At 57.5% G+C, this 113,361-nt stretch carries 114 protein-coding genes, 1 tRNA gene and 1 pseudogene; 56 read left to right on the top strand and 60 right to left on the bottom strand.

Going from position 1 to position 113,361, the window contains the following annotated elements; genetic code table 11:
* Positions 1-82 precede the first annotated feature (82 nt).
* The gene (locus AC6EI9_RS12995; RefSeq protein WP_498468129.1) at positions 83-316 is read right to left on the bottom strand and encodes a hypothetical protein; all 234 of its coding nucleotides are present in this window, start codon (positions 314-316) and stop codon (positions 83-85) included.
* Complete coding sequence (locus AC6EI9_RS12990) at positions 317-820, bottom strand: 30S ribosomal protein PSRP-3 (protein WP_498468128.1); 504 nt, start codon at positions 818-820, stop codon at positions 317-319.
* 112 nt (positions 821-932) lie between these two features.
* Between AC6EI9_RS12990 and AC6EI9_RS12985 the strand changes: the two genes are divergently transcribed.
* Complete coding sequence (locus AC6EI9_RS12985) at positions 933-1,685, top strand: HAD family hydrolase (protein ID WP_498470080.1); 753 nt, start codon at positions 933-935, stop codon at positions 1,683-1,685.
* Positions 1,686-1,697: 12 nt separating this feature from the next.
* On the opposite strand, the gene AC6EI9_RS12980 is transcribed toward AC6EI9_RS12985, so the two are convergent.
* Positions 1,698-2,990 (bottom strand): aminopeptidase P N-terminal domain-containing protein, encoded by a 1,293-nt coding sequence (locus AC6EI9_RS12980; protein WP_498470079.1) that lies wholly within the window; start codon positions 2,988-2,990, stop codon positions 1,698-1,700.
* 113 nt (positions 2,991-3,103) lie between these two features.
* Here AC6EI9_RS12980 and AC6EI9_RS12975 point away from each other — a divergent pair, with 113 nt between their 5' ends.
* From AC6EI9_RS12975 to ald, 5 genes are read left to right on the top strand one after another with little or no spacing between them, the layout of a single operon-like run.
* Positions 3,104-4,117, top strand: a complete 1,014-nt coding sequence (locus AC6EI9_RS12975; RefSeq protein ID WP_498468127.1) for a CNNM domain-containing protein — start codon at positions 3,104-3,106, stop codon at positions 4,115-4,117.
* Entirely contained in the window at positions 4,114-5,424 is a 1,311-nt protein-coding gene (locus AC6EI9_RS12970; protein WP_498470078.1) for a GTP-binding protein, read from the top strand. The genes AC6EI9_RS12975 and AC6EI9_RS12970 overlap by 4 nt, the downstream gene beginning before the upstream one ends.
* Positions 5,425-5,426: 2 nt before the next feature.
* Positions 5,427-6,017 carry a nicotinate-nucleotide adenylyltransferase gene (locus AC6EI9_RS12965; protein WP_498470077.1) on the top strand — a complete coding sequence of 197 codons (591 nt, stop codon included), beginning with the start codon at positions 5,427-5,429 and terminating at the stop codon, positions 6,015-6,017.
* Positions 6,018-6,023: 6 nt separating this feature from the next.
* Positions 6,024-7,757 (top strand): NAD+ synthase, encoded by a 1,734-nt coding sequence (locus AC6EI9_RS12960; RefSeq protein ID WP_498468125.1) that lies wholly within the window; start codon positions 6,024-6,026, stop codon positions 7,755-7,757.
* Between the two features lie 29 nt (positions 7,758-7,786).
* Entirely contained in the window at positions 7,787-8,926 is a 1,140-nt protein-coding gene (gene ald, locus AC6EI9_RS12955; RefSeq protein WP_498468123.1) for an alanine dehydrogenase, read from the top strand.
* A 3-nt stretch (positions 8,927-8,929) separates the two neighbouring features.
* Here ald and AC6EI9_RS12950 read toward each other — a convergent pair whose 3' ends face one another.
* The 3 genes from AC6EI9_RS12950 to AC6EI9_RS12940 are packed head-to-tail and all read right to left on the bottom strand — an operon-like array spanning position 8,930 to position 10,550.
* Entirely contained in the window at positions 8,930-9,361 is a 432-nt protein-coding gene (locus AC6EI9_RS12950; RefSeq protein WP_498468122.1) for a YchJ family protein, read from the bottom strand.
* Entirely contained in the window at positions 9,361-10,431 is a 1,071-nt protein-coding gene (locus tag AC6EI9_RS12945) for a DUF3326 domain-containing protein (RefSeq protein WP_498468121.1), read from the bottom strand. The genes AC6EI9_RS12950 and AC6EI9_RS12945 overlap by 1 nt, the downstream gene beginning before the upstream one ends.
* Entirely contained in the window at positions 10,428-10,550 is a 123-nt protein-coding gene (locus tag AC6EI9_RS12940) for a DUF8621 family protein (protein WP_498468120.1), read from the bottom strand. Before AC6EI9_RS12940 ends, AC6EI9_RS12945 begins: the two co-directional genes overlap by 4 nt.
* 220 nt (positions 10,551-10,770) lie before the next feature.
* Here AC6EI9_RS12940 and AC6EI9_RS12935 point away from each other — a divergent pair, with 220 nt between their 5' ends.
* A complete protein-coding gene (locus AC6EI9_RS12935; protein ID WP_498468119.1) occupies positions 10,771-13,278 on the top strand; it encodes a DUF1254 domain-containing protein in 2,508 nt (835 codons plus the stop codon).
* 40 nt (positions 13,279-13,318) lie between these two features.
* On the opposite strand, the gene AC6EI9_RS12930 is transcribed toward AC6EI9_RS12935, so the two are convergent.
* The 10 genes from AC6EI9_RS12930 to AC6EI9_RS12885 form a co-directional block, all read right to left on the bottom strand.
* The gene (locus AC6EI9_RS12930) at positions 13,319-13,654 is read right to left on the bottom strand and encodes a 2Fe-2S iron-sulfur cluster-binding protein (protein ID WP_498468118.1); all 336 of its coding nucleotides are present in this window, start codon (positions 13,652-13,654) and stop codon (positions 13,319-13,321) included.
* Positions 13,655-13,802: 148 nt separating this feature from the next.
* Positions 13,803-14,753 carry a F0F1 ATP synthase subunit gamma gene (locus AC6EI9_RS12925; RefSeq protein ID WP_498468117.1) on the bottom strand — a complete coding sequence of 317 codons (951 nt, stop codon included), beginning with the start codon at positions 14,751-14,753 and terminating at the stop codon, positions 13,803-13,805.
* A gap of 11 nt (positions 14,754-14,764) precedes the next feature.
* On the bottom strand, positions 14,765-16,285 hold the full coding sequence (atpA, locus tag AC6EI9_RS12920) for a F0F1 ATP synthase subunit alpha (protein ID WP_067095805.1): 1,521 nt from the start codon (positions 16,283-16,285) through the stop codon (positions 14,765-14,767).
* Between the two features lie 60 nt (positions 16,286-16,345).
* Entirely contained in the window at positions 16,346-16,894 is a 549-nt protein-coding gene (gene atpH / locus AC6EI9_RS12915) for an ATP synthase F1 subunit delta (protein WP_498468116.1), read from the bottom strand.
* The gene (locus AC6EI9_RS12910) at positions 16,894-17,415 is read right to left on the bottom strand and encodes a F0F1 ATP synthase subunit B (RefSeq protein ID WP_498468115.1); all 522 of its coding nucleotides are present in this window, start codon (positions 17,413-17,415) and stop codon (positions 16,894-16,896) included. Before AC6EI9_RS12910 ends, atpH begins: the two co-directional genes overlap by 1 nt.
* Positions 17,412-17,879 (bottom strand): F0F1 ATP synthase subunit B', encoded by a 468-nt coding sequence (locus tag AC6EI9_RS12905; RefSeq protein WP_498468114.1) that lies wholly within the window; start codon positions 17,877-17,879, stop codon positions 17,412-17,414. Before AC6EI9_RS12905 ends, AC6EI9_RS12910 begins: the two co-directional genes overlap by 4 nt.
* Before the next feature lie 89 nt (positions 17,880-17,968).
* Positions 17,969-18,217 (bottom strand): ATP synthase F0 subunit C, encoded by a 249-nt coding sequence (gene atpE / locus AC6EI9_RS12900; protein WP_007098848.1) that lies wholly within the window; start codon positions 18,215-18,217, stop codon positions 17,969-17,971.
* Positions 18,218-18,386: 169 nt separating this feature from the next.
* On the bottom strand, positions 18,387-19,112 hold the full coding sequence (gene atpB, locus AC6EI9_RS12895) for a F0F1 ATP synthase subunit A (RefSeq protein WP_498468113.1): 726 nt from the start codon (positions 19,110-19,112) through the stop codon (positions 18,387-18,389).
* Between the two features lie 25 nt (positions 19,113-19,137).
* Positions 19,138-19,473, bottom strand: a complete 336-nt coding sequence (locus AC6EI9_RS12890; protein ID WP_498470076.1) for a hypothetical protein — start codon at positions 19,471-19,473, stop codon at positions 19,138-19,140.
* A gap of 104 nt (positions 19,474-19,577) precedes the next feature.
* The gene (locus AC6EI9_RS12885) at positions 19,578-20,780 is read right to left on the bottom strand and encodes a class I SAM-dependent methyltransferase (RefSeq protein ID WP_498468112.1); all 1,203 of its coding nucleotides are present in this window, start codon (positions 20,778-20,780) and stop codon (positions 19,578-19,580) included.
* A gap of 159 nt (positions 20,781-20,939) precedes the next feature.
* On the opposite strand from AC6EI9_RS12885, the gene AC6EI9_RS12880 reads away from it, so the two are divergent.
* The 7 genes from AC6EI9_RS12880 (at position 20,940) to AC6EI9_RS12850 (ending at position 28,921) form a co-directional block, all read left to right on the top strand.
* Positions 20,940-23,861 carry a phycobilisome rod-core linker polypeptide gene (locus AC6EI9_RS12880; protein WP_498468111.1) on the top strand — a complete coding sequence of 974 codons (2,922 nt, stop codon included), beginning with the start codon at positions 20,940-20,942 and terminating at the stop codon, positions 23,859-23,861.
* Between the two features lie 412 nt (positions 23,862-24,273).
* Positions 24,274-24,759: an allophycocyanin subunit alpha gene (gene apcA, locus AC6EI9_RS12875; RefSeq protein WP_067095786.1), complete on the top strand. Its 486-nt coding sequence runs from the start codon at positions 24,274-24,276 to the stop codon at positions 24,757-24,759.
* A 39-nt stretch (positions 24,760-24,798) separates the two neighbouring features.
* Entirely contained in the window at positions 24,799-25,287 is a 489-nt protein-coding gene (gene apcB / locus AC6EI9_RS12870) for an allophycocyanin subunit beta (protein WP_066910982.1), read from the top strand.
* Between the two features lie 5 nt (positions 25,288-25,292).
* Entirely contained in the window at positions 25,293-25,493 is a 201-nt protein-coding gene (locus tag AC6EI9_RS12865; protein ID WP_006851140.1) for a phycobilisome linker polypeptide, read from the top strand.
* Positions 25,494-25,603: 110 nt separating this feature from the next.
* Positions 25,604-26,872 carry an FtsW/RodA/SpoVE family cell cycle protein gene (locus AC6EI9_RS12860; protein ID WP_498468110.1) on the top strand — a complete coding sequence of 423 codons (1,269 nt, stop codon included), beginning with the start codon at positions 25,604-25,606 and terminating at the stop codon, positions 26,870-26,872.
* Positions 26,873-26,957: 85 nt separating this feature from the next.
* Complete coding sequence (locus AC6EI9_RS12855) at positions 26,958-27,626, top strand: cytochrome c biogenesis CcdA family protein (protein WP_498470075.1); 669 nt, start codon at positions 26,958-26,960, stop codon at positions 27,624-27,626.
* 2 nt (positions 27,627-27,628) lie between these two features.
* A complete protein-coding gene (locus AC6EI9_RS12850; protein WP_498468109.1) occupies positions 27,629-28,921 on the top strand; it encodes a cytochrome c biogenesis ResB family protein in 1,293 nt (430 codons plus the stop codon).
* On the opposite strand, the gene queF is transcribed toward AC6EI9_RS12850, so the two are convergent.
* Complete coding sequence (gene queF / locus AC6EI9_RS12845) at positions 28,893-29,303, bottom strand: preQ(1) synthase (RefSeq protein ID WP_498468108.1); 411 nt, start codon at positions 29,301-29,303, stop codon at positions 28,893-28,895. The two genes, AC6EI9_RS12850 and queF, sit on opposite strands and share 29 nt — an antisense overlap.
* Before the next feature lie 163 nt (positions 29,304-29,466).
* On the opposite strand from queF, the gene AC6EI9_RS12840 reads away from it, so the two are divergent.
* The 3 genes from AC6EI9_RS12840 (at position 29,467) to AC6EI9_RS12830 (ending at position 30,483) form a co-directional block, all read left to right on the top strand.
* Entirely contained in the window at positions 29,467-29,814 is a 348-nt protein-coding gene (locus AC6EI9_RS12840) for a DUF4278 domain-containing protein (protein WP_498468107.1), read from the top strand.
* Between the two features lie 70 nt (positions 29,815-29,884).
* A complete protein-coding gene (locus AC6EI9_RS12835) occupies positions 29,885-30,112 on the top strand; it encodes a hypothetical protein (RefSeq protein WP_498468106.1) in 228 nt (75 codons plus the stop codon).
* Between the two features lie 32 nt (positions 30,113-30,144).
* Positions 30,145-30,483, top strand: coding sequence for a P-II family nitrogen regulator (locus tag AC6EI9_RS12830; RefSeq protein ID WP_498468105.1), 339 nt, complete (start codon positions 30,145-30,147; stop codon positions 30,481-30,483).
* A gap of 17 nt (positions 30,484-30,500) precedes the next feature.
* Here AC6EI9_RS12830 and AC6EI9_RS12825 read toward each other — a convergent pair whose 3' ends face one another.
* Positions 30,501-31,328, bottom strand: coding sequence for a TlyA family RNA methyltransferase (locus AC6EI9_RS12825; protein ID WP_498468104.1), 828 nt, complete (start codon positions 31,326-31,328; stop codon positions 30,501-30,503).
* A gap of 98 nt (positions 31,329-31,426) precedes the next feature.
* Between AC6EI9_RS12825 and AC6EI9_RS12820 the strand changes: the two genes are divergently transcribed.
* From AC6EI9_RS12820 to fumC, 4 genes are all read left to right on the top strand, one after another.
* A complete protein-coding gene (locus AC6EI9_RS12820) occupies positions 31,427-31,642 on the top strand; it encodes a hypothetical protein (RefSeq protein WP_498468103.1) in 216 nt (71 codons plus the stop codon).
* Positions 31,643-31,703: 61 nt separating this feature from the next.
* A complete protein-coding gene (gene purB / locus AC6EI9_RS12815) occupies positions 31,704-32,999 on the top strand; it encodes an adenylosuccinate lyase (protein WP_498468102.1) in 1,296 nt (431 codons plus the stop codon).
* 15 nt (positions 33,000-33,014) lie between these two features.
* Positions 33,015-33,122 (top strand): adenylosuccinate lyase, encoded by a 108-nt coding sequence (locus AC6EI9_RS12810; protein WP_115125595.1) that lies wholly within the window; start codon positions 33,015-33,017, stop codon positions 33,120-33,122.
* Between the two features lie 19 nt (positions 33,123-33,141).
* Positions 33,142-34,539 (top strand): class II fumarate hydratase, encoded by a 1,398-nt coding sequence (gene fumC, locus AC6EI9_RS12805; RefSeq protein ID WP_498468100.1) that lies wholly within the window; start codon positions 33,142-33,144, stop codon positions 34,537-34,539.
* A gap of 11 nt (positions 34,540-34,550) precedes the next feature.
* Here the strand turns inward: fumC and AC6EI9_RS12800 are convergent, their stop codons facing one another.
* Positions 34,551-37,325, bottom strand: coding sequence for a DEAD/DEAH box helicase (locus tag AC6EI9_RS12800; protein WP_498468099.1), 2,775 nt, complete (start codon positions 37,323-37,325; stop codon positions 34,551-34,553).
* 73 nt (positions 37,326-37,398) lie between these two features.
* Between AC6EI9_RS12800 and AC6EI9_RS12795 the strand changes: the two genes are divergently transcribed.
* The 5 genes from AC6EI9_RS12795 to AC6EI9_RS12775 are packed head-to-tail and all read left to right on the top strand — an operon-like array spanning position 37,399 to position 40,868.
* The gene (locus AC6EI9_RS12795) at positions 37,399-38,547 is read left to right on the top strand and encodes an aminotransferase class I/II-fold pyridoxal phosphate-dependent enzyme (RefSeq protein WP_498468098.1); all 1,149 of its coding nucleotides are present in this window, start codon (positions 37,399-37,401) and stop codon (positions 38,545-38,547) included.
* Positions 38,547-39,287: an alpha/beta hydrolase gene (locus tag AC6EI9_RS12790; RefSeq protein WP_498468097.1), complete on the top strand. Its 741-nt coding sequence runs from the start codon at positions 38,547-38,549 to the stop codon at positions 39,285-39,287. Before AC6EI9_RS12795 ends, AC6EI9_RS12790 begins: the two co-directional genes overlap by 1 nt.
* On the top strand, positions 39,257-40,048 hold the full coding sequence (locus AC6EI9_RS12785) for a methyltransferase (RefSeq protein WP_498468096.1): 792 nt from the start codon (positions 39,257-39,259) through the stop codon (positions 40,046-40,048). Before AC6EI9_RS12790 ends, AC6EI9_RS12785 begins: the two co-directional genes overlap by 31 nt.
* Positions 40,045-40,716, top strand: a complete 672-nt coding sequence (bioD, locus tag AC6EI9_RS12780; protein ID WP_498468095.1) for a dethiobiotin synthase — start codon at positions 40,045-40,047, stop codon at positions 40,714-40,716. Before AC6EI9_RS12785 ends, bioD begins: the two co-directional genes overlap by 4 nt.
* On the top strand, positions 40,713-40,868 hold the full coding sequence (locus tag AC6EI9_RS12775; protein ID WP_498468094.1) for a hypothetical protein: 156 nt from the start codon (positions 40,713-40,715) through the stop codon (positions 40,866-40,868). Before bioD ends, AC6EI9_RS12775 begins: the two co-directional genes overlap by 4 nt.
* Positions 40,869-40,886: 18 nt before the next feature.
* On the opposite strand, the gene AC6EI9_RS12770 is transcribed toward AC6EI9_RS12775, so the two are convergent.
* A complete protein-coding gene (locus AC6EI9_RS12770) occupies positions 40,887-41,177 on the bottom strand; it encodes a hypothetical protein (RefSeq protein ID WP_498468093.1) in 291 nt (96 codons plus the stop codon).
* Between the two features lie 54 nt (positions 41,178-41,231).
* On the opposite strand from AC6EI9_RS12770, the gene bioA reads away from it, so the two are divergent.
* Entirely contained in the window at positions 41,232-42,515 is a 1,284-nt protein-coding gene (bioA, locus tag AC6EI9_RS12765; protein ID WP_498468092.1) for an adenosylmethionine--8-amino-7-oxononanoate transaminase, read from the top strand.
* A gap of 22 nt (positions 42,516-42,537) precedes the next feature.
* Here bioA and AC6EI9_RS12760 read toward each other — a convergent pair whose 3' ends face one another.
* Positions 42,538-42,804: a DUF3143 domain-containing protein gene (locus AC6EI9_RS12760; RefSeq protein WP_498468091.1), complete on the bottom strand. Its 267-nt coding sequence runs from the start codon at positions 42,802-42,804 to the stop codon at positions 42,538-42,540.
* Positions 42,746-43,273, bottom strand: coding sequence for a J domain-containing protein (locus AC6EI9_RS12755; RefSeq protein WP_498468089.1), 528 nt, complete (start codon positions 43,271-43,273; stop codon positions 42,746-42,748). The genes AC6EI9_RS12760 and AC6EI9_RS12755 overlap by 59 nt, the downstream gene beginning before the upstream one ends.
* Positions 43,274-43,333: 60 nt before the next feature.
* On the opposite strand from AC6EI9_RS12755, the gene rsmG reads away from it, so the two are divergent.
* Entirely contained in the window at positions 43,334-44,098 is a 765-nt protein-coding gene (gene rsmG / locus AC6EI9_RS12750) for a 16S rRNA (guanine(527)-N(7))-methyltransferase RsmG (protein ID WP_498468087.1), read from the top strand.
* Here rsmG and AC6EI9_RS12745 read toward each other — a convergent pair.
* From AC6EI9_RS12745 to rpsT, 14 genes are all read right to left on the bottom strand, one after another.
* A complete protein-coding gene (locus tag AC6EI9_RS12745; protein ID WP_498468086.1) occupies positions 44,074-45,282 on the bottom strand; it encodes an aldo/keto reductase in 1,209 nt (402 codons plus the stop codon). The genes rsmG and AC6EI9_RS12745 overlap by 25 nt on opposite strands.
* Complete coding sequence (locus AC6EI9_RS12740) at positions 45,282-45,701, bottom strand: ferredoxin (RefSeq protein ID WP_498468084.1); 420 nt, start codon at positions 45,699-45,701, stop codon at positions 45,282-45,284. The genes AC6EI9_RS12745 and AC6EI9_RS12740 overlap by 1 nt, the downstream gene beginning before the upstream one ends.
* 9 nt (positions 45,702-45,710) lie before the next feature.
* On the bottom strand, positions 45,711-46,103 hold the full coding sequence (locus AC6EI9_RS12735) for a DUF1257 domain-containing protein (RefSeq protein WP_498468083.1): 393 nt from the start codon (positions 46,101-46,103) through the stop codon (positions 45,711-45,713).
* Entirely contained in the window at positions 46,103-46,306 is a 204-nt protein-coding gene (locus tag AC6EI9_RS12730) for a DUF2997 domain-containing protein (protein WP_498468082.1), read from the bottom strand. Before AC6EI9_RS12730 ends, AC6EI9_RS12735 begins: the two co-directional genes overlap by 1 nt.
* A gap of 71 nt (positions 46,307-46,377) precedes the next feature.
* Positions 46,378-47,187: a HEAT repeat domain-containing protein gene (locus AC6EI9_RS12725; RefSeq protein WP_498468081.1), complete on the bottom strand. Its 810-nt coding sequence runs from the start codon at positions 47,185-47,187 to the stop codon at positions 46,378-46,380.
* A gap of 15 nt (positions 47,188-47,202) precedes the next feature.
* Entirely contained in the window at positions 47,203-47,328 is a 126-nt protein-coding gene (locus AC6EI9_RS12720; RefSeq protein ID WP_498468080.1) for a DUF8624 family small hydrophobic protein, read from the bottom strand.
* Between the two features lie 39 nt (positions 47,329-47,367).
* Positions 47,368-49,131 carry a sodium:solute symporter family protein gene (locus AC6EI9_RS12715; RefSeq protein ID WP_498468079.1) on the bottom strand — a complete coding sequence of 588 codons (1,764 nt, stop codon included), beginning with the start codon at positions 49,129-49,131 and terminating at the stop codon, positions 47,368-47,370.
* Between the two features lie 28 nt (positions 49,132-49,159).
* Positions 49,160-50,200 carry a dual-specificity RNA methyltransferase RlmN gene (rlmN, locus tag AC6EI9_RS12710; protein WP_498468078.1) on the bottom strand — a complete coding sequence of 347 codons (1,041 nt, stop codon included), beginning with the start codon at positions 50,198-50,200 and terminating at the stop codon, positions 49,160-49,162.
* Positions 50,197-50,349, bottom strand: coding sequence for a CAB/ELIP/HLIP family chlorophyll-binding protein (locus AC6EI9_RS12705; protein WP_498468077.1), 153 nt, complete (start codon positions 50,347-50,349; stop codon positions 50,197-50,199). Before AC6EI9_RS12705 ends, rlmN begins: the two co-directional genes overlap by 4 nt.
* A 68-nt stretch (positions 50,350-50,417) precedes the next feature.
* Positions 50,418-54,521, bottom strand: coding sequence for a DNA-directed RNA polymerase subunit beta' (locus AC6EI9_RS12700; RefSeq protein ID WP_498468076.1), 4,104 nt, complete (start codon positions 54,519-54,521; stop codon positions 50,418-50,420).
* 47 nt (positions 54,522-54,568) lie between these two features.
* Entirely contained in the window at positions 54,569-56,473 is a 1,905-nt protein-coding gene (locus tag AC6EI9_RS12695; RefSeq protein WP_115125612.1) for a DNA-directed RNA polymerase subunit gamma, read from the bottom strand.
* Positions 56,474-56,521: 48 nt separating this feature from the next.
* Positions 56,522-59,815, bottom strand: a complete 3,294-nt coding sequence (gene rpoB, locus AC6EI9_RS12690; RefSeq protein WP_498468075.1) for a DNA-directed RNA polymerase subunit beta — start codon at positions 59,813-59,815, stop codon at positions 56,522-56,524.
* 271 nt (positions 59,816-60,086) lie between these two features.
* Complete coding sequence (locus tag AC6EI9_RS12685) at positions 60,087-60,872, bottom strand: TatD family hydrolase (RefSeq protein ID WP_498468074.1); 786 nt, start codon at positions 60,870-60,872, stop codon at positions 60,087-60,089.
* A gap of 73 nt (positions 60,873-60,945) precedes the next feature.
* A complete protein-coding gene (gene rpsT / locus AC6EI9_RS12680) occupies positions 60,946-61,251 on the bottom strand; it encodes a 30S ribosomal protein S20 (RefSeq protein WP_498468073.1) in 306 nt (101 codons plus the stop codon).
* 109 nt (positions 61,252-61,360) lie between these two features.
* On the opposite strand from rpsT, the gene hisD reads away from it, so the two are divergent.
* Positions 61,361-62,683 (top strand): histidinol dehydrogenase, encoded by a 1,323-nt coding sequence (gene hisD, locus AC6EI9_RS12675; protein WP_498468072.1) that lies wholly within the window; start codon positions 61,361-61,363, stop codon positions 62,681-62,683.
* A gap of 3 nt (positions 62,684-62,686) precedes the next feature.
* Here hisD and rpiA read toward each other — a convergent pair whose 3' ends face one another.
* From rpiA to AC6EI9_RS12655, 4 genes are all read right to left on the bottom strand, one after another.
* Positions 62,687-63,403 carry a ribose-5-phosphate isomerase RpiA gene (gene rpiA, locus AC6EI9_RS12670; protein WP_498468071.1) on the bottom strand — a complete coding sequence of 239 codons (717 nt, stop codon included), beginning with the start codon at positions 63,401-63,403 and terminating at the stop codon, positions 62,687-62,689.
* Between the two features lie 37 nt (positions 63,404-63,440).
* Complete coding sequence (locus AC6EI9_RS12665; protein ID WP_498470074.1) at positions 63,441-64,511, bottom strand: trypsin-like peptidase domain-containing protein; 1,071 nt, start codon at positions 64,509-64,511, stop codon at positions 63,441-63,443.
* Between the two features lie 104 nt (positions 64,512-64,615).
* Entirely contained in the window at positions 64,616-68,155 is a 3,540-nt protein-coding gene (locus AC6EI9_RS12660; protein WP_498468070.1) for a glycosyl hydrolase family 18 protein, read from the bottom strand.
* A gap of 179 nt (positions 68,156-68,334) precedes the next feature.
* On the bottom strand, positions 68,335-69,039 hold the full coding sequence (locus AC6EI9_RS12655) for a LuxR C-terminal-related transcriptional regulator (RefSeq protein WP_498468069.1): 705 nt from the start codon (positions 69,037-69,039) through the stop codon (positions 68,335-68,337).
* Positions 69,040-69,196: 157 nt separating this feature from the next.
* Between AC6EI9_RS12655 and grrP the strand changes: the two genes are divergently transcribed.
* From grrP to AC6EI9_RS12615, 8 genes and pseudogenes are all read left to right on the top strand, one after another.
* The gene (gene grrP / locus AC6EI9_RS12650) at positions 69,197-70,117 is read left to right on the top strand and encodes an extracellular substrate binding-like orphan protein GrrP (protein WP_498468068.1); all 921 of its coding nucleotides are present in this window, start codon (positions 69,197-69,199) and stop codon (positions 70,115-70,117) included.
* 36 nt (positions 70,118-70,153) lie between these two features.
* Complete coding sequence (gene grrA / locus AC6EI9_RS12645) at positions 70,154-70,468, top strand: GrrA/OscA1 family cyclophane-containing rSAM-modified RiPP (protein WP_186989244.1); 315 nt, start codon at positions 70,154-70,156, stop codon at positions 70,466-70,468.
* The gene (gene grrM, locus AC6EI9_RS12640) at positions 70,465-71,610 is read left to right on the top strand and encodes a cyclophane-forming radical SAM/SPASM peptide maturase GrrM/OscB (RefSeq protein ID WP_498468067.1); all 1,146 of its coding nucleotides are present in this window, start codon (positions 70,465-70,467) and stop codon (positions 71,608-71,610) included. Before grrA ends, grrM begins: the two co-directional genes overlap by 4 nt.
* Positions 71,611-71,768: 158 nt before the next feature.
* Positions 71,769-72,236: a ribosome maturation factor RimP gene (rimP, locus tag AC6EI9_RS12635; RefSeq protein ID WP_498470073.1), complete on the top strand. Its 468-nt coding sequence runs from the start codon at positions 71,769-71,771 to the stop codon at positions 72,234-72,236.
* 54 nt (positions 72,237-72,290) lie between these two features.
* Entirely contained in the window at positions 72,291-73,754 is a 1,464-nt protein-coding gene (nusA, locus tag AC6EI9_RS12630; RefSeq protein ID WP_498468066.1) for a transcription termination factor NusA, read from the top strand.
* Positions 73,751-74,032: a YlxR family protein gene (locus AC6EI9_RS12625; RefSeq protein WP_498468065.1), complete on the top strand. Its 282-nt coding sequence runs from the start codon at positions 73,751-73,753 to the stop codon at positions 74,030-74,032. Before nusA ends, AC6EI9_RS12625 begins: the two co-directional genes overlap by 4 nt.
* Positions 74,033-74,094: 62 nt before the next feature.
* On the top strand, positions 74,095-77,481 hold the full coding sequence (gene infB, locus AC6EI9_RS12620; protein ID WP_498468064.1) for a translation initiation factor IF-2: 3,387 nt from the start codon (positions 74,095-74,097) through the stop codon (positions 77,479-77,481).
* A pseudogene (locus AC6EI9_RS12615) lies at positions 77,481-77,996 on the top strand (low-complexity tail membrane protein); the annotation flags it as partial. The gene infB and the pseudogene AC6EI9_RS12615, both read left to right, overlap by 1 nt.
* 552 nt (positions 77,997-78,548) lie before the next feature.
* On the opposite strand, the gene AC6EI9_RS12610 reads toward AC6EI9_RS12615, so the two are convergent.
* A complete protein-coding gene (locus AC6EI9_RS12610) occupies positions 78,549-78,770 on the bottom strand; it encodes a DUF3493 domain-containing protein (protein ID WP_498470072.1) in 222 nt (73 codons plus the stop codon).
* 82 nt (positions 78,771-78,852) lie between these two features.
* On the opposite strand from AC6EI9_RS12610, the gene AC6EI9_RS12605 reads away from it, so the two are divergent.
* Positions 78,853-78,925 (top strand) — tRNA-Thr (locus AC6EI9_RS12605).
* A 644-nt stretch (positions 78,926-79,569) separates the two neighbouring features.
* Here AC6EI9_RS12605 and AC6EI9_RS12600 read toward each other — a convergent pair.
* Complete coding sequence (locus tag AC6EI9_RS12600; protein WP_498468063.1) at positions 79,570-79,716, bottom strand: hypothetical protein; 147 nt, start codon at positions 79,714-79,716, stop codon at positions 79,570-79,572.
* Between the two features lie 412 nt (positions 79,717-80,128).
* Between AC6EI9_RS12600 and AC6EI9_RS12595 the strand changes: the two genes are divergently transcribed.
* Entirely contained in the window at positions 80,129-80,257 is a 129-nt protein-coding gene (locus tag AC6EI9_RS12595) for a hypothetical protein (RefSeq protein WP_498468062.1), read from the top strand.
* A gap of 350 nt (positions 80,258-80,607) precedes the next feature.
* Here AC6EI9_RS12595 and AC6EI9_RS12590 read toward each other — a convergent pair whose 3' ends face one another.
* Positions 80,608-80,790, bottom strand: coding sequence for a DUF8633 family putative protein (locus tag AC6EI9_RS12590; protein WP_498468061.1), 183 nt, complete (start codon positions 80,788-80,790; stop codon positions 80,608-80,610).
* Between the two features lie 392 nt (positions 80,791-81,182).
* Between AC6EI9_RS12590 and AC6EI9_RS12585 the strand changes: the two genes are divergently transcribed.
* Positions 81,183-82,334, top strand: a complete 1,152-nt coding sequence (locus tag AC6EI9_RS12585) for a DUF389 domain-containing protein (RefSeq protein WP_498470071.1) — start codon at positions 81,183-81,185, stop codon at positions 82,332-82,334.
* Between the two features lie 123 nt (positions 82,335-82,457).
* Complete coding sequence (locus AC6EI9_RS12580) at positions 82,458-83,531, top strand: metallophosphoesterase family protein (protein WP_498468060.1); 1,074 nt, start codon at positions 82,458-82,460, stop codon at positions 83,529-83,531.
* 130 nt (positions 83,532-83,661) lie between these two features.
* Here AC6EI9_RS12580 and psbA read toward each other — a convergent pair whose 3' ends face one another.
* Positions 83,662-84,741, bottom strand: coding sequence for a photosystem II q(b) protein (psbA, locus tag AC6EI9_RS12575; protein ID WP_186490358.1), 1,080 nt, complete (start codon positions 84,739-84,741; stop codon positions 83,662-83,664).
* A gap of 211 nt (positions 84,742-84,952) precedes the next feature.
* Between psbA and AC6EI9_RS12570 the strand changes: the two genes are divergently transcribed.
* The 4 genes from AC6EI9_RS12570 to AC6EI9_RS12555 all read left to right on the top strand — a co-directional run bounded on the left by AC6EI9_RS12570 (position 84,953) and on the right by AC6EI9_RS12555 (position 86,405).
* On the top strand, positions 84,953-85,093 hold the full coding sequence (locus AC6EI9_RS12570) for a YWSERL motif small protein (RefSeq protein WP_197459903.1): 141 nt from the start codon (positions 84,953-84,955) through the stop codon (positions 85,091-85,093).
* Between the two features lie 75 nt (positions 85,094-85,168).
* Entirely contained in the window at positions 85,169-85,483 is a 315-nt protein-coding gene (locus AC6EI9_RS12565) for a hypothetical protein (protein ID WP_498468059.1), read from the top strand.
* A 113-nt stretch (positions 85,484-85,596) separates the two neighbouring features.
* Positions 85,597-85,956, top strand: a complete 360-nt coding sequence (locus AC6EI9_RS12560; protein ID WP_498468058.1) for a hypothetical protein — start codon at positions 85,597-85,599, stop codon at positions 85,954-85,956.
* Between the two features lie 80 nt (positions 85,957-86,036).
* Positions 86,037-86,405, top strand: a complete 369-nt coding sequence (locus tag AC6EI9_RS12555) for a hypothetical protein (RefSeq protein WP_498468057.1) — start codon at positions 86,037-86,039, stop codon at positions 86,403-86,405.
* Here AC6EI9_RS12555 and AC6EI9_RS12550 read toward each other — a convergent pair.
* Positions 86,384-87,331: an aspartoacylase gene (locus AC6EI9_RS12550; protein WP_498468056.1), complete on the bottom strand. Its 948-nt coding sequence runs from the start codon at positions 87,329-87,331 to the stop codon at positions 86,384-86,386. The genes AC6EI9_RS12555 and AC6EI9_RS12550 overlap by 22 nt on opposite strands.
* 55 nt (positions 87,332-87,386) lie before the next feature.
* Between AC6EI9_RS12550 and AC6EI9_RS12545 the strand changes: the two genes are divergently transcribed.
* Genes AC6EI9_RS12545 through AC6EI9_RS12535 form a run of 3 tightly spaced genes read left to right on the top strand, consistent with a single transcriptional unit; the run spans position 87,387 to position 90,918 of the window.
* On the top strand, positions 87,387-88,376 hold the full coding sequence (locus tag AC6EI9_RS12545; protein WP_498468055.1) for a glutathione S-transferase C-terminal domain-containing protein: 990 nt from the start codon (positions 87,387-87,389) through the stop codon (positions 88,374-88,376).
* Positions 88,373-89,011, top strand: coding sequence for a DUF2301 domain-containing membrane protein (locus AC6EI9_RS12540; RefSeq protein ID WP_498468054.1), 639 nt, complete (start codon positions 88,373-88,375; stop codon positions 89,009-89,011). Before AC6EI9_RS12545 ends, AC6EI9_RS12540 begins: the two co-directional genes overlap by 4 nt.
* Positions 89,008-90,918 carry an ABC-F family ATP-binding cassette domain-containing protein gene (locus AC6EI9_RS12535; protein ID WP_498468053.1) on the top strand — a complete coding sequence of 637 codons (1,911 nt, stop codon included), beginning with the start codon at positions 89,008-89,010 and terminating at the stop codon, positions 90,916-90,918. The genes AC6EI9_RS12540 and AC6EI9_RS12535 overlap by 4 nt, the downstream gene beginning before the upstream one ends.
* Here the strand turns inward: AC6EI9_RS12535 and AC6EI9_RS12530 are convergent.
* Entirely contained in the window at positions 90,899-91,396 is a 498-nt protein-coding gene (locus AC6EI9_RS12530; RefSeq protein ID WP_498468052.1) for a hypothetical protein, read from the bottom strand. The genes AC6EI9_RS12535 and AC6EI9_RS12530 overlap by 20 nt on opposite strands.
* A 157-nt stretch (positions 91,397-91,553) precedes the next feature.
* On the opposite strand from AC6EI9_RS12530, the gene AC6EI9_RS12525 reads away from it, so the two are divergent.
* Positions 91,554-91,772 (top strand): CP12 domain-containing protein, encoded by a 219-nt coding sequence (locus AC6EI9_RS12525; protein WP_067096415.1) that lies wholly within the window; start codon positions 91,554-91,556, stop codon positions 91,770-91,772.
* A gap of 110 nt (positions 91,773-91,882) precedes the next feature.
* Here the strand turns inward: AC6EI9_RS12525 and AC6EI9_RS12520 are convergent, their stop codons facing one another.
* Together AC6EI9_RS12520 and obgE are read right to left on the bottom strand one after the other, a co-directional pair.
* Positions 91,883-92,065, bottom strand: a complete 183-nt coding sequence (locus AC6EI9_RS12520; protein ID WP_498468051.1) for a hypothetical protein — start codon at positions 92,063-92,065, stop codon at positions 91,883-91,885.
* A gap of 103 nt (positions 92,066-92,168) precedes the next feature.
* A complete protein-coding gene (gene obgE / locus AC6EI9_RS12515) occupies positions 92,169-93,158 on the bottom strand; it encodes a GTPase ObgE (RefSeq protein ID WP_498470070.1) in 990 nt (329 codons plus the stop codon).
* Positions 93,159-93,218: 60 nt separating this feature from the next.
* Here obgE and AC6EI9_RS12510 point away from each other — a divergent pair, with 60 nt between their 5' ends.
* Positions 93,219-94,451 carry an ABC transporter ATP-binding protein gene (locus tag AC6EI9_RS12510; protein ID WP_498468050.1) on the top strand — a complete coding sequence of 411 codons (1,233 nt, stop codon included), beginning with the start codon at positions 93,219-93,221 and terminating at the stop codon, positions 94,449-94,451.
* 13 nt (positions 94,452-94,464) lie between these two features.
* On the opposite strand, the gene AC6EI9_RS12505 is transcribed toward AC6EI9_RS12510, so the two are convergent.
* From AC6EI9_RS12505 to AC6EI9_RS12490, 4 genes are all read right to left on the bottom strand, one after another.
* Positions 94,465-96,840 carry an endonuclease MutS2 gene (locus AC6EI9_RS12505; protein ID WP_498468049.1) on the bottom strand — a complete coding sequence of 792 codons (2,376 nt, stop codon included), beginning with the start codon at positions 96,838-96,840 and terminating at the stop codon, positions 94,465-94,467.
* Positions 96,840-97,238 (bottom strand): VOC family protein, encoded by a 399-nt coding sequence (locus tag AC6EI9_RS12500; protein ID WP_067096422.1) that lies wholly within the window; start codon positions 97,236-97,238, stop codon positions 96,840-96,842. Before AC6EI9_RS12500 ends, AC6EI9_RS12505 begins: the two co-directional genes overlap by 1 nt.
* Before the next feature lie 160 nt (positions 97,239-97,398).
* On the bottom strand, positions 97,399-98,400 hold the full coding sequence (gene hemB, locus AC6EI9_RS12495; protein ID WP_498468048.1) for a porphobilinogen synthase: 1,002 nt from the start codon (positions 98,398-98,400) through the stop codon (positions 97,399-97,401).
* A gap of 52 nt (positions 98,401-98,452) precedes the next feature.
* On the bottom strand, positions 98,453-99,457 hold the full coding sequence (locus AC6EI9_RS12490; protein ID WP_498470069.1) for a DnaJ C-terminal domain-containing protein: 1,005 nt from the start codon (positions 99,455-99,457) through the stop codon (positions 98,453-98,455).
* 117 nt (positions 99,458-99,574) lie between these two features.
* Here AC6EI9_RS12490 and AC6EI9_RS12485 point away from each other — a divergent pair, with 117 nt between their 5' ends.
* From AC6EI9_RS12485 to fldA, 4 genes are all read left to right on the top strand, one after another.
* Positions 99,575-99,943: a thioredoxin domain-containing protein gene (locus AC6EI9_RS12485; protein WP_498468047.1), complete on the top strand. Its 369-nt coding sequence runs from the start codon at positions 99,575-99,577 to the stop codon at positions 99,941-99,943.
* Positions 99,944-99,947: 4 nt separating this feature from the next.
* Positions 99,948-101,597 carry a SulP family inorganic anion transporter gene (locus AC6EI9_RS12480; protein ID WP_498468046.1) on the top strand — a complete coding sequence of 550 codons (1,650 nt, stop codon included), beginning with the start codon at positions 99,948-99,950 and terminating at the stop codon, positions 101,595-101,597.
* A 119-nt stretch (positions 101,598-101,716) separates the two neighbouring features.
* The gene (locus AC6EI9_RS12475; protein ID WP_498468045.1) at positions 101,717-102,043 is read left to right on the top strand and encodes a hypothetical protein; all 327 of its coding nucleotides are present in this window, start codon (positions 101,717-101,719) and stop codon (positions 102,041-102,043) included.
* 154 nt (positions 102,044-102,197) lie between these two features.
* On the top strand, positions 102,198-102,704 hold the full coding sequence (fldA, locus tag AC6EI9_RS12470; protein WP_498468044.1) for a flavodoxin FldA: 507 nt from the start codon (positions 102,198-102,200) through the stop codon (positions 102,702-102,704).
* 57 nt (positions 102,705-102,761) lie between these two features.
* Here fldA and AC6EI9_RS12465 read toward each other — a convergent pair whose 3' ends face one another.
* The 6 genes from AC6EI9_RS12465 to AC6EI9_RS12440 all read right to left on the bottom strand — a co-directional run bounded on the left by AC6EI9_RS12465 (position 102,762) and on the right by AC6EI9_RS12440 (position 109,597).
* Positions 102,762-103,721, bottom strand: a complete 960-nt coding sequence (locus tag AC6EI9_RS12465) for an NAD(P)/FAD-dependent oxidoreductase (protein ID WP_498468043.1) — start codon at positions 103,719-103,721, stop codon at positions 102,762-102,764.
* A gap of 2 nt (positions 103,722-103,723) precedes the next feature.
* Positions 103,724-104,485 carry an alpha/beta fold hydrolase gene (locus tag AC6EI9_RS12460; protein ID WP_498468041.1) on the bottom strand — a complete coding sequence of 254 codons (762 nt, stop codon included), beginning with the start codon at positions 104,483-104,485 and terminating at the stop codon, positions 103,724-103,726.
* A gap of 692 nt (positions 104,486-105,177) precedes the next feature.
* Entirely contained in the window at positions 105,178-106,212 is a 1,035-nt protein-coding gene (locus AC6EI9_RS12455) for a chlorophyll a/b binding light-harvesting protein (RefSeq protein WP_498468040.1), read from the bottom strand.
* A gap of 1,633 nt (positions 106,213-107,845) precedes the next feature.
* Positions 107,846-108,118 (bottom strand): DUF3303 domain-containing protein, encoded by a 273-nt coding sequence (locus AC6EI9_RS12450; RefSeq protein ID WP_498470068.1) that lies wholly within the window; start codon positions 108,116-108,118, stop codon positions 107,846-107,848.
* Positions 108,119-108,637: 519 nt separating this feature from the next.
* Positions 108,638-109,114: a hypothetical protein gene (locus tag AC6EI9_RS12445; RefSeq protein ID WP_498468039.1), complete on the bottom strand. Its 477-nt coding sequence runs from the start codon at positions 109,112-109,114 to the stop codon at positions 108,638-108,640.
* 219 nt (positions 109,115-109,333) lie between these two features.
* Complete coding sequence (locus AC6EI9_RS12440) at positions 109,334-109,597, bottom strand: Nif11-like leader peptide family RiPP precursor (protein ID WP_498468038.1); 264 nt, start codon at positions 109,595-109,597, stop codon at positions 109,334-109,336.
* 827 nt (positions 109,598-110,424) lie between these two features.
* Here AC6EI9_RS12440 and AC6EI9_RS12435 point away from each other — a divergent pair.
* Complete coding sequence (locus AC6EI9_RS12435) at positions 110,425-110,679, top strand: hypothetical protein (RefSeq protein WP_498468037.1); 255 nt, start codon at positions 110,425-110,427, stop codon at positions 110,677-110,679.
* Here AC6EI9_RS12435 and AC6EI9_RS12430 read toward each other — a convergent pair whose 3' ends face one another.
* Both AC6EI9_RS12430 and AC6EI9_RS12425 read right to left on the bottom strand, forming a co-directional pair.
* Positions 110,680-110,982 (bottom strand): hypothetical protein, encoded by a 303-nt coding sequence (locus AC6EI9_RS12430; protein WP_498468036.1) that lies wholly within the window; start codon positions 110,980-110,982, stop codon positions 110,680-110,682.
* 668 nt (positions 110,983-111,650) lie between these two features.
* Complete coding sequence (locus tag AC6EI9_RS12425; RefSeq protein WP_498468035.1) at positions 111,651-112,178, bottom strand: MAPEG family protein; 528 nt, start codon at positions 112,176-112,178, stop codon at positions 111,651-111,653.
* A gap of 223 nt (positions 112,179-112,401) precedes the next feature.
* On the opposite strand from AC6EI9_RS12425, the gene AC6EI9_RS12420 reads away from it, so the two are divergent.
* Positions 112,402-113,106 carry a LuxR C-terminal-related transcriptional regulator gene (locus AC6EI9_RS12420; RefSeq protein ID WP_498468034.1) on the top strand — a complete coding sequence of 235 codons (705 nt, stop codon included), beginning with the start codon at positions 112,402-112,404 and terminating at the stop codon, positions 113,104-113,106.
* Positions 113,107-113,361: the final 255 nt, after the last annotated feature.

The following is a 113,361-nucleotide window of genomic DNA, read 5'->3' as shown; positions in this document are numbered from 1 at the left end:
AGGCCTGACGGTCAAGTGAGCCGGGATTGGTGATCAATATCACCATCAAAAAATCAAGCAATCATTCTGATGAATGGCAGCGTCAAAACCCATTCATCGAAGACCCACCTCGAAGCAGAACACTATTGCAAGCTGCAGATAAAAGCAGCAGAGCATCGCTGCAAGCAGTCAGTTCCAGTCCACGCAGAGAAGACTTTTTCAACGATTCAGTCATTGAGGCAAAGACTGTATAAAGCTGTCCAAAATAGATTTCTTGACATAAAAAAGCAGGCAATTGATTGCCTGCAGAAATCAACAAAATACTGATTGAATCCAATCAAGCGGTGCCGCAGAAAGTCACATCGGGGAACTTGAGCTTGGCATCATCCAAACTCTTGCCCTTGCCCTCTTCCTGCCAGTAATTGATCACTTCAGTGGCTTTGTTCAACACCTCAACACGTTCGTTATCGGTGATCCAAGACTTGCCTTCAAGCTCACTTTTGAGAGTTTCCCAGGCGTCTTCCCGAGGCCAGAAGAAATAGGCCGTCAAAGGACTGGGCCCGCCACCAACAATTTGATCAACGGCAAGCGCCACGTTGTCGGGCAACCAGAGAATCTTCAGAAGGAAGCGTCCCTCATCGGCCTTCGGTGTGTATCCGGATGGCACACCATCAGCATCGATCGTGGCTGATGCCAGTGCGGCGCTGCCGCCACGCATCACGGGACGACCTTCCTTCGGCTCCTGCTGCTGATCGGCTTCTGTGCTCTGAGGAGCCTGATCAGCTGCTGCTGCCTCGGTGGCGACCTCTTGGTCGACGGCAGCGCCTTCGGAAACCGTCATGGTGTCAGCGCTCAAGAATCAAGGACAAAGAACTAACCTACCAGCCGCCAAAGCCCATCCCCTGGACCGGCACGCATCCACCAGCCAGCTTCTGCTGTTCGATATCGACGGAGTGATCCGTGACGTGTCTGGCAGTTATCGCAGAGCCCTCCAGGCGACCGTTGAGCATTACAGCGGCTGGCTGCCCGCTCCGGCCTGCATCGATGCTCTCAAGGGCGAAGGACGCTGGAACAACGACTGGGATGCAAGCCTTGAGCTGCTGCGCCGGCACGGCACATCCCCGCCGGCGAGGCAAGACCTGATCGAGGTTTTCAGCAATTTCTATTTTGGCGGCGATCCCGATGGCGACCCAGGCGCCTGGACCGGATACATCAGCGATGAACCCTTACGGGTGCAACCCGACTTCTTCACCGCGCTGGATCGGAACAGTTGGCGTTGGGGATTCGTGAGTGGCGCGGAACCTCCTTCAGCGCGCTTCGTGCTGCAGCAGCGTCTGGGGCTGGTCAATCCCCCCCTGATCGCCATGGGCGATGCCCCTGACAAACCTGACCCAACAGGTCTTGTACAACTCAGTGACAGCCTTTTGCCCCAGCGCAGCGGGGGCGTTGTCGCCTACCTGGGTGACACGGTCGCCGATGTTCAGACTGTTCTCAACGCCAGGGCCCAACGACCTGACCGGCAGTGGATCAGTCTCGCAGTGTCACCACCGCATCTTCTGCCCGGAACCCAGGAACGAAGCGCCTATGAGCAGCAGCTGATGTCCGCCGGTGCAGATCTGATCCTGCCCAGCACTGAAGCGGCGATCCCATGGTCGAAGGGCCGCGAAGGATCTGACAGCCAGGGGCACTCAGCGCCCATTCGCTGACGCAGTAAGCCATTAGCGTTCCATGTCTGCCACCGCCTTGAGAGCTCCGGCAGTGAGAACTTCATGACCGCTGGAGACTTCCTCAAGGTCCCTGACCGCGACATCGTCCTCGATGCGGATACCGATCCCCTTCCAGCGCTCGTCAATCGCAGGCTGACCTTCGGGAACCGCAAGACGGTCACTGATGTAGAGACCAGGCTCCACCGTGAGGACGATGCCTGGCTCCAGCTGCACATGATGCTCGCCGAGCCGATAGGCACCGACATCGTGAACATCCAGCCCAAGCCAGTGGCCGGTTCGATGCATATACAGATGCCGGTAGCTTCCCTGCTCGATCAGGCCGTCGACCTCTCCCACCAGAAGTCCCAGATCCACAAGACCTTCCACCAGAACATGCACAGCCGCGTCATGCACGTCCTCGGCGGTGTGTCCGGGTTTGACCCTCTCAATCGCTGCTTCCTGAGCCGCCAGCACCAGGGAGTAGAGCTCCCGCTGCTCTCCACTGAAACGGCCGCTCACCGGAAATGTCCGTGTGATGTCGCCGTTGTAGTAATCGCGGAGGGAGCAACCGGCGTCAATCAGCAGGAGATCACCGTCCTGCAGCACTGCACTGTTGTCGATGTAGTGCAGCACGCAGGCATTGTCGCCGCCGGCAACGATCGAGCCATAGGCGGCTCCACGGGCTCCCAGCTCGAGAAAATGCTGTTCGATCAGAGCCTGAATCTTCCGCTCGGTGATTCCGGGTCGCACGGCAGCCCTGGCGAGCTCATGGGCGGAGGCTGAGATCCTGCACGCCTCACGGAGCCGTTCCAGTTCAGCGGGTTGCTTTCGCAAGCGCATCCGGTGCAGCAGCGGGCAGGGAGCCAGCAGAGCCTGCGCGGCACTGCCGGTGCGTGAGACCCGATCAAGCTGAGCACCCCATGAACGCAACACCAGAGGTTCGATCGAGGGGTGGCTGCCAACACGAAAGGCGATCCCCTCTGCACCGTCGAGGTACTGAGGCAGCAGGGCATCGAGCTCCACGCGCGGATGGGAGAGATCAGCTCCGAAGCGCTCCACCGCGCCCTCACAACCCCAGCGCCGACCGGTCCAGACCTCAGCAGCAGGCTCGCGGGGATTCACGAAGAGCACAAACCTCTCACCCTCAGGGCGATGAGGCAGGAACAAGGCCACGGCATCGGGCTCATCAAACCCTGTCAGGTACCAGAAATCGCTGTTCTGGCGGAACGGCCACTCGGTATCCGCATGGTGTGTGACCAGCGTCGCTGCAGGGATCACCGCGGCGACCCCGCCCAGTTCAGCCATGAAACGCTCGCGCCGATCCGCGAACAGCTGAGCATCAAAAACAGGGGCGAGATCAGCCACGAGAGAGACAGGGCACCGGAGAAACGCCAGGATGGCAGTCAAAGCGCCCGCGCATGACCTCCGACCTGCTGATCCTTCTCTTGCTGGTGGTGGTGGTGCTGACCGGATCCGCCCTCTGCTCCGGAGTGGAAGCAGCGCTGCTCACCGTGAATCCGGTGCGCGTGCATGAACTTGCAGCCCGGCCGAAACCGGTGGCCGGAGCCCGCAGGCTGGCCCAGCTGAGGCTGCGTCTGGGTCGGACCCTGTCGGTGCTGGCGATCACCAACAACGGCTTCAACATCTTTGGAAGCCTGATGCTCGGTGGCTACGCCTCCTGGGTGTTCACGGAACAGATGGACGCAGGGAATGGAGCTCTGGCCCTGTTTTCGGTCAGCCTCACGGTTCTGGTGATCCTGCTCGGGGAGATCCTGCCCAAAGCGATCGGAAGCCGCCTGGCATTGCCGGTCTCCCTGGCAAGCGCTCCGGTTCTGCATTGGCTGGGCGTGATCATGCGACCACTGGTGCTGCTGCTGGAGCGACTGCTTCCCGCAATTACCGAGGAGAGTGAAATCAGCACGGATGAAGAAGAGATCCGGCTGCTGGCAAAACTCGGATCTCAGAAAGGGCAGATCGAGGCCGATGAAGCCGCCATGATCTCCAAGGTTTTCCTGCTCAATGACCTCACTGCGCGTGATCTGATGACACCGCGAGTGGCAGCTCCAACCCTTGATGGCGCCTGCAACATCGAGAAGTTGCGTGTTGAACTGCTCGAGAATGAAGCGCAGTGGTGGGTGGTCCTGGGCGACGCGGTGGACAAGGTGCTCGGCGTCGCCAACCGTGACCGTTTGCTGAGCGCCCTGGTGCGCAACAAGGGACATCTGACGCCAGCCGATCTCAGTGAGCCGGCTGAGTTCGTTCCCGAAATGATCCGAGCCGACCGCCTGCTGACCGGCTTCCATCGTGACAACAGCGGTGTGCGGGTCGTTGTGGATGAATTCGGTGGCTTCGTTGGCGTGATTGGCCCGGAGGCCGTGCTGGCCGTTCTGGCCGGCTGGTGGAGAAAGACCTCAGGCGAGGCAGCGCCATGAGAGCCATGGAGGATCGCTGCCGAGTTCTGCTGCAGGGTTGGCGAGAGAAGCTTGAACTGAATCGTCGGGAACAGAGTCTTCTGGCCGGCGCGCTGCAGGTTCTGGATCGCCAGCTTGAACGTCTGGATCAGAGCAGGCTTCGAATCTCGGTCTTCGGCCGTGTGGGCGTCGGCAAGTCCAGCTTGGTGAATGCCCTGATCGGTCAACAGCTGATGGCCACGGATGTGGCCCACGGCTGCACGCGTCAGCAGCAGGCGGTGGCCTGGCCAAGATTCGTTCCAGGCCTGCACAACGTCGAACTGGTCGACACCCCTGGCATCGACGAGGTGGATGGTCCGGCTCGGGCGCGACTGGCGGCCAGGGTGGCTCTGCATGCGGATCTGGTGCTTTTCGTACTGGACGGCGACATCACACGTGTGGAACTGGAGGCCCTGGATACGCTCCAGACCATGGGCAAGCCGGTGTTGACGGTGCTGAACCGCAGCGACTGCTGGCCAGAGGATCAACTGCCGGATCTGCTGCGCAGCATCCACAGCCGACTTCCAGCAGGACTGCCGGCTCCGCTGGCGGTGTCCGCCGCACCGCGCAGGGCTGTTCAACTGAGCGATGGCCGCATCCGCAGCCGTGAGCAACCGGCCGACGTGGAGGCACTGGCGAGCGGTCTCAGCCGTCTGCTGGAACAACACGGCCAGAGCCTGCTGTTGCTCAACAGCCTGAGGCAGGCCACGCGAATTCAGCAACAGTTGGAGACAGGGAGAGTGCAGCGACGCCGAAGGGAAGCACAGGGACTGATCGGGCGCTACGCCGCGCTCAAGGCCACCGGCGTCGCCGCCAACCCGCTGCTGCTTTTGGATCTGGCTGGGGGATTCGCCTGCGATGCGGCCCTTGTCCGCCAGCTTTGCTCTCTTTATGGCCTTCCTCTTGGGGGACCAGCGGCCCGCAAATTGATCCGCCAGCTGAGCGGGCAGAACGCTCTGCTGGGGGGAGCACAGCTGGGGCTCCAGGTCGCCTTGGGCTCATTGCGCCAGCTGTTGCTGCTGGCCGCACCCTTCAGCGCTGGCCTGACACTGGCCCCCGCCGCACCAGTGGCCCTGGCCCAGGCGGCACTGGCCGTGCACACGACACGACGCACCGGTCGGATGACGGCACGCTGGCTACTGGAGGAACGGGGCCGGGGGCGTCGACTTCAGCCAGGGCCAGCCACTCTGATGCGGCGGCTGGCACAGTCGGATCACGGCATCGTCGAGCTGATGCAGGAGTGGCCCCAGCAGCAGAACCGTCCACCGCTGCCCTCGCTGTTGCCCTGACCATGGCGACACCGGCCAGAGCTGAGATTGCACTGCTCGGGACCAGTGCCGACCCTCCGACCGTGGGCCATCAGGCGTTGCTGATAGGACTGTTGACCCAGTTTGACCGAGTCGCCACATGGGCCAGTGACAACCCGATGAAATGCCATGACGCTGATCTTGAGCAGCGTTGTGACCTGCTGAAAACTCTGGTTGAATCGATCGCCAGTCCCCGGCTGCAACTGGCGCAGGAGCTGAGCAGCCCCTTTGCCGTCACCACACTGGAACGGGCCAGCGAACGTTGGCCTGACCACCGCCTCTGTTTTGTGGTGGGAAGCGATCTCGCTCAGCAGATCCCAGCATGGAAAGAGTCACAGCGCTTGTTGCAGCAATGCAATCTTGGCGTCGTGCCCCGTGAGGGATGGCCCCTGGAGCCGTGCACTCTGGAGACCCTTCGCCAGATGGGAGCCTCTGCGCGGGTGCTGCCTCTGGGCATTCCCGCTGCTGCCAGTTCAGAGGTGAAGCAACAGCAGAAACGACAGCAGGTGCCGAAATGCCTCTGGCCTCTGCTGCTGAAGCACAATCTTTACGGATTCAATGCCGCCAACCCCTGAGTGCCGATGCGCGTTGCCCTGGCCCAGATCAATCCTGTTGTGGGCGACCTGCTGGGCAATGCCACCCGCATTCTGCAAGGCCTCGACAGCCTGATCGAGACCACGGGCAGCCAACCGGACCTGCTGGTCACCCCCGAGCTATCGCTCTGGGGTTATCCACCAAGGGATCTTCTGTTCAGCCCCACGCACCTGCAACGGCAAGGGGAAGCCCTCGCTGCTCTCCGCAGTGGTCTGGCTACCCGTCAGTCGGACATCGCACTGCTGGTGGGAGTCGCTGATCCAGCAGACGATGCCTTGCATCCTGCTTTGTTCAACGCCATCGCCCTCGTGCAAGTCGACGGCGATCACGTGGTGGCCCGTAAGCAACTGTTACCCAGTTACGACGTCTTTGACGAAACGCGATACTTCAGACCCAGTCATGGATCTGGGCAGATCACACTCCGCAGCGGAGACCGCAACTGGCGACTGGGGATCACCATCTGCGAAGACCTGTGGGTCGACCAAGAACTGCATGGACGTCGCCTGGTGGGACCAGACCCTGTGGGCGATCTGATCCCCGCGCGGATCGATGCACTGATCAACTGCTCAGCCTCACCGTTTGGCCGCCGAAAGGCTGCAATGCGGCGCCAGTTGGCCGCACGTGCGGCACAGCGCCTTGGCTGCCCGGTGGTTTACGTCAATCAGGTGGGAGGGAATGACGAACTGGTGTTCGACGGCGCCAGCTTCGTGATGGGCAGCAACGGCGAGACGCCGCTTTTGCAGCTTCCGGACTGCCGTGAAGCGATACAGATCTGGCATGCCGCAGACAGGGCCCCCTCGGCAGGCATTGAATCAGCCACGACACAGCCAACCCAGACTGAACAGCAGGAGATGGAAGCCCTGTTCCGCACTCTGGTGACCGGAGTGAAGGACTATGCCGGCAAATGTGGCTTCCAGAAAGTCCTGCTCGGCCTCAGTGGAGGCATCGACTCGGCGCTGGTGGCGGTGATCGCTGCCGCGGCCCTCGGATCCGATCAGGTGCAAACTCTGCTGATGCCATCTCCGTGGAGTTCGGAAGCATCACTCGCAGATGCCCTCAAGCTTGCGGATCGACTGGGAATCGCCCACGCCATCGTTCCGATCGAAACCCTGATGGACGGTTTCCAGGCGACATTGACCCCAGCCCTGGGAAACGTTCCCTCAGGGGTGACAGCCGAAAATCTGCAGTCGCGCATCCGTGGCACTCTGCTGATGGCCATGGCCAATCAGCAGGGACAGCTGCTGCTCACCACAGGGAACAAATCGGAGCTCGCTGTGGGCTACTGCACCCTCTACGGCGATATGAACGGGGGCCTGGCCGTGATCGGTGATCTGTACAAATCCACCGTGTTCGCGTTGTGCCGATGGATCGACAGCAGCGAGGCAAGCCCGTGCCGCCAGCAACTGGAACTCCCTGACGAGGGGGCGCTGATCGGCAGTGCCATTCTCGAGAAACCTCCCAGTGCCGAACTGCGACCTGATCAGAAGGACAGCGACTCACTTCCCGACTACAACCGGCTTGACCCCCTGCTGATCGACATGATCGAACGCCGTCTCAGCGGCCAGCAGCTGATAGCAGCTGGCCACGATCCTGAGGAGGTGCAACGGATCGAGAGCCTGTTCAGGCGAGCTGAGTTCAAGCGCAGACAGGCAGCGCCATTGCTGAAGGTGAGTGCCCAGGCCTTCGGCAGCGGCTGGCGGCTGCCGATCGCCGCCGTCTGAGCCACATTGAGGACACGACTCAGTCCTCCATGGCCCATTCCGTTCTGACGGCCCCGATGGCCAGTATCGGGGTTCCCACTGAGATCAAGGCCGATGAGCAGCGTGTGGCGCTCACCCCGGATGCAGTCCGCGAACTGGTGACCCAGGGCCTTGAGGTGCGGATTCAGAACGGAGCCGGAGCAGGGGCAGGTATTAGTGACGACGCTTTTGCAGCGGCAGGAGCCAGGCTTGTGGACCGCGAGGAAGCCTGGGCTGCTCATCTGGTGGTGAAAGTGAAGGAGCCGCAGCCGGAGGAGTTCAGTCTTCTGCGGGACGACATGGTGCTGTTCACCTACCTGCATCTTGCGGCTTACAGCCAGGTGGGCGAGGCCCTTCTGGATGCAGGCACCACAGGGGTGGCCTACGAAACGGTGCAGTTGGAGAACGGAAGCCTGCCGCTGCTGGCCCCCATGAGCGAAATCGCAGGACGACTCGCTGCGCAGGTGGGAGCAAGGCTTCTGGAACGCCCCAACGGCGGCCGCGGCGTTTTGATTGGTGGTTGCACCGGCGTGCGTCCGGCCCGCGTCGTCGTGCTGGGAGCCGGCACGGTGGGCTGGAATGCGGCACGGCTCGCTGCCGCGATGGATGCCGAGGTGCTGCTTCTGGATCGCTCCCCCGAGCGGTTACGCAGCCTTGAGGCCGACCGCCGTGGGCGGCTGATCAGCATGGTCAGCAGCCGTGGACTGCTGGAGCGTTTGGTGCCTACCGCGGATCTGCTGATCGGTGCGGTGCTGACCCCTGGCGGCCGGGCACCAACTCTGGTGGATGAGGAGATGGTCAAGCAGATGACGCCGGGATCAGCGATCGTCGACGTCGCTGTTGATCAGGGAGGCTGTGTGGCCACGAGCCGTGAAACCACGCACACGGATCCAACGGTGTTCATCCATGGCGTGCAGCACTATGCCGTTGGCAACATGCCCGGAGCCGTGCCCTTCACCTCCACCGAAGCTCTGGTGAGCGTGACCCTGCCCTACATCCTCGGCATCGCAGGCCGAGGGCTCGAGGAAGCCGTCACTGAGCGTCCGGAGCTGCTCTCGGGTCTGAACACCGTCAAGGGAGCGGTCTGCCATCCAGGAGTCGCCAAAGCTCTGGGGGTTCCACCGCGCCACCCGATGGCCTGCCTGCGCTGATCGTCAGTCCAGTGAGCGGATGTAGAGCCACTCGCCTGTCGCTGCACCATCACGCCTGCGGAACAGCGAGTGTTCCTTCAGAACATGGCGTTGCCCACCGGCACTGAACACGGCCTCGAAACGCACGGTGCCCTCAAGATCATCCGGGCGACCGGCCTCTGTGGCCAGCACCCTGAGGCCATGCCAACGGGTCTGGCGACAACTCGCCCGCAGCTCTCGCCGTCGCTCAGCAGCTGCACAGGCGGCATCAGGGTGGGTGGCGATCAGATAATCCACCTCCGAGAGGGCGTAAGCGGAATAGCGGGATCGCATCAATTGCTCCGCGGTCTCCGCCTTCAGCCTGCCTCGGTGAAGCGGGCCGCAGCAGTGAATCAGTGAATCTCCGCTTCCACATGGACAGGGACGCTCTCCGGAATTTGCAAAGCCCAGTGCCATCAATTCAGCTCCTGCAGGGCAGGCAGAGGTCGCACCAGAGAAGCGGTGGCGATCCCCTCGCGCAGGGCGGTCACCAGGCCCGCGGCTTCGGCGTAGGAGCCGGCTTTCAGGATCTGGTTCCCACAACCCAGAGCCTCTGCACTGACCGACAGCACGCCTGGATTGTTGACCGCGATCACAGGAATGCCACGTTCCAGGCTGGCCAGCACAGCCTCTCCTCCAAGCGCGCCGTCCGGCACCACAACGGCACCCAGCTGGTCGGCGACGAGGTCATCTGCAGCAATCGAACAGCCGGAGGACAGATCCAGCAGATCAGGCGCCCTGCTCAGACCCACCAACACACAGGCAAGAAAGGTGTAGCCGAGCTCCTCCCCTGCAGCTCTGGGATCAAGGTCAGCGTCGAGGGGCAGAGACTCCAGTGCTGGCGCGTGAGCACAGGGAATCCGCAGATGCCGAACCAGCAGATGACTGATCACCGCTTCAGCGCCGGCAAGAGCATCGACACCCGTGCCGTGGCGATAGGCCGCCAACGTCTCAGCGTCCGGATCATCGGGGAATCGAGCCACCACGGCAATGGCGGTGGAACCTGCCGCCTTGAGGCGATCGGCCGCTCTCAGAAGTGCATCGGGTCGATCCAACGCCCCCCAGCTTGTGCCGCTGGCGCCGGCTGCCAGATGCACACCCAGAGGCTCATCGGTGCGGACCACCGCGTTGACATCAAGGCCAAGACTGGCCCTGCAACCCTCCGCGACCTGACGATGTCGCAGCAGCAGGTCCGACTCGATGCCGGCATCCAGCAACAGGCCGATGCGCTGACTGCGCCTCGGACGCAGTCCCCAGGCAGCTGAGGCGAAGCGATCGAGGCCATACCCCTCCACGTAGTGAATGCGCGGATCACGCCAATACAACGCGGCTCCGTTGATCACATTGGGATGGGTGATCAGGCAACCGCTGGCTGCCGCCAGCAGGCGGGCACTTGGCAAGGCATCGCCAGCGAACCCACCGATCTCACAGCCGATGCCTGTCGGCACGACCATCAGCGTGGGCAACGGAGCGGCGAAGACCGTCATGGGTTGATCAGCACGGCTTCAACCTCAAGCGCAACCCGGGATGTTTCAGGGGAGCGCTGGATGGAGGTGATCGCCCAGCGCAACGGCTCACCCTCCCGTTGCAGCTGCTTGAGAACCAAGGAACGAAGATCGTTGATGGCGCACGACTCGGGACTGATCAGCGACAACCTCCTGAAAGTGAGCTTCATGACCAAAAGATAAAGACCGAAAACAAATCAGGTGGCATCGCTGTGATCCTCGCGGATTGATCCAGCGGATTCTTTGTGAAAGAGCGAGGTTTCAGAGCTTCACACACACGTAGATCATGCCTAAAACTGAAAAAAGTGACCATGAGCTGACATGTCTTCGAGCTCCTTGCCAGGCCCGCTATCAAGTACTGCTGCCGAACAATCACCGAGCAATATTTTAAGTTTTTACAAGTTATTGTACAAACAAGTAGAGAAGAATTTATCAAATATCGACAAAAATCCACTGACCAGCCTCTCTGATCCGGACATCACTGACAGCTACATCGGGGCTGTGATTGCAACTGCCTGGGGGTTGCCGATTCAGCAGTTCTGGGAGAAGCAGGGTGAATACATCACCGACAGCCAGCAGGGAGGACAGCCAGCCAACAGCTTCTTCAATGCAAGGAAAATCGACGATGGAGAGACAATCGTATCTCCAAATACGGAAGTGTTGTACTCCAATGCCTTCCTGGACCTTTCAAACAAAGTTGTCACGATTACATATCCAATTCCCGAACTACAGGAAGGCATTTACACTGGAATTCAGGTCATTGATCCCTATACCAACGTTCAGTTCAGCAGTGGATCTGCTGATCAAGCCCAGCGTAATAACAACAGCCCAGACATTGCCACAAGAACCTTCTACTGGGCTGGTGCATCTAGCGATGTCATCAATCATGCCCTGGCCAAAGATCAAGATGCCATCGCCCTCGCAAGTCCGCAGGCCTGGGTACTGGGACGCATCAATGTCGACCCCTACCTGACAGGCGCAAGCAGACATGACGACAATCCAACGCCCTATCAGGAGTTGATGCAGAACAAGCCCCAGACACTGGCAATCAACAAGATCCGAAATTTAAACAAAGAATTCAAGGCAAATGTCGACTTCACAGGGAGTGAGGTCGAGGATTATTCAACCTCAAATGTGCAACGAGAATCAAAAACAGCACAACAGTTTTTCACCCAACTCTCCAACGCGGTCTACAACAACAGCTACGATGGTCAACCACTTGTTTTCTACTCCGGGACTAACATCAACGGCGAACTGAATCCAACAGGAAAGCTTTACAATCAGAAAAACGTCTTCAACGCCTTCGGATCCGGAACATATTCGATCGACCTAAGAGCTCAGAGCAACGGAAATCACTATTCGTTCCCAGACAACCAACGGCGTGAGATCAGAAAAGGGCACAATGACGCCCTCAACGCGATTGACCTGATCAGCAGCTCCAGCGATCCGGTCATCAAGGACCATTACTGGACCATCAACACCACCCTGGGTCAGTACGACCCTGACTACGCAGGTTGGATCACCGCCGCCGCAGTTGCAGATGTTGGGCTTGGGGCAAACCTGGCATCAGACGGAACCTACCCACAGACGAACAAAGGGATTGGCAAAAGCCGAAAACACCCAGAAAAGTTATCATCCAAACACGATTACAGTATCACTTTCAAGCCCAAAGATGGCAAGCTGGTGCCAATTAATCAACCAGGGTTCTGGTCGGTCACCGTTTACAACAACGACAATTTTCTTGTTGAAACCGATGAAGAGAATCTCAACAGCTTTTATCTGAAAAACAAATTCAACCCCACGACAGGGGTGTATTCCCTTGGATCCAATCAATACGACGATGCGGAGAGTTACGGGAAGGATGATCTCTCAATCACTCTCGCCTCCACTTCACCGAGCTCGAGCAGCACTGATCAGTACTGGCTGCCGACCCCGACTCAAAGCGATGAGAGTGACAATTTCAATCTGATCCTGAGGCTCTACAACCCAATACCTTCGGGCAACAGCACAGACAAGAGCGCTTCGATTTTCAGCCAAAATCCATTTCGGCGCTGGAAACCTCCTTTTGTTGAGAAGCTTGTCACCACAACCGATGGCCTTCTGCAATTCGGGCATGTTTATCTTCACCAGGGAGAAAAGAATCACGATTGGTCCAAACTCGATACGGTGACCACCGATGAGAACGGGCAGTACGTGCAGTCATCCCTTCCAGGAAAGGGCACCTTGATTCATCGAGGGGGGACTGACATTCTCACCGGCCAGCCCTATGAGGGTCTGCTACTTGCTGATGCTGAATCGAGTGTGATTTCACCGCTCACCACACTCGATTGGGCACTTGAGCGCAACGGACATTCTGAAGAGAGCCGTGATCAGATCATTGATGGCCTCGTCAATGCTGCCTATGAAGTGCTGACCTGCACAACCATGAATGACAACGCGAGGGGATTGAATTCCGTGACCGACACCGCACCTCATCAAGTCATTCGTAGTTCGATGCGTGAAGCTCAGGATGTCGCCAAAAGCCAGGTCATCCTCAACAGAGCCCTGGGGGGAGCACTGAGCGGACTCTGGAACAGAGTCAATCAACACGAGCTGCTCGCAATCGATCCGCTGCACAAGTTTCAAGCCTCAGTTCTGAGGTTTGCCTGTGCATTAGAGCAAGGAAGCAACACCGACAGGCACTCTTTCCTGGAGACAGATCTGGGAGAGGCGCTGGAGAGAATGCATTCAGGCAGCGGTGAGGCACTGGGATCACTGCTCAACAGCGGCAAAGAGCTGCATGGCATGGATTACTACAGCTTCATTGAACTGCTGAACGCCGAGGCTTGAAACATCCCTGCTGAGAGATGAACAGAACCCTGTTGAACAATCAGCTCTGATACTGACCGAACTGAGCCTGATAAAGAGCATCCTCCTGACCGGCCACCGCCATCAGGTCACTACGAGGGAAGGAAACACAGAGAAGAGCGAAGCCCTCGTTGCGCAGATCCTCCTTGACCCCCATCGCATCAGGCTGGTGAACCTCACCCTCTTGGATACGTGCAGCACAGGTGGTGCAGACTCCCGCACAACAGGAACTGGGCACGGGCACTTCGGCCTCTTCCGCAGCGGACAACACGGTCTGATTGTCACGGCACTGAAAATGGTGTTGCTGGCCATCAAGCTCAAGGGTGATGGCATAAACAGCTGAAGCGGTGTCGCTCATCTTTCCTGGAACACTTCCAACGATGGCTTCTGCACAGCGTAGAGGTCGCCTGAATCATCCTCAGCGTCTCTGCATCAGCACAAAAAAAAAGCCGACCTCATGGCCGGCTGGAAATCGAACAGAGATTAGGCATCAGTCCGCCAGCGGATCAAGCCATTGCAGCGGCGCCACCCACAACCTCAAGAATTTCCTGCGTGATCGCCGCCTGACGAGCCTTGTTGTAATCAAGGGTGAGTGTCTTGGCGAGAGCCTTGGCGTTATCGCTGGCATTGTTCATCGCCATCATCCGGCTTGCCAGCTCAGAGGCAGCAGCCTCCTGCAGAGATCTCAGCAGCTGGTTCTGCAGATAAAGGGGCAGAAGAGCATTGAGCAGCTGGTCTGGACTCTGCTCGAACACAATGTCCGATGGGAGCTGGGGCTGAGAATTGGCAGGCCCTGCGCCCGATTCAACCCGCAGCTCTCCGTCTTTGGTCGTGAGGCGGAAAATCTCGTCATCAGCCTCCGCGATCCCCTGAGGATCAAGGGGAAGCAGAGTCTGAACAACAGGATTGCAGCTCACCAGGTTGATGAACTTGGTGTAGATGATCTCAACACGATCGGTGCTCTCGGAGAGAAACTCCGCGAACACCTCATTGGCGATCGATCCGGCTTCATCAGCTGTCGGGACCTGTTCAAGACCAGTGAAGGTGGCCTGGATGGGGTAGCTCCGATTCGTGAAATAACTGATGGCTTTACGACCGATCAAGACCAGATCAACCTTGTAGCCCTTGCCCTGAAGCTCAGCGAAACGCGTCTCAGTGCGTTTGATGATGTTCGCGTTGTAGCCACCACAGAGACCTCGGTCGCCAGTGACGGCGACAAGGGTGATGGTCTCGACGTTGCGCTGCTCGAGAAGAGGAGCATCGGCATCTTCGAAACGCATGCGGGCCTGGAGGTTTTCAAGCAAACGGGCGAGCCGGTCCGCGAATGGGCGACTGCGCAGGACTTGCTCCTGAGCACGCCGAACCTTGGCCGCGGCCACGAGACGCATGGCCTCAGTGATCTTGCGGGTGTTCTTGACAGATTTGATCCGATCTCGGATCTCCTTCAGATTTGCCATGTCTCAGGGCCTCAGTTGGCGGAAGCCAACATGGTGGAGGTGACCTCGGAAATAGCCTCCTTGAGAATGGTTTCCGCCTCGGGGCTGAGCACCTTCTCGTCCTGAACCTTCTTGATGAACTCAGGCTTGTTGCTCTTCAGGTACTCGCGGAGCTCCCGGGAGAACTGAACCACCTGATCCTCGGGGACATCATCAATCAGACCCTTAACACCTGCATAAACAATGGCGACCTGCTCAGCCAGGATCAGTGGGCTGAACTGAGGCTGCTTGAGAAGCTCACGCAGACGCTTGCCGCGCCCGAGCTGTTTCTGCGTTGCCGCATCAAGATCGGAAGCGAACTGCGAGAACGCAGCCAGTTCATCAAACTGAGCGAGCTCAAGCTTGAGGGTGCCGGCGATTTTCTTGATGGCCTTGGTTTGTGCAGCACCACCAACCCGGCTCACTGAGATACCCACGTTGATGGCAGGACGCAGACCCGAGTTGAACAAATCAGAGCTGAGGAACACCTGACCGTCGGTGATCGAAATCACGTTGGTGGGGATGTAGGCCGAAACATCACCAGCCTGGGTCTCAATAATCGGCAGAGCTGTCATCGATCCCTTGCCCATGGCATCGGAAAGCTTCGCCGCTCTCTCAAGCAAACGGCTGTGGCAATAGAACACGTCGCCGGGGTAGGCCTCACGTCCGGGCGGACGACGGAGCAGCAGCGACATCTGGCGGTAAGCCTGGGCTTGCTTGGAGAGGTCGTCGTAAATGACCAGGGTGGCCTTGCCCTTGTACATGAAGGCTTCAGCAATCGAAGCACCCGTGTAGGGAGCGAGATATTGCAGAGCAGCGGGATCGGAAGCGTTAGCAGCAACGATCACCGTGTAATCGAGTGCACCGCGCTCTCGCAGAACCTCCGTCACCTGGGCGACGTTTGCAGCTTTCTGACCGATGGCGACGTACACACAGATCACGTCCTGATCGGCCTGATTCAGGATGGTGTCGATCGCGATAGCAGACTTGCCGGTCTGGCGGTCACCAATGATCAGCTCACGCTGGCCGCGACCAATCGGAATCATCGCGTCGATGGCGGTGATTCCGGTCTGCATGGGCTCATGCACCGACTTGCGCTGGATGATGCCAGGAGCGGGAGACTCAATCAGACGGGTCTCAGTTGTTGCGAGATCACCTTTGCCGTCGAGAGGAACTCCAAGGGAATTAACGACTCGACCCAGCAGAGCATCGCCAACAGGAACCGAAGCGATCTTGCCGGTTGCACGGACGGTGCTGCCCTCCTGAATGCCGAGGCCTTCACCCATCAGCACGGCGCCGACGTTGTCATCCTCGAGATTGAGGGCAATGCCTTCAGTGCCATCTTCAAATTCAACGAGTTCGCCGGCCATCACCTCTTGAAGGCCGTAAACGCGGGCGATTCCATCACCCACCTGCAGGACAGAACCAACGTTGCTGACAGAAACAGACTTGTCGTAGTCCTCGATCTGCTGTTTGAGAATCGCGCTGATCTCGTCGGGACGGATGGAAACCATGGCTGGTAAACCCTTTGACGGGGAGTAAAAGGAAAATCTGAAGGGTGAAGAAAGAAACGATCAGCCCGCCTTGGCAAGCGAGAGACCGAGTCGCCGTACTTGGCCGGAAAGACTAGCGTCGATGACTTGAGAGCCCACATTGATCACGAAGCCGCCAATCAAGGTCGGATCGATGGTGAGGTCAATCTCAACGGACCCGCTGCCGACCATGGACTGAACCTTGGCGGTCAGAGAAGCCTTCTGAGTATCGGTCAGGGCCTGAGCCGAACGGACATGGGCCAGCGAAATCTTGCGGGATTCGCGGTAAAGCTCGAGATACCGACCCAGGACGGCATCAAAAGCGGTGAGGCGGTAGCGATCGGCCAGGACCTTGAGCAGATTCAGCAATGAAGGCTGAATCTGCTCGCTCAGGAGCTGCTCAAGGGCTTTCTTCTTGGCCGTTGGCTCCAGAACCGGGGAGGTCATGGCATCACGCAGTGACTCACTGCTGTCCCAGAGAGCAATGAGCTCCTTGCACTGGGTTGCCACGTCATCAGACTCATTGCGAGCATTGGTCACCTGCAACAACGCTTCGGCGTATGGGGTGGCCAAGGTATTGAGAAGGGGCATCAGGCATCCTCCAGATTGTTGATGGAGGCGTCGATGAGACGGGCTTGAGCCGAAGCATCGAGTCGTCCGGGCAGATCGGCCATCACTTTGTCGATGGCGGCCAGAGCAGCGTCGCGCCGAAGCTGCTCGGTCAGACGAGCACCTTCAGCATTCAGGTCAGCAAGGGCATCCTGCTTCAGAGCAGCCATTGCCTCAATGGTGCGCTGCTCACCGTCAGTACGGATGGCTTGAGCCCTGGCTTTGCCATCGGCCCGAATCTTCTCAGCTTTTTCTTTGGCGGAACCGAGTTCGGCCTGCGCCTTGCTCAGCTCGGTGGTGGCAGTTTTAAGCCGGTTTTCAGCATCGTTCAATTCCTTGAGAATCGATTCACGACGCCGCTCAAGAATGCCGCCAAGCAGTCCCTTGAGAAAATAAACAAGCAACCCAATGACAATGACCAGATTGATCAGGTTTGTCTCAAGGGGATTGAGGTTGATCGCGAAACCACCCTCTGCAGCAAACAAGGTGAGAGGAGACATCATGAAACAGCCAGCAGACGTTGAATGATCTTTGAGCTGAACTCATCGACCTTGCCCATCAGCTGAGACTGAGCCTGCTCTCGCTGTGCCTCGATCTCACGACGGGCTTTTTCTCTCGTGCGATTGGCGTCGGCTTCGGTTGTCGCGATGGCTTCGCGATACAGATTGTCGACCTCCTGCTCAGCTTCGAGGATCGCGGCCTGAGCGGCCTGGCGAGCACCTCGGAGTTGTTCAGTGAGTTCAGCCTCAAGACGCTGGACTTGCTCAAGCTTTTGCTTGGCATCAGCAAGGCTCGTGGAGATGTAACCCTCACGATCTTCCACGACCTTGCCGACCGGCCGGAAGAAGAGGGAATTGAGCAGGAAGGTCAGGAGAACCACCTGAACAGCCATTAAAGGCAAGGTGGCATCGAGGTCAAAAAGACCTCCCTCCGGCACCGCTGCTTCAGCAAGCAGAAGCCAGGTCATGAAAGAGGAGCGCTGAGGAAAAGCTGATGAAGAGAAGAATGATCACACCTGGGAGCTGCCGTCACACGATGGAGCTCCCAGGGGATGGATCAACCGGCGAAGGGGTTGGCGAACAGAAGCACCAGAGCCACAACCAGGCCGTAGATCGTCAGCGACTCCATGAATGCCAGAGAAAGCAGCAGGGTGCCGCGGATCTTGCCTTCAGCTTCAGGCTGGCGGGCAATACCTTCAACAGCACCTTGGGAAGCGCTGCCCTGACCGATACCAGGGCCGATAGCCGCCAGGCCAACAGCCAGGCCAGCAGCAACGACGGAAGCTGCGGAAGTAATGGAATCCATGTTGAGAGCGTTGGGGGGGGGTGCGCCGTAGCGCTGAGCAAATGAAGTGGGGATTGGTTCCCCCTGCGCAGGGACACTCTCTGTTGCAAGAGAGCGGGCCCGAGTCATGAGCGTCGGACCTACGCGCAGAAGTGTTTAGCAGATCGCCTTAACGGCGAGCATTTGTCACCTAGTGGTGTTCATGCAGACCTTCGCCGATATAAAAGGCGGCCAGAGTTGCAAAAATCAGAGCCTGGATCGCACTGGTGAACAGTCCAAGCAGCATCACAGGCAGAGGAACGATTAAAGGAACCAGATAAACAAGAACTCCAACCGCAAGTTCATCAGCCAGGATGTTTCCGAAGAGTCGGAAAGACAGTGAAAGAGGTTTTGTGAACTCCTCAATGATCTTGAAGGGAAGCATGATCGGAGTTGGCTCTACATAGAGCTCAAAAAACCTCAGTCCCTTTTTGCTCAGACCCGCATAGAAGTAGGCGAGAGACACGAGCAGAGCCATCGCAACGGTGGTGTTGATGTCTGCCGTAGGGGCACCCAGTTCACCTTCAGGAAGTTCAAAAACTTTCCAAGGAATCAGTGCACCACCCCAGTTGCTCACAAAAATGAACAGAAACAGGGTCCCGATGAAGGGCAGCCACTCTCGATAATATTTTTCTCCGATCTGGTCACGAGCGAGATCACGCAGATAATCCCAGAGGAATTCGAGCAGGTTCTGCACACCCCTTGGGTCGCGATCCAGATTGCGCGTGCCAACAAGGACGAGAGCAAGGAGTGCGCCGATCAGGATCCAGGAACTCAGAAAGACCTGGCCATGCAGATTGAGGTTGCCGATCTGCCAGTACAGATGGTTCCCAACCTCCAGTTCAGCGAAAGGCAGTGTGAAAGGCAGCAAAGCCATTGAATGCAGAAGGGGATGCGCGAGCTCAGCCGTCAATGACGGTCTGAAGAATCAAGGCGGGTTTATAGAGAAGGAAGCCGATGAAAGCAGGAAGGATCTCAAGCTGAGGGAACTTGGCCGCTCCAACAACGAGCAGCACAGGCACAACCAGCTGAAACCGACCCACTTGACGGGAACCTCCGCCGAGCCGAGCCACGCTGCGGGCGAGGAGGCGCAGGTAGAGAACACCAGCGCAAGAACCCACCAACAGGCTGCGGGCAACCATGGCGTCGAAACCAACCAGTGCGACAAGAACCGCAACCAGTGAAACCGCCAGAGTGGCCAGCATCAGGCGTTGTTGAAGTCTGGCGTAATCGGCCATTCCAGAATCGATCGCAACGGATGCCGCGGGTGATTCTGTGGGGTCGTTAGCCAGCAAACAGTGCCTGAGGAAGCGCGCGGAATCTATCACGCGTTTTCTCCCGCTCAGGTTCTGCAAGCTTCCAGAAGCAGCAGCCGGCGCAACAAGAGTCCTCTTGCAACTGAAACGGTCTCAGGCCCGAAATTGAGCTCACCCAAAGCTGTTTTGGGCTGGCGCTCAACAGCTTCAAGCAGTGCCAGCTCGGATGCCGTGAGAGCGATCGGCTCCAGATCGGGACCCAGAAGGCTGGGGGAAGGCCAACCCCACAAACACGACTGTCGTCGACCAGTCGCCTGGAGCAAGGCTGAATCGTCCTCCCAGCGATTGGATTGCACGGGTCGTTTGGCCACAAAGAACTCGAAATGACTGATCTCGGGATCGAGGTCCTCAACCAGCAGCCACTGTTCACGCTCAGGAAGCATGGCTGCACGCTCCAGCAGTTCACCTGAGAGCAAACGGCTCAGATCCCAGACGGCGGGGTTCGAGAAGCCGGCGAACTGAAGTCCGGCGGCTTCGATCAAGCCGAACAGGCGCCTGAGGTCGTAACTGGTCTCCTGCGGATGGAGATACATATCAGCGAAATTCGAATCGGCAGCGGTATCGATCAGCCAACGCTGCTCATAGTTCTGACGCAGACGATTGCCCTCAGGCAGAACCTGAAAGAGTTCACGGCCCAGACGCAGACCTTCGGATCCGCTACCGGCACCCAATCGGCACAACGCGCTCTGGGTTCGGTGAATCTCCCAACGTCCCCCATCGGCGTAGAGAAACAAATGGATCAATCCTGTGTCCGCCAAGAGCGAACTCAGAGCCTTCAAGCCGGCCAACGGCTCGCGCAGGTGATGCAGAACGCCTACGGAATTGATGTAGTCGAAGGGTCCCTCACCCTTCAGATCGAGGAGACTGCGCTGCTCCTGACGCAACGCTTCCACCTGAGCCGCTGCACCGGATCGCTTCAGGCGTTCACGGGCGACTTCGAGAGCTCCCGCACTGATATCGACTGCCAGGATCTGCGCTCCTGGATTGAGGTGACAGAGGTAATCAGTGCTGACGCCTGTCCCACAACCCGCATCGAGAATCCGTAGAGAAGCCGCTGGATCAGCGTGCGGCGGCACTGCACCATGCACTGCTGCCAGAACGCTTTCATGGCACCAGCGCCAGTTGTAGCCGGGAGGCGGTCCGTCCTGAAGAGGATCCCCCGGATATGGGAACCGGTCATAGAAGTCGCTCACCACAGGGGTGGCGGCATCCGAGGGCTTGGGGTTCATCGGCGCGTCGGTTTCCGATCCCATTATTCGGTCTGAACCATTTCAGGGTGGGCATAGAAAACAGGTCTGAGGGAGCACCCCCTGCAAACATTTGTTCATGCCTGTTCGAGAGCTCTCAGCACGAGCCGTAACGTGGCCGAATCCGGCTTGCTCCCGTTCATGACCGTGACCGCCAGCAGCGGCAGCCCAAGGGTTTCCCCTCAGCTGTTCGACACCCTGCCGCTCTCCAGCGTTCGTCAGGCGGAACAACAGGACCGTTTCCCTGACGGGGGCGAACTCGACACGCTGATCACGTTCTTCCGCAGCGGCAATGACCGTCTGGAGGCCTCAAAGATCATCGCCAGCAACGCCGAATCGATTGTTGCCCGCGCGGCCAACAGGATTTTCGTCGGAGGAACTCCGCTCTCGTTCCTCGAAGCGCCACTCAGCACAGGTGAGGTGTCCCGGGCTCAGGCCCAGGCGGTCGATGCCGCCCCGCTGGCGGCTGACCAGGCCGCCTTCGAGCAATCCGTGCGCACCTTCACAGGTGACAGCGGCATCACCAAACGCGGCAATTTCTTCACCCGGCTTCTTGATGTCGGCGGTGGCGATGCGGATGTGCGCGTCGTTCTGCCGACTGGTTTCACCGCCATCAGCGTGGCCAAGTATGGCCCTGCATTCATGCGCAAATCAGTGCGCGACCTGGGCTGGTTTCTTCGCTACGTGGGCTACGCATTGGTGGCCGGAGACCCGAGCATCCTTGCGGTGAACACACGCGGACTGCGCGACATCCTGCTCAAGAACTGTTCTCTGACCGCCACCAATGTGGCCCTTCAGGAGATGCGAGGAGCCTGTGCAGAGCTGCTTCGCGAGCGCCCAGAGGCCCGCCGACTCACCATCGACTGCTTCAACGTGCTCCTGAAGGAACTCGCCATTGCGACGCCTTCCACGAAACAGAAGCTCGGCAGCCGTGTCAGCCAAGGGCTTCAGCTGCCAGCGATCTACGCCCTGGCATCCGAATCAGCACAGCGTTTCGAAATGCGCCCTGGCCTGTCCGGAGCGGAGAAAGCAGAAATCATTCGAGCCGCCTACAGACAGGTCTTTGAACGCGACATTGCCAAGGGCTATTCCCAGACTCCCTGTCGTTCAGAAGCCAGCCAGCTGGTGCAGGGCAAGATTTCGATGCGGGAATTCATCCGCGCCCTGGGCCGAAGCAAGGAATACCGGAATCAGTTCTACGGACCCTTCGTCAACAGCCGAGTGGTGGAACTGGCCTACCGCCATTTCCTTGGACGCGGCGTCAGCTCGCTCGAGGAATTCCGCAAAGCCTTTTCCATCGTCAGCGATCAGGGCCTGAACGGTCTGATTGATGTGATCGTGAACAGCAGCGAATATGCGCAGACTTTCGGTGAGGAGACTGTTCCTTACTTGCGCGATTTGGGTGAAGAGGCACAGGAGAGTGCCGGCTGGGGCTCAAACCGTCGTTTGTTCCGCTTCAGTGCACCCTTCGAGGGAGCACCCCAATACGTCACTCTTTATGCCTCTTACCGGCAGCCTCTCGCCGATCAGCATGTTTACGGCGGCGGCAATGATCCGGTCGGCAATCAGTACGGAGCGATCTTCCCTTCGGACACCGCTTCGGTGGCGACGCGGCCAGCACCCTTCAGCTACGACACCCGCCGCCTGCTGGTGAGCAATGGCATGGCGCAACCCGGACAAATGGACAGTCCCCAGTTCCGGGGAAGTCGCCCGCGCAAGGTGGGACCGCGAGTGGTTCGACTCCAGCAGATCTCCACAGGCGGCTCAGCGCTTCCACGTCGCGGCGGCCAACCGAGTGTCCGCAACACCGAATCCTCCACCCAGGCGGTCATCAAAGCCGTGTACATCCAGGTGCTTGGCAACTCGGGCTACGAAGGAGAACGCCTCAACTCCCAGGAAGCCCGTCTGGAAAACGGAGACATCAGCCTCCGCGACTTCATTCGTGGCGTGGCTCGCTCGGATGCCTTCCGCCGTCGCTACTGGGAAGGCCTCTACATCGCCAAGTCCATCGAAGTGATGCATCGCCGTCTCCTGGGCAGGCCCACCTTCGGTCGCTGGGAAATTGATGCACTCTTCGACACTGCAGCTCGCCGTGGGTTTTACGGTTTGGTCGACGCCTTGATCGACAGCAAGGACTACAGCGACTGCTTCGGTGAAGACACCGTGCCATACGAACGCTTTATTACCCCCAAGGACCTGACCACGCGACGTGCTCCCGGATTACGCAGGGCATTGGATCCCTCGATCGGGGCCAGAGTCAACGTGTCGATGGCTCCACGGCCCGAAGCGATCCGTCGCGAAGCACTCCGAACGACCGGTGACGTCACCAAGAGAAATATCGCTGACCAGAGTCAGCGCAGCCGCTTCGGTGGAAAGTGGACAGCCGACATCAGCGGCTTCACACCCCCGGAACAGCTGGCCGCTTTCATGCTTCGGCGCTCATCCGGTTCCGCCGCCACGCTGAACCAGCTGTCCCGTCCAACCCAGTCCAACCGTGGACAAGCTGGGCTTCAGGCGGCACTTCCTCTCGGCGATGCCAGTGGTTACAAGCGACGCGAAGGACTTCCCACCCAGGCATCCCTCGCCCGGGTGTCCAGTGAATCCGAGCTGCGCGAAATCCTTGATGCGACTTACCGACAACTGTTGAATCGCGTGCCACTGGAGACAGAGCGCCTGATCACAGCGGAGTCGCTGCTGAGAGATGGGCAGATTGATCTCGATGGCTTCGTCGAATCAGTTGCACTGAGCGAGCCCTTCCAGGATCGACTCTCGCGGATGGCACCACTTCGTGCTGCCACCGCAGCGAGCATCGCTCTTCTTGGCAGAGCCTCCACCCCATCGGAGACCAGCCGCTTCCTACAGGTGAGAGCTGCCTCTGGCCAACCGACTGCCGTGCGCAATCTGCTGGAACTCCGCGCCGAAATCGGCTCTGAGCCTTCGGATGTGCCTGGGCTCAGCACACTGAGCTCACGTGGCGGTGTGCCGCAGTCAACCATCACTCGAACGGCAAGCCTCTACGGCGGCAACGCTGGTCTGACCCCACGACCCGATGAAGCTCTCTGAACATTCCGTTCAAAAGAGAGTATTTCCGTCAAAGATCATTAATTAACACAAGGGCCGGAGTGATTAAGCCCTCATAGTTTGTGATGGCTGTTTATAAAAAAGAACTTAAAAAAACAGCTAGAAGTTCAAACAGAGCGGGGCACACTGGCAATGAAGATCTGTTACCGGGACACAGACTCTCCAGTTCGCTGCCTGAGAATTAAAGAGGAATATCTGTCCCTGGCCTTGCGAGGGGCATCTATCCCACAACGGAAGATCAACAGATACAACATCTGATGGCATTCCGGCTCGGATCTCCGCGATTCGAGGCACTGCGGCCCTTAAGCTGCTTCACGATCTCAATTGAGATCACCACACCACTCACCGGATATCGGCCTCCTACGGGTGGCTGCTTGCTTCGAGGTAGAACTGCATGAGCATCGTCTCCAACTCGATCATCAACGCGGACGCCGAAGCCCGCTATCTGAGTCCAGGAGAACTGGACCAGATCAAGGCGTTCGTCAGCGGAGGCCAACGTCGCCTGCGAGTCGCTCAGGTTCTCAGCGAGAGCCGTGAACGCATCGTCAAGACTGCAGGCGGACAGCTCTTTCAGAAGCGTCCTGATGTCATCTCTCCCGGAGGCAATGCCTACGGAGAAGCCATGACAGCAACATGTCTGCGGGACATGGATTACTACCTCCGTCTTGTGACCTACGGCGTGGTCGCTGGTGACGTGACCCCGATCGAGGAGATCGGAGTGATCGGAGCCCGTGAGCTTTACCGATCCCTCGGCACCCCCCTCGAGGCCATGGCAGAAGCCGTTCGTGAGATGAAAACCGTGGCAATGGGCATCCTTAGTGGTGCTGATGCCGAGGAAGCCGGCTTCTACTTCGACTACGTGGTGGGCGCTCTCGCCTGATCACCGGAACCAACGCCCCTTCACGTCACTCCTGAGTCCATGCAAGACGCGATCACCAACGTCATCAACAAGTCCGACGTCCAAGGTCTCTACCTGGATACGGCATCCATGAGCAACCTCGAGAGCTACTTCGCCAGCGGTGAGCTGCGCGTGAAGGCTGCCGCAACCATCAGTGCGAACGCTTCCGCCATCATCCGCGACGCTGTTGCCAAAGCGCTGCTCTACTCGGACATCACCCGTCCAGGCGGCAACATGTACACCACCCGCCGTTACGCAGCCTGCATCCGCGATCTGGATTACTACCTGCGTTACTCCACCTACGCCATGCTCGCTGGCGACACCTCCATTCTTGACGAGCGTGTCCTGAACGGCCTGAAAGAGACCTACAACTCCCTGGGAGTCCCCATCGGAGCGACGGTTCAGGCGATTCAGGCCATGAAGGAGGTCACCGCCTCCCTGGTCGGTCCTGACGCCGGCAAGGAAATGGGTGTGTACTTCGACTACATCTGTTCCGGTCTCGGCAACTGAGCCCCATGCGGTTGTTCAAAGTCACCGCCTGCATCCCCAGCCCTGAGAAGGTTCGGACGCAGCGCGAATTGCAGAACACCTTCTTCACCAAGTGGGTTCCCTACGACAGCTGGTTCGCTGAACAACAGCGCATCCAGAAGCAGGGTGGACGCATCATCAAGGTGGAGCTCTGCACCGGCGGGCAACAGGTCAACGTCGGCAACTGAAATCCAACGCAAAGGTGTGTTCAAACCCGGCCTCTGGTCGGGTTTTTTGTTGAGCTCCCTTGGCAAACCTCCCTAAGGACGGCTCAATACATGCAACACCTCAGAACGTTTTGAGCAGCCCCACCGTGATCTCCAGAAGGAGTCGATCCTCACGTCAGGGCACCCTGCGGGAACAGCGGAAGGCTGCTCCTGAATCCAAGCCTTTCTGGGAGCGTTATCTGCCGCTCGACTGGTCGCTCTGGCCTGCGGAAGCTCGGCTGTTGCTGACACTCACGGCCATTTGGAGCCTGGCAGGCCTGCTGGTGCTCGCGTCAGCCAGCTGGTGGGTCGCAGCACGTGAACAAGGGGAAGGGGCTTATTACGTCAAAAGGCAGCTGGTGTGGATGGCAGCCAGCTGGAGCCTGATGTCGTTCACCGCATCGATCAATTTGCGGCGCTGGTTGAAATGGGCGGGGCCAGCACTCTGGATTGGCTGCCTGTTGATCGCAGCGACACTGGTGATGGGAACCACCGTGAACGGCGCCAGCCGCTGGCTGGTGATCGGCCCGATTCAGATTCAGCCTTCCGAACTCGTGAAACCGTTTGTGGTGCTTCAAGCTGCAAACCTCTTTGCACACTGGAAACGGACCGGGCTGGATCAGAAGCTGCTTTGGCTGAGCAGTTTTGGGATTCTGGTGCTGCTCATTCTCAAGCAGCCCAACCTCAGCACCGCTGCATTAAGCGGCCTTCTGATCTGGCTGATGGCCTTCTCAGCAGGACTTCCGCTGTTTCAGCTGTTCGGAACGGCCATCGGAGGAGCACTGCTTGGCATCGCCAGCATCCTGATCAACGAGTACCAACGTCTACGCGTGATCTCCTTTCTGAATCCCTGGAAGGATCCGCAGGGTGATGGATATCAACTCATTCAAAGCTTGCTGGCCATTGGCTCGGGCGGGGTTTTTGGCCAGGGATTTGGTCTCTCCACCCAGAAACTTCAATATCTGCCGATTCAGAGCACCGACTTCATCTTCGCGGTCTACGCCGAAGAATTCGGACTGGTGGGCTCCTTGCTGCTGCTTCTCTTTCTGATGTTGATCGGCTATCTGGGACTGCGTGTTGCCCTGCGATGCCGCAGCAATCAGGCCAGGCTCGTTGCCATCGGTTGCGCGGCACTCCTGGTGGGCCAGTCGGTGATGAACGTGGCCGTGGCTTCCGGAGCAATGCCGACCACCGGACTGCCACTGCCGCTGGTGAGCTATGGAGGCAACTCACTGCTTTCGAGTTTGATGATCGTTGGACTTCTGATCCGCTGCTCTCTGGAATCCACAGGATTGATCGGTGGGCGCGGCCAAGCTCAACGACTGGCATCGGATCAACGCCTTTCACGCTCTGATCGATAGGCTGAATTCCGAGTTTTTCTCAACCGGCTTCACCATCGCCTTCCTCGACCTGGCACTGTCCGATCTGGCCCGAAGCGGTGAAGACCTGCTGAACCATGCACTCCAGCAGCCTGGTGCGCTCAGTCTTGGTGCCGTGCTGGTCGTGGGAGCCCTGACCAGCCTTGGACCGTGCTCACTGTCGCTGCTGCCGGTGACGCTGGCCTACCTGGCCGGATTTGAAAGCGATCAACCTGGATGGCAGCGAAGTCTTTCCTTCTGCGGAGGCATCGTGGGGGCCCTGGTGATGCTGGGAAGCCTGAGCGGACTGCTGGGTGGGATTTACGGCCAGGTGCCAGGCCTGATTCCCACCCTGGTGGCGTTGCTGGCCGTGGTGATGGGGCTCAACCTGCTGGGGGTTGTGCGACTGCCCCTGCCGGCAGGCCCCGATCCCAATGCCTGGAGCCGCAAGGTACCAGCACCGCTGGCACCGATTGCCGCTGGCCTGGCCTTCGGCCTTGCGGCTTCTCCCTGCACCACTCCTGTCTTGGCGGTTCTGCTGGGCTGGATTGCCAGCAGTGGTAACGCAATCACAGGACTGGTTTATCTCAGCAGCTTCGGAATCGGCCAGGTGCTGCCGTTGCTGCTTGCTGGAAGCATGGCGGCATCCCTTCCCAAGCTCATGGCGATGCGCTCGATCAGTCGCTGGATCCCCAGCATCAGTGGTGTCGTGCTGCTCACGATCGGCACGCTCACCCTGCTGACGAGGCTGGTCTAAGCATGCGTTTGTTCAAACGACTGCTGGCACTGCTCTCCAGTCTGCGCCTGGCCATTCTGCTGCTGCTGCTGATTGCGCTGGCCAGTGCCGTGGGCACGATCATCCCCCAGCAGGAAGCCCCTGAGCTCTACCTGGAACGCTTCAATGCCGACCCATGGCTGGGAGTGATCAGCGGAAACCTGATGCTGCAAGTGCAGCTGAATCACGTTTACTCAAGCGTCTGGTTTCTCTCGCTGTTGGCACTGCTTGGGCTGGCACTCACCTTGTGCAGCTGGAGGCGTCAATGGCCGTCACTGAAAGCGGCTCTGCGCTGGAGGGATTATTCCCGCCCACGCCAACTGAGCAAACTGGCCGTGGCAGAGACGGTCTCCTGCAGCGACGGCAGCGCCGCACTGAATGATCTGGCCTTGGAGCTCAGAGGACAAGGTTGGAACGTCAAACAGCAAAACGGTCGACTGGCTGCCAGACGAGGAGTCATCGGTCGCGTGGGTCCTTTGCTGGTTCATACAGGTCTGGTGCTGCTGCTGATTGGAGCAGCCTGGGGTGCGCTGGCAGGACAACGACTGGAGCGCTTTCTCGCCCCTGGACGCTCACTGGATCTGCTGAGTCCAGCCGGCGAGAACAGACTCAGCCTCACCCTGCAGGATTTCGCCATTGAGAGGGATCCCGCCGGCCGACCGGAACAATTCAGCTCGACCTTGCTGCTCAGCCCTCAGGGGAATCCCCAAGAGGAACGCACAATCAGTGTGAATCATCCGTTGCGATACCAGGGCATCACCGTGTATCAGGCGGACTGGTCACTGGCGACGATCACCGTGCAGCTTGGCCGCAGCCCCTTGCTGCAACTGCCACTGAGCAACTTTCCAGAGCTTGGCGACCAGATCTGGGGACTCGTGCTCCCAACACGTCCTGATGGCAGTGAACCGGTGTTCCTCAGCACCGGCAGTGAACAGGGACCGGTGCAGGTGTTTGATTCAGACGGAGATTTGATCACCAATCTCAGGCCCGGCGGAGACGGTGCTGAGGTGCGAGGACTGCCACTGAGAGTGGTCGAGATCATGCCGGCCAGCGGCCTGCTGCTCAAGCGTGATCCAGGCGTGCCGCTGGTTTATGCAGGCTTTGCGATCACGCTGCTGGGAGGTGGGCTGAGCATGGTGGCCACACGTCAGCTCTGGGCTGTTGCTGAGACACAGCAAGCCAAGCTTCACATTGGCGGCCTTTGCAATCGAAACCTTGCGGGCTTTGCCACAGAGCTTCCTCAGCTGATCAACAGGGTTGGCGCTCTCCATGGCTGACGCGCACCACAGTGTGCACGTTTCCGCGGGGATAGAAATCAGCCTCCAACTGCATCCAAACCGGATCGCAAGCCTCCACCAAGTCATCGAGGATGCGATTGGCAACCTCTTCGTGGGAGATGGTGCGATTCCTGTAGCTGTTCACGTAGAGCTTGATGGCCTTCAGCTCAACAACCCGAGGTCCAGGTTGATACAGAAGTCGCAGCACAGCGAAATCGGGGTAGCCGGAAAAGGGACAGAGACAGGTGAATTCCGGCAGCTCGATCGAGACCTCATAGGCGCGACCCTGGCGAGGATTCTCAAAACAGATCAGCTCTGCATCGGCGATGGCCCGCTCCCCATAAAGGGGAGTGCGGGTGGTCTCCGCGGGGGATGCTGTCATGGTCGAACGGCGACACAACGGTTTGTGAAGACCTTAAAACCGAACATGACTGCCGCAAGGGCAGAACAAGACTTGGGAATTGATGATTTCGAGCCTTGGCTCACTCAAAATTGTTCACTATGAACAATATTTGTGCGGTAGTAATGCATTAGAGGACAAATCGTTGGGCTCGGGCCTGCTCTCACAGGCCTCCTCAGCCGGAAGTAGCCACCTGCGTGGCGAAGCAACGCTCCTTCCCAAGAAGCGGTCCCGATCAACGATCGGAGCACTCACCGCCCTCTTCGAGGCCACGCCAATGACCACAACACAACGCACCTATCGCGGCATCCCCTACGACCCGGCGCAGCATGAGCGCCTCAGCCCGGCAACGGTTGATCACACTTATCGCGGCCAGCACTACGACGCGCCTCTCTGCCACACAGCAGCAGTTGGGTCGACCGTAGAACTCCACTATCGCGGCAGCGTTTATCGGCACCGACGCGAACAGGCCAGAAAGCCGGTCAACTCCTGATTCGGTATCAACGCGTACATCTGCAAAAGCATCGACGAGCCGTAATGGGTTTGTCGACTGAGGCTTCTACATGGATCTCCGCTTGCTCGCTGAAGGCCCTTCCTTCCGGTTGGTCCCAGCCAGCGTTCATGGAATCCTCTGGCTTCAGACCCATTTCGAATCCGAGCACTGGGAACTCCTCGCCGAAGGTCATGTGATTGTGAATCGGGCGGACGCAGAAACACTGATGTTCGACGCTTCCGAAGCCGGCCTGAGCCTGAATCCACTGCCTTCCTTGACCCCTTCTCAACACGCCTGAGCTCTTAGCTTTTCCAAAGCCGGATAACAGCAATGAAAAAAGTCGAAGCGATCATCCGCCCTTTCAAGCTTGAAGACGTCAAGCTGGCACTGGTGAATGCTGGAATCGTCGGGATGACCGTGAGCGAGGTCCGTGGATTCGGCCGCCAGAAAGGTCAGGTTGAGCGTTACCGCGGATCGGAATTCACAGTGGAATTCCTGCAGAAGCTCAAGATCGAGGTGGTCATCGACGATGAACGTGTTGACACCGTGGTCAATGCCATCGCAGAAGCCGCGAAGACCGGTGAAATCGGAGACGGCAAGATCTTCATCTCACCGGTTGACACCGTGGTTCGGATTCGTACAGGCGATCGCGACGGCTCAGCGCTCTGATTCAGGTCCTCCTGCTGTCACTCACTCAAGGTTGCTGAGACAACCTTCTCGATCAGTGGAGTGTCGACTTCATGGTCGATGCGAGAGGTCAACCACAGCAGATATTCATGGTTACCGGCTGGTCCGGTCAGGGGAGACGCCACCAGCCCCGACGTTTTCCAGCCAAGCGGTTGTGCTGCTTCGATCACGTCAGTGATGGCATCAATGTGAGCCGCTGGGTCACGCACGACACCGCCTTTGCCCACCCTCTGGCGTCCAACCTCAAACTGAGGTTTGACCAACACGATGGCTTCGCAGTCGTTGGCATCAAGGCCTTCGGTGATCATCAGACCACGCAACGCTGGAAGCACCAATGAAAGCGAGATGAACGACACATCGGCCACGGCCAGTGTCGGGCGTTGTTCGTCGTCCCCATACAGCTCCTCAGCTGTCAGACGCCTCAAGTTGGTGCGTTCACGCAACACCACCCGCTCATCGGTACGCAGGCTCCAGGCGGTCTGCCCGTAACCGACATCAATGCCATAGACACGGCTTGCGCCGTGCTGCAGCAAGCAATCAGTAAAACCACCGGTTGAAATTCCACCATCGAGACAGATGCGGCCGTTCACCTCAACGGGAAAGGCCTTCAAAGCACCCAACAGCTTGTCTCCACCCCTGGAAACGAATCGCGGCGGTTGCTCCACCTGAACCAACGACTCTTCCGCCACTTCCTGGCCAGGCTTCTCAAGACGCTGTCCATGGACATCACGAACCTTGCCGGCGCGAATCAATCGCTGGGCCTGCTGGCGTGATGAAGCCAGGCCCAAAGTGAGCAGATGCAGATCCAGTCGGCGTTTACGAGCCATTTCTTCATAAAAGCAGAGGCGAAATCCGAACAAACCTGCGTGGTTCTCCAGGGAACCCAGACAACTCCTTGAGGATCGTTCCGAGCCGCAACACGGTCATGTCCGCCAAGCAGCACCCTCGGCACCGCCCCAGCCCTCTCAACGTGGTGGAACTCCTGCATCCCGGAAGCTTCGTCACCATCGAAAATCACCCCAGCGATCTACCCCCCTTTCAGGTGATCGAATGTCGAGGTGGACTCTGCACGGTTCGACAACAAGCGTGGGGACAGCATGTGCAATGGGAAGTGGAACATCGTCGTCTGCGTTCTGCCTGAGAACCTGGAGACGAACCTGCGTCACCGTATGGTCGAGGATTGACCGTTTGTCTGCGATCCCTTGATCGAGCGCTACACCTTGCCCGAAATGGGCGCGATCTGGACCGATCAGGCCAAGTACCAGAGCTGGCTTGATGTTGAAGTGGCTGCCTGTGAGGCCAACTGCAGCCTGGGACGCGTTCCCGACGAGGCCATGGAGGACATCCGCAGCAAGTCGGCTTTTGAACCAGCCCGGATCCTCGAAATCGAAGCGGAAGTGCGTCACGACGTGATCGCCTTTCTCACCAACGTCAACGAGCACGTCGGAGACGCAGGTCGCTACATCCATGTGGGGATGACCAGCAGCGATGTTCTCGACACCGGTCTGGCCTTGCAGCTCAAGGCTTCTGTCGTTCTGCTGAGGAAGGAACTCAGCGCCCTCGACGAGGCCATCACCAAACTGGCGTCTGAACACAAGTCCACCGTGATGATCGGTCGTTCCCATGCCATTCATGGTGAGCCGATCACGTTTGGCTTCAAATTGGCCGGCTGGCTGGCCGAGACCCGCCGCAATGCCGAGCGACTCGAACGGCTGGAGCGGGATGTGGCAGTGGGTCAGGTGAGCGGGGCCATGGGCACGTATGCCAACACTGACCCGGAGGTGGAACGCCTCACCTGCGCTCGGCTGGGCCTCACTCCCGATACCGCCAGCACCCAGGTGATCTCTCGCGATCGGCATGCGGATTATGTCCAGACCCTGGCACTGATCGGCGCCTCACTGGATCGCTTCTCCACTGAAATCCGCAACCTCCAGCGGACGGACGTGCTCGAGGTGGAAGAGAGCTTTGCCAAGGGTCAGAAAGGCAGCTCGGCCATGCCCCACAAACGCAACCCCATTCGCAGTGAACGCATCAGCGGTCTGGCCAGAGTGCTGCGCAGCTACGTCGTCGCGGCATTGGAGAATGTGGCGCTCTGGCATGAGCGAGATATCAGCCACAGCTCAACCGAGCGGATGATGCTTCCGGACTGCTCGGTGACACTGCATTTCATGCTGCGGGAGATGACTGCTGTGGTGGCAGGTCTGGGGGTGTACCCGGGAAACATGCACCGCAACATGAATGTGTACGGCGGCGTGGTGTTCAGCCAGCGGGTGCTGCTCGGGCTGGTGGATGCAGGTATGAGCAGGGAAGATGCCTATCGAGTGGTGCAGCGCAATGCTCACAGCGCCTGGAACAACGACGGGGGGAATTTCCGCAGCAATCTTGAAGCTGACCCCGAAGTCACAGCCAAGTTGGGCCCCCAGCAACTGGACGATTGCTTCAGCACCGATCTACACCAGGCCAATCTGGGAGTGATCTGGGAACGCCTGGGGCTTTGAGACCGGGTCTGAACCATGTTCTGGACCCCCTATGCAGACTGGATTTACGTGGTCGTCAGCGTCAGCGGCATGCTGCTGATCATTGTCCTCGTGCTCAGACCCGGAGCGGGTCCACGTTCTTAACGCATTCACCGGCCCTGCGATGTCAGAAGCGACCAGGATCGAACACGACAGCATGGGGGCCGTGGAAGTCCCAGCGGAGGCTCTCTGGGGAGCGCAAACACAACGCTCTCTGAGGAACTTCGACATTGCGGACGACCTCCTGCCTGCGGAGCTGATTCATGCTCTCGCCCGCATCAAACAGGCAGCAGCGAGCGTGAATGCCCGCCTCGGGGTGATCAGTGAGAGCGACTCTGCCGCCATCACGACGGCGGCTTCAGCGGTTGCGGACGGCCAGCATGATGATCAGTTCCCTTTGCGCGTCTGGCAAACCGGCAGCGGCACCCAGACAAACATGAACGTCAATGAGGTGATCAGCAACCTGGCGGCTCGGGCTGCCGGTGAGCCGCTTGGCAGCCACCGGCCTGTCCACCCCAATGACCATGTCAACCGTTCCCAATCCACAAACGACGCATTCCCTGCGGCAATTCACGTGGCAGCCGTGGCAGGTGTCGAACATCGACTGCTTCCTGAACTCGATCGATTGATTGATGTTTTTGCGGACAAAGCCGAGCTGTGGAAAGACCTCGTGAAGATCGGCCGCACCCACCTGCAAGATGCGGTTCCGCTCACCCTGGGACAGGAGGCCTCAGCGTGGCGAGACCAGATCGCAGCCGCCCGCGCTCGCATTGCATCCAGTCTTGAGGAGGTCTATCCACTTCCACTCGGCGGCACCGCGGTGGGAACGGGCCTGAATGCTCCGGATGGTTTCGCCGAACAGGCTGCTCAGGAGCTGGCGCAACTCACGGGGCTCGCTTTCAGCTCAGCCCCCAACAAATTTGCTGTGATGGCAAGCCACGACGGGCTTGTCCATGCGATGGCACAGCTGCGCCTGCTTGCGGGGAGCTTGCTGAAGATTGCCAATGACATCCGCCTTCTGGCCTGTGGTCCACGCGCAGGACTCGCAGAGCTGCACCTGCCTGAGAACGAACCAGGAAGTTCAATCATGCCTGGAAAAGTGAACCCAACCCAGTGCGAAGCGATGGCCATGGTTTGCACGCAGGTGATCGGCCTGGATGCTGCAGTGGCGATGGCAGGCGCCGGCGGCCACCTTCAGATGAATGTCTACAAGCCGCTGATCGGCTTCAATCTGCTCCGCTCCATCACCCTGCTCACAGATGCCTGCCGCTGCTTCCGGGTGGCCATGGTCGAGGGAATCGAACCGAACAGAGCCAGGATTCAGCGTGATGTTGAGCAGTCCCTGATGCTGGTGACACCTCTGGCTCCGATGATTGGGTACGACAAGGCCAGTGCGATTGCGAAATACGCCCATGAGCAGGGCATGAGCCTGCGCGATGCTGCTCTTGATCTTGGCTATGTCAGCGCTGAGGACTTCGACCGCATCGTCGATCCGGCAGACATGGCACGTCTGCAGGGCTGAAGAAACTGCCCTCAGGCGGCCCGTTCCGTAGCGGGATTGAGACCCTCTGACTCCGCTGCAGCGGCCTTCTGCAGATCATCAGCTTCGGCAACGGGGAAACGGTTGATCGCCTTGAGAGCCTGACGGGCATGGCTGCGCAGCTGCTCACTGATCGCTTCGCAGTAGGGAACCTGTGCCAACAGATCCACCGTGCGGCGCATGATCCGCACCACATCCCCTTCATCCAGAGAGGTGTTGGCAATCAGGTCATTCCAGGCCGTGCCACTGGCCCAGGCCTCCACGAGTCCCATCAGCTCGGGCTCCCACCAGGCCGGAACAACGACCTGATGACGTTCCTGTGCGCGCAGCAACTCACGTCGCAGACCGGAGAGGTCGTGCAGTGCCTCCTCGGCACGGGGTGGCGCTGGGAATCCGCTCCAGAGATCCGGACGGTTCACCTCAGTGCTGATCGCTTCAAACACGGCGGCCAGCTCTGAAGGCGGCAGATCATCAAGGTGACCGCTCATCAGGGCCAGACCCAGCCAGAGTTCGTTGTCGCCACGGAGAGCCGCCACCGTGCGACCGATCTCCGTGGGTTCGAGCTCATCAAGAGCTGCGAAGTGCTGAAGGATCTCCATCAGCGCGAGAAAGGTCTCCCAGTGACGGTTGGCGCGATGGTGAAGCAGTTGCTGCCGCTCGGCGATCTCCAGCTCCAAGTCCTCCATGCGCCGGCGGTGCTTCTTGAGCTGCTTGCGATCTCCCCAGCGATGAGCGGGGTGGGCTTCGAGATCAGCTTCAAGGGTCTGCACCGTCTGTGCCTGGGAGAGCACTTCTCCTGCCAGGTCGTACTGAGGGGTCGTCATGTCATGGCGCTGAGCCATGTGGCCCACCGCCAGCGCCAGACCACCGCTGCTCTGATCGCCATGGCGGAGCTCGCCGGAACGACCGAGTTCAGGAGGCCGAACTCCATCCACTTGCAGACAGCTCAGCTCCGCATGCAGGCTCACCACCGCCTGACAGGGCAACATCAACCAGACGTTGTCGATGGTGAGGCAGAGCAGCAGCGGGAACTGTCCCGGTCCCTCGCACTTCTCCACGATCACCGCCGGTGTGACCCCACCACGCAGTTGCGGGGCCTTCAGGCTGACCAGCGTTCCGACGCTCGCAAACTGCAGAGCCAGCGTGAGCTCATGGGCCAGGGTTTCCTCGGCCTGTTGCTGAAGGATGCGCATCAGTCGCCGCTCTTCGCGCAGGCGCCCACGCCGTTTTTCGTAGTCCTCGAAGTCTTCCCACGGCACATCACCTGCCGACCCCTGCAACTGCCCGAGCTGCAGACGCAACTGCTCAAGAATCTCCTCCTCCTCCACCAGGTCAAGGCTGGCCAGATAGCGGCCGAAGCTGCGTTCCACCAGCTCGCGCGCCTTGGCCAGATCATGGCGCTGCAGCAGGTTGAGAACCATCCCATAGCTGGGGGTGAACTGGCTCACCAGCGGATCTGGAGGACTCGTTGCCAGCTGACCGGCTTCGCGAACTCCTTCGAAACGGCTCTGCACCGTGACCACATACCCCTGGGAGTCAAGTCCACGCCGTCCTGCTCGACCAGCCATCTGCAGAAACTCACTGGCCATCAATGGGCGATGGCCACGCTCTGTGCGTTTGGACAGTGACGCAATCACTGTGGTACGCGCGGGCATGTTGATGCCCGCCGCCAGTGTTTCTGTGGCAAACACCACCTTCACCAGACCCTGCTGGAACAACTCCTCAATCAGCTCCTTCCATGCCGGGAGGACTCCTGCATGGTGAGCAGCAATGCCGCGCAGCAGGGCATCAGCGTGAATGCCGTCGCGAACAGCCTCGGGATTGGCTGATGTGTAGGCCTGGAGACGCTCACGGATTCGGGCCTGCTCCGCCTCGGTCACCAGGCACTGCACTCCCAGGTCGCGAACGGCCTTATCGCAACCACGACGACTGAAGATGAAGTAGATGGCTGGCAACATGTCGCGCTCGGCCATCTGGGCCACCACAAAGCTGATCGGTGGCGGTTCGGGCTGCGGAGGCCTGGGGGAACGGCCCTTGCGCTTGTGTCCCTTGGGAGCTCGCCAGACCTTGCAGTTGGGATGAAGGCCTGTGCCCTGCTCATTGAGCAACGGGTGCAGCCCCTTGGCACTGCAGAAACCGAACTGCAACGGCACAGGCCGGAAGTCACTCAGCACAAGCGTGGTGGGACCGTGCACCTTTTCGATCCAATCAGTGAGCTGCCCGGCATTGGCCACCGTGGCCGAAAGCGCCACAAGCTGGACAGGCGGCGGTGAGTGGATGATTGATTCCTCCCAAACGGTGCCGCGCTGAGAGTCATTCATGTAGTGGCACTCATCCAGCACCACGGCCTCCACGTCGGCCAGGGGATCGTCGTGCTCGTCCGCCTCGGCGTAGAGCATGTTCCGGAAGATCTCCGTGGTCATCACCACGATTGAGGCATCCCTGTTGACGCTCAGATCACCGGTCATCAAACCCACGTTCTCCGCACCGAATTGCTCTCGGAAATCGCGCAGCTTCTGGTTGGAAAGAGCTTTCAGCGGTGTGGTGTAAAAAACCTTCTGGCCATGGGCCATGGCGCGATGGATGGCGTACTCACCGATCAGGGTTTTTCCAGATCCTGTGGGGGCACTGACCACAACGGAATGGCCTTGGTTCAGAGCGTCGATCGCCTCCAGCTGAAAGTCGTCCAGCGGAAAAGAAAACAACTGCGACGGATCTGGCGCCCCCCCCTGTGCGGGCTCTGAAGCCTGGGTGTCTCGATCCGCCATGGATCAATCCTAGGGACGCCGCCAAAAGGGCAGTGCATCCCCAACACGATCGGCGTGGACCGAGACTGAATGCATGAGCACTCCTCCGGCCCGTCGCCGTCAGCTGCGCACCTGGTCGCCTGCCAGAAAGCAGGAGCTTGTGCAGGCCGTCACCGCTGGTTCGGCATCTGGCCCGGAGCTGCTTGACCTGGCGAGCAACGATTATCTGAGCCTCTGCCGGCATCCTTCCCTGATCGCCGCGGCCGAGGCGCAACTGCGATGCAGCGGCGTGGGAGCAGGCGGGTCACGGCTGGTGAGCGGCAGCCGCCCTGTGCATGACCAATTGGAGTCAGAGCTGGCCCAATGGCTCGGACGCGAGAAAGTCTTGCTGTTTCCGAGCGGGTTTCAGGCCAATCTTGCGGCTGTCAAAGCCCTGGCGAACCGGCACACCACCGTTGTGGCGGATCGGCTGATTCATCACTCACTGCTGGTGGGCGTGCAAGCCAGCGGTGCCCGACTCCGCCGGTTTGTCCACAACGATCTTGAGTCGCTGGAGCGTCTGTTGCTGCACTGTCGCAGCGAGCATCCCGACACGCGACTGCTGGTGATCACTGAAAGCCTTTTCAGCATGGAAGGCACCAGTCCACGTGTGCCGCACCTGGCGACACTCTGCGAGCGCCATGGAGCGAGCTTGCTCCTGGATGAGGCGCATGCCCTCGGTGTGCTTGGCGAAGGAGGCCGTGGCCTGGGCTTTGGAGAACGGAGAGTGACGATGCTCAGCGGCACTCTCGGCAAGGCTTTCGGCAGCGGCGGAGCCTTCCTGGCCTGTGATGGCGAACTTGGAGAGCAGTTGCTGCAGGAGAGCGGAGCCTTCCGATACACAACCGCACTGGCACCACCCCTGGCTGCAGCAGCTCTTGCCGCTCTGGAGCTGATGCGGAACAACCCCGACTGGGGCCACAAACTGGTGCAGCGCAGCAACACCTGGCGTGACCGCCTGGTCGCAGCAGGCTGGGCGCGACCGACAGGTGGCGGGCCGATCTTGCCACTGCTCGTTGGAGAGGATCAGCAATGCCTGAATTTGCAACGCCATCTCGAACTCTCGGGCCTTTTCACCGCTGCAATCCGCCCACCCACCGTGCCGGAGGGCCGTGCCCGACTGCGTCTGGTTCTGCATCGCCTCCTTCCCGATGAGACATTGGAGTCACTGCTGAGGGCCCTCTCAGATGGCCGCGTTTCCTGATGAAACAGGTCATCGCCATGCATGGCTGGAGCGGCGACAGCACAGCCTGGGCTCCATGGGAGCGTCATTTCAGCCATCGAGGCTGGCTCTGGCAAAGCGGCGAACGCGGCTACGGCAACAGGCGATCTTGCAATCCAAGCTGGGCAGAGCCAGCCAGCGGCGACACCAACCCATGCATGGCCAGGCAGCGCAGGGTCGTGATCGCCCACTCCCTTGGCTCTCATCTGCTAGAACCCTCCGTGCTGAACCAGGCCACGGATGTGGTGCTGCTCGCCAGCTTCGGCCGATTCGTCCCCCAGGGACCGGAGGGGAGGGCGTTGCGCGCTGGTCTGCGGGGAATGCAGAACGCGATCGGCAGTCCCGGTGAAGCCACGATGCTGAGAGCCTTCCTGAAACGCGCAGCGCAACCCGCTGATCTGGGCGGTCTGCCACCGGGACCGGATCAGCACGGTCTCTCCCAGCGTGGTCGGGACTGCCTGAAAGCTGATCTTGATCGCCTGATCGACACCTCGGGCCTGCCGGCAGGCCTGCCAAAAACCGCCCGCGTGCTGGTGGTGGATGGGACGGATGATGCGATCGTTGCGCCGGCAGCAAGCCGTGAACACCTCTTGGCCCTCACGAGCCATCTCCAGGATGCGCCCGAGCAATGGCAGCTCCAGGATGTCGGTCACGCACTGCTGGTTCCGGATCTGCTCGTGCGGGTCCAGCAGTGGCTGGATCACCACAGTCGAGCAAGCTGATGGACACCATCGGCAACTGGGGCGACAAAGTCCTCAGCCGTTTCAATCAGTCGGCGCAGAACTACAACGCCTCAGCCACGCTGCAGCTTGCGGTGGCCGGTCAGCTGGCGAACCATTGCAGACAACAGGTCATCCCGGGAGGACTGTGGGTCGACCTCGGCAGCGGCACCGGACACCTGGCTGAGGCGCTGGAGGCGCAGCATCCCGGGCAGCGCGTGCTGCGTGTGGACGGCAGCGAAGCCATGCTTCGCCAACAACCACTCACCTCCAAAACCCAGCAATGGGACCTGAGAGGACCATTGCCACGATGGCCGGAGGCTCCCAGTCTTCTGGCATCGAGCTTCTGTTTGCACTGGCTACCGACGCCCGGGGAGGTGATCCGGCATTGGCTGCATCAGCTGGCTCCGGGGGGATGGTTGGCGGTGGCATTGCCGGTCGAAGGTTGCTTCCCTCAGTGGCATCAAGCCGCGGAAACCACCGGCATCCCCTGTACAGCACTTGCCTTCCCAGAGATGGAAGCCTTGCTGCGATGGGTCAGGACGGATCAGATCAGGATGCAGGAAGAACTGCACTGCAATGCTGTTGCTCCAACCCTTCCCAAGCTGCTGAAACCGTTGCGCAGGGTTGGAGCGGACTGCAGCACGCAACCTTCGCTCCAGGTTCGAGACTGGCGCACACTGCAGCAGGCCTGGCCCGATCATGATGGTGACGAACAGCTCAGACTCACCTGGGTGATCCAGTTGCTGCTGATCCAACGATGAGACCGAGCTCAGCTGCACTGCGCCTTGTGGTCTGCGGCACCGACACGGATGTGGGCAAAACAGTGGTCAGTGCCCTGCTGGTGCAGGGGCTCAATGCGGTGTATTGGAAACCGGTGCAGAGCGGCCTGGAGGACGGCGGTGATCGTGAACGGGTGGTGGAGCTGATCGACCTTCCCTCCGACCGCTGGATCGCCGAGACCTATGCCTTCCAGGCAGCTGTGTCACCCCATTGGGCAGCGGAACTGGAAAACAGCCGCCTTGATCCGACGCAGCTGACGCTTCCAGCAACAGGGACCAGGCCACTGGTGGTGGAGACGGCCGGCGGACTTCATGTCCCACTCACTCGCTCCTGGCAGCAGATCGATCAGCTGCAGAAGTGGATGCTGCCCGTTGTTCTGGTGGCCCGCAGCGGGCTGGGCACACTGAATCACACCCTGCTCAGTCTTGAAGCGCTGCGCAGCCGCAAGATCCCTGTGCTCGGCTTGATTCTGAATGGGCCTGCCCATGCCGATAATCCGCGAACCCTCAGCGAGATCGGCGATGTTCCTGTGCTGGCGGAACTCCCCCCCCTGCATCCTCTCAACGCGGAAACTCTGCGCCATGCATGGCGCAACCAGGACCTCGGCCCTAAGTTCGAGGCGTTTGCGAACCATCCGGATAACCGATGACAAGCCGTCAGACCTGGGCCACCGTGGCCGTTGTGCTCCTCTGCGGCGGCATCCTCGTGCTGTTCACCGATGTTGAAGTGCAGCTTGTGCGCTGGTTCAACTGCGGGCCGATCGCAACCCTCGGAGAACAAGACAGCAACGTCTGCAAGTAGGGAGCTCTGGCAGTGATCTCAACCCATCGGTCGAGATCGCAGAGGGCATCTGCCCATCAAGAGAGCGACGTGGCGCACGGCCATGGACAGAGTCCATCCCTGACGAAGCTGTTCATGAATCTGTTCAATCTGGGAGGGTGACCAGCCACGCATTTCAAGCCGCGCCTTGATCGAGGGCCATCCACCTTCAAAGAAGATGCTTCGGCAACCCTCGCTGCCAGGTCCACAGCGAGGGCGTTGCAAAGCCGGCTCGACAAATCGATTGGACGATGACCGCCCTCGATGGTTGTCTGTCTGATTCATGGCCATGGCTGGCCTCACAGTCCTGCGCCCATGATGACCACAGGCCTGCAAGCGTGCCCAGTGTCACGGAACCATCACCCCAACCTCTGGCCACCCTTCACGTCGATCACCACCACCCCGGCTCTCGAGCAGGTGGTGCGCGGTGAAGGGGCCCTGCTCTATCGCGCTGAAGGACCACCTCTGATCGATGCGATCAGCAGCTGGTGGGTCACACTTCACGGCCATGCCAACCCGGTGGTTGCCGCCGCAATCGCTGAGCAGGCCGCCACTCTTGAGCAGGTGATCTTCGCGGAATTCACCCATCCGCAGGCGGAACGACTGGCATCACGACTGGCCCAGCGCACTGGACTCGATCGTGTCTTTTTCTCGGACAACGGCTCCACCGCAGTGGAAGTCGCTCTCAAAACAGCCGTGCAGTGGTGGCACAACCGCGGCGAACCACGCCAGCAACTGATCGCCTTTGAAGGGGCTTATCACGGAGACACCTTCGGAGCGATGGCGGTCGGAGCACGCAGCCTGTTCAGTGAACCGTTCGATCCAATGCTGTTTCCGGTGCGACGGGTCCCCTGGCCCCAGACCCACTGGAATGACCAGACGGTCGAGGCCCGTGAACAGCAGGCTCTTGATGACCTTGCGCTAGCTCTGCAAACGCCTACCGCGGCGGTGATTCTCGAACCGCTCATCCAGGGTGCTGGCGGCATGCGCATGGTTCGACCTCAGTTTCTCCAGGCCGTTGAACAACAGGTGAGGCGCGCCGGCAGCCTGCTGATCGCCGATGAGGTTCTCGCCGGTTTTGGTCGTTGCGGCCGCCTGCTGGCGTCCCAGCGAGCGGGAATCCAGCCGGATCTTGTGGCACTGTCCAAAGGACTGACCGCCGGATTCCTGCCGATGGGCATCACGATGGCCAGCGAGGCGATCTTTCAGGAATTCCTCGGCAGCGATCCGACCAAAACCCTGTGGCATGGTCACAGCTTCACGGCCAACCCACTCGGCTGTGCAGCGGCCAATGCCAGTTTGGATTTGCTCGAAGCGGACCCCACCTGTCATGAGCAGTTCGAACGACGCCATCGGGTGAGGCTGGAACGGTTGGCCTGCCATCCCAGGGTGCAACGCGTCAGGCTCTGCGGCACCATCGCCGCCTTTGATCTCGTGACCGATGGTGAGAAGGGCTATCTCAATCCTGCGGGCAAGGTGCTCCGCGGCCTGGTGAGAGATCAGGGTGTGCTGATCCGTCCCCTCGGGGATGTGGTTTATCTGCTGCCGCCTCTCTGCATCAGCGACGACCAGCTGGATCAGTGCTACGACGCTCTGCACAGTGGACTGAATGCTCTGCCTGGCCTGTGAGCCCTTGTCGCAAAACTGATGGTCACGGACCAAGACGGAGTGCAGCTTCCACATCCTCTCGTGTCAGGCCATAGGGGTAGGAACAAGAGCGGGATGGCCGCTCCGAAGTCCAGATCACTCCGAGATCCTGCTGATCGAGCCGCAGCAGAGCACTCCAATCAGGCTGCTCCCAGACCCAGTCGCAGGGATCCTGATCACTGCGGGTGGCGCCCAGCGCCTGCAACCACTGCTCAAGTGCCCGCAGGGAATGCTGGTTGAGCGGCGTGTCCGCTGAAGGAAGTGATGCCATCGGAATCACCGGGCTGCGCATCCATGAGCTGAGTCTGCTCCTCCACCAGCCAACTCGGCTGCACCTGAAGTTCAAGTCCTCGGCTCCAGGCCACACCCACGCCAAGCAGCAGGCAGAGCAGCAAAGACCCCAGCAACAAGAGCAGTGAAAGCCATTCACCCCCGGAGAGCGGACGACGCTGACCGATCGCATGGGGAACCGGCAGGGAAGGAATCACGGTCTGCTGTGTCGCGTCCCTCTCCCGCAGAGCAGCGTCATAGACGCGACGGCGACGTGGATCGGCGAGCTGCTCATACGCTTCTCGCAGCAGCCGAAACTGGCGAGCCGCATCCTGTGCCGGCAAACGGGTGGTGTCTGGATGCACCGCCTTGCTCAAGCGTCGGAAGGCCTGACGCAGAGAATCAGCATCAGCACTGCGAGAAACGCCCAGTCGCTCGTAGTAGGTGATGTCCTGAGCCTGAGGGGCCATTGCGTTCAGCAGCACCTGGGCTTCGCCGCCATTCTAGAAAGGTGTGACGGTTAGGCCGCCATGCCGGACACATCGCCGTTCGCCCATCCGGGACCCGAGCTCTGGACATTGCTCGGATGGAGCCCTGATGCCGGGCAGCTGAAACAGTTGATTGAGCTTCAGCAGCTGCTTGAGGACTGGAACAGCCGCGTCAATCTCACCCGGCTGGTGGAGGGGGAAGATTTCTGGATTGCTCAGGTTCTTGACAGCCTCTGGCCTCTGTTACCCGAGCTGATGAGCCCAGGCACTCCGCGTCGCTGCATCGATGTGGGCACGGGCGGAGGCTTCCCCGGGCTGGCTGTGGCCATTGCTCTTCCAGCCGCTGAGCTGACTCTGGTGGATTCAGTGGGACGCAAGACCGCTGCCGTTGCTGCAATGGCGAAGTCGCTGGGCCTTGGCGATCGGGTGCTGATCCGCACGGAACGGGTGGAACGCACTGGTCAGGATCCGAGCTGTCGAGGCACGTTTGATCTTGCGATGGCCCGCGCCGTGGGCGCAGCTCCAGTGGTGGCGGAATACCTCGTGCCTTTGCTGCGCAGCAGCGGAGAGGGCTTGCTCTATCGCGGGCGCTGGCACGACACGGATGACAGAGAGCTCCAAACAGCACTGAAGCTGCTGAAAGCTCGCTCTCTGAGGCTGCAACGCCTGGACCTGCCCTCCGGTCGAGGAGCTCGCACGCTGATCAGGATTGGGCCTGAAGCAACAACACCCAGGGCCTACCCACGCGCCACAGGCATGCCCAGCAAAATGCCCCTCGGGGTTCAAGTCGACGACAGTCGCTCCTGAGGAGAGCCACCCGCCCGCTCACGCAGGTTGCGCAGGATGCTGGGAATACGTTCCCTCCAGGGACTGTCATCCAACACCGATAGCAGCAGCTCCTCACTCACGCTGGTGTCGAGCGCATCGGCATTGGCTCCCGGAAACCAGTGACCGGCACGACCCAGCAGGCCGTAACGCGCCTTGACGAAGCCCTCCAGATCCCATGCCTCAAGCAGGTTATGCAGCCAAAGCAGCATCGGCAGGTTGATCTGCCCGGGCGTGTCCTGCCATTCGGGCAATCCCTCTTTCCAACTTGTCAGCCATGAGGCACCGAGGGCATCACATTCCGCCAGGCGAAGACGGGATTCGATCGGGGCCACCAACTCCACAGCCTGATCCAGCAGGGTGACCGCCTCGAGATGCAAATCGAGGTCTTCAGGACGAGCAGCACCGACACTCAACGTATGCACCCGCGGATCACGGAGGCAGAACAGATCATTGAAAACAATCGGATGCAGGGGTTGGGTGAGCTCCAGCAGGCGTGGACCGGGGGTGTGCAGATGCCCTCCTTTATCGGTGGGGCTGATGATGAACACGCCCATGTCCTGAGAACTGGCTGCTGCGATGGCCGGCTCGTTGTCCTGTCGGATGAAGTACCAGTGCAGATTCACATAATCGAAAACGCCCGTTTCGATGGCATCGACAATTAAGGCGGTGTCTCCATGCGTGGAAAAGCCCACATGACCGATCCTGCCCTCGGATTGCCAGCGACGCACGACATCAAGGCAGCCGCCGGGTCGGATCGTCTGATCGAGATGGGAATGGAGATTGATGCCATGAATCGACAGCAGATCCACACGATCCACATTGAGGCGGGTGAAAGACAGCTCGAGATCTGCTTCAAAAAGCGCCACATCTGACTGGGGAGGAACCTTGGTCTGCAGCACTCGCGAGGGATCGGGACAGTCCGGCAGGGCCCAGCCCAGCTGTCGCTCTGAACTGCCGTAGTGGCGGGCGGTTTCCACATGATGGAAGCCCGTCCGTACCGCTCGTTCCAGCGTGCTTTGCAACAACCGCTGGGCTTGAGCCGTGATCGCGTCAGCCTCTAGATCACTCCAGCTCTGCTGAAAGCGCATGCCACCCAGTGACAGCACTGGCATTGAAATCTCGGTGCGCCCGAAGCGACGGGTTGGCAGACCGGAACTCCCCATCAGCCGTGATGAGTGTTGCGCGGGAGCTGACGGCGTGGTCGAGCCGGCGATGGGACACCCATCGGCAGCAGTTCCTGGGCATCCAGCTGGCGTTTGAGCCCTGCCAAATCATTAAATGCGACCCAGTGGATGCAGTCCACAGGACAGGTCTCGATCGCTTCCTGGATGCAGTCAGAGGAATCGCCATCCTGACGAATTGCCCTGGAGCGTCCGAGATCTGGCTCAATCACGAAGGTGTTCGTGGCCACATGGGCGCAGTAACGGCAACCAATACAGGCTGCTTCATCCACCCACACCGCCTTGGGCTGAAGTCTGCCGCCCAGCACAGGCTCCAATCCTGTCCGCTCGACTTGATCAAAAGTCGTTGCGACGTAGGCAGCAGCCGCTGGATTATTCACAGAGTCAACCTTCTGGGACAAGGAACTGCCTTAGGCGTCCCAACGGGTCACCACCAGCTCGATAGATCCATCCTGGCAATCACGTTGCTCTGTGACATCAAATCCTTCATGACGAGTGGCTTCCAGCACTGACCTCAGTGCATAGCGCTGCGTCAGACGAGACAGGAAACGCTCAACAGGCACAGGCTGGCGCCAGAGGTCCAGATCAGTGACGAACTCGTAAGCGCGATTCGCTTCATTCCAGCGGAACCCGAAGTCGGCACCACCATCAACGGCGACTGCGAGCTCAGCTTCGACGGTCTGCCCTTTGTAACCACGCACGGTCTGTTGACTGTCACCGGGCGTGTAGCCCAGATCCTCGAGAGCTCCTCGCAGCGGAGCCAGCTGACGGAGTTCGGTTTTAACGGTACTGAAATGGGACATCAGGAAGGCTCGATGGTCTGGGACTGAGTGACGGGCTGTGTTGAAGTGAAAGCCTCGGAAGTGGGCTGGCGTCGTTCAACAGTGCCCAGCGCTGTTTCAAGACGATCTGTGAGTTGCAGGCAGGCGTCGCCGGTGACGCCTTCAACCCGCTCTTCAACACGACCGTCGGGGCGAATGCGAAATCGCACTGTGCGCTGAGGCATGCTCCATCACAGAACTGAATTCATGTTAAGGGGAAGTGATAGGAGCCGGAGTTCCCTGTTACGTGATCGGATCAGATCAACAGACCTTCGTCCAGCAGAGTCTGAAGACGATCCACGAGCTGGGGATTGTCAAGCTGCTCAAGGGCAGTGCGTGCTTCATCACGCACCGTCGTTTCACGATCCTGGAGCAGAGCTGCCACGAAAGCTTCAACCATCTCCTCCTGTCGAGGTTTCACAAGCTGTTCATGCAGTCGTCCCAGGGCCCAGATGCAGTTGCTGCGCACAACGGGTTCACTGTCGATCCTCAGGCTCAGCAGCAACTGACCTGCCGCGAGATCAGCCTTCACAGGGGAGGTGCTGCCGGCCTCCGCGAGTGACACCGAAGCCCAGAGACGCACGGATGCCACATCCACCTGCAAGGCCCTGATCAATGGATTGAGCACCGGCGCATCCGGATAATTGCCAAGGCTCCACGCCGTGGCCTTACGGACATAAGCGTTGCTGTCGAGCTGCAGAAGCCGCAGCAGAGCTTCCACAGCCTGAAGGGAAGGGTTCCGACCCAGTGCATAAACAGCACTCATCCGCACCACCGGACAGGTTTCATCGAGAAGTGGCAGGAGTAGGGGAACGGCACGGGGATCGCGATGTTCACAGAACACCCTCAGCCCCTGAAGGCGCTGGTCATGCCCCTGCTTGAGCCATTCCAGGCCCTCATCACAGGCTCGAACCGCCTCCAAGGCATCGCCTTCCGGATCATCCGGGGCAATCTCATCGAGGGGATCGCCCATCTGCTCAGCGGCGAGTTCACGCGCCAGCACATCAGGATCGATGGCCAGCTCAGCCATGAGGTCCTCGTTCTGGATGCTGGATGAATCGCCCATCAACCGATCGTAATCTCAGCTGATCGGAGCGGGCGCCAGCATGTCGCCTGGAAGCCAGATGCGAGCGCTCACAGCGAAGAGAGCCAGTGCGAACAGTGCCACGATCAGGATGGGAAGCAGGGTGCTGCGGAAAAAAGCCAAATCGCTGCCGGATTTCTGAGCATTGTGACTTGCGCCCGATCACACCGGAGCAGCGGATCGTCCGGTCCAACGCAGAAGCATCAGAGAAACCACTGCCAGAACCAGGCCGAACCAACCCATCAGCTGCTGATGCAACAGGAATGCCCCTGATCCAAGCAAAGCTCCGAAAAGCAGCCCTGAACTGAAGAGGAAACGAGCAAGCAGATCTGAGAGAGATTCCGAAGCGGTCGCATCAAGGCCACGGCGCCAGCGGCTCCAGCCAGGTCCTGGAGGACGGACCTTCAGGACGAACCGTTCCAGAACAGCCGGGGACTCCGGCGGGGTCAGCAGCATCACCGTGATCCAGACCACCGCCGTGAAGCCTGTGGTGACCATCAGTCGTTCTCCGTAGTCAGCAATCTGAAGCAGGGGAACAACCGAGGTCACCAGGCCCACCACAAAGCCGCAGAGCATGGCGGCCAGCTCCGCCGCGGCATTGATCCGCCACCAGAACCAGCGCAGCACGAGAACGACACCCGGGCCGGTGCCGATGGCGATGACCAGCCGGAACACCGTGCCGATGCTGTCGCTGATCAGAGCGGTGACCACCCCCAACACGAGCAGCAACACACTCATGAGCTGACCCACCAACAGAAGCTCCCGCTGAGAGGCATTCGGCCGCAGGAAGCGCTGATACAGATCGTGAGTGAGGTAGCTGGCTCCCCAGTTCACAGATGTACTCACGGTGCTCATGAAGGCAGCCACCAGGGAGACCACCACCAGTCCGAGCACCACCGGAGGCAGAAACTGGACCGCGAGTGTCGGGTAGCTGAGTTCCCAGTCGGCCTGGTCAGGAAGCAGCACCAGGGCCGCCAGGGCCACGATGACCCAGAGCCAGCTGCGCAACAGGTAGTTGACCACCAGGAACACCCAGCCTGCCAGCCGCGCCTGCTGTTCATCCTTGGTGGCCAACATCCGCTGGATGAACTCGCCACCGCCGTCACTGCGGCGGAAACTCCACCACTGCACGGTGAGGTAAGCCAGAAAGGTGGAGACACTGATTCCGGCACCGCCGATCCAGTCGAAACCATCGGAGCCCCAGCGCCAGGGCACGATCGACAACAGTTCTGGGCGTCCCAGCGCATCCAGCTGATCCAGCAGTGATTGCATTCCCCCGGCCGCATGAACAGCAGCCCACGCCACAGCACCTGCCCCCAGCAGCGCTAGCAGGAGCTGAATGAAGTCGGTGATGACCACGGCCCACAATCCACCGGCAACGGTGTAAGCGAGCACCAGGGCAGCCACGATGATCAGCAGCACCAACGTGTCGGAGAGGCCACCGGCTGCCTGGATCGGCTGATTGGAGACGATGCCCAGTGCCTCGACCACCTTGCGCATGGCGAGGAAGGCGTAACCGATGCCGATGCAGTTCACCGGTAACGCCAGCAAAAAGGCTTTGATCCCGCGCAACCAGGCAGCAGCGGGGCCTCCGTACCGCAGCTCCGTGAATGCGGCATCAGTGAGCACGCCGCTGCGTCGCCACAAGGGTGCGAACACCACGGCCATCGCCACATGCGCCAGGCCGAAGCCCCACCACTCCCAGTTCGCCGCGAGTCCCCGGGTGCCCACGATCCCCGCAACATAAAGAGGGGTGTCGATCGAAAACGTCGTGGCCGCCATTGACGCACCGGCGAGCCAGCCGCTGAGCCGCCGGCCGGCCACGAAATAATCGTCCTCACCGCGATTGCGTCGAGCCAGCCAGAGACCAAGGGCCAGCGTGGCCGCCAGATACACGATCAGAATGGTCCAGTCGATCGGAGCCATGGAGCCGCGCGGATCGTCGCAGTCTCCCTTACTGCTGTCGCGATCGCCTCAGCTGCCCACAAGCCGCATCCTGATCAAGGCCTCTGCTGGAACGCAGGCTGACAGCCACACCGCGACGTTCCAGCACGCGGCGAAATCCCTCAATGCGTTGACGTGATGGCCGCTGAAACTCCTCTTCCTCAATGGGGTTGTAGGCAATCAGATTGACGTGACTCTGAAAGCCGCCGACGCGATCAGCCAGTTCCTCAGCATGCTCGGGGCGGTCATTGAGTTCTCCAAGCAGGATGTACTCAAAGCTCACCCGCCGGCCGGTGACCTCCAGATAGTGGCGGCAGTCATCGAGCAGAGCGTCATAGGGATAGGCCTTAGCGGTGGGGATGAGATCCTCACGCAGCTGCTGATTGGGCGCGTGCAGACTCACCGCCAGGGTGAACTGAGCTCTGCCGAGGGTTTCAATTGCCAGCTCAGCAAGCTGAGGCAATGTCTTTGGCACGCCAACGGTGCTCACAGTGATCCTGCGCTGGCCAATGCCCAAATCATCACTGAGACAGCGGATCGCTTCCAGCACTGCGCGACTGTTGAGCAGAGGTTCGCCCATTCCCATGAACACGATGTGAGAAGGACGGCGATCCATGACCTCCCGCACACTGAGCACCTGGTCGACGATCTCGTGGGTGTGCAGTGAACGCTGCAGCCCATCTTTTCCTGTGGCGCAGAAACGGCAGGCCATCGGGCAGCCCACCTGACTGGACACACAAACGGTCAGCCGTTGGTCGGTGGGAATACCCACAGTTTCAATGGTTTCACCGTCATCAGTGGCCAGCAGCAGTTTGGTGGTGGCATCGGAAGCCACGGAACGATGCACCTCTTTCAACCGGCCGATGCTCACTCCCTGATCCGTCAGCGTGGCTCGCCAGGCCTTGGGCAGAACGGTGATGTCATCCAGGGAGCGAGCGCCTTTGGAGTAGAGCCAGTCATGGAGCTGACGCCCCCGGAAGGCTTTCTGCCCCTGGGACACCACCCAGTCTTGAAGCTCGGACGCGCTGCGACCGAGCAGAGCTTTGCTCACCAGACCAGCAGACCGTGTCCAAGCTTGATCTCCACCGCAAGCAAGGCGATGAATCCGAGCATGGCCATGCGTCCGTTCAGACGCTCGGTATGCGTATGGAACCCATAGCGGGGCAGACGACGAATGGGAATCGTGGTGGGTTCAAGCATGGACAGAGCCGGCTTCAGCGCACAGTTTGGAAGGGACAGGGTGATGGACGCGCAGGCGACCACAGATTTCACTCATCGCTGAGAAGTCCCTCCTCCTGAAGTCCCTCAACCGCCTCAGCATCAACCACCTGCTCCTCCTTCAGCTCATTGTCAGCGTCAGGTCGGGCAAAGGCGGCGAAGTTGGCACCACCCTCGATGCCATGACGGCTGCGGGTGGCCTCAAGATCGGCATCGCTCGGGTCATCCAGAACCGCAGTGGCATCTTTGACGGGAGCGGCAGGCATATCGACGGTGTAATCCGGACGAAGGTTCTGCATACGGCGGTAACCGACGGGATCTTCGGCAAGGATGTCGGGATGGGGCCCGGCTTCGGCACGCAGCTCTTCCTCAAAGCCACTGAAACCGGTGCCTGCAGGAATCAGGCGGCCGATGATCACGTTTTCCTTGAGGCCGCGGAGCCAATCGCTCTTGCCTTCGATGGCGGCTTCAGTCAGAACTCGTGTGGTCTCCTGGAAGGAGGCAGCAGAGATGAAGCTGTCGGTGTTGAGGGAGGCTTTGGTGATCCCCAGCAGAACCGGAGTGAATTCGGCGGGAGCACCACCGGTGATCGACATCGCCTGATTGGTGTCCTCCACCTGTCGAAGCTCAATCAACTCGCCCGGCAGCAAGGTGGTGTCGCCGGCATCCTCGACACGCACTTTGCTGGTCATCTGACGCACGATCACCTCGATGTGCTTGTCATCGATTGACACGCCCTGGGATTTGTAGACGTTCTGAACCTCCGTCACCAGACGATGCTGCAGGTTGGCGATGGCCTCCTGAGCAGCATCCATCAGTGGCTTGCGGCTGCGCAGATCCTCGAAGAAACACTCCAGCAGCTCATGGGGGTTGATCGGACCGTCCGTCAGCAGCTCGCCGGCCGTCACTTGCTGGCCATCGTTGACCATCACATTGCGGCCCAGCAGGATCGGATACTCGCCGATGGCATCATCGGTCTCGATGACTGTCACCACAGTGGTTTCATCGTCTTCGCCCTGCTTGATCTCGACGGTGCCGGGCTTTTTGCAGAGAATCGCTGACTCCCGCGGACGCCGGGCTTCCAGCAGCTCCTCGATTCGCGGGAGACCCTGAACAATGTCACCGGTTTTCTGACGCTCAAAAACGAGCAGTGCAAGACCGTCGCCTCGCTGCACCAGATCGCCATCGCGAACGTGCAGAAGGGAGTCCGGTGAAATCATGTAGGGACGCCCCAAGCGCAGCGTCACGGACTTGGTGCCCACCTGTTCGACCTCGCCACAACAGTCAGCGGGTTGACCTTCAGCGAGAAGATCACCGTCAACGATGCGCTGACCCACAGTCACCGCAGGCTTGGCGGACGTGCTGATCGTCACGGTGTCTTCGGCACGCTCGACAATCAGGCGGCGCACTGGCTCACTTTCGGTGGCTTCAGGCATCTGGGCCACACCCTCCTGCTTGCACAGGATCTGAGTGGTCGCCACCACATCACCGGCTTTGATCGACTGGCCGTCCTCAATCTGGAGTTCGGTATGGGTGGAACCGTGACTGGAGTCGGAGATCGTGTCGCGACGGACCAGGATGCTCTCCAGAATCACGAGCTGAAGCCGCTCGATCGTCTTGGCACGCCTGTCAGGAACGCGTTCCACATCCACCGTCATCTGAGGCGTGGTGTCGAATGTCTCGAGCATCAGCTGTGTGCGCAGCAGCTCCACACCCTCAACAGACTTCACCAGCTCGTTGTCTTTGAACGACAGGCGCTGGGTTGCCTTCAGGCCGAGGTGAGGACCATTCGGCTGCTTGACATGCCCAAGATCAGGGAGCTGTGCCTCGTTGGGGATGGTGTATTCCTCAACCGGGCGCAGCAGCAGACCGGAGCCTTCTGGGGTTTCAACGGTCTGCACATACACCATGGCGTCGGTGCTGATGCCCTTGGCGATCGGTTCACCGGGATTGACCATCACACCGTCGCCGGTGAAACGCTCAAGTGCTTTTTTCTCAGTGCAGAGATGGAAGCTGCCGCTGCGCACAATGATCTCGCGCAGGATGTCGTTTTTCTGCGTGACGGTGACGATGCCAGCCGTCTGGCTGAAGATGTCTTTCACCACCTCAGTACCGGCTTCGATCCACTGACCGTCAGTGATCATCAACAGGGAGATGTCCTTGTTGATCTCATGGGTTTCCTGAGGAATCCAGAGCAGGGTTCCTCCCTTGTTGACCTCGTAACCGTTCTTGGCGGATCGGGCTTTCTTGATGGCGAGACCGGGAGCGAAGCGCACCAGGCCGCCGGTCTGGGTACGGAAGCGATCGTCATTGAGTTCAGCGACCACTTCGCCACTGCCGATCTTGCTGCCGGGGATCGTGTTGAGCCGGTAACGGGTGCCGTCCTTGGCTTCGAGATTCCAGATTTCACCAGCGTGTGTGGATTCGCCCTGCAGTTTGAAATCACGCAGGGTCATCGACGTGGTGACAATCTGCACCTCACGTGAATCGCCAAGGGCTTCACGCAGGCGGACGGCACCGCCGTATTCACTGGCCTGGCTGGCTTCCGCAAGCACCTGGGCTTCAGTGACCTGAGCGCCTGCTGTGACCACAGGCTGGGCATTGGGGGGGAGGTTGTACACATCCCCGGCCAGCACCCACATCCTTCCGAGACGCTGTGCTTTGTGCGTGATGTTGCCCTGGCGGTCGGTGACTTCCCTGGGCTGAATGGTGGGGTCGTAGCTGACCTGGCCCGCCAGATCACAGATCACATCCTTGGTGGCTTTCTCAACGCTCTTCTTGACGGCACCGGCAGCGATCTGAGCGACAGTCACATCAGCAGCGATCTGCTGACCGTTGTCAACAAACAGCAGCGAACCACTGGTGATCTCGATCTTCTGAGCCTTGCCCTTGCCGGAGGGGTTGATGGTGAGCTTGAAATCAGCTTCCGCCTGCTGGGCATCAACACCATGGGGGGTGCGATAAGGACGCACACGTGCTTTGGAGCCGAACTCAACGCTTCCCTCCACCTTGGAGCGGACCACACCGGATTCCGCCGTCGACACACCACCGGTGTGGAACGTTCTCATGGTGAGCTGCGTTCCAGGCTCACCGATGGACTGGGCGGCGATGATGCCGACGGCTTCGCCGAGATCAACCAGTTCATTGTGAGCCAGAGCCCAGCCGTAACACTTGCGGCAGACGGAGCGGTTGGCTTCGCAGGTGAGCGGTGAGCGCACGCTCACTGCCTCGATACCGGCCTTCTGGAAGCGCTGGGAAAGGGGAGGATCGATTTCGGTGTTGCGCTCGGCGAGAACCTCACCCTCGGCAGACACCACCTGATCAGCGGTGAGACGACCCACCAGACGATTACCGAACTTGCCGTTCTCAGCCTTCACGACGATCAGACGCGTCGTTCCGCAGTCGTCCTCACGCACGATCACGTCCTGAGCGACATCCACGAGGCGTCGTGTCAGGTAGCCGGAGTCAGCGGTGCGGAGTGCCGTGTCAACCAGACCCTTGCGGGCGCCATAGGAGGAGATGACGTATTCGGTGACGGTCAGACCTTCACGGAAATTGGTGCGAATCGGCAGGTCAATGATTTCGCCCTGGGGGTTGGCCATCAGGCCGCGCATGCCGACCAGCTGGCGCACCTGGGACATGTTGCCCCGAGCACCGGAGTTGGCCATCATCCACACCGAATTGAGTGGATCGTTCTGGTTGAAGTTCTTCTTGACCGCATCCACCAGACGCTCGTTGGTCTCCGTCCAGGTGTCGATGACCTTGGTGTGACGCTCAACCTCCGTGATCACACCAAGGCGATAAGACTCCTCAGTGGCCGTGATCAGCTCTTCCGCCTCTCCAAGAAGATCCTGCTTCGCTTCGGGGACCTTCAGATCATCCACAGAAATGGACACCGCAGCCTGAGTGGCGTATTTGAAGCCAAGATCCTTGAGCTGGTCTGCCATGGCAGACGTGGCCGCCGTGCCGTGATGTTTGAAAGCCCAGGCGACCAGCTGTTTAAGGCCCTTCTTGTCGACCACATGGTTGCGGAAGGGTGGAGGAGTTTTGGCTAAGGCACGCGCCTCCTTCGCGGCGGCGGCGGCAGCCTTAGCGGCCTTGGCCGCCTTGGAGGATTTGGAGGATTTACGGGATTTGGAAGGAGTGGAGGTCATGACAGCGCTGAGAAATCGTGTTGATGGAGTGGGTCGGTCTTGATCGTTCAGGTGGCTGCCACCGCATCGATGATGGTGTGATTCATCACCACACGGCCAACTGTGGTGAGGATGTAGCGGCTGATCAGAGCTCCGTCTTCATCAAAACGGTCACGGCGATAGGTCCACTGCTCGAGCCTGGTGCCATCGGAGAGAGTTTCACTGCTCAGTGGCTCGTCGCGCTCGTCGTCGTCCTCAACCTCACCGTTGAAGCGCACCCAGACCCACTCATGCAGTCCCAGACGATTGTCTTCCAGAGCATGAATGACGTCCTCCAAACCAGAGAACGTGCGACTGCGGTCCCCGAATTCAATCGGGCTCATCTGCGGCTGAAGAGCCGTGAGGTAATACGTACCGAGCACCATGTCCTGCGAGGGCGTGATGATCGGTTCGCCGGTGGCGGGAGAGAGAATGTTGTTGCTCGCCAGCATCAGCATGCGGGCCTCGGTCTGGGCTTCGATCGCCAGGGGCACATGAACAGCCATCTGGTCACCGTCGAAGTCGGCGTTGAACGCAGGGCAGACGAGAGGGTGGAGCTGGATGGCACGACCATCCACCAGTTTGGGCTCAAAAGCCTGAATACCGAGTCTGTGCAGGGTCGGTGCTCGGTTGAGCATGATCGGATGCCCCTCGATCACCTCCTGAAGGACCTGCATCACCTCGTCATCCGCACGCTGAATGAGCTTCTTGGCGGCCTTGATGTTGTTAACGATGTTCTGACGGATCAGACGATGGATCACGAACGGCTGGAACAGCTCGATCGCCATCTCCTTAGGCAGGCCGCACTGATGCATCTTCAGTTTCGGACCCACCACAATCACGGATCGACCGGAGTAGTCGACACGCTTGCCGAGCAGGTTCTGGCGGAAGCGGCCTTGCTTGCCCTCGATGATGTCGCTGAGTGACTTCAGAGGACGGTTGTTGGCACCGACCACGGTGCGACCACGGCGACCGTTGTCGATCAGGGCATCCACAGCCTCCTGCAGCATCCGCTTTTCATTGCGGACGATGATCTCTGGGGCAAGGATCTCCTGCAGACGCGCAAGCCGGTTGTTGCGGTTGATCACCCGTCGGTAGAGATCATTGAGATCTGAGGTGGCGAAACGACCGCCGTCAAGCTGCACCATCGGGCGCAGATCAGGAGGAATCACCGGAATGACGTCGAGCACCATCCACTCCGGACGGGCATTGGTGGCGATGAAGTTGTCGATGACGCGCAAGCGCTTGATCAGCTTGGCGCGCTTCTGACCTTTGCTGCTGGCGATGTCCTCACGCAGCTGTTCAGCCACCTCATTCAGGGTGAGATCTTCGAGCAGCTGCTTCAGTGCTTCCGCACCGATACCGACCACCGGCTCGTTCTCAATCTCAGAATCCTCGGCATAGATCTCATCCTCGATCTCCAGCCACTCGTCCTCGGTGAGCAACTGCTTGTACTTGAGATCCTTGTGATCACCGGCATCCAGCACCACATAGCAGTTGAAGTAGACAATCTGCTCCACATCGCGCAGAGGCATATCCAGCAGGATTGCCACATAGCTGGGGATGCCCTTCAGGTACCAAACATGGGAGACAGGAGCTGCAAGCTTGATGAAGCCCATGCGGTGCCTGCGCACCCGGCTTTCAGTGACCTCAACGCCACAGCGCTCACAGACAATGCCGCGATGACGCACCCGTTTGTATTTGCCGCAATGGCATTCCCAGTCTTTGGAAGGGCCGAAAATCTTTTCACAGAACAGCCCGTCCATCTCGGGCTTGAGAGTTCGGTAATTGATGGTCTCAGGCTTGGTGACCTCACCCACCACCTGGCCATTGGGCAAGGTGCGCTGACCCCACTCCATCACCCGATCAGGTGAGGCGAGTGTGATCTTGACGTAATCGAAGTGGTTCTCGGTCCGGAGGTTGCTGTTGGTCATTGACGGTTAAGGAAGAGAAAGCGGTTTGTCGGTTCGTTCGTTGATCCGTCAGTCCTCGTCGTAGTCAGCGACACCCAGAGATTCGTAGGTGGGTCTACTGGGGGTGCTGCGACGTGGGTTCACGTCCTGCATCAGGTCCACTTCCTTGCCTTCATCGGTGAACACGGCAATGTCAAGACCCAGCGACTGAAGCTCGCGCATCAGCACCTTGAACGATTCCGGAGTGCCCGGGCGGGGGATCGGCTTGCCTTTGACGATGGCGTTGAGAGCCTCGTTGCGTCCCTGCATGTCGTCGGACTTGACCGTCAGCAGCTCTTGGAGGGTGTAGGCGGCGCCGTAGGCCTCGAGAGCCCAAACTTCCATCTCTCCGAGACGCTGACCACCCTGCTGTGCCTTGCCCCCAAGAGGTTGCTGGGTGACCAGGGAGTAGGGGCCGGTCGAGCGGGCGTGAATCTTGTCGTCCACCAGGTGGACCAGCTTCAGGAAGTGGGAGTAACCCACCGCCACAGGCTGATCAAAAGGCTCACCGGTGCGACCATCGATCAGCTGAAGCTTGCCGGGGTCATCCGGGTTGTAGATCCACTCCTTGCCAGGCTGTTTGGCCGCTGTCTTCAGGAAGGTTTCGACGGTTTGCTGGGACATTTCAGGGCCATACATCTCGTCGAAGGGAACGACCTTCACACGGCAGTCGAGGTTGGAAGCGGCCCAACCCATGAGCAGCTCGAACACCTGACCGACGTTCATTCGGCTGGGGACGCCGAGAGGATTCAGCACGATGTCCACCGGAGTGCCATCGGGGAGGTACGGCATGTCCTCGCGAGGGAGGATGCGACTGATGATTCCCTTGTTGCCATGGCGGCCGGCCATCTTGTCGCCGACCTGGATCTTGCGGCGTTGAGCCACATACACACGCACAACCATGTTGGCGCCGGGCGGCAGCTCATCACCCTGTTCACGGGTGTAGATGCGCACATCCACGACGCGTCCCCGTTCGGTGCTGGGCACCCTCAATGAGTTGTCGCGCACGTCACGGGCTTTTTCACCGAAGATCGCGCGCAGCAGTTTCTCCTCAGGGGGCTGATCGGATTCGCCCTTCGGTGTCACCTTGCCGACCAGAATGTCGCCGCTCTCAACAAATGCACCGATGCGGATGATGCCCATCTCGTCGAGGTTGCCGAGACTTTCCTCTGCAACGTTGGGAATCTCTCGGGTGATTTCCTCTGGCCCCAGCTTGGTCTGACGAGCCTCGATCTCATACTTCTCGATATGCACCGAGGTGTAGAGGTCGTCGTTGACCAGACGCTCACTCACAAGGATGGCGTCCTCGTAGTTGTAACCCTCCCAGGGCATGTAAGCGATCAACACGTTCTGACCGAGAGCGATCTCACCGCCTTCACAGGCGGAACCATCGGCAAGCACCTGACCCACAATCACCGGGTCTCCCTGGCGAACAATCGGACGCTGGTTCAGACAGGTGTCCTGATTGGAACGCTGGTACTTCTGAAGGAAATGGGTGTGTTCGAGGCCTTCTTCGTCCTGCACCACAATTGCAGTGGCATCAACGAAGGTGACCGTGCCATTCACCCTGGAGATCGGAACCATGCCCGAGTCGCGGGCAACCTGGGTTTCCAGGCCTGTTCCAACAAGCGGACGCTCCGGACGCAACAGCGGCACTGCCTGACGCTGCATGTTGGAGCCCATCAACGCGCGGTTGGCGTCGTCGTGCTCCAGGAAAGGAATCAAGGAGGTGGCAACGGAGATCACCTGCACGGGTGAGAGCTGCACGTAGTCCACCTGTTCAGGAGGGACCTTCTCAAAATCCTGCCTGTATCGGACAGGGATCAGGTCAGCGAGGATTGTTCCATCGCTGTCGGTCGCCACATCTCCAGGAGCGACTCGGCATTCGTCCTCGAGGTCAGCTGACAGATAGATGGGATCGCCCTGCTTGAGCACCCGGCCGTCCTCGACTTTCCAGAACGGGGTTTCGATGAAACCGTATTCATTCACCCGGGCGTGGGTGGCAAGCGAATTGATGAGGCCGGCGTTGGGGCCCTCAGGCGTTTCGATCGGGCAGAGACGGCCGTAGTGGGATGGATGAATATCACGCACAGCAAAGCCTGCACGCTCCCGGGTCAGACCACCTGGGCCAAGCGCTGAAATACGACGCTTGTGCGTGAGTTCAGCCAATGGATTCGTCTGATCCATGAACTGACTCAGCTGACTGGAGCCGAAGAACTCCTTGATGGCAGCGACGAGCGGCTTGGGGTTGACCAGCTGGGCAGGGGTGAGCGAGTCGGTCTCACCGACCGTCATCCGTTCCTTGATGATTCGCTCAAGGCGGTTCAGGCCCACACGCACCTGGTTCTGAAGCAGCTCACCCACCGAACGGACCCGACGGTTACCGAGATGATCGATGTCGTCGAGGCTGGCACCACCAACATCCAGCTCAAGATTGATCAGGTAATCAAGGGTGGACAGCACATCCTCATGAGTGAGGGTGCGCACGGAGTCGGGAATCGTGAGACGCAGCTTCTTATTGATCTTGTAGCGGCCCACTCGGCCGAGGTCGTAGCGCTTGGGATCAAAGAAACGGGTCTGCAGAAGCTGCTGTCCACCGCTGACTGATGGCGGCTCACCCGGACGCAGCTTCTTGTAGAGCTCAAGCAAAGCCTGATCCTCGGAGCTGATGCCCTCGTCGTTGGCGGCTTCAATCGACTTTTTGTAGTACTCCGGATGCCGGAGCTTGTCGATCACATCGTTGTCCGAGAGGCCCATGGCGCGCATGAGCACGTGGGCGTTGATCTTGCGGGTCTTATCAACCCGAACATGCAGAAGATCGTTCTTATCGGTCTCGAACTTCAGCCAGGCTCCGCGGTTGGGGATGACGCTGGCGTTGTAGGTGCGACGTCCGTTCTTGTCCATTTCATCCTTGAAATAGACCCCGGGGCTGCGCACGATCTGGTTCACGATCACGCGCTCTGCGCCATTGATGATGAACGTCCCCCGCTCCGTCATCAACGGCAGCTCGCCGATGAACACCTCTTGTTCCTTGATCTCGCCGGTCTCCTTGTTGACCAGACGACAGGTCACATACATCTGTGAGGCAAACGTCGCATCACGACGCTTGGCCTCTTCCACATCGTGGCGGGGACGCTTCAGTCGGTACTCGCTGCCGACGAAATGGAGTTCGAGTTTGCCGGTGTAATCGGTAATCGGCGAGAAACTTTCAAGCTCCTCGATTAGACCTCTCTCAAGAAACCACTTGAAACTGGCACGCTGTACCTCCACCAGATCGGGCAGATAGGTGGCGGTCTTGGCGACCTGAATCGCGCTGCTGCTCATGCGGAGACCTGCAGGTATCGGAGGGGACAGTGGGGCCTGAAGGAGACAGCCAGTTCAACCTTGAAGTGAGCTTTCAACCAAAACAGCGGCGGCCATCCCTCAGTCAGGGACGACCTCCGCAATCACTGGCTTCAGAAGACTCGGGTCAGAACAGCTGACGTCGTCAATGCACCGGACGGTAATGGACGCTTCGGGAGCCCAAGCACAGAAAACCATGCTTGGCCAGGCCAATAAGTCATCTTACACTTTCGCGCTTCCGCAATCAGCAAGGTCAGGGAAGCCTGAACAGACGCCTTGCATTTGCGGTGCTGTCTTGGGCGACGTGCTCGAGCGACTGTTGGCGTAGTTCGGCAACCCGCGTGGCCACCGAAGCCACGAACGCAGGCTCATTGCGCTTGCCCCGGCGAGGCACCGGCGCCAGAAACGGACAATCGGTCTCCACCAGGAATCGATCCTGAGGAACCTCCCGCGCACAGTCATGGGTCGGCACCGCCTTGGGGAACGTCACTGTGCCGCTGAAGCTGATGTAGAGCCCCAGCTCCAAAAACTGGTGCATCTCCTCCGGGGTTCCTCCCCAGCAATGCATCACGCCTGCAGGACAACGTCCTTCGAGCCTTCGCGCACGCAGTTCAGTCAACATCGGCTCTGCCGCATCGCGGCAATGGATGATCACCGGCAGGTTGAGCTCCACAGCAAGATCGAGCTGGGGTCGCAGGATCGCAAGCTGCTCATCCAAATTCTTGTCTCGGAACAGATCCAGACCGAGCTCGCCGATGGCCACCACCCGACTGTCATCGAGAGCTGCCCGCCGCAACACATCGGGTGTGTCCTGACTCCAGTGCTTGGTGTCCAACGGATGAACACCAACGGAGTAACGCATTTCCGGAAATCGATCCGCCAGCGAGCGGATGGCCGGGATCTCGCTCGGTTCGACACAGGCATGCAGGAGCGACGTCACACCGGCCCCACGCCAACGCTCTGCAACAGCCTCAAGATCCTCTTCGAAGGTTCGAAAGACGATGTGACAGTGGCTGTCGATTAACACCGGAGTGGCCATCGGATCCTGAAACGCGCCTTCAGGATCCATTGTGCAGGGATTGAGCCCATGGACCCGGCCCGGAAATCGCGATTCAGCCTGCAGCGGGAGCTGGATCAATCGCTTTTTTCACGGCCACCGTCAGCCTTGCTTTCTGATGAGCACCGGTATTGCGGTGCAGCACACCACGCTTCACAGCCTTGTCGATCTTGCTGAAAGCAGCATTCATGCTGGACTGAACACCGGCTTTAGCTTCATCGCCGGGTGTAGCGGTGTAGGCGTCACAGGCACTCAGGCAACGCTTCATCAGAGTGCGCATGGCCGATTTATAGGCCTTGTTCTCGAGGCGATTGCGCTCAGCGATCTCGACGCGCTTCTTTGAGGACTTGTTATTGGCCACAGAGGCGGATTTCTCATCGACAATTCATAACCTTAACTCAGTGGCCCCTTGGTTCCATCGAGGTCATCCGCAGTGGCCCTAGCTTGAGGAGACCTGATAACGGGCGTTGATGACCACCCTGAGCACGGAGCCAGCGGCGAAAGGTCTGCCCAGGTGCCTCGAGAGCGCAGACGGTGCTGAGCAACAACTCGATCGGATTTCAACCCGCACCACCGGTCAGGCCCAGAGAGAGGCGACCGCAACGGTCGAAGCCATCATCGAACGCGTCCGCCATGAAGGTGACCATGCTCTGATGGCGCTGACTGAACAGTTCGACGGTTTCCGTCCGGAGCCATTGCGCGTTCCAGCGATTGAGCTGCAACAAGCCTGGGAGAGCAGCCCTTCAAATCTGAGAGACGCCCTGGAACTCGCCCATCGTCGGATCCAGGATTTTCACCAGCGTCAGAAGCCACAGGATCTTGATGTGCAAGGCGTTCATGGCGAACGCCTGGGACGGCGATGGCGACCGGTGCAGAGTGCGGGTCTCTATGTCCCTGGCGGGCGGGCCTCCTACCCGAGCACGGTGCTGATGAATGCAGTGCCTGCAAGAGCAGCCGGTGTGGAAAAAGTGGTGATGGTCACTCCGGCAGGACGGAATGGCCAGGTGAACCGCACGGTGCTGGCGGCAGCACACCTGGCAGGGGTGCAGGATGTCTACCGAATCGGAGGCGCTCAGGCGGTCGCGGCTCTTGCCCTGGGCACCGAGACCATCCCACGCGTCGATGTCATCAGTGGGCCTGGAAATCTCTACGTGACCCTCGCCAAAAAGCTGGTCTACGGGCAGGTCGGAATCGATTCACTCGCTGGCCCCAGCGAAGTGCTGGTGATTGCTGACGGCTCGGCGAGCGTTGCTCAGGTCGCCTCGGATCTTCTGGCTCAGGCGGAACACGATCCACTGGCTGCTGCCATCCTGCTCACCACATCCCAGTCTCTGGCTGATGCCCTTCCTTCGGAGCTCAAAGCTCAACTCAGCAGGCATCCCCGAGAGGCCATTTGCAGACAATCCCTCGGTCAGTGGGGGCTGGTCGTGGTCTGCGACAACTTGGAAACCTGCGCACGCCTCAGCGATCGATTTGCACCGGAACACCTGGAGCTGCTTGTGGAGCGACCGCGGATGTTGGCGGATCGCATTCAGCAGGCAGGCGCCATTTTCATCGGTCCCTGGAGCCCTGAGGCGGTGGGTGATTACCTAGCCGGCCCGAACCACACACTGCCCACATGCGGTTCGGCGCGTTACAGCGGTGCTCTGAGCGTGGAAACCTTCATGCGCCACACCTCAATGATCGAATTCAGCCGGGAAGCCCTCGAAGCCACGGGCGGAGCGGTGGTGGAACTCGCCGACAGTGAGGGACTGCACAGCCACGCGAACTCGGTGAAGGTCCGGCTGGATTGACGATCAGCCGGCTTTCTCCAATCGACGGACACCGGCCACGCCGTCGTTCACCTCACCGACGAGCACTTCATCAGCGAGGTTCACAAACAGACCGTTCTCCAGCACACCGGGGATGTTGTTGATGCTTCGTTCCAGATCCACAGGATTGGTGATCCCTGCTTCGAAGCGAACATCCAGCACGAGATTGCCCTGGTCGGTCACCACGGGACCGGCCTTGCGATGAGCCATGCGGAGTTCGGCGTGTCCCTTCATCGCCGCCAGCTGTTGTTGGACCTGACGCCAGGCAGCGGGCAGAACCTCAACGGGCAGAAGAAATTCAAGATTCAGGCGCTCCACCAGCTTGGTGGAGTCAACAACCACAACGAAACGTTCAGCGCGAGCCGCGACAAGCTTCTCCTGGACATGGCATGCACCGCCGCCCTTGATCAGCTGAAACGCAGGATCCACCTCATCGGCACCATCGATGGCCAGATCGATCCGATCCACAGCATTCAGGCTGAGCAGGGGGATACCCAGCTCTGCAGCAAGCACTTCTCCCTGAAACGACGTGGTGACACCCACGATGTCCTTGAGCTGTCCCGATGCGAGGCGCTGCCCGAGTCCCTTGATCATCAGAGCTGCAGTGGAACCCGATCCCAGCCCCACGATCATGCCGTCACGGAACTGTTCAACCGCCGCTTCCGCGACGGCCTGTTTCATCTGGTTCTGAAGATCTGACATCACGCAGGTTTAAATCGGCGCGACCGTAGCAAGGGTTTCAGCCGAATCCCGGCAACGGTTCAGGTTTGACAGGCAGCTGAAGGTCTTTTTCACCACGGATGATCTGCAGAGTTAGGGGCTGATGGATCTCCGCCTGATCGACCTGCTGAAGGAGGGTCTGGGGATCATCCACAGGAACATCCCCTGCCTTGACCACCAGATCACCGCGACGCAAGCCGGCTCGCTGAGCAGGACTGTCAGGCAGAACAGACTGAACCAGAGCGCCCGACCGTTCAGGCAGCTCAACCAGCGCGTTGGGATCCCGGTTGTGCTCCCGGGCGATTCTCGCCGTGAGAGGAATCAACTGAAGCCCGAGATAGGGATGAACGACCTCTCCGACCTGCTGGAGCTGTTCAGCAACTCGGCTCGCCAGGTTGATGGGGATGGCAAAGCCAAGTCCCGCACCGGGGCCCGACCGCACCAGTGTGTTGATGCCGATCACACGACCATCAGCATTCACCAGTGGGCCTCCTGAGTTTCCAGGGTTGATGGCAGCATCGGTCTGAATCAGATCGAGACGCTTGTCGTTGAAACCGAGGCTGCTGATGTTGCGATGCAAGCTGCTGACGATTCCCAGGGTGACGGTCCGCTCGAGGCCATAGGGCGTGCCCAGAGCAATGGCCCAGTCACCGACATCGAGCGCATCGGAGTCACCAAGCCTGGCCGGCTTCGGAGACTCGTCACCCTCCAGCCGAACCAGCGCCAGATCCGTGACTGGATCGCGCCCGATCACAACACCATCCCTCTGATCGCCATCGGCGAGGGTGACATTGACCTCCTCCACCTGCTCTACAACGTGGGCATTGGTGAGCACCAGTCCCTCCCGGTCGATCACAACCCCGGAACCCTGACCTCGCTGACGCTCCGGTCCGTAGCCGGGCTCACCGAGCAAATCCCTTAGCAGAGGATCGATCAGGTTGGGGTCAAAGGGCTGGCGCTCCACGACCCGCTCCGTGTCGATGCGGACCACTGCCGGAGCAACGTTGCGCACAGCATCTGCCACAAAGCTGTGGGTGCCGGGAAGTGCATTGGCTGCCAGCACCCTGGCCGGCAGAAGAATGAATGACAGGGCAATGGAAAGGGTTCCCAACCACCTGAGAACCCATTGCTTGGACAATCGGCCAGGAACCACAGACGAGAGCGATCAAACTGCGCTCACGCTAAGGGGGCCAATCAGAACATTTGGGCTGAACCAGCGATGGCGGAGACATCGTCACGGTCTTCCAACGGGACCGCTGTGCTGAACGGATCAGGAAGAGAACTGATCAAACCCTCGCCAACAGAGCTTGGGTTGGATTGGCTGAAGTCATTGAGCCCGAATTGACCGTCACCACCAAGAATGAAATCGAATTGCTCACTGCGCGAGATCACTTCATCAAAGGTCGCCGATCCGCTGAGCAATTCCGAAGCCGCCGTAATCAAGCTCTGATCCCCACTGCTGTCATTGGACAAAGCCCAGAACATCATCCCGCCGAGCCCCATCTCATCGATGAATGCCGCTTTACCGGCGATCGTTGCGGGCGTCTCAACAGAACTCCAGATCTGGGTTGCATCGCTGTAAGCAAACGCCGCCTTGGAGTCATCATCCCAGATCAAATCGTAGGAACCATTACTGATGCCAGTGATGAGATCTTTCTGATCGTAATTACCAGCTTCAAAAGAACCAGGTGCCAGCGTGGAATCTCCCTGGCTTCCAAGCCCCAGTGTTTCTCCGGCGTCAACACCACCCCAGGCTCGCGTATATGCTGGAGCTCCAAGAATGACCTTGCCTAGGTCAATGTTATTGACCTGAAATTGCTCAATTGCGGTAACAACATCATAGCCCTCGGGATCATTCACCATCGCTGCCTGGTGACCAGTTTGCGATTCCCAACCTCCATGAAAGTCGTAGGTCATCACGTTATAAAAATCGACGTAAGGATCGAGTCCCTGCAGATTCAGAGCGGCAAGCTTGTCGAAACCACCAGCAGTTGCAACTGAGATCTCATAGTTCTCTCCATTCACTTGTCCGAGTCGGTCAAGCTTTGTCCTGAGAAGTTCAAGCGTTAGCTCAAAATTCTTGCCGTCCTCAGGACTGGATGCGTTGCCTGGCGCACCACCTCCTCCAGGATATTCCCAGTCAAAGTCAACGGTATTAAAAAACTCATAGCGCTCAAACATATCCACAATATTGTCAGTCAATACTTCACGATCTGATGCTGAGTCAACCGCAAGACTGAATTCATCCGACAATGTCCAACCACCAAGAGCAAAACCCAAGTTGATCTCAGGATGGAGCTGTTTGAGCAGATCAAACTGCCGCAGGTTGCCGACATAATCGGCAGGTGTGCTCCAGTCCATGGGAACACCGGTCACAGTCACCGATCCGTCTGCATTGGTCGTGGCGATGAAGTCGCTTCCATCTGTGTAGGTCTTGAGACGATCAGCATCCAGTTCCTGCCAATCAGCCTCTGAAAACGTTCGGCTGACCTGCTCAGCGGCGAGGAAACGCTTATCGGTTGCTGCCCAGGCATCGAACAACTGCACATCACCATTCGATTTCACATCAAAGAAGCTGTAGTTGAGGTGAGTCAGTTCATCGGCCTGAATGTCCTGGACGAGGAAGTCCCGTTCGTAAATACCCCATTCCTCGAAATAGGCAACGACTTTCCTTTCAGAGGAACTGATCACCTGACCGGAAACAGCTGTGTCTGCTGAAGCGGAAACCAGAGGGGCTGACACTGTTTCGGAATCGCCCGACCCTGGTGGTGCTGAGATCTCCCCAGGCTCAGGAAGTGATGGATCTCTTGGAGAGAAATCCCTTGGCTGCGAAGAGATTGAGACGTCCCCAGGCTCCAATGGCTCAGGGGCATCCGCCGCATCCTCAGGCTGCAACCCAACAGCAGCACCAGTGACATCAGTGGCAGAGGCAACGGCGCGATTCTCCCCTCCAAAAAACAGATCACTGGTGAGAGCGCCGCTGTTCGGGATGCCCTCACTGACTGCATTGAAACTCACATCAATGCTCTGCCCTGCAGCAATCGTGTCGTTCCATGCGGCCGGGGTCAGCGTCACCTTGCTGCCACCAGCTTGCAGCGTTTCGACGCGCGCAGCACCAGCCCAGCTCTGAAAGTCGCTGTGAGGGGTCTCGAAGCTGACAGACCAGTTTTCGACCTCTCGATCCGTGGTGTTGGTGATTGTGAGAATTCCACTCATCCCCCCCCAATACAGGCTCCCGCTTGCTTCAAGACTCAGTGGATTGGAACCGGCATCGGCAAACCTGGCCTCTGAATCGACCGTGCCCCGCTCAAAGTCTTGATCCAACGAAGGATCCGGATCAGAAACGTCGTCAGCAGTCGATTGATCTGCCAGTGAGGCGGGGAGTTCTAACGGTCCGGCACCAACTGAAGACGAAGATGCCTCTTCCTGTTCAAGCTCAGAGGAGATCTCAGGGCTTGGCAAAAGTTCCGGTTGCGCTGGCAGCCCAGGCGCAACGGACTCGCTGAAGAATTCGGAACTGGTTAGAGCACCGCTGTCAGCCAGTCCTTGCCCCTGGGCATTGAAACTGAGCGACAGTTCTCCATTCGCGGGAATGATTCGGTTCCATTCAGCAGGTGTGAATGTGACCTTGTTGAGTCCGTTGCCTGCATCCGAAACCTGGACTTCACCTGACCAGCTTTCAAACCCACGATGCGGCGTGAAAAAAGAAGCTTGCCAATCCTCAATAGCTACTCCCATCGGATTACGAATGATCAGATTGCCGCTGATACCCCCACCCCACCACAGAGATCCATCCACATCGAGCTGAAGACAACTGTTGTGAACGTTGGAACCACTGGGCAGATTCATCACCACCGATGTGAGATCCGAGGCTGTCATCGCCATCGTCATTGGCATGTCCTTCATGCCACCAGAAGACTGCTGAGACCCAGAGCCCATGGGCATCGCCTCCGACGCTTCAGATTGATCAGCTCGCTCCTGAATCAACCGTGTGCTCTCACCAAGAGTGGTCGGCTGACCAGGAGCCACACCTGCAGCAGTGACGAATTGCCCGGGCCTGGTTTGGGCTCCATCGGTGTAACCACCATCAGGTGTGAACAGACTTGTGCGGTCAGCCAAGGCGAGCTGTTCGGGACTGAAGCCAAAGGCTCGATCAAGAAGATCCTCCTCAATCTGGTCAAAATGAAATTCAAGATTGGCACCGATCAGATCCTCCTTCTGGATCCCAGTGAAAACAAATTTCTGCCCATTAGGCTCTGAACTGATGATCAGATCTGAACCAATATTCTGAACTGTCAAACGCTCACGGGTACCGAAATAGAGAAAATTAATCTTGTCTGTCAAGGGATTGAAATCATCAACCCTTGTGATGCTGTCTTTTTGATGAGATCGAATGTAAACGGTGTTCTGATTGCTTGAGTCAGCATCGTCAAAAGCAGGCCCGGTCTGCTTTTCCCAGGACAGAACCGCACCGATATCCTGACGGAGATGTTCATTTGCCACCGGGGCAAAATTGCCTGAGCTCAGATCACTCCAGCGGACACCCAAGCCATCAGTACCGAGAATTCGCTGAAACTGGTTCGACTGCCACGGGAACACGATCGTGGCAAAGCCATTCTCATCCTGACCAAGAATCAGGCTGTGAACAGAAACATTACCAAAGTCAAGCTTGTCATTTTCGGGATCAAAACCGCGAATGTCCTGACTGAAATCACCAACAGCAAAAGTTGCCATGGATCAAGATTGTGGGGCAGCTAAATCATTGCCGCTACCAATGAAATTAATAACCCTTCATTTCTAGGGTTTTCAGTTAAATTCAGACACAAATCACAGCCACAGATTCATCGCTGATTCACGTTTCAGAAATTATTGAGTCACATGATTGATCAAATCAATGGTTTGGGTGGAGCGTTTCAGTCAACCCAGTGGCGCCTGATTCCTTCCACCGCCGCTGCCGTGCGGTCCTTCACATTCAGCTTGCGCATGATCGACTGCACATGACCCCGAGCAGTGGTTTCGGCGATGGAGAGCGCTTCAGCGATCTCCTTATTGGTCATGCCGTCGCAGAGCAGGGTCAGCACCATGCGTTCGCGATCCGACAAGGCATGAGCGTCGCGAGGATCTCTATGGCAGATGGCATAGGGAATGAATGGATCGACAAATCGTTCACCGGCCTGAATGGCCTGCATGGCGTTGACAATTGAATTCAGGTCAAGGCTGCGTCGGGTGAGAACCACATCCGCGGGACTGACAAGGGCCTCGCGCATCAGTGTGGGATCGGCTCCTTTCAGCGTGAACACTGTGGCAATCGGAGACTCCGGCACCGATCGTTGTTTGAGATCAGCCACCAGATCCAGCCCCCTGCAGTCCTCCAGCTGCTCGCTGACAAAGGCCAGCACCGGGTCGCTGGTTTCATCCAGACAGGACAAGGCCTCGAAACGCGTCGAAGCGATTCCCAGCAGAGGACACGATTGGTCAGTGGCTTGGAGAGCAAAGAGACTGGCCAGCGCCAGGGCATAGGGACGATTGGCCGTCGCCACAAGAATGCGATAGCGGCCCGTGAGATCCCGCAGATGCCGACTCAGGCGGCGGAAGGACTCATCAATCGTGATCAGCACTGATCAACTCCTTGCTCAGCAGTCGGCAGCGGTCGAAACACCAGGATCATGCCCCGCAGGCTGATCCTGATCGGGCATGTTTCCAATTTCCGGAACTGGTCGCTTCGGTCAGCCGTGCCTAGTGGTGTGATCAAACCGATCCGACGGTGTCATCACCATGCGCCTGATCCAGAAGGCCGCAACTGGCCTGCTCGCTCTGTCCACAATCGCCCTTGTCGGCTGTCAGAACGAGAAGCCTGCAGCGGATAAGTCCACCGAGAGTTCCACAGCGGAGAGTGTCTATGACACCGGCAAGCTGAGAGCTGTGGTCATCGGTGATTCATTGCCGATGGTCAAGAAGGACGGCGACAACTACGACGGGCTGTCATTCGTGGTTCTCGAAGCGATTCGGGATCAGATCAATGTGTCGCCGAAGAAAAAAGACAAAGACGTCAGCATCGAACCAGTCACTGCAGGTTCCGCCCGCGATGGCCTGGACATGATCCGGTCCGGAGCCGCTGACATCGCCTGCGGTGTTGCCTTCACCTGGCAGAGACAGCGCTCACTGACCTACACACTGCCGTTCTCCGTAGGCGGCGTGAGGCTGCTCGCCCCAGCGGGCATCGATGGCACTCCCAAGAGCCTGAACGGCAAAACGGTCGGTGTCGTGAAAGACAGCATGGCGGCCAACGTGCTGGCGGCATCGGTGGATGACGCCAATTTCCAGTTTTTCGACACGCCTGATCAAGCTCTGGCGGCCGTCAAGGACGGCAGCGTTGAGATCCTTGGCGGCGACAGCCTTTGGCTGAGAGCGAATAAGGCTGCGACGGCTCCGGATGCCTCACTGGTGCCTGACAGGCCCTATGCCCGCTCCGGAGTGGGTTGCGTGGTGGCTGATACCACTCCCCATCTGCTCAACATCAGCAATCTGGGCATCGGCCGTCTGCTCTCGGGCTACATCAACGAAGACGACGGAGTCCGCTCGGCCATCAACACCTGGATCGGCACCGACAGCACCGTGGGCCTGAAGGACGAACAAATCAACCGCTTCTTCACGATCGTGCTCTCCACTGCCGCTGAATTCAATCCGCAGTCCTGAACCTGATTTCTGATTGATCCATCGTTTCTCTCAACCATGAACAAGACAAGCCTTCTCACCTTCGCCGCCGTTCTGGCAACAAGTGCGGTCCTGTGCGAATCATCCAGAGCCGCCGTGCACAACGAACCCGATCTGGGCAACTCGCTCGAACAACGCATCGAACGAATGAGTCCTGAAGCCTGGGCCGTCATGCAACGCAATGGCGTTCTGACTGACGAGGAGATCGCTCGGGCCTGGGGCAACGGCGGCGGCCGGGCCTGGGGCAATGGTGGCGGCGTCCGGCGACGGGCCTGGGGCAATGGTGGCGGCGGCTTCGCCAACGGCTACCGCGGTGGATTCGCCAACTGGTGAACCATTCCGACTACGGCCCGATCGGCCTGCTGGTGATCCAGTCGACATCGCTCTGCAACCTCGACTGCAGCTACTGCTACCTCCCGGATCGCCAGCGGCGCAACGTGTTCAACCTCCAGCAGCAGTTGCCACTGCTGCTGGAGAGGGTCTATGAAAGCCCATTCTGGGGGCCCCATCTCTCGATCCTCTGGCACGCCGGCGAGCCGCTGACGCTACCCACCAGCTTCTATGACCAGGCCAGCGCGATCATCCAGCGCCAGACCGCCGGCCTGCAGGAGCAGGGTGTGGTGATCGAACAACACCTGCAAACCAACGCAACGCTCATCAACGAAGACTGGTGCGACTGCTTTGTGCGCAACCGGATTGTGGTTGGAGTGAGTGTCGACGGGCCTGAGGACATTCACGACAGCCACCGACGTTTCAGAAACGGCAAGGGCTCCTACGCCCAGACCATGCGCGGGATCCGCACCCTGCGCGAGCGCGGCATCGATTTCCATGCCATCGCCGTGCTCACTGCAGATGCTCTGGAGCAACCAGAGCGAATGTATGCCTTCTTCCGTGATGAAGGGATTCATCAGCTCGGTTTCAATGTGGAGGAGCAGGAGGGAGTGCACACCAGCTCGTCCATGCAGGGCCTGTTGAAGGAGAAGCTTTATCGAGACTTCCTTTCACGATTCTGGTCTTGCAATGAAAAGGATGGTTTCCCCATCCAGGTTCGTGAGTTCGATCAGGTGATGGGCATGATCGCTGGAGGCCAACGCCTGCTGCAAAACGAGATGAACCGTCCCTTCGCGATTCTCAGCGTGGACGCCAAAGGCAACTTCTCAACCTTCGATCCCGAACTGCTGTCGGTCGAAACCGAACGCTATGGCCTGTTCAATCTGGGCAACATCCGCGATGTATCGCTGATGGAAGCCACCCAGACTGAGCCGTTTCAGAAACTGCTTCGTGACATGTCGTCCGGGATGAAGCGATGCAAACAAACATGCGAGTACTACGGCTTCTGCGGAGGTGGAACCGGCAGCAATAAGTACTGGGAGCACGGCAGTCTGGATGCCACAGAAACCTGTGCGTGTCGTTTTTCCAGCCAGATCCCCGTGGATGTGCTGCTGGAGAAGCTGGAAACAGCAGCCGGTCCCTGAACAAGGCATCGGATCAGGAGGTGACCGAACTCCGCTCGAAGTTGAGGGGGTCGGCAATCCTTTAAATTGAACTCACGGCCTGGTGAGATCCTCTCTCCGGGAGGGTGATCAACGCATCCACCATCGGGCCTGAGCCCGAGACCACCCTTCCCGCGCCCTTGCCCCATCCACTTCTTCCGGATCTCACTTCTTTGGCCAAGGCCACGGCTGAAAGCCATGGATTTTCACTGGTCAGTGCCCAGGTGCTGACGCATTTGCAGCCGATGACCCTGCAGGTGCTGATTCGCCGCGGCAATGGAGATGACGTTTCCCTGGATGACTGCGCGGGTTTCAGCGCGCCGATGGGAGAGGCCATCGAAACCTCCGCTTTGCTCACGGAGGCCTATGTTCTGGAGATCAGCAGCCCCGGGATTGGGGACAGGCTCCAGTCGGACAGGGATTTTCAGACCTTCCGGAGCTATCCCGTTGATGTCGTCCATCGGGACGACGAAGGCCGGGAGCAGCGTTTGTCGGGAACCCTGCTGGAACGCACCAAAGACCACGTGCAAATCAACATGCGCGGCCGGGTCAAACGGATCCCCAGGGATTCAGTGATCAGCGTTGAACTCACAAGCCCCACAGGCTGAACAGATCACAACCGCTCCCGATTTTCCTCTCCTTCACTCCTCCTCGTCACCGCCATGGCACTCGTTCTTCTTCCCGGCCTCAGCAACCTGATTGATGACATCAGTGAGGAGAAGAAGCTTCCTCCTCAGGTGGTTGAAGCCGCTTTGCGGGAGGCGCTGCTCAAGGGCTATGAGCGCTACCGCCGCACCCTGTACCTGGGCATCGGGGAAGATCCTTTCGACGAGGAATACTTCAGTAATTTCGATGTCGCACTCGATCTTGAGGAAGAGGGGTACAGGGTCCTGGCCAGCAAGATCATCGTGGAGGAGGTTGAGAGCGAAGACCACCAGATCGCACTGGCCGAGGTGATGCAGGTGGCCGAAGACGCCCAGGCAGGGGACACGGTTGTCCTGGATGTCACCCCGGAGAAAGAGGATTTCGGCCGCATGGCTGCGGCCACAACCAAGCAGGTGTTGGCCCAGAAGCTGCGTGATCAGCAGCGGCGGATGATTCAGGAGGAATTCGCCGACCTTGAAGATCCAGTTCTGACAGCCCGAGTGATCCGCTTCGAACGCCAGTCCGTGATCATGGCTGTCAGTTCAGGCCTGGGGCGCCCTGAAGTGGAAGCGGAGCTTCCTCGTCGTGATCAGCTGCCCAACGACAACTATCGCGCTAACGCCACCTTCAAAGTCTTCCTCAAAGAGGTCAGCGAGGTCCCAAGGAGAGGCCCTCAGCTGTTCGTGAGCCGAGCCAATGCCGGTCTTGTGGTGTATCTCTTTGAAAACGAAGTGCCGGAAATCCAGGAAGGATCCGTGCGCATCGTTGCCGTAGCAAGGGAAGCCAATCCCCCTTCGCGATCTGTCGGTCCCCGCACCAAAGTTGCCGTGGACAGCATCGAGCGCGAGGTGGACCCTGTCGGAGCCTGTATCGGAGCCCGCGGCTCCAGGATTCAGCAGGTGGTGAATGAACTCCGCGGAGAGAAAATCGATGTCATCCGCTGGTCGCAGGATCCTGGCCAGTACATCGCCAACTCGCTCAGTCCAGCCAGAGTTGATGTGGTTCGGCTCGTCGACCCCGTCGGTCAACATGCCCACGTGCTGGTTCCCCCGGATCAGTTGAGCCTGGCGATTGGCCGCGAAGGTCAGAACGTGCGACTGGCAGCACGACTGACCGGCTGGAAGATTGACATTAAAAACTCGAGCGAATACGACCAGGCGGCCGAGGATGCCGTTGTCTCGGAGCTGATCGCCCAACGCGAGCAGGAGGAGGCCCTGCAGCGTGAAGCTGAGGAACGTCTCGCTGCTGAGCAGGCCGCCAGAGCGGAAGAAGATGCCCGCCTGCGTGAGCTGTATCCCCTGCCGGAAGACGAAGAGGACTACGGCGAACAATCGGACGTCGTGATGGCAGATGCTGACGTTTACGAGGAGGCAGCTGAATCAGAAGCCGCTGACTCAGAGCCATCGGACGCAACCACAGATCAGGAAGAGCGTGAGACTGAGGAGGTGGTTAGTGATTCCAGCGAGGAAGGAGCCCGGTGAACGCCTCACGCCCTGTCCTGCGTCGGTGTGTCGCCTGCCGAGAGCTGTTTGATCGCAGCCTTCTTTGGCGGGTCATCCGCGACCATCGGGACGGGGTTCTCCTCGATCAGGGCATGGGTCGTTCGGCCTATCTCTGTCGCAAGGAGAGCTGTCTTGAGGAAGCACAGCGCCGAAAACGCCTGCATAAAGCCCTGCGATGCCAGGTGCCCGACAGCGCGATTGAGGAGCTGAGAAAGCGACTGAAACCAAACAAGGAATCAGCCGCTGAGGCAAGATGAACACTGGCCCCACCTTGTGTGGTGCCCCGAGCACCACGTGCCCGGACCGACCGGAGACCTGAATGACCAGCAGCGGCAAAGTCAGAATCTATGAGCTGTCCAAGGACCTTGGCCTGGACAACAAAGACGTGCTGGATGCCGCTGAGAAGCTGTCCATTGCGGCCAAGAGCCACAGCAGCTCGATCAGCGAATCCGAGGCAGGCAAGATCCGCACGATGTTGAAGAGCGGTGGTGCTCCCCGTCCTGCTGCAGCCCCCTCGAAACCCGCACCGGGGAAGTCAATCCTTTCGGTGAAAAAGGCCGTCGGCGGCGATGCCTCTGCTCCTGTCAAGCCAGCGCAGCCGAAACCGGCTCCTGCTCCAGCCGCACCCACCCGCGCTGCCGCTACGCCTCAGCGACCCCCGACAAGGCCCGCTGCTCCCGCTAAACCTGCGGCCCCTCAGGCCGCTTCGCCCCAGAAGACCGCACCGCAAAAACCGGTAGCACCACCACAGACACTGGTTCGCAAGGAGCCTCCTCTGAAGCAACCTGCTCAGAAACCGGTTGAACGCCAATCTCAGGCACCCAAGCAGCCGACACCCCGACCCGCTGCTGCTCCAGGACCGAATCGCACCGCCAGCAGGCCAACAGCGCCACCGGCCAGACCCAGTGCGCCCTCAACCTCAACAGCAGCCAAACCCCGCAACACGGCGCCGATCCGTCGGGCACCAAGCGATGGAGGCGCACGCCCAACGCCTCCACCACCAGGACGGCCCCAGCCCAAATCACCGGTGAACCGAACGGTGCCAGCCCCGCAGAGACCGGCCAAACCGGAACTGGTGGGTCGCCCCCAGCCGAAGCGGCCTGGAACAGGTGCTCCCCCGAGACCAGGGGCTCCACGACCAGGAGCTCCCGGTGGTCAGCGCACAGGTTCACCCCAGCGGCCAGCCGGAGCACAACGCCCAGGTGCACCCACTCGACCCGGTTCAGCGTCAGGCCGCCCTGGTACCGGTCGCCCTGTCAGCCCCCTCGAATTGGTGGGCAAGCCGATCCGTCGCGATAGCAACAGCATCCGCGGAGAAGGAGGGCGACCTGGCGCGGGTCCTCGCAGTGGAGCTGGCTCCAATCGACCTGCTATGCCACCCGGGATGCGTAAGCCGGTGGCACCCGGTGAGCTCATGCAACTGCAGAAGCCCACGGGTCGACCGGCCGTTCCGCCACCGCGCCGTCCCGACGGCACCCCTGTCTCACCCCGAGGTGATGGCCCCAAGGCCACACCACCGGTCAATCGGCCAACCCCCTCTCCAGCAACAGCGCCACGTCGTCCGGGCTTCCGTCCTGGAGCAGGTCCTGGTGGACAACGACGCCCCGGCCGACCCGACTGGGATGACAGTGCGAAGCTCGAGGCACTGCGCAATCGCTCTCCTCAGAAGCAACGCCAGAAGGTCCACATCATCGGTGAAAACGATGATTCGCTGGCAGCGCAGACCGGTGGTTTTGCCGGTGAGCAGGAAAACATGGTGTTGTCGGCGAGCCTTGCTCGTCCCGCCAAACCCAAATCCCAGCAGAGAACCACACCCAAGCCTGTGGCGGCCATGCGCAAGCGGCGCAAGGAAACCGCTCGCCAGCGTCAGCGCCGCAGGGCCATGGAACTGCGTGCAGCCCGCGAAGCCAAGCAAGTGCGGCCGGAGATGATTGTTGTGCCTGAGGACAACCTCACGGTGCAGGAGCTCGCCGACATGCTCAGCGTGGAGAGCTCAGAAATCATCAAATCCCTTTTCTTCAAGGGGATCATCGCCACGGTCACCCAGACCCTGGACATGCCAACGATCGAAACGGTGGCCGAAGAATTCGGTGTCCCGGTGCTTCAGGACGACGTTGAGGAGGCGGCCAAGAAGACCGTCGAGATGATCGAAGAAGCGGATCGGGAACACCTGATCCGACGTCCACCCGTGGTGACCGTGATGGGCCACGTCGATCACGGCAAAACAAGTCTTCTGGATGCGATCCGCAAAGCGAGGGTCGCCGCTGGAGAAGCCGGAGGAATCACCCAGCACATCGGTGCTTATCAGGTCGAAATCGAACACAACAACGCAGCGCGCAAGCTCACATTCCTTGATACGCCTGGTCACGAAGCCTTCACGGCCATGCGTGCCAGGGGAACCAAGGTCACGGACGTCGCTGTTCTGGTGGTGGCAGCCGATGACGGTGTACGCCCGCAGACGCTTGAAGCCATCAGCCACGCCCGAGCTGCAGAAGTGCCGATCGTGGTGGCCATCAACAAGATCGACAAGGAAGGAGCCTCTCCTGACCGCGTCAAACAGGAGCTGTCTGAACAGAATCTGCTTGCAGAGGAGTGGGGCGGCGATGTGGTGATGGTGCCTGTGAGTGCCATCAAGGGAGAGAACATCGACAAGCTGCTGGAAATGCTGCTGCTGGTCACCGAAGTGGAGGACCTGCAGGCCAATCCCGATCGCATGGCCCGCGGCACGGTGATCGAAGCTCACCTCGACAAGGCCAAAGGTCCCGTGGCCACGCTCCTGGTTCAGAACGGCACATTGCGGACCGGCGATGTCGTCGCAGCGGGTCCCGTGCTCGGCAAGGTGCGAGCGATGGTCGACGATGCGGGAATGCGCCTGAAGGACGCTGGTCCCTCCTTCGCGGTGGAAGCTCTCGGATTCAGCGAGGTCCCCACCGCCGGCGACGAATTCGAGGTCTACGCCGATGAGAAGTCCGCACGGGCCGTTGTCGGTGATCGAGCCTCCGACGCCCGGGCAACCCGCCTCGCTCAGCAGATGGCCTCCCGCAGAGTTTCGCTCACGGCGATGTCCGGCCAGGCCAACGAAGGAGAACTCAAGGAGCTCAACCTCATTCTCAAAGCCGATGTCCAGGGTTCTGTGGAAGCCATTCTCGGTTCTCTGGAGCAGCTGCCCAAGGACGAAGTCCAAGTGCGAGTTTTGCTGTCAGCACCTGGGGAAGTCACCGAGACCGATGTGGACCTCGCGGCTGCTTCCGGAGCCGTGATCATCGGCTTCAACACCTCGATGGCCTCAGGCGCCAGAAAGGCTGCTGATGCCAACAGCGTGGATGTCCGTGATTACGACGTGATCTACAAGCTGCTGGAGGACATCCAGTTGGCGATGGAAGGTCTGCTCGAACCCGAGCTTGTCGAGGAAGCCCTGGGTGAAGCTGAAGTCCGCGCCGTCTTCACCATTGGCAAGAGTGCTGTGGCCGGTTGTTATGTCACCACTGGCAAGATTCAGCGCAACTGCAAGGTTCGGGTCCACCGCGGCAAGGAGGTCGTCTATGCCGGCGATCTCGACTCACTGCGTCGCAACAAAGACGACGTCAAGGAAGTGGCTACAGGTTTCGAGTGTGGTGTGGGCACCGATCGCTTCGCCAACTGGCAGGAAGGTGATCGCATCGAAGCCTTCAAGATGGTCACCCAGCGCCGCAAGCTCACCACCTGATGATCAGCCGCCGAGAGCCACTGCTCTGGCTTCAGTTGATGGCGCTAGCCGTCATTCCTCTGGAGCTCGAGCTGATGCGGCTCATATTGGCCGGACCTGCATTCGGACCGGCCCCGGCTCTCGAGCGTCTGCTGATCTGGGGCCTGGCGGTCGTCGCACCCGGGGTGCTGCTGTGGCGCCGCTCCGCGGACTGGGCATCTCTGCTCCTGGTCCGCATCGCGCCTGCCAAGCGAAGTCTTGATCAACGCCGCATCAGCGCGATTCAGCAACCACTGGGCCTGAAAGCAGCTTTGATCATCGGCATTGCACTGCTGCTTCCGCTGTTCTGGTGGGTCGACCAATCGGCTCTGTTGGTCGTGGACTTCTCACCCACACAGAGCAGCAGCCGGCTGACGGCGTTGCTGCTGACCGGACCGTTGCTGACACTGATCCTCTGGCAATGGCAACAGCTCTTCCAGGCCATCTGGCTGTTGACCCGCAGCGACCAGACCTTTGCAGACCTCACGCCGATCATCCCCGCCGACCTGCAGACCACTCACCTATCCCTCGGCCTGGGACTGCTGCAACTGCCGCCTCTGGAATGGGAGGCCGTAGAGGAACGTCGGCAGCGATCAGAAGCATCACCCAGAGTTGAGAGCGATGCCGAACTCAAGCAATCAGCAACGGATCCAGCGACCGATCCCCAACCTGATCCGACTGAGGCCGATGCTGATGAGGTCATCGAAGAAGACTTGCCTCAAAAGACCAGCGAGGATCAACAGGCCATCTCAGCAGACGATCAAGATGCGGACGACGCAGTGACCTCTGCGGATGTCGAAGCAATCGACGTTGAACCAGAGCTCCTAAAAGAGCCTGATGACGCCGACCAGGATCGCCAGGGCACTGCAGACAGCGATGTCGCTGGCAGCGATGCTGACACTGAACAGCAATCAATTCAGCCATCAGCTCTCGATTCAGAAGCAAGCTCGAAACCAGAACCCGCTGAGACAGCGGCTGATGTGGACTTACCCCAACAGCGCTCGGAGAAAACCAACATCAGATCTGCAGCAAACGACGATGAAACAGCTTCAGCCGTCGCCCCGATCGCGATCGAACCAGAGCAATCCCCCGAAGAGAACCACAGCCCCGACCTGAATGGCCAGGTCAGTACCGACATCACTGGTTCCAGCACTGATGCCGAAACCCATCACAAAGAGGCCGAGACCTCCGGAAGCGAACAAGGCGATCCAGAGCAACCGTCGCAGCCCCCGCCAGGGGGTGCGTGATTCACGCAGCAGCCGTTCCCGCATGGCCGGGTCCAATCCCTGATCTCCCTCGGGTTCAGCGCTCAAAAGCTGTTTGCGTGAACCTGAATGTTAATTTCCTAAGGCCGCCGATGTAGCTCAGCCGGTAGAGCAACGCTTTCGTAAAGCGTGGGTCGCCTGTTCAAGTCAGGTCATCGGCTTCGGTGTTGAACCCTGTTGCAGTCGATGATTTCGGCTGGAACAGGATTTTTTTAAGCACCACCAGGACTGAGCGTCACGCCTTTGCAGCCATGGCTGCAGCTGCGGTTCCACCCATCCACTGCTGAGAAGTGGACTTGGAGCTGACGCACGGATCAAAGCGCTGTCATGGCCCAACCAAAACGGCAAACCACGCGCCTTTTCCTCAAATTTCCGCACTGAATCTGGCGCCTCCAGATTATTTTCTTCCGAGAAGTATTTAGATCCGTAAAGCAACAGCAGAAACCAGCCGGTTTATGACGCCTATGTCATGAACCTGTGCAATGCAGAGAGGCGTGAGGGCTTAAACGGCAACCTTTTGAAATGCTGGGGCTTCAGATTTCCTTTAGATTTGGTCCAACGTTGTTTCTGGGCCCCGCCCTTCGACCCATGGCCAAGAGTAAAAAAGAATTGGCGTTTCTCGGTGGCACCTTCCTGTTCGGACTTGGAGCCCTGGAAGTGTGCCTTCGATTCGGAGGGTTCTGAACGAACACAATCAAGACGTCCACTCAGATCACGGCCATCGACACTGAGCACGAAGCAAGCTTGGACCAATCAAAAACCCCGCAATTGCGGGGCAGGGATTCATGAAGCCCGATCACTCAACTCAGATTGAGCAATCCACCAGCTTAGTGGGCGACAAGTGTGCCGACGTGACATCACATCCGTCAGACGAAGCGGCAAAAGAATGCTGAGCGTCATGAAGACGACGAGCCTTGAGCTCTTTTTCTTTGATCATTGCGAGGGTGTTCATCAGAACCTCCTACAGCGCCTCAAACCCCGTTGCCTGTTTGAGATCGAACTGCGCCCGTCTTGGGGCCAACGTTTTTCAACCTTAATCGATCCAATCGGCCCCGTAGAGGTGAATACCGAACGACTTGTCCCAGGAAAACCGCACCTACCACAAGAGCACTGTTCGAGCGCCTCAAAGGTCAAACATCATGCCTGCAAGCATTAGAGGCCCTGCTCACGAGAGCAGCGAAGCACAGTGCACACAACGCCTGAAAACTTCGCTGGACGAAGACCAAACGGGCAGCAACTGAATCAAGGCAATGGATCGCAGCACGATCAAGACAACCCATCCTCGCTGGCCGGAAACCATGGGCTGCAAATGATGGCCTGTTCCGACGGTTTCCCGTTAAGGTCGTTCAACAGGAATGGATTAAATGGGCGATTACACCGTTGCGATTTGGGCCACCATCGGGCTCGTTGTGGTGTTCACGGTGCCAGTCGTCTGGCAGTTCATGCAACCCAACGATGATGACTTCGGTGATCTGACCAAGCGACGCAAATAAGCTTCGCCTGTGACTTCACAGGACAGCTGAGCCCTGTTGAGACAACAGAAAAAACGAACGGGAGTTAAGACGGAGACTCACTTTTGACCATAGCCTGAGCGAGTTAAAACTATTCAGGCAGACAAACTTTCAGGCTTAATAAAACAGATTTTGACTAAACCAAAAACTTTAGTCTTGGCAAGCCAGAGAAATCATTGAGTAATTGCGGATGACCCAAGCAATTGCGACCCAAAAGCAAACGAAAGATCATTAATAATTATCTCGATTCAACGAATATTAACGAAACAAATATATTCACATTGTCCAAATCAAGCGAATCATTCGTGATTCGCCATTGATCAACTACTGTACTAACTTTCAGACTGAGACTTTCTGCTTTTGGAATGACTGTGCTTTGAAGACAATTGCAGCAGGCTCGAGGCTTTTTCCTGTTCTTCAACTTTCGCCAGGCGGTTCACAAGATCCCAGGTGTCTTGTGCAGACATTTCACCATCTGCTCCCCATTCCAAAGAAGACAAGTCAGAGGGAGACATCGCGCCGAAGAGGGCTCCATAACTTAAGGGAAGGACTGCAGAAATCCGTCATTGCAACAGCAATCAAACCTTTAATGATTTGGAAATTAGTGCTTACGAACGCGATCGCCCCTTGATTTTGGCTGAGTTCATTCTCCCCGGCGCTCGTCACCCTAGGTTTTGGCAAGAGTATGCCCCGCCGACGATCCAGAGAAAACTCACCAAACCTGAACAGCAGCGAAAGTGATTCCGTTCGTTGAGTCGTTGGTTCAGGTTGCGTGCACAGAACGGCAGGCAACCAACCGTTGGAGAGCTGAGAACAATGGCTGAATCACGGAATCAGAAGTCTTTGCGTCACCGAATCTGAACAGGTGAGCGCCAACAATCAGACTGCCCGCACCATTGACGAGTTCATGGAGTCGGGCAATTTGTCCAGCCGCAAAATCAGCCAACTACGTCGCAGTCATATGCGCGATGCCACCTTGGACGAGGTGTTCATTGTGCTCAGTGTTGGAGCAAGTCTGATCTCGACCCTGGGGCTGCTTGCCAACAGCTCTGCAGTGGTCATCGGCGGCATGGTGGTGGCGCCATGGATCATGCCTCTCAGAGCAGCAGCCTTCGCCATCTTGATGGGTGAAGTGCGGCTGCTGGGTCGATCTCTGCGCACTCTGCTTGTGGGGGTTTTAAGCACCACGCTGCTCTCCTTTCTGCTCGGTTCTGTGACTGGCTTGCCACAGTTCGGCACTGAGGTTGTGGCCAGGACATCGCCCAACCTGCTTGATCTGGGAATCGCACTTGTGGCAGGAGGTCTGGCGACCTATGCGAAGTTGCGAAGCGATGCCGTGAGTTCGCTGGCTGGAACGGCAATCGCAGTGGCTTTGGTACCGCCTGTCTGCGTGATGGGACTGTTGCTGTCACACCAGAGCTGGAGTGATGCCTCCAGCGCTGGATTGCTTTTCGCCACCAATCTGCTGGGGATTCTCACGGGCGGTTTGGTCCTGATGGCCTGGAAAGACTCCGAATTCCGCCAAGAGCTGCTCCGAAGTCGACTGAGCGTGGCCAGCTTCACTCTGACGGGCCTGTTGCTGATTCCACTGGGTGGCAGCTTCATCGGATTACTGACTCAAGCCAATCGAGAAAACAGGCGATCCATGGTGGAACAAACGGTTCGAAAATTTCTTGTCAATGAAACTCTGACCTTCGGTGATCAGGAATTAGTGGATGTGGAACAGGTGGACATTGACTGGAAAACAACCAAGAAGGGTAAGAGTAAAGAAGAAGGAATTATTCGGATCATTGTTCGTGTAACAGATCCCGACCTTCCGAGCTACAAGCAGGTCACCATGGTGCAGGAGGAGGTCAACAAACTCCTGCAGAGCAATTACCAGCTTGTCGTGCAACGCACCGCTGTTGATGTGGTTGGGCCGAGAAAAATAATTCCTCCTGCCCTGGACTTCCCGCAGCTTGAGATCGAACGCCCCACGCAAATCAACCAAGTTGACACTGGCGAAGCCGAAAACAATCCGTTGTCGCAGAATTCCGACGACGCACTCGATGGCCAATGACAATTTTGTTGAGTGGCAACCATCTTGTTGCCAGTACTTGAACGGATTACAGGACACAACGTTCAGAAAATCATCGGGAATCTGATGCCATCCATGCAGTGATTCCGGCCATAAACTCGGCAAATGAACCAGACCGGACGCCGAACTTTTTTAAGGCTGATCGCTGGCGCGGCCCTTTCAGGCGGCGTCCTGGATGGCCTGTTGCGAAAGACCGGATCACAACAGCTGGGTGCAGTCACCACTCAGAGCCTTAACGGGCTGAAACTCGGCTTGATCAGCGACCTCAACGGTTCCTACGGAAGCACGAGTTACAGCAGGGCCGTTCAGCGTGGAATGACATTGCTGTTGCGGCATCAACCCGACCTGGTGCTTTGTGCTGGAGACATGGTGGCTGGCCAGAAAAGATCGCTAACAAACACCCAGCTCAAGGCGATGTGGGCTGGTTTTGAACAATCGGTTCAATCACCGCTTCAGGAAGCAGGGATTGCTTTGCTCCCCGCCATTGGCAATCACGATGGATCGAGTCAACAAGATCAAGGAGGCTGGATCTATGGGCGTGAGCGCCAGCAGGCTGATCTGTTCTGGCACAAGCATCGCGGAGATCTGCAAGCCGGGTTCATTGAGAGCAAGCGATTTCCCTTTCAGTACGTGTGGAGACGTCCTGGACTGTTTGTGATCGTGATCGATGCCTCTTCAGCCAGCGTTGATTCTTCACAACGGAGATGGATCGAGGCAGCACTGAACTCCACCCATCGCCAGCCTGACGATCTCTGCCTGGTGATGGGCCATCTCCCGCTCACAGCCTTCAGCGAAGGACGCGCGCGCGCTGGAGAATGTATCGCTGATCCTCAGGGGCTTGCCGGTCTGATGCGAAGGGGTGGGGCAGATCTGGTGATCTCGGGTCACCACCACGCCTGGTACCCCTCTGAATCCATGGGTTTACGGCTGCTGAGCCTGGGGGCAATGGGCAGCGGACCACGCAGGATCATCGGCAGCAGTGTGACTTCGCCACCATCTCTGACCCTTCTTGAGTGGTCTCGCCCCTCAAAGCTGATTCGTGAATCGACCATTGATCTCAACACCATGCAGCCCATGGCCGCTGATGGGCTTCCTGCGCAGGTGAGTGTTCCTGGTTTTCCCATGGCTCGCCGCAGAAGCATGCAATGGCAACAGGGATCCCTGATTTCGGATGACTGAATGCCGATCATTGATCCAACAGCTCACTGATCCAACAGCTCACTGATCCGACAGCCAGCCATCAAAAAGCCCCCTCGTGAGAGGGGGCTTTCCGATTCAGCTAAAGCTGAATCTCTTGGAGACTTCAGCCTCAGCCGATGGCGGGAGCTTGCAGAGCCACAGGAGTGGACTCAGCAGCAGCCAGGTCGAGGGGGAAGTTGTGAGCGTTGCGCTCGTGCATGACTTCCATGCCGAGGTTGGCGCGGTTCAGCACATCAGCCCAGGTGTTCAGGACGCGGCCCTGACCATCAAGGATGGACTGGTTGAAGTTGAAACCGTTCAGGTTGAAGGCCATGGTTGACACGCCGAGGGCGGTGAACCAGATGCCGACAACGGGCCAGGCAGCCAGGAAGAAGTGCAGGCTACGGCTGTTGTTGAACGACGCGTATTGGAAGATCAGGCGACCGAAGTAACCGTGGGCAGCCACGATGTTGTAGGTCTCTTCCTCTTGGCCGAACTTGTAGCCATAGTTCTGGGACTCGCTCTCGGTTGTTTCACGAACCAAGGAGGAGGTCACCAGTGAACCGTGCATGGCGGAGAACAGTGAACCACCGAAGACGCCAGCCACACCAAGCATGTGGAAGGGGTGCATCAGGATGTTGTGCTCGGCCTGGAACACCAACATGAAGTTGAAGGTGCCGGAGATGCCCAGGGGCATGCCGTCAGAGAAGGAACCCTGACCGAAGGGGTAAACCAGGAACACGGCGGAGGCAGCAGCCACAGGTGCGCTGTAAGCAACGCAGATCCAGGGGCGCATGCCGAGGCGGTAGGAGAGTTCCCACTCGCGACCCATGTAGCAGAAGATGCCGATCAGGAAGTGGAAGACAACCAGCTGGTAAGGACCGCCGTTGTACAGCCACTCATCGAGAGAAGCAGCTTCCCAGATGGGATAGAAGTGAAGGCCGATGGCGTTCGAGGAGGGCACAACAGCACCAGAGATGATGTTGTTGCCGTAGATCAGGGAGCCAGCAACGGGCTCACGGATGCCGTCGATGTCGACGGGGGGTGCTGCGATGAACGCAACGATGAAGCAGGTGGTGGCAGCCAGCAGGGTGGGGATCATCAGCACACCGAACCAGCCCACATAGAGGCGGTTGTTGGTGGAGGTGACCCACTCGCAGAACTGCTGCCAGCCATTAGCGCCGGAGCGCTGCTGAATGGTGGTGGTCATGAGAACGGGAAAGAATGTCTCCGAGGAGACGGTTACGGAAGGGCAGGAAGCCCTGCCAACGCTGATTGTAAAGCAACATTGCGCAAGATGTCGCTTGCTTTATGAAGCCGACGTGAAGAACCATTGAGACCTCGCTCAGGCGAGGCACTCACAAACCGAAAGCCCCTAAAGGATCGCTTAAGATTCTCAGGTTGTGTCTCAGGAGACGCTTGTGGTCCTCATTCGTTGGTTGATCGCAGGACAGCGTCTTGAGGAAACCGTTCCCACCAAGGCAGCGCGCCACAGGCGTCATGAACTGGAATCTCAGGGTGCAGTCGTCTACTGGAGTGAACGACTGGTCGAGACTGGCTGAACACCCACACTGAATCAATTCCACAACGCCGCGGTCATGCATCCGTCTTCAGCCCCTGTCGTTCGATCGCTGGCCATGGCTCTCACCGCCGTCATGACAGCGACCCTGATCAGTTCCTGTCAGAAGCGGGCCGACACTCAGCCATCAACAGACCTCAGTCGCGACGCGCAAATCAGCGAACTGCAAACCCGTGTCGACCAACTTGAACGCCGGGTCGGCAAAGACATGCCTGGCAGTGATGACAGTGGAGAGCGTGTCCCACCCGGGCCGATCAAATCCATCACATTCCGCAGCGGCACCGCCGACGATCGGCTGAGGATCTACTGGGAAAACGGCAAAGTCAGCAGCTTGCCCTGCACGCTCGAACAGGGCACATGGGCCTGTGGATAGGAGTTTTTAGGACGTGAATGGAGCACCAGTCACAGCAAGACATGCCTTCCCAGGCTTGAGAAACACCATTCACTGATCATGGGCATCAGCTTGTGAGCGCAGAGAGGACATTCATGAACCGACTGCTGACAGCCGCCACCGGGCTTGCACTCTCGCTGGGAGGCATCAGTGCTGTGCAAGCTGCACCCTCCCTTTCGGTGGCACAGCCAAAGGCAGCGAACCTCGCAAGGATGAGAGCGGAATCTCTGAACGGCGGGCTCGCGTCCTACCGCGCTGCAGCCTGCATGTATGAAACAGGGGCAAGCGCTTGCCTGATCTCCAAATCAGATCAGGGTTATCTGTTCGGTTTCCTTGGCGGTCCACCAGGCTGGCAGCAGCAATCGCCCCCGCGCCCCACTTTGGAAACGAGAGTGCTCGTCTCAGAAGACGGAGAGCGGATCCTGGCTGTTCCTTACAACGGTCCAATCCCCTGAATCCCCGGTCAACAGACCACAACGGATTAGTTGACAGACGCTCTTGCTCTGTCTCCGATAGGAGGGTCTTACCCAAGGTCATGAACCTCTCTTCCTTAACCGCCCTGGCTGTGATCGCTGGAACAGGCGCTTTTGCAGGCGCTCCTGTCATGGCACAGGCAGCAGTGCCAGCGTCCCAGGTGCGTGCGTTGAACCTGGCTCGCAACACAGCTGTGACCGAGAACGGTGGGCTCAGCGTCTACCGCCCCCAGCCCTGCATGTTCAAGACCAGCTCGGGCGGCGGAGATTGTCTTGTGGATGACTCTCCAAGCGGTTACACCTTCAGCTTCCTTGGCGGAAATCCTGGCTGGCCTGAAGACGGCAGCGATGCCACCACGGAAACCGAAATTCAGATTGCCCCAGACGGTCGCAGTGTCCTCAGCATCATTTACAACGGATCGCCTCGCTGATTCCCTTTCAGCAGAAGGGAAAGGGCCTCTGTCCAGAGCTGGGACAGGGGCCACTGTTCACGGCTCGTGAGGCTGAGGGCAATGGCCTTTTCCGCGTAAGCCGCTTCATTGATGAAGACGGGAATCGCGCCATCCGGGCCTTCAAAGGCAATGGTTGAACCCTGAGCCGACATGAACAGAGGATCGCCGCAGCGCAGGGGAATCCAATCGCGATCCTGCAGCTGTGGGTGAATCAAGGCTGCAGCTTCACCTGAGGCCTGTCGAGGCAGATCAAGGCTTTTGAGGTGACGATGGAGCACGAGCTGATGGGGATAGCTGGCTTCGCCGGACACAACATCAGCAATGGCCCCAAAAACCGCCTGAAGCGCCAGCTGAGTCTGTTGAACGATGTCATGCCTGCGAACGCCTTGAGGCACTGGCCCGACTTCAATCACAAGCCCACAGGGCCAGCGCTCCACCATGAAACCCTGCTGCGCGACATCGGCTTCATGCAGATAAATCTGCAGCCCCAGCGATGACTGGATCAGCGCTGCCAGGGCCAGATCAGCTGGCCTGCGGCCATACACCACCAGGCAGTTACCCATCGCAGCTGTGGTGCTGTGTAGGTCAACCACCAGGTCACAGGGTGTTTGTCCCTCAGGCCCGAACTCGCGCTGCAGTTCAAGAGCCCTGAGCATTTCACGATCGCACTGCTCGGGCTGGTTCGCACTTTGCTGCAGGAGATCGGGACGGAAGGAACGATTGAGATCGCGATCGCAATAACGACGACCCACTGCGCGGGCCTCCGGATTACCAATCACCGTTCGGACGACACATCCACGCGCGTCAATCAGCTCCTTCTGAAGGGCCCATTGCTCCAGGAGCCAGGGAGCATTGACTTCGTTGCCGTGGGTACCAGCCACCACCAGAACTCGGGGGCTTGCCATCAGGTCGCTGCACTCATCCACAGACTGAAGGACAATGCCTTGAAACGGAACCGTGATGTCGATTCCTCCACTGATCGTTCGCAGCGTGCGAAAGGGCTGGCAGTGGCAGTGGCAACGCCTGATGACAGGGCTGGGGCCAGCGGATGAGCAGGGCAACTATCAAAGGCCAGACAGCGCTCCGATGCAAACTTCGGTCCCGGAGGAAGAGGATCTGCAGGGGCGGGAGCCAAACCGTCGACCGCGGCTGCTGATTGGACGCAGCTGTCCGTGGGCACACCGCACCTGGCTGATGGTGAAGCTGCGAGGTCTTGAGAGCACGCTCGAGGTGATCACCGCCAAGGCTGACCACGAGGAGGGACGATGGCGGCTGGATCCCAGCTGGCTGGGCTGCACCAGCCTGTTGGAGCTGTATCACCGCTGCGGAGCGGAACCCAGTCTGCGGGCGACGGTGCCGGTGCTGGTGGATCCTGGTCGCAGCGAACAGCACCAGCCAAGGCTTCTCGGCAACGACAGCACACCACTCACATCGGCACTCAATCGCTGGCCTACAGCACCCGGAGCTGCCGACCTGGCTCCTGCCAGCCTGCAGGAACGGATTGAAAGCTGGCAGCAGCTCCTACAGCCAGCGGTGAACGACGGGGTTTACCGCTGCGGCTTCGCCCGGAACCAATCGGCCTATAACCACGCAAGTGCCGCCATGGATGATGCTCTCGAGCAGCTGGAACAAAGTCTCAGGCAGGAGGGTCCATGGCTTTGCGGTGCAACCCTGACCCTTGCAGACGTCCGCCTGTTCCCAACCCTGATTCGCTGGGAGGCTGTCTACGCCCCCCTGTTCGGATGCAGCACAAGACCCCTGTGGATGCTGCCGGAACTGTGGAAGTGGCGACAACGGTTCATGGCGTTGCCTGGAGTGGACGCCACCTGCGACGCCACCGCCTGGCGCCATGACTACTTCGGCGCCCTCTTCCCTCTGAATCCCGGTGGAATCGTTCCGGAAGGCCCGAAGCTGAGCACACTGGTGAACAGCACCATTCCCCTGCCATGACAACCGCCGATCCCCAGTTCGACGGAATGTATGGACCTTTCACCATCACGTCGAAGGACAGAGGGGAGGTTCAGCGTTACAGGGTCTGTCTGCTGGTCAGCGGCATCTCACTGAGCGCCGGGCTGCTGCAGTGGTGGCTGGTGGGGGGACATTGGGCATGGCTATGGCTTCTGCCTCTTGGCGTCAGCCTCGGGCTGGCCCTGCAGTGGATTCATATTTATCTGCGGCCACTGCATCGAGCGCTGCAGCTGTTTTGGCTGCTTGGCTGTGTTGGCTGGCTGGCACTGATGCTTCAGACATCAGCCCATGGAGCCCTCGACACGCTGGCGAGCCATCCCTTATGGCTCCTGGCCGTTGGACCCATGTTTGCGGCTCTCACCGGCATCGGCTTCAAGGAATTCTTCTGCTTCCGTCGTCCAGAGGCCGTGGGCCTCACACTGCTACTTCCCGTCGCTCTGCTGGGACGGCTGCTGGGGCTGGTTGCCAACGGCCCCTGCTGGATTCTGGTGCTGGTCGCCGGCCTGCTGCTGGTCGTGCTCGCTTTACGTAAGTTCGGCATGGAGGCAGCCGCCGATGTCGGAGACAAGAGCGTGTTTGCCTATCTCGATGCCCAGCGCGAGGTCGCAGGCTCGTGAGTCTGATCAGTCTGGTTGAAGCGTCCAAAGATTTCGGCATCCGAACCCTGTTCGAGGACCTCACGCTGCATATCCGTGAAAGAGACAGGGTTGGATTGATCGGACCGAATGGAGCCGGTAAATCCACTCTTCTGCGGGTTCTGTCGGGGAAGGAACCACTTGGAGGCGGAGAGCGACGCTGCTCCTCCCGTCTGAGAATTGAGCTGGTTGGTCAGGACAGCACGGTGGAGCCTGGGCTCACTGTGCTCGAACAGGTGCTGGCCGGCTGTGGAGAAAAGAGGGAGCTGCTGCTGCGCTTCAGCGAGGTTTCCGAGGCGGTGGCCCAGTCCCCTGACGACACAACGCTGATGCGGGAACTCGGTGCTCTGAGCGAACGCATGGACGAAGAGGGGGCGTGGGGGCTTGAGCAACAGTGCCAGGAAGTGCTGCAGCGCCTGGGAATCAGCGATCTTCACCGCCCGGTGGAAGATTTATCCGGGGGCTATCGCAAGCGAGTGGGCCTGGCTTCAGCACTGGTTGCCGGCCCTGATGTGCTTCTCCTTGATGAACCGACAAACCATCTGGATGCAGCGGCTGTGGAATGGCTGCAGAGCTGGTTGGATCGGTACCCGGGAGCTGTGGTGCTCGTCACCCACGACCGTTACGTGCTCGACCGTGTGACACGACGAATTGTGGAAGTGGAGAGGGGACAGGCCTCCAGCATTGATGGGAATTACAGCGCCTATCTGCAGCGCAAGGCTGACCAGGAGGTCTCAGAAGCCGCTGAAGCTGCCCGATTCAAGAGCGTGATGCGACGGGAACTGGCCTGGCTGCGTCAGGGCCCCAAGGCGCGGAGCACCAAGCAGAAAGCCCGCATTCAGCGAATCGAGGAGATGCGGGCAGCACCCTCGAGAACCAATCGCAGCCAACTGGAGATGAGCAGCGTCAGCCGTCGGATCGGCAAGCTCGCGATCGAAGCTGAGCAACTGACTGTCACCGCAGATGGCCACGCCGACGGGCCCGTGCTGCTGAAGGATTTCACCTACAGCTTCAGTCCCGAGGATCGAGTCGGCATCATCGGCCCCAATGGCAGCGGCAAATCCACCCTGCTGGACCTGATCGCCGGACGGCGGCAAGCCACCGCTGGCAGTCTTCGCCTTGGGGAAACAGTGCATCTCGGCTATCTCGATCAGCACACCGATGCACTCACAGAAGGGCGCGGCCTTGAGCGCAAGGTGATCGAATTCGTCGAAGAGGCCGCATCTCGAATTGATTTGGGAGGAGAGCAACTGAGCGCCTCACAGCTGTTGGAACGATTTCTGTTCCCGCCCGCTCAGCAGCACAGTCCGCTCAGCAAGTTGTCAGGAGGGGAGCGACGACGGCTGAGTCTGTGTCGAATGCTGATTCAGGCTCCCAACGTGTTGCTGCTGGATGAACCCACCAATGATCTCGATGTTCAAACTCTGAGCGTTCTGGAAGACCTGCTTGAGGACTTTCGCGGCTGTGTGGTTGTGGTCTCTCACGACCGCTACTTTCTGGATCGAACCGTCGATCGTCTGTTCTGCTTCGAGCAAGGACGTCTCCAGCGATTTGAAGGCAATTACAGCGCCTTTCTCGACCATCGCCGAGACCAAGAAAAGAGTGCTGCGGCTGAAGGCAATCGCAATCGCTCCAATACTCAGCAAACCAGCAAGGAAACGGCTTCGAAGAACCAGGGCCCACGTCGACGCAGTTTCAAGGAATCACGAGAACTGGAATCACTTGAACGTGAACTGCCTCAGATGGAGCAGCGCAAGGCAGACCTGGAGCAAGCCATCTCAAGCGGCGAGGGCGATCTCACCAACCTGAGCCACGATCTGGCCAGCCTGCTGGAAGCGCTCGAAACCAGTGAAGAGCGCTGGCTGGAACTCAGTGAACTGGTTCCCTGACAGAACGACGGCGACGACGAGGATGCGTCAGTTCTCCTTCAGAGTCACCAACCAGACCTGCGTTGGAGTTCATCAAGGGAACAGGACAGCTCAAGGGTGTGGAGGGGCGACCACTCCAAGGGGCTGGTCTCACTGCTCGACCGGCGGCTTCCGCCAGCTTCATCACTGTGGGGCGGTAATCATCCGCTGCGCGATGCAGGGCCATCTGGTCACCCATGCGACGCAGGTAAAGATCATGCGACCAAAAAATCTGGTTGTGCTCGAAGGCCTCGCAAGCTGCCTTGAGCGAGCTGAAGCGCTGACTCACCAGTCCTGAAGGCGCACATTGCTTCCACTCAAGAACCTCCTGAAAGCTCAGACCGCAACGCCACTGACGCTGTTCTGAGAGATAGCAGAAGTTTTCCGGACCATTGATCCAGAACATGCGGCCCTCTTCATCCATGAAGTGGCGCCCCTGTCGTTGCCTGATTCGCACCATGACCACGAACCCTTTCTTCTTTGCTGGTAGCCGAGGTCACTCGTCCAGGTCATGAGTGTTGATACGGAAACGAGGTCTGATGTCAGGCAGCTGGCAGCACAGCGCAACAGCCGTATGGTGTGTGCGTCGACATTGGTTGGGATACGCCAACGACTCCATGAAATCCATCGACGAACACATCAAGAAGGACCAGAGCGAGCTCGAAGCTGCCAAAGCAGAGGGCAACGATGCCAAGGTTCGCCACTTCAGCGAAGAGCTTGAGTCCCTGCAGGACTACAAGAAGGAGCATCCCGGCGACAGCCACGATCCCACTCCCATTGAGCTCTATTGCGAAAACAACCCGGAAGCTGATGAGTGCCGCGTCTATGACGACTGAATCGTGCGCACCACGATCAGCTCAACAAAAAAGCGGGGATTGGTCCCCGCTTTTTTGTTGAGCTGCCACGATCAAGCGTTCTGCACGGTGAACCATGCAGAGTCAGTCAGTCATTGGTCTTCATTGAAATCGGCAGGACTGCCTGTGAGGCTGCACACCACAGCTTCCTCTGGCTTCATCGCATGCACGCCGGCAATTGGACGACCGCGACGGCGCAGGGCCTCGATTTGCTCGGGCGTTTGACAGCGAGCAATCAACTGGCCCTTGGAGTCGAAACAGGTGAAGAAGGTCATCGGACGTTCTCTCGTTGCTCCCGTTATCGCCATCACGCGCTGAACGCACAAGTCTTCGTGGCTGCCCGAACACGCTTCTCGACAAATGGATGAACCCAATGGCTCAGACACCGAGTTCCATCCAGACCTGATTCAACAGCTCTTTCAGTCCTTGACCCATCACCGCTGAAATCAACAGTGGGGTGCGGCCACTCACTTGCTGCAGAGCCTCCACTAAGGCGTCGCGACCCGACTCATCCAGAAGCTCGAGCTTGTTCACGACGAGCAAGCGTTGACGATCCACCAGGCCATGGCCGTAAGCCTCTAACTCCTTCTCCACCACCTTCAGATCACCCAGTGGATCATCCGCACCTCCATCCACCACGTGAATCAGCAGGCGGGTGCGCTCGATGTGGCGAAGAAAATCATGCCCGAGTCCGGCACCCTGGGCCGCACCGGCAATCAGGCCAGGAATATCGGCGAAGACCGTGCCATCACCGGTTGGACGGCGCACCACTCCGAGATTGGGCACCAAAGTGGTGAATGGATAATCGGCGATCTTGGGACGAGCTGCAGACAAGACGCTGATCAGCGTGCTTTTGCCGGCATTGGGCAAGCCGATGATGCCGACCTCGGCCAGCAACTTCAATTCAAGCTGGAGAGGCCACTCCTCTCCGTCGCGACCTTCAGTGCATTTTTCGGGGGCACGGTTGCGGTTGCTCAGATAGTGGGCATTTCCCAGACCGCCGCGGCCTCCGAAAGCCACCATGAGCTGCTCTCCAGGTGCGGTCAGATCACCCATGAGGATTCCCGTGGTGAGATGTCGCACCTCCGTTCCGCAGGGAACATGAATGACCAGAGGCTGGCCGGACGCACCGGTGCAGCGATTGGGGCCGCCCCGACGACCATCCGTGCCGGCAAATAATCGCTTGTACTTGAAATCCAGCAGCGTCTGAAGATTCGAATCAGCCTCGAGGATCACGTGGGATCCATGCCCCCCATCACCGCCTGAGGGGCCACCGGCTGGAACGTACTTCTCACGACGGAAGGCCACGATGCCGTCACCGCCACGGCCGCCACGGACAGTGATGCGTGCCTGGTCGATGAACTGCACGAAAAGCTTCGATCGGGACCAGTCACCAACCCTAGGATCGCGGGGCACGGGAGATTGAGCTTGGCCGGCGTTCGCTTCGAGGCGCTCAGCAAGAGCTATCCAGGTCGTGGTGGTGAGGGGCCCGTTGAGGTGATTCGTGACCTCTCACTGTCGATTGAAGATGGTGAATTTCTGGTTCTGGTCGGTCCTTCCGGCTGCGGCAAGAGCACCTTGCTCAGGCTGATGGCAGGCCTTGAGACACCCAGTGCTGGTGAAATCATGGTGGGGCAACAGGCTGTGACCAAGCTGAGGCCTGCCAGGCGCAATGTGGCGATGGTGTTCCAGAGCTATGCGCTCTATCCACATCTCAGCGTTCGCGACAACCTGGGATTCGGACTGCGCCGCAGCCACCGCCGTCGTGCCATTGAGCAGCTCCATGACCAGTTGCATCGCAGCACACGGGAGCTGCCGCGCCTGCTGCAAGTCCGATCTGAACGGGAAGCGAAGGTGGAACATCGAGTGCTGGAGGTAGCCCGCGCTCTCGAATTGGATCAGCTGCTGGATCGACGGCCCAAGGAGTTATCCGGTGGTCAGAAACAACGGGTGGCTCTCGGGCGAGCCATGGCGCGTCAGCCGGATGTCTTTCTCATGGACGAACCGCTGAGCAATCTCGATGCCAAGCTGCGCGGCAGCACCCGTACTCGCATCGTGGACCTCCAGCGTCAGCTGGGTACCACCACCCTCTACGTGACCCACGATCAGGTGGAGGCCATGACCATGGGGCACCGGATCGCCGTCCTCAACCAGGGTCGGCTCCAGCAACTGGGCACACCGATGGAGCTCTACCGATGGCCATCAAACCTGTTTGTGGCCCAGTTCATCGGCAGCCCTCCCATGAATGTGCTGCCGGTCCAGGTGGGTCGCAGCCAGACACTCCACCTGGGCGAACGACGTGTGAGTGTAGAGGGTCCCGTCGCCACTGCACTGGCAGGTCTCGAGGGCAAACGGCTCAGTGGCGGCATTCGTCCAGAAGATCTCAAGGTGGCACCTGCCACCAACCGAAACCTGCAGGCCGACGTCAGTCACTGTGAAGTGCTGGGCAACGAACAGCTGATCACCTGCAGGCTGCTTGATGGGGAGCACTTGGTGCAGGTCAGGGCTGATCCGGGTCTCACAGCAATGCCGGGCGATCGCATCCATCTGGATGCTGATCCTCGTGGATGGCGCCTGTTTGACGACCAGGGAGACGCCATTCCCATGCCGATCCCTCCATCAGAGCGAGACGACACACCGGTGCTTCCCGATCTGACCTGAAGAGAAGCCCTCTTCAGCGCACCCAGATGACACTGCATCCAGCGCCGCCATCACCCTGCTCGGCATCCAGCACACGTTCCACGTAGGCCAGGGAGGCCAACCAGTCGCGCAAGCCACGTTTGAGGCGACCGGTGCCGATGCCATGGATCACCCAGACGGGGCCATTCGCGCCTCGCAGCACGTCGTCAACGGCAGCCTCAGCTTCATGCACACGCATGCCACGCACATCAATCGTGTTGCGGGAGGTCCGCACCTCAGCAGCGCCACTGCCTCGGCGCGCCTTGACCTGAACCACGGGTGCCGGAGGTTCAGGTTTGCGTCCATCAAGACTCTCCACGGCGGAAAGCTCAACAGTGCTGCGCATCACCCCACAGCGCACATTCAGCTGCAGGCCATCGTCGGAAACAGCCAGCACCTCAGCAGCTTTACCGAGTGCCAGAACACGGATGCGATCACCCACCTGAGGGCGCCAACCCAGATGCTGTCGTCGCTCAGGCTCAGGTCGATGACGGTCCTCGAGCTTGCGCAGACGCTGACCGGCTTTCCGTGCCGTTTCACCATCGGCCTGATCATCACGGAGACGACGGATCAGCTGACGCACTTCCTTCTGCCCCGAGCGAATGGAGGTCTCGAGGCGCTGCCTGCCCCGCTCCTGCCGTTCAGCGGAATGTTGCTTCTGGGTCTCCCAACGCTTCAGCAGTTCTTCATGCAGCAGTTCAGTTCGGGCCAAGAGGGCAGCTGCATCCTCGGCAGCAGCCTGCTGACGCTGACGCTGTTCCTCAAGTCCACGGATCACGGTGTTGGCCTCCCCATCACCGCGTGGTGAGAGAAGGCTGCGAGCTTGATCAATCACGCCAGCATCAAGACCGAGTCGCGTCGCGATGGCGAGAGCATTGCTTCGACCAGGAATTCCCCAGAGCAAGTGATAGGTGGGAGAGAGGGTTTCACTATCGAAAGCAACCGACGCGTTTTCGAAACGGGAATCGTTGTACTTGAGAGCCTTGAGCTCACCGAAATGGGTCGTGGCCACAGTGAGCCTGGCCCGATCGGCCAGCTCTCTCAGCAGTGCGGTGGCCAGAGCACTGCCTTCGCTTGGATCCGTCCCCGCTCCCACTTCATCCAGCAGCACCAGAGCAGGCGCCGGGCCCGAGCCGATCGACTCCAGGATTCGACTGATGCGCTTGATATGGCCACTAAAGGTGGACAAGCTCTGCTGCAGTGATTGCTCATCGCCGATATCGGCGAGAACCTGGGCACACCAAGGCAGGGTTGGGCTGCCAGTGCAGGGGAGCCAGAGGCCCGCACGTGCCATCAGTGCAGCAAGCCCAAGACTTTTGAGCGTGACGGTCTTGCCACCGGTGTTCGGACCCGTGATCGCAACCACCCTCAGAGAAGCCGAGACATCAACGCTGACGGGAATGACCGAGGGCCCCTGCTCTTTGCGCTCCTGCCACACCAGCAGAGGATGTCGCAGATTCTGAAGTGTGAACGGGGCATCACCTGCAGCCTCTAGCCGAGGGGGAACAGCACCCAGCCACTGCCCGTAACGACCTCGTGCAAGAGACAGGTCCAGATCCAGCAGCACCGCCATCAGTGCGAGCAAACCATCGACCTGCTCAGCGACAGCAGCACTGAGTTCGGCGAGAACACGCTGCTCCTCCTCACGGATCCTGCCGTCGAGATCCGCCAAACGATTCCCCAGATCGACGACCGACTTGGGCTCCACGAACACTGTGCTGCCCGAGGCGGAACTGTCATGAACCATGCCGGGACATTGGCCACCAGCTCCAGCTTTCACGGCCAGCACAGGTCGTCCATGCCGCTGAGCGATCACCGTGTCCTGAAGGTGGACTGCCCAGCGGCGGATCACATCCTGCAACTTGTCGCGCCGGCGCGACCGCAGCTCTTGCCACTGCCGACGCAGTCCCTCCAGCGGGACACTGGCCCGATCGGCGACGCGACCTCCGTCTTCAATGGCGAACTTAAGGCGTTGTTCCAGCTCCGGCAGGGTGGCCACATCCGAGAGCAGAGCGGTGCACACCGGCCTGAGCTCAGGATCATCGATCTGTCGGCGCAGACGACGCGCTGCAGCCAGGGTGTCGGCCACTGCGAGCAGCTCCTCACCGGAAGCAACACCTCCCTTGCGGCAACGCAACAGGATCATGTCGAGATCACCCACCCCCTGAAAACTGAGGCCTCCGTCTAGAAGGCCATCCAGGCTTGCCATCTCCTGCGTTTTCGCCTGAAGGATGAGGCTTTCAGAAAGAGATTCCGGCAGTGATCCTCGGCAGCAGTCACGACGCCCCTGCAGCGTGCTGGTGAAGCTGGAGAGATGCTGGCAGAGGCGCGGCCACTCCAGTAGCTCCAGTGTTTCCTCAAGAGCGGACATCAATCGGGCTGAGCGACTCCAGGCTGATTCGTGGGGATTCCCCCCGGAGGCTCATAGAGCATCTCCAACCAGTTGCCTTCAGGATCGCGGAGGTAAAAAGATGCCGTGCCGTCGCGATGGTCATGAACACCACCTACCGCGACACCTGAAGCCTTCAAGCGGTCATGAACTACATCCACTTCTGCACGATCACGGAAGTGGAAGGCGAAATGGGGACCTGCAGCCTTGTATTTGGGCCCCAGCAAAGCCAGACCATCGCGGGAATCACCAGCTTCGAGGTAGCACCAGTCGTTGGCTTCCCAAACCATGCGCATGCCGAGGCCGGTGTAAAAACTCACAGCCCGTTCCATGTCGCTGACGCGGATGGCGACATGACCAAGGCGCTGCACGGCAGACATGAACGATCTCATTCAGCCCACATATTCTGTCGGGCCCAGACCCCGGAGCGGTGGCCTGACTGTGAATTCAATCCAAGAACGGATCGAAAGCCCTCCGAAACGAACGAGTGCCCAGGCCAACACCCCAGAGACTGCAAATCTCAGCCCCCGGTCAACACGATCATCCCTGCTTCAACCACTCAGCGGCATCGCAAGCGTGATACGTGAGGATCAGATCAGCTCCAGCCCTTTTGAAGCTGAGCAGCGTCTCGAGAACCACGGAGCGCTCATCAATCCATCCCTTCTCGGCCGCCGCCTTGACCATCGAATATTCACCACTGACGTTGTAGGCAGCAATGGGCAGCTCTGACTCCAACCGAAGCCGATGAATGATGTCGAGGTAAGCAAGACCTGGCTTCACCATCATGATGTCGGCCCCTTCCTGTTCATCAAGCTGAGCCTCGGTGATGGCTTCCCTGGCATTGGCAGGATCCATCTGATAGGTGTCTTTGTTTTTGGGGATCGGCTTGCTGCCCGTCGCGCGGGGGGCTGAATCCAGTGCTTCGCGAAAGGGGCCGTAATAAGCGGATGAATATTTAGCCGTGTAGCTGATCACACCCACATGCTCAAAGCCTTCATCGTCGAGGGCTTCGCGGATGGCACCGACTCGGCCGTCCATCATGTCGCTAGGACCGATGAGATCAGCACCGGCACGGGCCTGCATCACAGCCTGCTTGCAAAGCTGCTCAATGGTTTCATCGTTGAGCACCACGCCTTGCTCACTGACGATGCCGTCATGACCATCGCAGGAATAAGGATCCAAGGCGACATCGGTCATGATCGCCATCTCAGGAATCTCCTGCTTCAGCTGGCGGATTGCACGAGGGATCAGACCATTTTCGTTGAAGCACTCAGCCCCGTCCTCGGTTTTGAGTCCTTCAGCCACCTTGGGGAAAAGCACCACACAACGGATGCCCAGATTCCAGGCACGTTTCACCTCACCGGTGAGTTGATCGATGCTCCAGCGACTGGCACCCGGCATCGCGCCAATCGGCTCCACTCCTGCCCCTTCATGCACAAACAAGGGATAAATGAAGTCCGCTGGGGAAAGACTGTTTTCACGGACCATGGCTCGCAACGCCGGCGAGCGGCGCAGGCGACGCGGGCGGTAGGTGAGGTCCATCAGCAGCCTTGATCGGTGCAGGAGATCGTAAGCGCCAACAGCCGTGAGAGTCTCAGAGACGAGCGCTCTGTAGCCAGTCGCTGCGTGGGTCGTCCGTTCGGGCTTCTCTGAGCTGCTCCAGCAGATTGCGCTGCTGATCAGACCATTGGGTAGGCCACTTCACGCTGAGATTGAACAGCAGATCACCACGACCTGTTTTCAAGGGCCAGCCTTTCCCTTTCAGACGGAGGCTCCTGCCAGGTGATGTGCCCGCGGGAATCGAGACCTCAGCCTCACCGTCAGGTGTCATGACTTTCACCAGGCCACCGAGAGCAAGCTCATCAATGGAGACGGGCAGGTCCGCACGCAGCTGATCACCATCGAGACGCCAGACCGGGTGCGCCTGCACCTCGAGATTGAGATAGAGATCTCCGCGACGTCCGGTTCCCGGCTGCAGATTCCCCTTGCCTTTGAGCCGAAGCCTGGATCCTGTTTTGACTCCGGCAGGGATCCTGACTTGAACCCTCTCATCATTCACAGACAGAGTTCGCTCAGCACCGCGGAAAGCCTCGGCAAAGCTCACTTTCACACTGGCTTCAGCGTCAAGATTCAAGGGAGTCCTCGAAGCCCCTCGGGGGAAACCACCACCGCCGGCGAAACCTCCGCCGGGAAAGCCACCACCAGGGAAACCACCGCCGGAGAATCCGCCAGGGGCTCCAAAGCCAGCATTACCGGGGCCTCCGAAACGACCGAGCAAGTCATTGATGAAATCGTCGAAGTTGCCGTAACGGCCAAAATCAACATCAAATCCTGCGGCACCCGGTCCAGCACCAGGGGCTCCAGCCTGATTCCAGTACTGACCAAACTGTTCATATCTGCGGCGCTTATCCGGATCGGAAAGCACCTCATAGGCCTCGCTCACCTCCTTGAATTTGGCCTCAGCAGTGGCATCGCCGGGATTCACATCGGGGTGATACTGACGAGCCAACTTGCGAAAAGCCCGCTTGATCGCATCGGCATCAGCACTGCGCTCTACCCCGAGCACTTTGAAGTAATCGCGGTATCCACTGCCGGCCATGGTGATCACTGAGCTCCAGGAGCTCCGGTTGGTCTCAGTGTCCCAGTTCCGTCCGGGGTTCGGCACCGAATGAAGAGGCCGGATGCCCGTACGCGGGAACGCACGTACATTTCGCAAATGCTCAAAGTTCTTCTGCTTGGCGCACTCAGCAGCGTCAACATCGCCTTGATTGGCAGTGTCGCAGCCAAAGCAGGTCCCGATCCCGGTGCTCTGGCTGACTTTCTGAGCCGAACCAAGGTCACGTATTACGGATCATGGCGCTGCCCGGCGTGTCAATACCAAGGACGTCTGTTCGGCGAAGCGGCAATGCGCCTTCCCTACGTGGAATGCGCCAAACCAAAGGAACTACCGATCCAAGCGGCTGCCTGCAAACAAGAGGAGATCAAGGCTTATCCCACCTGGATTCTCCCCAACGGTGAGCGGAGGGTAGGTGTGCAGTCCCTGGAGGATCTAAGCATCTGGTCGGGAATGCCCTGGACCCCCTAAAGCCATGACCGCGAGCAGGCGTCCCCTGATCAACGGCTTTCAATGGCGACACTGGCGGGGAGATCTCACAGGTGGTGTCACGGCGGCAGTCGTGGCGCTTCCGCTGGCCCTGGCATTCGGCAATGCAGCGCTGGGGCCGGGAGGAGCGATTTACGGTCTCTACGGAGCGATCATCACAGGCTTTTTTGCGGCACTGTTTGGCGGAACGCCGGCCCAGGTGAGCGGCCCTACAGGCCCGATGAGTGTCACGGTGGCAGGTGTGGTCAGCACTCTCGCTGCGGTGGGAGCAAGCCGGGAGCTGGGTCAGGGAGACATGCTCGCCATGGTGATGGCCGCAGTGGTTCTTGGAGGATTAATCCAGATCCTGATGGGGGTGCTTCGCCTCGGGCGGTACATCACCCTGGTTCCCTACTCAGTGGTCTCCGGCTTCATGTCGGGAATCGGCGTGATCATTCTGTGCCTCCAGATTGGACCTCTGTTAGGGATCCGCAGTCAGGGAGGAGTGGTGTTCTCGCTGCAAATGGTGAGCACCAATTTCACGCCAAACCCTGCAGCTGTGGCGGTCGGAATCGCAACGCTCGTGGTCGTTTTCGCAGCTCCAAGAGGGGTGACCAAAGTGATCCCCTCACCGTTATTGGGACTTCTGCTAATCACACCACTCGCACTGTGGCTGTTTCCGGAAGACCTGCCTCGCATCGGTTCGATTCCTGAAGGTGGACTGAGCTTCAGCGCTCCGGACTGGAACAAGCACCTACCGCTACTGCTCAGAGCGGGCCTGGTTCTTGCCGTACTCGGCGCGATTGACTCATTGCTGACATCACTGGTGGCTGACAACATCAGTCAGAGCCGCCACCGATCAGACAGAGAACTGGTGGGTCAAGGCATTGCCAACAGCATCTCAGGGCTGTTCAGCGGGCTCCCAGGTGCAGGGGCAACAATGAGAACTGTGATCAACATCCGATCAGGCGGACGTACACCGCTGTCGGGCATGACGCACTCCGTGGTGCTGCTTGTTTTGCTGTTAGGGGCCGGCCCTCTTGCCGAAGGCATCCCAACAGCACTGTTGGCAGGAATCCTGATCAAGGTGGGGCTGGACATCATCGACTGGGGCTTCCTGCTGCGAGCTCACAGGCTCTCGCTCAAAACCGCGCTGGTGATGTGGGGAGTCCTGCTGATGACAGTGTTCTGGGATCTAATCGGAGCCGTTCTTGTTGGAATGTTCGTGGCCAATTTGCTGACCATTGAATCGCTGACGCATCATCAGCTCGGCAACATGAACATCGGAACCGGCCATCTGTCGAGGCAGGAGCAGAATTTAATGAAACGCTGCGGTGATGATCTGATTCTGTTCCGAATGCAAGGCCCGCTGAGTTTCGGCGCAGCGAAGGGAATCAGTGAACGGATGATGTTGGTCAGGCAATACAAAGTGCTTCTGCTTGATATCACAGATGTGCCACATCTGGGAGTCACAGCGAGCCTTGCGATCGAGAGAATGGTTAAAGAAGCAGAACGGCAACAGCGCAGAGTACTGGTAGCTGGTGCAAGCGGAAAAGTCAAACAAAGGCTGGCGCAATTTGGGATCAAGCACCTGATCGACGCAAGGCTTGAAGCATTAGATCAAGCGGCTAACTGGATCAATAATACAAACGATTGACCATTAAAAACAAAAACAGTGCATTCCAAACAGAACAAACGATCAAGCGCAGAAGTAGAAAAATATTCATATGCCAAAAGAGCTTGTGTCGCAGATCAACAAAGCGATGCTGACAACACATGCAACGTGAATACAAATGCTTAATTCAAAGCCACAGACACAATCACGACCATCCAAGCTTTTGGACAAGCCGAGGACAATCGATACCTAGTCACGTAAAAGCAACGGCGGCGCCAAGAGCGGCGAAGGATAATGTTGCGCCAGAAAAGAAGGCAGCCATGGCGTTGGCAGGCAAGCAAACTCTCGAAGCTTTTATTGAGTACATCGAATCTGATTCACTCAAACGCAAGAAATGGCTGTCACGCGTTAGAGAGGCTGGATTTGATCAGGCATTGTCCGAATATCGGGAAATGAGATCGCCAAACGGGATGCCGTTGCAGATGTGACGCGCACCGCGCCAAAAACAGCTGCCTCAACACAAAATGTCACAAGCTTGTAGCAAAATTACAGGCACAGGTGTCGCATACAACCAAGCTGCGCGTCAAAAGCAGGAACAACCTCGCCCTGAAGCAAGGATGATGATTCAGTTATCCAATTCCTATGGCTTTCACGATTTTCTTTGCAACATCAACGGGCAAGACGGAAGATATTGCCGATCGCCTGAAGGAACTCCTGGGGACTGATGCCAAAGATGTTGACAGCATCAGCGGCGTTGACGAATTAGCTTCCGCAGAAGCTCTCGTCTGCTGCATTCCGACCTGGAACACAGGTGCAGACGAAGCGCGTTCAGGTACAGCCTGGGATGACCTGATTACTGAAATTCCAGGTCAAGATTTCGCAGGCAAGCCTGTTGCAATTCTTGGACTGGGCGATTCCTCCGGTTACGGCGACTATTTCTGTGACGCCATGGAAGAGCTGTACAGCGCATTCCAAAAATCAGGCGCAAAACTGATTGGTCAGGTATCCCCTGAAGGTTATACCTTTGACGAATCCAAGAGTGTGATCGACGGTAAGTTCTGTGGATTGCCGATCGACGAAGATAATGAGTCCGAACTCACAGATCAGCGTCTGTCCGCTTGGGTCTCCCAGATCAACTCAGAAGCCTGATCATCAATCAGACTGAATCAATTAAAAAGCGCCCTAGGGCGCTTTTTTTATTGCTGATTAGCGGTGTACCCAATCAACTCTGATTTCTTTACGCTGATTCAGAAATTTATCAATCGACATTGCCGCAATACATCCATCCGAACAAGCAACCACGGCTTGCTTGAAAGGCGTATTGCGAATATCCCCGATTGCCCAAACTCCATCCAGGCCAGTCATCATGTCGTCGTTGACTTGAACACCACCTTCCTCCGTCAAAGGAATCTGACCATGCAAGTAATCGGTAATTGGCAAGCTACCTGAGGAATAGACAAAAACACCATTCACATCTAATTGAGTATCCTCTTGACTACCTGATTCCTGAAGCTTTACAGCTGTCACACCAGAGTCATCACCATCCACAGACGTCAACCGTGTTCGCTTCCAATGCTTGACATTAGGTGAAGACTGAAGCTGAGATAATCCTGTGGAGTTCGCATTAGGCTTACTGTTAGTAATCCAATGAACTGTGGATGCAAATTTGGTTAAAACAAGAGCTTCGTCAATAGCTTCTTGATTGGAACCATAAACTGCAACTTGCTGATTTTTATAGAAGGCACCATCACAAGTAGCGCAGTAGCTAACGCCACGGCCAAGGAACTGATCTTCTCCCGGAAGTGTTGACGTCCGTCCCATTGCTCCAGTTGCAAGAACAAGTGTTTTCCCTTTAAACGTTCCTTCAGGTGTGTATACAGTCTTCTCAGAGCCAGATAAGTCAATTCCGTAGACTTGGACCTGTTTGTAATCAGTTCCGTAACTAATTGCCTGATCTCTCATCGTTTTGAGCAAATCAGCACCAGAGGTATCTGCGGGAACGCCAGGATAATTTGCAATTTTATGAGTGATTGCGAGCGCACCTACAGCGGGATTTTTATCTAAAATAATTGTCTTTAATGAAGAACGAGCTGTATAAAGAGCACAAGCACAACCTGCCGGACCGCCGCCAACTATGATGACATCAGCCTCGAAAATATCCGTCATAATTAACTCCGAGCGAGAGAAGTAAAGTCAGTAGAGCTAAGTTCACGATCAATCCATTGACCAGGAACCATTTGAATGAATGCTGTGATTAATTGGGCTACCTGCTGAGATTGGTCAAAATGAAAGAAATGGCGCCCTTTTTGCATACAAACAAAACGATCACCTGATTTTAGCGTTCTGGACCATCTAGCGCGTGAATTGGTATCAACAACAAAATCGCATTCACCATTCAAAACAAAAGTTGGGACTTCAGGAATATTTAAATTAGAAATAGGCTGTTGATTCACAATAGAACCTTGAGTAAACTCAGTGTCTAAACATTTAGCTAAAAGACAAGGAAACACCTCAACAGCTCGAGAATTATGGTTGGAGAAGAGCAAAGACGACAAATGGCTCAAAATAGCTTGCCTCGAAGATGGCAAATGACTCCGCATGTCCAGGTAATGAGAGGACCAGTGGTTGGCTGAAAGGGTATCAACTGAAAGCAGTGTAAGAGATTTTACCAGGCCTGGGTACTTTTCTGCAAAAAGACAGGCAATCGTGCCACTGATGCCGTGGCCTACCAGATGCATTGGCTCGGGACACGACTGAAGAGTCTGTCGGAGCAGGTCATGAACCGTGGTCACAGAGCACGACTCATCAAGATCGTGCTGGAAAGACCAACGCTGTACAACGAACGACCGACTTAATAATTGAGCAACACGCTTATTGAGGCAATGCAAGGTCGGCTGCAGATCAATCCAAAGGACCTTGTCTTGAGGCATATGTTGCACCATTTCATTCAGTTTGAAAGAGTGCAGCACAGTCAGACAAGCACAACTAACAAGCAGTTGTATAAAATGGAGTCACGCCAAGTAGGTAATACGACTAAGCCAAGGAGTTGGAAACAGAAATCGAACCCTGGGAAATCCTCTGCTTGAGGTGCTTGATAAGCTTCTGATCAATCTGATCAGCAGATTTCTCAAGACAGATCAGGGATTGGTAAGCGCTGTCAGAGATAAAACCAGCGCAAGTTGTTTCAAGGTATAAATCAACCACCGTGGAATAAGTGGTGAGCAATCGAGATTGACTGTTGGACAAGAGAGCGACACGCAATCCTTAAGCAAAGCTAAATGCATCGAAGCTGGATCTCGCGTATCAAATGAATCAAGCAAGGCAGTCTTATCAAGCCAGCAGCAACGAAGCAAGCATCAGTGAAAACAGGCATTCTGAACGTAACCAAACGGAACTGAGAATCCTGCTATGGGGTCTACGCTAGGACCTGACAAGTGTCAAAACGTCTAATTGATCAACAACCATGCATGAAAGACATCAGGACATTGTCAATATTTGAAATTGAAAACACATCAATAGCTGAACATTCAAAGGCTTAAAACAAGAATCTCGATCACAGGTCTTCAAATAGACAAAAAAAAACCCCTTGAAGGGGCTTTTGGAAAACGAAGCAAACGAGGTGTCAGTTGATCTTTGCTTTGTCCATGGATTCAAAAGCATTGACAACGCTCTTGAAGTTGAAACCCATACCCCTGAGGGCATGCCAGAGATGACCCTGTAGGAAGAAGAAAGCAAGATAGAAATGAGTATTCGCCAACCATGCACGAGCTGTGTGTGCATCTCCAGGAAGTGTGGAGGTGTCGGTGAAATAGGGCGAGAAAGCGAAGTTAAGCTTCAAAGGAGCGCCGTAGAGTTCGACGGGATAAATCGTCGTATTTTGAGCGCACCAAATTGCTGTCACAAAACCCATTAATGCGATGCCCGCCAGTGAGTAAGACAGAATCGACTCACCGTTGTAAATCAGGACTTTTTTGAAAGGACCAAAAGGAGAGCTAATGATATGCCAAACGCCACCGATTGTGAGAATGAATGCAAGAACAGCATGACCACCCATCACATCTTCCAGGCTGCTGATCGTCAAGAAGTTTGTCTGGTAGCCCCAGACCATGCCCAGATCAATGTTGGGCTCAACGGTGCGGACCGCTCCAAGTGAAGCGTCGTAAATGCCGTGGACTCGTGCCCATTCAACGAAGGCGATGACACCAAGGCCGAGGAAAATCAGGTGATGACCAAGAATAAAAGTGAGCTTTTTGGGGTCATCCCAGCTGAAATCAAACTTCTGGGCGCGACCAGTTGCTTCTGAAAGATCCTTGGGAGCACGAAGAGTATGCCAAATACCAGCGGCACCAAGAACTGCGGAAGAAACAAGGTGCGTTGCAGCCACAACGATCAGGGGTTGTTGGTCGATGATGACTCCACCATCCCCAACACCAAGACCTAAACCAGCCAGGTGAGGAATCAAAATCAGACCCTGCTCACCCATCGGAAGGGAGCCGTCGTATCGAGCGAGTTCAAAAAGAGTGAAAGCTCCGGCCCAGAACATGATGAGACCGGCATGAGCAGCATGCGCAGCGATGAAAGAGCCGGAGCGCTTCGCTACTCCAGAATTTCCCGCCCACCAGTCATAAGTGACTGATGAATTTCCATACGATTGCATTGGGAAAATGAAAGGCAATCACAACCTAATTACCGATCAATTTGCTCTAATCATCCGTTAACAATAGTTTTCAAGCTGAAAATTTATGAGACAGTCGAAAATCCCTTTTTTAACTCCCGTTCGTAGCGTATGACAGCCATATTGTCGAAACGTCATGAAAAAAGACGAAACCTTATGAAAAGTAAATCTTGCTAGGTGGAGTGCAGACGCTGTTGTAAGAGAAAGGGGACAAAGCTTAAATGCAGCAGGATGACGTCATGGCCTTAATTTTTAAGCAAGCATGAGGAGAGAAAGCCCAAACAACAGTCGCGAATGAAAAAATACTCAATTACGGGTTCAAATCGGCAGTAAAATCCAATCACAAGAGGTCACTTAATTCCTAGCGAAGCCATCAACTCACAAAAAAGCGAGATTTATTGACGCATCAATGCATCACGATGCTGGAGCCTACAAGCAATGAAGGGTTTAAAAAATTAGTCAATGAAAAGCGAATCAGGATTAATAGAAATCAAATCTGAATAATACCCGCAGAAGTCAATCAACCAGATCCAGTCGCAGCAAAAGAGTCAACAAGTAAATAAGTAAATAATATTTGAAACTAAGAAATAAACGCGTAACAGGCATCAACGATCCAAGACCAAAAAAGAAAAAACTGGATCAGTCCAGGCTGCAGACCACTAGGTAGAAATACAGAATTCAAAATCTACAATGGTTGCAATCATAACTGACATAGAGAGATCACTGAAAGGCCGATAATCAAATTTCTGATAATCCCGGAATGTCAGTGAGTTCATCGAATTCAATATCTCGACGGCTAGGACCAAGTGAAGGTTGGCGAAGCAAACGCGTCAGGATTGCGATGGCATTAAGGCAACAGGGATGGTCTTACAAAACAATTTCAGAACATTTATTTGTGTCGCCAAAGTCAATCATGCGAGACATTAAATGCTTTGTGATCAATCCAAGGAATTTACCTCGTCCTTAAAAGAGCGGAAAACAATCGGACAGAGCAAAAACCCGAAATTATTGGCAAAAAAAAATCGAGCGATGGCTCGACGACGATTGAGAACGGATTGAGGAGTTGTCAGCCCGACAACTCCTTAATCTAGATGCCGGTGCCCACCTGCATCATACTCAAAACAGTGATTGAACTGTTAGAGCAGCGATTATCCAAGTCGCAAAGCAATCTTGGCTGAACAGGGGGCGTGAATTTCAACATTTGCAACATCACCGCGAATCATCAAGCTCAATCGGCAGGATTAGATGCTACAAACCAAATAAAGCGGCAGTTAAAACAGGCGTAAAAATTTTGTCGATTGACGCATCTGATTTCATTCAAGTGATAACAGAACTATCAACATAACCACAACACCAATAAAAGAAAGAAAGAATCAGTACCGATATGTCGAGCCAACAAATGCAAATATCGCAAGTGAGGCAATCATAGAAATTGGCAACGCGTCAACAGATATCAATATTGGATGGTGATGCTAGCTCTATAATGCCTCTTGGGAGCAAAAATCAAGCCGATAAGATTGCAAACGAAAAATCAACATAGAACAACCAAGCAAGACATAGAAAAAATACAATGCTCCACTTGAATCAAGTGAAGCATTGTGCAGTTAGTCGAAAATCAGCTGTATGCTTTCGCAATCAGGGGACCAGCCTGTTCATCGGTCAGAACGGGTGTAAGTTCCCAGTCAAGATATTCAGCCCATTCGGCAGCATGTTCATAACATGCATCAGCGTTTTCTGCTTCAACGAGGATCCAACCTTCGACGGAGCCTGGTCCATGAAAGCGCTTCCAGGATTGACAAGCAGGGAAAGGCGCACCAGTTGACAAAAACTTTTTGGCGGCCATCTCGTGATATCCGGTCTTGAAAGACCAATGCATCAAAAAAGTCATAGAAAAAAGAATGACATAGACAGGTTCGCACAAAAACAAAAAAAAGGAAAGTAATTAACGGTTGTTGATTTTCACAACCACCCAAACAGAAACAATAACAAAAAAAAATAGTCAATTATGATATTGTGCCATCAATTTATTTCATTTTAAAGTTAAACAATAGGCACTGTCAAACGAACAAGTGCATTGGATCAATCAAAATCACTCAAATAACGACAAGACAAACAAACCAACCCCAAAAGCAAGAAACAAACCAAGCGCAACAAACACGTCATTGATGCAACCAGCTCAGTATAAGTAAAAACACTTAGTCAGCGCGAGACGCTAAACCAAGGTTTGGTCCCTGCAAGTCCACCATATGCAAATAATCGAAATCCAGACGCAGCAGAGAGTCTGGGTCGAAAGCAAAAAACAGACCAAGAGAAGAGATTTTTAGTTCAACGCTAGAAAATAATCAAGTAACTCAACTGGATTTCAACGACAAGACTGGGGTTGAATTGATGAAGATCATCTTTTCAATCAGCCTTCTATACTGCGCTCAAGAGGCAAAATATCCTCATCAGAAGAGTCTTTGGATATCGTTGGAACTGGTATTGCTACTTTAGCTTTTGCTTTTTTGATCGTAAATGGAGGAACTGCAAATGATGGAATTGGAACACGAACAGAAAATTGACTGGTGCCTACAGGTACATTACTAATGGAACCAATCCGAGGCCGATTTGGCAGCACTTCTTCCCCTGAGGCATCGTATATAAACGCAAAAACATCGACGTCCTTGATCAAAGTTTTAGCGGCACTTTTAATCTGACCATCTAATATGTAACATCCGGAGCGATAGCCTTTGGGCTGCTTCGAAGCAGGGTCGGCAGTATCGCATTTCACAAGATCAAGCTGACTTAATTCAAGATCGAGCGATTCGACAGGAGGAACAGCGACTGAAAAAAACAGGCAAAAGATAAAAAGAATAGATAGAAGCCTGGTTTTCAAAAAACTCATGACAAATACAATCTCATGAGCACACTGCTGCATATCTAGAAGAATGGCAAATGCAAATTAGCAACCACATGTATCGATTGACTCATCTGGATCGTGCACTGAACAGTAGACGAGGATGCAACATCACATCACTGGATTAAAACAAATTGAATCGCAATGATTTGGTACAAAAACCTGTCAAGGGCATTGATCAAACATCCATTGATAAAAATAAGTGGTTTAATGTTTTGAATAAAAACCACGACGTTCAACGCATCTCTTGAAATCTTTTGTTTCATATAACCAGAACTTTTCCTTATCGAGAACAAATCCCTCAGTCAAGGCGATCATAACAACATGATCTTCATTATTTGCCTTACTGATTTTTTGCTGGAGGGTTGTGTCATCCTTGAGCTTGGAGAGGAAAGAACAAAGATCTTGTTCTGACTGCTGACATTGCTGAAATCTCCCCATATAAAAGGGCACTGTCTCGTAAGGAGTCATTGACAGGGTGAAGGGACGATCAAGCTACAAGCAATCAACAGGGTAATCACAAACAAATAAATATCTTAAATTAAGATAGGTACATCAACTATTGAGCTTTGTTGTACAAGTGAAATTTAACGCTCAACAGGAGCCCTTACAACGAAAGAGACAATAAAGAACGAGCTGCTTTCAGGATTTAGGGAAAAGAAGAGAACGAAAAATTAAAATCTGGCAAACAACGCAATACACTGATTTCTACACAGATTCATTGAACAAGATTAATCGTCCACCGACGTCCTCCCATTCGATCGTCTTCAGAATAACAGTTGGCGAGTAAAAGCCCACTTGCACTACGAACCATACATTCAAGACCATCTTTAGTTGTAATAAAACTAGAGGCATTAGGGCAGACAAGATGTTCTGAATCACGGCTCATAGCTTTGACAATTTGCGACCAAATAAAATCGATGTTTTCATCAGTAGAGGTGGCAAAGTGCATAACAATGCTATCCAGATAAAACTATCGTAGACAAATTGAGGAATAACGCAATGTACTGATGTTCATATCAGACGGATCTTATGGACATTCTAGTCTTGAGATCGTCATTCACCCCCCAAAAAAAACTATGCAGGCTAGAAAGACCTGCAAAGTTAGGGCTGCAAGGAATTACACTGTTTATTTTTTAACTTTCGAGGCAACATCCATATAATCAAACCCATCTAGATCATCGATCTCCTGTGGTGCAAAGCCTTGTGGTTGAACAGTTTTGGCCATACCCAAGAATTCACTGATGTAACCGCGTCGGAGGGTTCGCGCCGGAATGCGCTTTGGAGAGAGGTCGCTAATGACGGGAAGCTCAATTGATGCCATTATAGAACTTCATGAATTCATACGAAGAACGTTTTTCCGTATCTCGGCATCGGATCAAAACCCGCTCTGTGAACTGAGTTCACAACTAGAGCAAACTCAAGAATTGGAGAAAGACAAAAAACTGACGGCAGCATCAGTTGAATTCAAAAAACTCATAATCGGCATAAAAAAGACATTAAAGCGTATCAAATTAAACGCCAAAGTCAGTGATCAAGTTGTGATTGATTGATCAGACGACATCACTGAGAGAATATCGCAGAAACTTAAATAAAGAAATCGGGCTCAATGTCATCCAAATCTCGAGAAAAGTCAGACGACTAGATGACGTAAAACACTGGGATTCGTAGCGCCGATTAAAGTCATCTCGACGCATCGCTTGATCTTGCCTCTGCTCAAGTTGCTTTTGCTGATTCGCGAAGTCTTCCTGAGCAACAATGACCTCATCAATCACCAGGAACCAGCTTTCACCGCCTTTTAGAGCCTTTGCCAGCCACTGAAACAAACTGCTGACCAGAGATAGTAATTTTTGCATCTGATCAAAAAGACATCTGATTATAAGACCTGTTCTTGGCTCTTCTTGGTGCTGAGCAACACATGGTGGGGAATGGACCGTTGCTATTAATGGCTGCGCTTCGAGAGTTGTCGAGTGAATACACGAATCATGCTGATTTACGCAGGCATTTTTATTGCAGGCTTTCTGTACGTTTCAACAGGACTGGTCTACAACACATTCTGAACACCGCTCAAAGACAGAACGACTAGTGTTGATAGCAAGCCATGAAATGCGATGCCAATCAAAAAAAGATTCAAAACGACAGCTTAATTCAAAACTGATTGCTCATCCAATATCAATAGTGTATAGCAACTACAATGTCAAACAGAAATACAATTCACAAAAGCAGAAATCAACACATGACTAATCCAGAGCAACATGATTACCCAAAGACTGTCTATGACAATGCCTGGGAAGATCTAAACGTCATGTACGAAAGCTGGAAGTCAGTTCACGGAGTCGATCGACAGTTCTGCATCGATATGATCCGCAAATTTGCAAACCACCTTGATCATGAACAATGCTGAGGTCTCAGCAGCGACACAATACCAATCATCAATAAGAAAAGGCTTGCCATCAATTCTCTAGAATCAAAATATTAAATCAATTAAAATCATGGAGCTCGTTCAAGCAATATCGTCTCCAATTCAAAACATGGACGAGAGACAGACACCGTAAAGAAAACCACTGCATAGCAAACCAAGAAACCAGCACACAGACCTGAGCAGAGAAATATCAGCCAGATAAGCAAGAATATAAAGAGTTCGAAAGATTGGATGGGCAAAGGCAACAACAACCGCGAGAATAGGGAGATCAAAACCATTCACGACGGCAAGAATTGCCAGAAGAATTGCCGGAGCATGAAGGGAGAATGATTCAAAGCTGTTTTGCTGAGCCCAGCTGGCTCTTTTTCCCCAGGCGGGATATCGATCAAACATTGCACGCAGAGATGAAAGATCACTCATCTCAAACTGAGCTTTAAAGCGAGCCACATAAAGCGGCAGGATACTCAAAATCACTGTTGCAAATGACAGCACAAGCGACCAAACGTAGGGAGCTGCTTCAACATGAGTGGACAACTGTGCTTGAGACATTGATTGAGTGCTTAGATTACTTTTCCGTATCTCTCCATTGTAATGAGGATCGTTCGTTGAAACAACTTGACCTGTCGACACCGATGCAGTGAATGCTAAAGCTGAATATGATCATTAGCGAGAAACCCCTATTGGCTCATACACAGTATTATTTGATTTCGATTTTTAACACAAATCGGAGTAGGGGATGCGACCCGATTGAACCTTAGAGATCTTCACCAGATGCGCTCAGGCTGCATACAGCCGAAATATATTGCATTCAAATCACGAACTCACTAAAATCCATTGAAAAGATGTCCAGCGCGTGCTCATCAATCCAAACGAACTTCCTCTCAAGCAAGCAGCTGATCGATGCCGACAACTTTTGAGCTCTAAAAAAGTATTGGTCTGCAGCAAAAACAGGTTAACACTGACTGCTTTGTGCCTTTGTACGCCAATTTTACAGTCACTGATTGGTGGAGCAACAACCGAGGAAGAAGGACTGGACTTACAATTGAAATTCAATCCTGACCTCTTGATTACAAGCGAAGATCTTGAAAAAGGTTATGGCATTCGTCTGGTAGAAAAGGTCAAGGCATACAATCCCGAGATCACTGCACTAATTTTTCTGGGGCGGGAAACAACTGACGTTGTCCATGAAGCGATGGACGCTGGAGCAGACGGCGTTATGTTCATGTCATCAGTGGGATCAGGGCATGGAGACTTCATTAATGCACTGACCACAACAAACAATGGTGGTGTCTACTATCCAAAATCAGTTCGTGCAGCAGCCACAGCAAGAATCAAACAACCTCCTGAGCTCATCGATCCTTTGTCTGAGCGCGAACGCGAGGTTCTTCGCTGCATTATCCAAGGGATGAAAAATTCTGAAATCGCTGAATCCCTGTTCTTGTCGTCAGAAACTATCAAAAGTCATGTCAGTACTACAATCCAGAAATTAGGAGTGAGAGATCGAACTCAAGCAGCTGTGCTTGCTCTCACTCATGGTTTGGTCGATGCCGATGTTTAAGTTCTGATCGATCTGATATCACTCAGTAAAGACAACAACCCTCTTGTGGGGTTGAATCAATCTGGAACAGGATTGCTCTATCCCCAGCGGAATTGTGATGAAGTCGGCTATTGCAGCAACCAACTCGCAGAAAAGGAATTGGACCATTAGAGTATTTATACTCATGCCAATCTCATGACGAGTTCAAATCTGCTTGTTCTGTTTGTCAGCTTTTCGACGGCCTGCCTCGTTCTGAGCATTTACAAAATCAACCAG

It is taken from the genome of Synechococcus sp. MIT2312 (assembly GCF_059772315.1).
Note: the sequence above shows the minus strand (reverse complement) of the source record. Positions and strands in the feature narration are given on the sequence as shown.

Coding starts and splice junctions, on each gene's coding strand:
- AC6EI9_RS12590 (WP_498468061.1), bottom strand. CDS start 80,790: ATGTCTCCCTCTGACTTGTCTTCTTTGGAATGGGGAGCAGATGGTGAA.
- grrA (WP_186989244.1), top strand. CDS start 70,154: ATGAACAAGACAAGCCTTCTCACCTTCGCCGCCGTTCTGGCAACAAGT.
- AC6EI9_RS12550 (WP_498468056.1), bottom strand. CDS start 87,331: ATGGCAAGCCCCCGAGTTCTGGTGGTGGCTGGTACCCACGGCAACGAA.
- AC6EI9_RS12830 (WP_498468105.1), top strand. CDS start 30,145: ATGAAAAAAGTCGAAGCGATCATCCGCCCTTTCAAGCTTGAAGACGTC.
- AC6EI9_RS12890 (WP_498470076.1), bottom strand. CDS start 19,473: ATGGCCGATTACGCCAGACTTCAACAACGCCTGATGCTGGCCACTCTG.
- AC6EI9_RS12755 (WP_498468089.1), bottom strand. CDS start 43,273: ATGGCCCCTCAGGCTCAGGACATCACCTACTACGAGCGACTGGGCGTT.
- AC6EI9_RS12910 (WP_498468115.1), bottom strand. CDS start 17,415: ATGATGTCTCCTCTCACCTTGTTTGCTGCAGAGGGTGGTTTCGCGATC.
- AC6EI9_RS12795 (WP_498468098.1), top strand. CDS start 37,399: ATGAGCACTCCTCCGGCCCGTCGCCGTCAGCTGCGCACCTGGTCGCCT.
- AC6EI9_RS12945 (WP_498468121.1), bottom strand. CDS start 10,431: ATGACGGTCTTCGCCGCTCCGTTGCCCACGCTGATGGTCGTGCCGACA.
- fumC (WP_498468100.1), top strand. CDS start 33,142: ATGTCAGAAGCGACCAGGATCGAACACGACAGCATGGGGGCCGTGGAA.
- nusA (WP_498468066.1), top strand. CDS start 72,291: ATGGCACTCGTTCTTCTTCCCGGCCTCAGCAACCTGATTGATGACATC.
- AC6EI9_RS12660 (WP_498468070.1), bottom strand. CDS start 68,155: ATGGCAACTTTTGCTGTTGGTGATTTCAGTCAGGACATTCGCGGTTTT.
- AC6EI9_RS12980 (WP_498470079.1), bottom strand. CDS start 2,990: ATGGCTGAACTGGGCGGGGTCGCCGCGGTGATCCCTGCAGCGACGCTG.
- AC6EI9_RS12585 (WP_498470071.1), top strand. CDS start 81,183: ATGGAGTCGGGCAATTTGTCCAGCCGCAAAATCAGCCAACTACGTCGC.
- AC6EI9_RS12520 (WP_498468051.1), bottom strand. CDS start 92,065: ATGACCTTCTTCACCTGTTTCGACTCCAAGGGCCAGTTGATTGCTCGC.
- AC6EI9_RS12715 (WP_498468079.1), bottom strand. CDS start 49,131: ATGGCTCCGATCGACTGGACCATTCTGATCGTGTATCTGGCGGCCACG.
- AC6EI9_RS12545 (WP_498468055.1), top strand. CDS start 87,387: ATGTCGATTCCTCCACTGATCGTTCGCAGCGTGCGAAAGGGCTGGCAG.
- atpA (WP_067095805.1), bottom strand. CDS start 16,285: ATGGTTTCCATCCGTCCCGACGAGATCAGCGCGATTCTCAAACAGCAG.
- AC6EI9_RS12790 (WP_498468097.1), top strand. CDS start 38,547: ATGAAACAGGTCATCGCCATGCATGGCTGGAGCGGCGACAGCACAGCC.
- AC6EI9_RS12595 (WP_498468062.1), top strand. CDS start 80,129: ATGGGCGATTACACCGTTGCGATTTGGGCCACCATCGGGCTCGTTGTG.
- AC6EI9_RS12800 (WP_498468099.1), bottom strand. CDS start 37,325: ATGGCGGATCGAGACACCCAGGCTTCAGAGCCCGCACAGGGGGGGGCG.
- AC6EI9_RS12600 (WP_498468063.1), bottom strand. CDS start 79,716: ATGAACACCCTCGCAATGATCAAAGAAAAAGAGCTCAAGGCTCGTCGT.
- AC6EI9_RS12905 (WP_498468114.1), bottom strand. CDS start 17,879: ATGACCTGGCTTCTGCTTGCTGAAGCAGCGGTGCCGGAGGGAGGTCTT.
- hemB (WP_498468048.1), bottom strand. CDS start 98,400: ATGGACCTCACCTACCGCCCGCGTCGCCTGCGCCGCTCGCCGGCGTTG.
- AC6EI9_RS12460 (WP_498468041.1), bottom strand. CDS start 104,485: ATGCCTCAAGACAAGGTCCTTTGGATTGATCTGCAGCCGACCTTGCAT.
- AC6EI9_RS12455 (WP_498468040.1), bottom strand. CDS start 106,212: ATGCAATCGTATGGAAATTCATCAGTCACTTATGACTGGTGGGCGGGA.
- AC6EI9_RS12990 (WP_498468128.1), bottom strand. CDS start 820: ATGACGGTTTCCGAAGGCGCTGCCGTCGACCAAGAGGTCGCCACCGAG.
- AC6EI9_RS12685 (WP_498468074.1), bottom strand. CDS start 60,872: ATGGCCACTCCGGTGTTAATCGACAGCCACTGTCACATCGTCTTTCGA.
- AC6EI9_RS12440 (WP_498468038.1), bottom strand. CDS start 109,597: ATGACTCCTTACGAGACAGTGCCCTTTTATATGGGGAGATTTCAGCAA.
- AC6EI9_RS12490 (WP_498470069.1), bottom strand. CDS start 99,457: ATGGCCGGCAGTGGATACCGCGATTACTTCAAAGTGCTCGGGGTAGAG.
- AC6EI9_RS12775 (WP_498468094.1), top strand. CDS start 40,713: ATGACAAGCCGTCAGACCTGGGCCACCGTGGCCGTTGTGCTCCTCTGC.
- AC6EI9_RS12730 (WP_498468082.1), bottom strand. CDS start 46,306: ATGCCTCAGCGCACAGTGCGATTTCGCATTCGCCCCGACGGTCGTGTT.
- fldA (WP_498468044.1), top strand. CDS start 102,198: ATGGCTTTCACGATTTTCTTTGCAACATCAACGGGCAAGACGGAAGAT.
- infB (WP_498468064.1), top strand. CDS start 74,095: ATGACCAGCAGCGGCAAAGTCAGAATCTATGAGCTGTCCAAGGACCTT.
- psbA (WP_186490358.1), bottom strand. CDS start 84,741: ATGACCACCACCATTCAGCAGCGCTCCGGCGCTAATGGCTGGCAGCAG.
- AC6EI9_RS12485 (WP_498468047.1), top strand. CDS start 99,575: ATGCTCAAAGTTCTTCTGCTTGGCGCACTCAGCAGCGTCAACATCGCC.
- AC6EI9_RS12610 (WP_498470072.1), bottom strand. CDS start 78,770: ATGCGGGAACGGCTGCTGCGTGAATCACGCACCCCCTGGCGGGGGCTG.
- AC6EI9_RS12555 (WP_498468057.1), top strand. CDS start 86,037: ATGAACCTCTCTTCCTTAACCGCCCTGGCTGTGATCGCTGGAACAGGC.
- AC6EI9_RS12435 (WP_498468037.1), top strand. CDS start 110,425: ATGACGGGAAGCTCAATTGATGCCATTATAGAACTTCATGAATTCATA.
- AC6EI9_RS12745 (WP_498468086.1), bottom strand. CDS start 45,282: ATGGGGAGTTCCGGTCTGCCAACCCGTCGCTTCGGGCGCACCGAGATT.
- grrP (WP_498468068.1), top strand. CDS start 69,197: ATGCGCCTGATCCAGAAGGCCGCAACTGGCCTGCTCGCTCTGTCCACA.
- AC6EI9_RS12480 (WP_498468046.1), top strand. CDS start 99,948: ATGACCGCGAGCAGGCGTCCCCTGATCAACGGCTTTCAATGGCGACAC.
- AC6EI9_RS12770 (WP_498468093.1), bottom strand. CDS start 41,177: ATGGCCATGAATCAGACAGACAACCATCGAGGGCGGTCATCGTCCAAT.
- AC6EI9_RS12825 (WP_498468104.1), bottom strand. CDS start 31,328: ATGGCTCGTAAACGCCGACTGGATCTGCATCTGCTCACTTTGGGCCTG.
- AC6EI9_RS12965 (WP_498470077.1), top strand. CDS start 5,427: ATGGCGACACCGGCCAGAGCTGAGATTGCACTGCTCGGGACCAGTGCC.
- AC6EI9_RS12560 (WP_498468058.1), top strand. CDS start 85,597: ATGAACCGACTGCTGACAGCCGCCACCGGGCTTGCACTCTCGCTGGGA.
- bioD (WP_498468095.1), top strand. CDS start 40,045: ATGAGACCGAGCTCAGCTGCACTGCGCCTTGTGGTCTGCGGCACCGAC.
- AC6EI9_RS12725 (WP_498468081.1), bottom strand. CDS start 47,187: ATGGGCGATTCATCCAGCATCCAGAACGAGGACCTCATGGCTGAGCTG.
- AC6EI9_RS12525 (WP_067096415.1), top strand. CDS start 91,554: ATGAAATCCATCGACGAACACATCAAGAAGGACCAGAGCGAGCTCGAA.
- ald (WP_498468123.1), top strand. CDS start 7,787: ATGGCCCATTCCGTTCTGACGGCCCCGATGGCCAGTATCGGGGTTCCC.
- AC6EI9_RS12500 (WP_067096422.1), bottom strand. CDS start 97,238: ATGTCTGCCGTGCAGCGCCTTGGTCATGTCGCCATCCGCGTCAGCGAC.
- rsmG (WP_498468087.1), top strand. CDS start 43,334: ATGCCGGACACATCGCCGTTCGCCCATCCGGGACCCGAGCTCTGGACA.
- AC6EI9_RS12430 (WP_498468036.1), bottom strand. CDS start 110,982: ATGCAAAAATTACTATCTCTGGTCAGCAGTTTGTTTCAGTGGCTGGCA.
- AC6EI9_RS12695 (WP_115125612.1), bottom strand. CDS start 56,473: ATGACCAACAGCAACCTCCGGACCGAGAACCACTTCGATTACGTCAAG.
- hisD (WP_498468072.1), top strand. CDS start 61,361: ATGACCACCCTGAGCACGGAGCCAGCGGCGAAAGGTCTGCCCAGGTGC.
- AC6EI9_RS12880 (WP_498468111.1), top strand. CDS start 20,940: ATGACCGTGACCGCCAGCAGCGGCAGCCCAAGGGTTTCCCCTCAGCTG.
- apcB (WP_066910982.1), top strand. CDS start 24,799: ATGCAAGACGCGATCACCAACGTCATCAACAAGTCCGACGTCCAAGGT.
- AC6EI9_RS12865 (WP_006851140.1), top strand. CDS start 25,293: ATGCGGTTGTTCAAAGTCACCGCCTGCATCCCCAGCCCTGAGAAGGTT.
- AC6EI9_RS12960 (WP_498468125.1), top strand. CDS start 6,024: ATGCGCGTTGCCCTGGCCCAGATCAATCCTGTTGTGGGCGACCTGCTG.
- AC6EI9_RS12850 (WP_498468109.1), top strand. CDS start 27,629: ATGCGTTTGTTCAAACGACTGCTGGCACTGCTCTCCAGTCTGCGCCTG.
- atpE (WP_007098848.1), bottom strand. CDS start 18,217: ATGGATTCCATTACTTCCGCAGCTTCCGTCGTTGCTGCTGGCCTGGCT.
- AC6EI9_RS12700 (WP_498468076.1), bottom strand. CDS start 54,521: ATGACCTCCACTCCTTCCAAATCCCGTAAATCCTCCAAATCCTCCAAG.
- AC6EI9_RS12445 (WP_498468039.1), bottom strand. CDS start 109,114: ATGAGTTTTTTGAAAACCAGGCTTCTATCTATTCTTTTTATCTTTTGC.
- AC6EI9_RS12705 (WP_498468077.1), bottom strand. CDS start 50,349: ATGCTTGAACCCACCACGATTCCCATTCGTCGTCTGCCCCGCTATGGG.
- AC6EI9_RS12475 (WP_498468045.1), top strand. CDS start 101,717: ATGCAACGTGAATACAAATGCTTAATTCAAAGCCACAGACACAATCAC.
- AC6EI9_RS12540 (WP_498468054.1), top strand. CDS start 88,373: ATGACAACCGCCGATCCCCAGTTCGACGGAATGTATGGACCTTTCACC.
- AC6EI9_RS12885 (WP_498468112.1), bottom strand. CDS start 20,780: ATGAACCCCAAGCCCTCGGATGCCGCCACCCCTGTGGTGAGCGACTTC.
- AC6EI9_RS12735 (WP_498468083.1), bottom strand. CDS start 46,103: ATGTCCCATTTCAGTACCGTTAAAACCGAACTCCGTCAGCTGGCTCCG.
- AC6EI9_RS12565 (WP_498468059.1), top strand. CDS start 85,169: ATGGCTCTCACCGCCGTCATGACAGCGACCCTGATCAGTTCCTGTCAG.
- AC6EI9_RS12835 (WP_498468106.1), top strand. CDS start 29,885: ATGGATCTCCGCTTGCTCGCTGAAGGCCCTTCCTTCCGGTTGGTCCCA.
- AC6EI9_RS12820 (WP_498468103.1), top strand. CDS start 31,427: ATGTCCGCCAAGCAGCACCCTCGGCACCGCCCCAGCCCTCTCAACGTG.
- queF (WP_498468108.1), bottom strand. CDS start 29,303: ATGACAGCATCCCCCGCGGAGACCACCCGCACTCCCCTTTATGGGGAG.
- AC6EI9_RS12465 (WP_498468043.1), bottom strand. CDS start 103,721: ATGACGGATATTTTCGAGGCTGATGTCATCATAGTTGGCGGCGGTCCG.
- AC6EI9_RS12580 (WP_498468060.1), top strand. CDS start 82,458: ATGAACCAGACCGGACGCCGAACTTTTTTAAGGCTGATCGCTGGCGCG.
- apcA (WP_067095786.1), top strand. CDS start 24,274: ATGAGCATCGTCTCCAACTCGATCATCAACGCGGACGCCGAAGCCCGC.
- AC6EI9_RS12930 (WP_498468118.1), bottom strand. CDS start 13,654: ATGAGCGACACCGCTTCAGCTGTTTATGCCATCACCCTTGAGCTTGAT.
- AC6EI9_RS12505 (WP_498468049.1), bottom strand. CDS start 96,840: ATGTCCGCTCTTGAGGAAACACTGGAGCTACTGGAGTGGCCGCGCCTC.
- AC6EI9_RS12760 (WP_498468091.1), bottom strand. CDS start 42,804: ATGGCATCACTTCCTTCAGCGGACACGCCGCTCAACCAGCATTCCCTG.
- AC6EI9_RS12935 (WP_498468119.1), top strand. CDS start 10,771: ATGTCTTCGAGCTCCTTGCCAGGCCCGCTATCAAGTACTGCTGCCGAA.
- AC6EI9_RS12450 (WP_498470068.1), bottom strand. CDS start 108,118: ATGACTTTTTTGATGCATTGGTCTTTCAAGACCGGATATCACGAGATG.
- AC6EI9_RS12950 (WP_498468122.1), bottom strand. CDS start 9,361: ATGGCACTGGGCTTTGCAAATTCCGGAGAGCGTCCCTGTCCATGTGGA.
- AC6EI9_RS12810 (WP_115125595.1), top strand. CDS start 33,015: ATGTTCTGGACCCCCTATGCAGACTGGATTTACGTGGTCGTCAGCGTC.
- rpiA (WP_498468071.1), bottom strand. CDS start 63,403: ATGTCAGATCTTCAGAACCAGATGAAACAGGCCGTCGCGGAAGCGGCG.
- atpB (WP_498468113.1), bottom strand. CDS start 19,112: ATGGCTTTGCTGCCTTTCACACTGCCTTTCGCTGAACTGGAGGTTGGG.
- AC6EI9_RS12970 (WP_498470078.1), top strand. CDS start 4,114: ATGAGAGCCATGGAGGATCGCTGCCGAGTTCTGCTGCAGGGTTGGCGA.
- AC6EI9_RS12530 (WP_498468052.1), bottom strand. CDS start 91,396: ATGGTGCGAATCAGGCAACGACAGGGGCGCCACTTCATGGATGAAGAG.
- AC6EI9_RS12975 (WP_498468127.1), top strand. CDS start 3,104: ATGACCTCCGACCTGCTGATCCTTCTCTTGCTGGTGGTGGTGGTGCTG.
- rpoB (WP_498468075.1), bottom strand. CDS start 59,815: ATGAGCAGCAGCGCGATTCAGGTCGCCAAGACCGCCACCTATCTGCCC.
- atpH (WP_498468116.1), bottom strand. CDS start 16,894: ATGCCCCTTCTCAATACCTTGGCCACCCCATACGCCGAAGCGTTGTTG.
- AC6EI9_RS12925 (WP_498468117.1), bottom strand. CDS start 14,753: ATGGCAAATCTGAAGGAGATCCGAGATCGGATCAAATCTGTCAAGAAC.